The following is a 115,343-nucleotide window of genomic DNA, read 5'->3' as shown; positions in this document are numbered from 1 at the left end:
TTACAAAAAGTCGCTTTTTTTTAAAAATAAAGGTTTTGCAGCCCACATGCATATCCCGTCAGGTGACGATGATCTTTTTGTAAATGCACATGCCAATAAATATAATACTGAAATACGCATTAATGCAGACAGCCATGTATGGAGTGAGCCGAATAGGACCTGGCGGGGCTATTTGAGACAGAAAAAACGCCATTTTGGTGCCGGGAAATTATATAAATCTAAGCATAAGTTTATTTTGAGCCTTCAGATTCTGGTTCAGTTCCTTTTTTATGTGTTCTTTGCAGCCTGTATGTTTTTTAGTCGCGAAGCCCAATATGTGGCTTCCGGAATACTTGGTTTAAGCATCATCATCAGGTGTTTTATCTATCCAAAATTATTGAAACGCTTAAACTATAGCGATTTGCGTTGGTGGTTCCCGATTTTAGATATACTTTTGTTCCTGTTTTTAACCCTTAACGGATTTTTTGCCTTATTTGGCAAGAAAAAGGTAAACTGGAAATAATTCATTAATCTTTAGTAAATACAACATGCTTGACGTAAAACCCGATATCGTTTTAAAATATTTTCCTGATCTAAGCGAAAAACAACTCGCCCAGTTTTCGCAATTGTTCGAATTATATAGCTTTTGGAATGCACAGATCAATGTAATTTCGAGAAAAGATATTGAAGAACTGTACGAACGCCATGTATTACATTCGTTGGGTATAGCTAAGGTTTGCACTTTTAAAGCCGGCGAATCCGTATTGGATGTGGGTACAGGTGGCGGTTTTCCGGGTATTCCGTTGGCGATTTTATTCCCTGAAACGCAGTTTTACCTGGTAGATTCTATTGGTAAAAAGATTAAAGTGGTAAAAGAAGTGGCTTCGGCACTAGGGTTGGAGAATTTAAAAGCCGATCATTTAAGGGCCGAACAGATTAAAGATAAGTTTAATTTTATTGTGTCGAGGGCAGTTACCCGTTTGGGCGAATTTTATCCGTGGATACAAGGGAAATTTAAAAAAGAATCGTTAAATGCCATTCCAAATGGGATTTTGTATTTAAAAGGCGGAGATTTGGCTGATGAGATTAAAGAATCGAAACTGAAAGCAGAATTATATCCGCTTTCGGCTTATTTTGAGGAAGATTTCTTCGAAACTAAGTATGTGGTGTACGTGCCGCAGTAATTTGAATAATTATTTTTTAATGAATTTTTATTTTCTAGTAATTTTTAATTGTTTGTATGTCAGGTAATTATATTTTTATTTTAGACTAATCGGGAATTTAATTCCTGATTAGTCCATTTTATTTTAACATTTATCTCTGATTCAGCGGGTTGATAAAAATAAATTAAAACAATTAGCTTCTAAATTTAGGGTAGTTGCTGTTCTGGGGCCGCGGCAAAGTGGCAAGACAATCATTTGTAGGACAACTATCCCCTGCAAGCCTTATGTATCACTTGAAAATCCAGATATAGCCGAATTTGCTACAGCCGACCCAAATGGTTTTTTAAACCAGTTTAAAAATGGGGCAATTTTAGATGAAGTACAAAAATTACCTCATCTGTTTTCCTATATCCTACAGATTGTAGACGCTATTACTTTTCACTATTTGTCACCACTTTTTTTAGTTTTTGGTTCAACCGGCGGAGGCGGCGGTGGTACTGGCATATTCTTTTTATCTTTTTTAACAATCGGAGGAGCGAAACGAACCTGATCCACTTTCGTCTCACTGATTTTTTTAGATTTTATAGGTGTGGGTTCTACTGGAGGTGGTGGCGGTAATCTTTTATCGTCTTTTTTGATAACAGGTTCATTTATCCTTATTTCGGTAATTTTTTTAGCCTTGCTTGTGCTCGGCTCCCAAGGAGGTGGCGGTGGTAATCTTTTATCGTATTTTTTGATAACAGGTTCATTTATAATTACTTCTGTGATTTTTTTGGTCTTGCCAGTACTTGGTTCCTTAGGTGGTGGAGGTGGCAATCTCTTTTTGTCTGATTTATTCCTGGTAGTGTCCTGTAAAACTACAGTTAAGCTTTCTTTTTTCTGTCCTAACTCAATGGTGCTATAATTCTTGGTAAATGCCCTTGTAGATAGGCACAGCATGGATCCGGTTAATGGAATGATAAATAACAATTTGAGCCTAGCCCATTTTGCTGATTTTTTTTGGTTTAACATACTTATTCTATTTTTTAGTAGTGATGAATTGAAAAAATGATTACTAAGTGTAACTGCTTGATTTCCATAGGAATTTTGAATTAGAAACAGCGCGTAATCATATTTGGCAATGTCTGTCCTGGTGGTGGCTTCATCTGCAAGATATTCGTGTATGAGCCTGATATCGTTCTTAATGAAATATATAACGGGATTAAACCAACTGGAGATTTGTATCAGTTCGAATAATAGCACATCAAAACTGTGCTTCTGCCTAATGTGGACCATTTCGTGCTTCAATACTGTAGCTTTCTGACTCATTTCTGGATCAATAAACAGTAGATTGAAGAATGAAAATGCGGCTTTTGAATCTTTGATCTCAATAAAAGTGATGCCATTTTCTTTATTTTTGCAGGCATTCCGCGTTAGTTTTAGGATATGCCTTAATCCCCACAAAACTTTTAGGGTTAAGACGATGGAAATGGACATATAGAGTAATAAAAGGATATTTTCGGTATTGAAAAAGGATACCTGTTCTTCAATCTGAATGTATCCGGTATAATGGACTATCATTTCTTTCTTTAAAAATCCCAGCTGAAAAAATGGAAGAATAAAAGCCAGTATCGAACTGGAAATCAGGTAATACCTGTTTAATACATAAAAAGTTTCTCTGTGGAGGAATAGTCTATAAAATCCATAAAAGAGGATAAGATATAGATTTGCTTCGAGTAAATAATATAGCCAGCTCATCACTTGTCTTTTTTAAGTTTCTCTGCCAATTGGATAATTTCGTTAAGCTCTTTATTACTCATACTTTTTTCCTTTACCAGAAAGGATACCAGACTTTCGTATGAGTTTTCGAAGTAATTGTTCATCACTTTGTCGAATGCAAAACGTTTATAATCAGTTTCTTTTACGATAGGGAAATAGATGTGTGTATTGCCTACGGCTTTATGATCAACAAAACCTTTTCCTTCCAAAACCCTGATAACGGTTGAAACCGTATTGTAAGCAGGTTTAGGTTCGTTCATTTTTTCGATCACGTCTTTTACCAAGGCTTCGCCCATTTCCCAAAGGATTAACATTACCTGTTCTTCTGCTTTTGTAAGTTCTTTTATCATGGTAACTATTTTTGTAGTTTGATTATATGAAGTTACTACTATAAAAATAGTTTGCAAACTATTTTTATAGTGAATCAATTAAATATTTGATTATCAGTTAAATAAAATTTAATGTATAAATATAAAGCATAAAAAAAACTGCCGTTAGGGGCAGGTTTCAATTTATTTTATAAAATTTTTAGAATCTTTCTGATTTTCTTGGATTATCCATCATGATCATTTTATCTTTCAGCAATTGCTGTAAACCGGTTTGTTTATCGATATTTTTTACAACATCCAGCACCGCACTTGCAGCATTACTGAAAAATGGTTTGGTAATAGTCGAATACTCGTCGGTGGCTTTATGGTAATCTTTGTGATCTTCGACACCGAAATATAAGAACGGGATATTTTTAGCATTAAAAGCACCCTGATCGCTTTGGTTAGTCCAGTCATCGTGGCCTAGTTTAGGATCATCATGTCCGAAAAGTAGTTTGATGTTGGTTTTTGTCGTATCAACATATTTCTTTAAATCGGGATATTTGAAAGTCCCGCAGATATATAGTTCACCTTTATCACTATGACTGATCATGTCCATATTCAGGTCAATTGCAATGGTATTGATGTTTACCGGTGGGTTGCCAACAAATGCTTTTGCGCCCTGTAAACCCATTTCCTCAGCATCAAAAGATGCAAAAATGATGGTGTTGTTGGGTTTGTTCTTGGCAAAATAGGCGGCAATTTTTAATAAACCTGCTGTTCCTGAAGCATTATCGTCGGCACCGTTAAAAACTTCGTCTTTAATTACGCCTAAATGATCGTAATGGGCCGAAACTACAATTACATTGGTTCCTTTGCCCGGAATGTAGCCGATAATATTGGTTCCGTTTACTTTTGTGCCGCCTCTTCCGTTAAAAGTAAATTCCTGGGCATAGTTTACATGTTGCGGATAGGATTTCAGACCTAGTTTCTGAAATCTTTCAATAATATAGGCCCTCGCCATTTCTGCTCCTTTTGTACCCGTCTTACGACCCTGGTAAGCATCTGATGATAATACTTCAACATCTTTTAATAACTGGGTATCTAATTTGCCGGAATTGGTGGCGCCAGTTTGATTTTTTACTGATGAACAGCAGCTTAGCATTGCGGCTAAGGGTAGGATATATAAGATTTTCATGTTTTATGATTGTAATAAGTCAGGTTTGTTATTTCAGTACTTAAGAGAACGGTTATCCGTTTAAATTTTTATAAAGATATTAATTATTGGGATATTGCTTTAGACCTCGCAGGTTTTAAAAACCTGCGAGGTCTGTATGGCATCAATACCATGCATCATCCCGATTTGTAATCGGGATGTACGAGAAAAGCGATTTTATCGCTACGCATTTTTATCTACGTGCATTAAAAATGCACTTCTCAATAATCCTGGTTACAAACGAGGACTATACTGGAATAAATTACGCCGCTACTTCCCTTAAATCTACCGCTACAACCCTCGAAACGCCCTGTTCTACCATGGTTACGCCGTAAATGATATCGGTGCTGGCAATGGTACGTTTATTATGCGATACAATGATAAACTGCGACTGATCGGAGAATTTACGGATAATATTATTGAATTTATCGATGTTAGTATCATCCAGCGGGGCATCAACCTCGTCGAAAATACAGAAAGGGGCAGGTTTTAACAGGTATAACGAAAACAATAGGGCAGTTGCAGTTAGCGTTTTTTCGCCACCTGATAACTGGTTGATGGACAAAGGTCTTTTACCTTTCGGACGGGCTACAATATCGATATCAGCTTCTAAAGGATTAACGGTGTCTGATAAAATCAGGTCGCAGCTGTCTTCTTCGTTAAATAGGGAACGGAAAACCACAATAAAATGTTCGCGGGCCTGGGTAAAGGCCTGCATAAATTTATCTTTTGCAGTATCGTCTATTTCTTTTATTGTTTGGATCAGATCGGTTTTGGCGGCGTTAAGGTCTTTTTTCTGGTTCTGGATAAACACATAACGTTCTTCCATTTCTTTAAAAGCCTCCATAGCCATTGAGTTGATGGCGCCAAATTCGTCGAGCTGGCGTTTCATTTTCTCCACTTTCTGGCGCAGCTCGAATTCGCTTTCCAGTGCTTCTATTTCATGATCAGTTTCTAAAAGATCATTAATATCAATATTAAATTCGACAGCTAAACGCTCTTTTAATGCATTTAAGTCGATTTTTAATGCATTCTTTTTATCCTTGATTTCGGTTAGGAGAAAATCGGTTTCTTCGCGGTTTTTACGAATATTCGTCAAGTCGTTCTCTACCTCGTTTATACTTCCTTTGCTCGAAAAATAGGCCTGTTCGGCTTCTGCTAGACCTTTTTCCATCTTTTCTCTTTGTTGATACATCTCCAAAAGGGTATCATCATTCAGATCGGTATGCTGTAAAGTTGCGGTAATCTGGGTTAAGGCTTCCTGTAATTCCTTATCGTTTTGGGCAATGCGTTTGTTTAGCGCTTCTTCCTGTACAGAACGGTAGTCGAGATCTTTTTCCAGGCCGGATAGCTTGTTTTGTTGCTGGTGGAACCGGATATTATCCTGATTGTATCTCCCCGCGCTTTCGTTTACCTGATCGGCAATTTCCTGATAATTAAGTTGTTGCTCCTGTAAATTAACATGCGCCTCCTGCTGGTCTTTTTGTAATTGAACCAACGCCGGCAGTTTTTCTGATAACGCTTTTTCTATCGATACAATCTTTTGGGCGATGTCTGTTTTACGGTTTTCGCTGGTGGTAATAAATTCCTGGTATTGATCGCGGCGTGTTTGTACAGAAATGTGTTCGTTGTTTAAACGGTTCATTTCCTGTTGCAGGCTATTGATCTGGCTGATTTTTGAAGCTTCTTTGAGATTGAAAATATTATCAGTTTCGGCTTTTATGGCAGCATTATACTGATTGATCAGCGATTCTGAAGCTTTAATTTCTTTAGCCAGATTTTCTAAATTTTTGGCCCGACCAATCCTTTTACCCTCGAATAAACCTACCGAGCCACCGGCCAGCGTGAATTTTGTTTGTGCATATTTTCCGTTTTTGGCCAATATGGTTAAACTATCGGTTGGGGTTTCTTTAAAAAGGTTTTCCTGTTCGGTTACAGCGATATATACGTTTTGTAAGAGCAGGTTGCAAAGATGCTGATATTTTTTGTCTACTTCAATTACAGACAAAGCAGAAACTAAACCTTCGTGGGTACCAATAACAGGGTTTTTATCGGGAACATTCTCTAAAATAAAGAAATTCGCCCTTCCACGACTGGCATCGGTTAACAGGTTAATGGCCTGAACGGCATCTGCATATTTTTCGACAACATAGTGGTTCATTACCGGTTCGAGGTAATTTTCTATAGCAATGCGGTAATCTTCATTACAGAATAAAATATCGGAAAGGAGCAGGGCACTTTTTGCAAAAGCGCTATTTTTCTTTAAAAAACGAATGGATTCCGGAAAGCCTTCCAAACTATCAACCAATGATTTAGTAAGGTTGTATTCGTTCTGTTTGGCATCTTTTTTCCGGTTTTCGGCCGTTAATTTTTCTTTGTTCGAACTTAGATTTACTTCAGAAGCAGCCAGTTTTTCCTTTAAAACTTCTTCGGCTTCAGTCAGGTTTTTAATGTTTGCCTGTTTTTCGCGTACCTGGATATCGAGTTCGGCTAAAGCATGATCAAAAGCCTTTAATTCTAATGTTTTGGTTTCGGTATCGTCAACATTGCGGTTGGTTTCCTGTACCAGCGCATCTTTCTGGATATTGAGGATATCAATTTCCTTTTGCGATTGATAAACCGTGTTCTGCAGCTCGTTAACCGATTTAATCAGGTTATCAATCCTGTTTTTTTCGGTCTGCTGCTGTTCGCGTAAGGTATCGAGCGTAGATTTTAAGGTTTTTAAATCAGATTCCAAACGGTTAAATACCTCTGTTTCTGTTACAACCTCCTCATTTAAACGCTTGATGTTATATTTTATGTGATTGACCTGGTTTTTGTCTTTTTCAAGTTCACCAGATAAACGCGTTTCTTTTTCCTGAAGGAAACGCATCTGTTCATTTTTTACTTTCTTTTCACTTTCGTAGGCCCTGATTTTTGAAACCAGCTCGTTAGTTGCTTTTTGCTGTACAGAAAGGTTTTTCTCCTGGCTAATACTGCCAAGTTTAAGTTTTTGCAGTTCAACCTCTCCGGTATCTATTTTAGCGCTCAGTTCGGTACGGTTTATCTGCTGGTTTTGCTCCTGAGTTTCTAAAGCTGTTAAATCGGTGCGGAAAAAGGCAATACGGTGTGTAGCCAGCTGAACACTCAACTCGCGGTACTGCTCTTTCAATTTGTAATAACGTTCTGCTTTACGTGCCTGACTTTCTAAGGTTTTTAAGTTCTTTTCGATCTCGAAAAGTAAATCTTCCACACGTTCCAAATCAGCTTCGGTATCTTTTAATTTGCTGAAAGTCTGTCTTTTGCGAAGTTTGTATTTCGAAATCCCGGATGCTTCTTCAAACAATCCACGTCGGCTATGCTCTTTATTGGTGATAATTTCATCAACCATTTTTAACTCGATGATGGAGTAGCTATCTGAGCCGATACCAGTATCTAAAAATAAATCGGTAATATCTTTTAGCCTGCACTGAACGTCGTTTAAGCGGTATTCGCTATCTCCGTTTCTGTAAAGTTTACGTGTTACGGTAACCTGCGAATAGGCCGTTGGGAGAATGTTTTTGGTATTGTCAAAGCTTAGCGAAACCTCAGCCAATTGTGCCTGTTTACGGTTTTTGGTTCCGTTAAAAATGATGTTTTCCATCTTTTCAGAGCGTAAGGCTTTGGTGCTCTGTTCGCCCAGAACCCAGCGCATGGCATCAATTACATTGGATTTTCCACAACCATTGGGCCCAACAATAGCCGTAACCCCCTCATTAAAATTGATGGTCACTTTATCGCCAAAGCTCTTAAAACCTTTAATTTCTAACCTGGTAAGTTGCATGGTTTGTTTTCGGAAAAACCGACCTCAATATTAAGGATAATTTTGTGTTTTTTCAAGTGATTTAACTGCAATGGCTGCGGGTAAAAATGGGTAAAGGATCTAAAATTGAAAGTATAAAATCCTTTCATCATTAGTTTTTTCGATAATTAACCACAAAGGCACAAAAACACAAAGTATAAAGCAATGTTTTTCGTGATTTGGTGCTTTGTGGTAAAGAGAATTATTTTACAATCATCAGTTTCGCAAATTTTAGCAATAACTGTTTGTTGCCCAATCCCTGGAAAAATACTGTTGCTTTCACATCTGGTAATGTTCCTTCTAAACTGATGATTTTTCCGAAGCCGAATTTTTCGTGTTCTACTTCCATACCGCCTTGGAATTCATGCGGTTGCGATGGGGTAAAACCAGGCGTTGGTATATGTGCCTTTGCCAATAAAGTTGTGGTATTAGGTCGCGCCGGTGGGGCAGAGGCTGTAGCGCCTGCAGCAGGTTTTGGTTTACTGAAGAAATCGCGTGGTTGTGAAGTCCAGGTTTTGCGCTCATCATCAAAATTACCATCAAACGAATTCGATTTGGCAGGTTTAACATCCAGTTCTAAAAACTTAGGATTAATTTCGTTAATGAAACGGCTTGGTTCACAATTAGTTAGTGTTCCCCAACGGTAGCGCGAAGTGGCATAGGTGATGGTTAACTTAATCTCAGCACGTGTAATGGCCACATAAAACAAACGGCGTTCTTCTTCCAGATCGGAGCGTGAGTTAACCGACATTTGAGATGGAAAAAGATTTTCTTCCAAACCAACAATAAATACATTTTTAAACTCCAAACCTTTGGCAGAGTGAATCGTCATTAACGAAACGGTATCTTTATTTTTATCGCCGTCTTTATCATCATTGGTTAACAGGGCAACATCCTGCATAAAAATATCAAGACCTTTTTCCTCTATATCCTCACGCTCGGCAAATTCCTTAATACCGTTTAATAATTCCTGGATATTTTCGTAGCGGGCACGACCTTCAACGCTATCATCCGTGTAAAGTTCTTTTAAAATACCGGTGTGCTGTGCAATAAACAAAGCAGAGTCGTAAGCATCAAGTTTTTTCGCTTCCGCCTGAAAACTTTGCACCATCATGGCAAAATCATTCAGCTGATTGGCCAAACGTCCGTCAACATACTGGTGTGCGTTCGAAATCACATCCCACATGGTAAGGTTATGCTGATCTGCCGCAACAATAATTTTATCTATAGAAGTATCGCCGATACCGCGTTTTGGGTAATTGATTACGCGTTTAATAGCCTCCTCATCTTTCGGATTAAAGGTTAAACGGAAGTAAGCAATTAAATCTTTAATCTCTTTACGCTGATAGAATGATGTACCACCATAAATTTTATATGGGATATTCAGTTTGCGCAAGCCTTCCTCCATTGCCCTGCTTTGGGCATTGGTACGGTAAAGGATGGCAAAATCGTGATAGGTATAACCTTTTAAGCTGCGCTCCTGGATAATGGATTCGGCAACCAGTTTACCTTCCTCGTTATCGGTAAAAGCACGCGAAACTTTGATCCTGTCGCCCGGATCATTTTCAGAAAATACATTTTTCTCCAGCTGGTTTTTATTGTTGGCAATAATACTGCTGGCTGCATCAACAATATTCTGGGTAGAACGGTAATTCTGTTCTAATTTATAAACCTTTAAATCAGGATAATCGCGCTCGAAATTCAGGATATTCTGGATATTTGCCCCACGGAATGCATAAATACTTTGTGCATCATCGCCCACTACACAGATGTTCTGATAAGCGGCAGCCAGTTTTTTCACAATGGTATATTGCGAAAAGTTGGTATCCTGATACTCATCCACCATCAGGTACCTGAATTTCTGCTGGTATTTATTTAAAACATCAGGGTGTTCTTTCAGTAATATATTGGTTTTGAACAATAAATCGTCGAAATCCATTGCACCGGCCCTAAAACAACGTTTGGCGTATTGTTCATAAATCTGGCCAATAAGCGGACGTTTATTTTGGATATCTTCTGCCTGAATCTGATCGTTAGATTGGTATTCTCCCCAGGAAATTAAGTTGTTTTTTGCTGATGAAATCCTGCCGAAAACGAAATTAACCGCATAAAGCTTATCGTCAAGCTGCATTTCTTTTAAAATGGCACGTAACACGCTTTTGCTGTCATCCGTATCGTAAATGGTAAAATTGTTCGGATAACCTATTTTTTCGGCCTCAACACGTAAAATTTTCGCAAAAACAGAGTGAAAAGTACCCATCCAGATGTTTTTAGCCTCAGCGCCAACCACTTTACTAATACGCTCGCGCATATCCTTACTCGCTTTGTTGGTAAAGGTTAAAACCAGAATGTTAAATGGATCGGTACCGGTTTGGATCAGGTGGGCCACACGAAATGTAATTACCCTGGTTTTGCCCGAACCTGCACCCGCAACAATCATTACCGGTCCTTTTGTGTTCTCTACTGCTGCTCTTTGTTGTGGGTTTAATCCTTCTAAATAATCCAAATCGGCTCCTGTTTTTTTGAGGTTCAAAAATAACAATTATTGGGGCTTTTTGCCAAAGGTGTTGGTAATTATATATGTTGTTGTTTATAATAATGGTTCGTGGCGACAAGAAACATGGCGATAAAGTAAATTTTATTTGATTGATTTTGCGGAAAGGCAAACCTGTGTTTTATTGGCATCGTTAGTCCTTTGCTTTGCTTATACCTGCCCGTTCGTTCAAGCGGGCGCCTGCAGGCCTTATGCTCTGGGCCGGTATCCGCTTCGCCAAGGTTTAGGCAGGTTGTTTTTGTGCTGCTATTAAGGGTTTACAAACCCATGCCTCAAAATATCAAAATGGCCGGATTTTAGGTTAAATAAATGCAGTATGCTGTCAGAATTACACTTTAATGGTTTAGGTATAGAATTTGATATTGTTTAATCATGGAAGAGAAAAAAATAAAAACGGAAATTGAGCTTACCGATATCCCAGAGGGGGCTAACACAGATATTTATGTAAATTTAAAAGAGAAACTGGAAAGTGTTGAAAAATTTCCGGGTGTTTACAATTTTAAATTTATCGTTACTGGTGGCTTAGATAAAATACAAGACTTACGTGCTATTTTACCTCAGGATGAGTTTATTGAGCAATCTTCAAAAACAGGAAAATATGTTTCGATTACGGTAAAAAAGCAAGTGCAAAATGCTGATGAGGTAATTGCTGTTTACAAGCAGGCAGGAAACATCAAAGGGATTATGATGCTTTAGGTTTACCTGTTAAAAAGAATTAATATAGTTCAGTATTGTATAAATGGTTCGTGGAGACGCGAACCATTATGGCATAAAGGCTTTCTCCTTCTGCCTTCCACCTCAAAAATCTTCTAACGTCATTACATCCAATCTTTGTTCCCGCTTTCTACCTGGTACAGCCAATAATTGACCAGTTTTTTAATTTCTGTATAATTTCCATACTTAAAATGAATCTGTCCGGCAGCAGTATGCAGAGAAAGATGGCCTACATCAACCCCCTTATGCCACGGATATTGAAAAGTGGTAATGGCCTGGATTTTATTAGGCTGCACAATCTCATGCGAAACATCCCATATTCCACTTTTTTTAATGATAAAATCCTGATTTACCGAAATGCGGTGCCTCCTGTAACTGATGTATATCATAAATAGCCCGATTAAAAAATAGGGGATAACAATACCGATAAAAGGCTTCAACTCCGGGATATTAAAAGCAGAAATCAAAAAAACGGCTGCGGGCAAAACCAGTTTAAAAAATACAGGCAGGTTTAAAAAGCGCCAGTCGGGGATAAAAGTTTTGCCTTTTAAGATTTCTTTACCCAGTATCATTTTTAGCAGTTCATCGCGCTCATCAGGATTACAGCCAGGAATTTCGAGGATGTTTCCCTGCATTTCCTGTCCTTTTTTACTTTGTCCAAAATGAGCCTGCCGTAAACTCATATTCAGCATATTCATTTTCTTTTGGAAATAATTCTGACTGTATCTGGTAATCTGTACTTTATTTGGACTAATCAATGTATTTTTTTTGGCAATTAAACCCGAAGAGAGCAATAATGCATTTTTATGCTCACTAATTTCGAGCTCGAAATACTTATAAAAGGTTCTAACCAGGTTAATTAACAGTAAAACAACTAAAAGGCATGCAATTAATATAAAAACGGTAACAATGGTAAGCATACCGGTTACCGTACTCTGAATTTCATCTTTGTTAATTTTAAAAGCATCAAGCAATTGCCTGCCTTCATAAACTACCGTATAAAAAAATGCAACCAGTAACGCTAAACTCTGTCCATAATTAGAGGTTAACCCAACTTTAAATAAAGTCCAGTTGCTTATTCTTAAAAATGAAACTTCTTCAATTGCATAATTTTCTTGTTCATTCTCCGATTCTGCTTCAACCTCGGTTTTTCTGTGTAATAGGTGTTCTTTAAGATTATAGGCAGAGGTTTCGTCAATTGCCTTTATGCTTACCTCTTCGCCGTGCGCACCTGCGGTATCGATCTTTAAACCATAAACACCGATAATTTTTTGCAGGATATTCTGGTTGATGTTCACCTGCTGGATTTTATCGAGTTGGATAATTACCTGGTCGCGGTTAAATATCCCTTTATTTACCACAAACTCCTGCTTTTCTTTATCCAGGAAAAATGTAAATTTCAGGTACCATAAATAGGCAAATATAAAACTGAATATCATGATAGCTGAAATGCCCAGTATGAGGTAGGTAAAAGATGTGCCCGACATCTTTACAAAGGCTATCAGGAATAGAAAAAATGTGGCTTTGCCAATTTTTAACATGGTGTGGGCACCCATTACGATAATGCCAAATGCCGATTCGCGCTGAGGTTTACTAAAATCGTTCTCCATTATGCTTCAGTTTCAGTGGCCGGATTTTCGAGCAGATCCAGTTTTTTCAGCAATAAATCCCTGATGCTTTTTGCTTCATTAATAGCAATACCTGATATGTGGATATGTCCGCTTTGGCCACCTGCGGTAAATACCTGTAAGGAACCTAATTTAAATATCCTCGAAAAAATGCCTTCATTCAGTTCAATATGTTGTATCCTGTTTAAAGGTACAATTGTGGTTGATTCGGCAATAATCCCGCTTTTATAAATTACATCATGTGTACGTACCGCATACCCGCGCTTTTTGAAACTTAACCTGTAAATCAAAAATAATATAACCGCCAGGATGAAGTATAGCGGAACAATCCAGACTGCATTTAGCCTTATTTCGTCAACAAAAAATAAAATTAAGCCGGTACCGATGCCGAGTACCACGAAAAAGATCACCATGTTGATGCAAATGATTTTCCAGTAACTGGGATGTGGCTGTTTCAGCGAAATTTCCTCATATCTGGGAAGCTGATCAAGATCAACGGTTTGGTTGGTGAAGAATGTATCGGATGACATAATCAAAGGTATTAAACGTATCAATCAAATATCTGACTAATATTTAATGCTTTTGTTACCTTGATACAATAAACTTTTTAGTGCTGTTATACTGGCCGGAGTCGGAAGAAACTTTAAAGAAATAAATGCCGGGCACAAAAGCAGAGGTGTTGATCTCGAGGGTATGTTTTCCTGTATTCAGGTATTCATTTACCACAGTTTTAACCAGCCTGCCCATTAAATCGTAGATCTGGATGTTGATTTTATCCGTTTCCGGCAAAACCACATCGATAAACGTTTGCATGGCAGCGGGATTAGGATAATTTTGTGTAACGGTAAACTTCAGGAATTTATCAAAAATAGCTTTGTTAATGGCATCAAAAATTACATAGCTCACTAATCTATACCCTCTGGCATTCGGGTGGTACGAATCTTGATATAAAGTGAAGTCGCGTCTCATGGCTGCATTAACATCAGCTAGATAAATTTTATATTCGGCAGCTAATTTCCTGTATTCAGTATTAATAGCTCTAATATTTGTGTTTACGGGAATCAGGGTTTTATTATTTCTGTCATCAACAAACTGCAGCGTACATAGAATAGGTACTAATTTTAGTTTTAAACTGGCGTTTATAAATACCCTCATATTGGCAACTGTTTCAGCTACACTTCCCTTGCCTGATGCAATGGCCTGGGCATCGTTAATGCCCATATCAATTACAATAAAACCGGTTCTGTTTGCTATCGCTTTATCAATCCTCAATAAGCCCTGAAAAGTGGTCTGCCCTCCAATACCATGATTGGTGATATCTATTATTTTATTGGTATAACAGTTTAAAAAGTTGTTCTGAAGTAAAGGTTGGAAGCTCAATCCTTTAACACCTTCTACCGTACTGGCCCCAAAAGTTACAATGTTAATACTGTCTTTGGCATAATATTGTGCAGCATCAGGGCAGCTTACACGTGTAGGATTTTGAGTTTGGGCAAAAGAAGCGTTGCAGACACATAGAAGCAGCAGCAGAGATAAAAATACTTTTGCGCTAAACTTCATTGTTAAAATTCTTTCGTACAGGATTTAAGGATATCTGTTAATGGCGCAATTTACAAAAAAAGTAAATACAATTAATGGCAACAATTTTCTTTTTTACAAACAGTAAACCATTTTTTGTATATGTTAACAGACGTATTTTAAAATTCTGAAATATTGTAAGTTATCAAAAGCTTAAATTTCCTGACTAAGCCTGTAAACCATGGAGCATTAAATAAGATTTTACATTAATGCAGGCATAATTAAAGGTTCCTTACTGTGCCGTTTATCTGGTAAAACCTATATTTGTCCAAATTCATTTTGTTATGCAAGAGATTAAAAATTATGTAGAAACGCACAAACAGCGTTTTTTAGATGAGTTGTTCGAGTTATTACGTTTCCCATCAGTTAGTGCTGATCCGAAATTTAAGGGCGATGTATTAAAAACAGCTGATTATGTTGCGCAGAAGTTGAAAGATGCAGGTGCTGATAACGTTGAAATTTGCCAAACAGCCGGTTATCCGATTGTTTACGGCGAAAAAATTATAGATGCTTCGCTACCTACAGTGTTAATATATGGCCATTATGATGTTCAGCCTGCTGATCCTTTAGAACTTTGGCATACCCCGCCTTTCGAGCCTACCGTACGTGATGGCAAAATTTATGCCCGTGGTGCCTGCGATGATAAAGGACAGTTTTACATGCACGTTAAGGCTTTCGAATTAATGATGGAGACCAACACCCTGGCCTGTAACGTTAAATTTATGATCGAAGGTGAAGAGGAGGTGGGCTCAGCTAACCTCGGTATTTTTGTAAAAGATAATGCAGAACGTTTAAAAGCAGATGTAGTATTGATTTCTGATACCTCGATGATCAGTATGGAACACCCGTCAATCGAAACCGGTTTACGTGGCCTGGCCTATATGGAAGTAGAAGTGGTAGGTCCTAACCGCGATCTTCACTCTGGCGTTTATGGTGGTGCCGTGGCAAATCCTGCTACCATTTTATGCAAAATGATTGCTTCATTGCACGATGAAAATAACCACATCACCATTCCTGCTTTTTATGATAAAGTGGTAGAATTAACTGATGAGGAGAAAAAAGCATTAAATTCTGCGCCTTATGACGAAGAAGAATATAAAAAAGACCTAAATATTGAAGAAGTTTGGGGTGAAAAAGGTTATTCTACTTTAGAACGTACGGGTACACGTCCAACCTTAGAGGTTAATGGTATCTGGAGTGGTTATATTGGCGAAGGTGCAAAAACGGTATTGCCAAGTAAAGCAAATGCTAAAATTTCTATGCGTCTGGTACCTCACCAGAGTTCGGAAGAAATTGCAGAAATTTTCACCAAACATTTCGAAAGCATTGCCCCTAAAAATGTAAAGGTTAAAGTTACCCCTCACCATGGTGGCGAGCCGGTAGTAACGCCAACCGATAGCATTGCTTACCAGGCTGCAGAAAAAGCAATTGAAGATAGTTTCGGTAAAACCGCAATCCCTACACGTGGTGGTGGCAGTATCCCTATTGTAGCCTTGTTTGAGGATGTGTTGGGTATTAAAACTGTGCTTTTTGGTTTCGGTTTAGATAGCGATGCTCTACATTCGCCGAACGAGAAATATGATATTTATAATTATTATAAAGGAATTGAGACTTTGCCATTATTCCATAAATATTTCGCAGAATTAAGCAAATAAACAAACTTCGTTTATATCAGCTTTTCAAATTTACCGTCATTTCGAGCGCAGCCGAGAAATCTATCTAGATAGATTTTTCCGTTTCAGTCGGGATGACGGTTTTTTTTTGAAAATGCAGGGGCTGTTTTTCATAGGTGCTGTAGTCCCGCCATCGCTAATAGTCCTCGTTTCGTTGCACTTCACTGTGGGCTATCCGCTCTGTCAGGTTTATTAACAAAGGTCTGTTCTCAAGCTTAAGCTAAAAAGATAGATTTTTCCGTTTCAGTCGGGATGACGGTTTTTTTTTGAAAATGCAGGGGCTGTTTTTCATAGGTGCTGTAGTCCCGCCATCGCTAATAGTCCTCGTTCCGTTGCACTTCACTGTGGGCTATCCGCTCTGTCGGGTTTATTAACAAAGGTCTGTTCTTAAGCTTATGCTAAAAGATAGATTTTTCCGTTTCAGTCGGGATGACGGTTTTTTTTTTGAAAATTCACGGTCTGTTTTCATAGGTGCTGTAGCCCCGCCATCGCTAATAGTCCTCGTTTCGTTGCACTTTACTGTGGGCTATCCGCTCTGTCGGGTTTATTAACAAAGGTCTGTTCTTAAGCTTATACTAAAAAACTTAAATATCACAACAGGCTCTACTATCTAAACCTGACCGAAGTGTAAAACCCACAGCCCGAGGCACGAGGGCGAGGATTTGGAACGAAGGGCAGGACTGCTGAGACCGAAAAGCACTGTTTCTGCTTTCCCAGAAACAATGCAAATAATATTTTTAGAATTTGTTAAAAGATCTCTCCATTCCGGCCGGAGCTGACTTTTTACTTTCCAAAACCATCCGGTTCAAAATCCAGAGATATCGAATTCATGCAATAACGTTTGTGCGTAGGTGCGGGCCCGTCGTCGAAAATATGGCCCAGGTGCGAATTACAACGGCCACATTCTACCTCTATACGTTCCATTCCCAAACTGTTATCTGTTTTGTAAATGGTGCTTCCCTTACGGAAGGTTTCAAAAAAACTCGGCCAGCCACATTCGCTTGCAAATTTTGCGTCTGACTTAAACAATGCGTTGCCACAAACAGCACAATAATAAGTCCCTTTTTGGTTGGCATTCCATAGTTTGCCTGTAAAAGCCCTTTCGGTATTGGCTTCGCGTGCAACTGCATAAAGGGCCGGTGATAAAATCTTTTTCCACTCCGAATTTTTAACATTCAGCTTTTTTGTATCAGTACGCGAATAATATGGGTTTTTTACCTGCGTTTTTGTTTCCTGACTGTTGGCATAAAAGCCAAAACCAAGCAGGAATGATAGTGCCATTAATATTTTCATTTTGTGTTTTTTAATATGTAAATAAACGAATAATCCATCTAAATGGATTTAGTTTGAAGGGTTAAATTTTGTTTATAAAATATTAAATATCAAGAGTTGCCATTCGCCCTAATTTATATTTTTTGGCCGCGCTCCTTACTTAAATTAACCAGGTTTTAATCTGCCATGATGAAGAAAACCGGCCTTTTGATACTGGTATACCGTTTTCTCCTTATGTACTTATGAACGACGATATGGATCATAGAGATTTAGACAGTTACATACCTGCTAAAATTGAAACCGCTAATGTCGATAAATTAGCCGCTGGAGCATATAGAGAAAAGGATTTTCCGTTTTGTAAAAAGTATTTGAATACCAATAATCAATGACCAAACGGTGGTAATTAATTAGTTTAGTGGAGAGCGATAAGCGATTAACCTTTGGCATCGATTAACCCATTTGTACAATTAATCAGTTTGTTTTACCGATCAATAATGGCTAATGAACCAATTATAAATATCTGTCTTTCTCTTCAATCTGCATGTCGTTAATGCTTGCAAACCTTTTCTGCATCAAACCATTTTCGTCAAATTCCCAAAGTTCGTTTCCATAACTACGGTGCCATTGGCCGTCGGCATTATGCCATTCATACTCAAACCTTACTGCAATGCGGTTTCCGGCAAAAGTCCAAAGCTCTTTTTTGAGTTTATAATCCAGTTCTTTTTCCCATTTGCGGGTTAAAAATGTTTTCACTTCTTCACGGCCATTGATAAAATCAGTGCGGTTGCGCCACTCTGTATCGATGGTGTAAGCCAGGCATACCCTTTCCGGATCGCGGCTGTTCCAGGCATCTTCGGCCATTTGTACTTTTTGCAACGCGGTTTCGTGGGTAAATGGCGGTAAGGGCAGTTTTTGTTCCATTTTTTAAAAATTGATATTTATAATCAAAACTAGGTATGAAATTTAATCGTTCAAAATGATTTAAAGAGATTTATGCTATCATTATTTGTGATCGGAATATCGAAGGAAGATTTTTGCAGAAAGCAGAGCCAGGATGTAAAGATTATGTTTATAAAACCCGGTGTATGCTGCCTGAAGCACCGGGCTTTTATTCTCGAAAATATTCAGGACTTATAAACTATAAAAAAAGCTCCGTAACTCATTCACCCAGGTATCGGGCACTTCCAATGCAGCGAAATGCCCGCCTTTTTCCATTTTGTTAAAACGTTTAACATTCACCATACGTTTGGCCCATTCTATCGGTACAGGTGCTTCGGCGGGGAATATACTTACTGCAGAAGGCGTTTTCACATATTCGGCTGAAGGAGATGGCTCGCCAGACCATCCTGCCCTGGCATTTTCGAGGTAAGTTCTGATAGACGTATTAATAGTTTGGCTTACCCAGTAAATCATGATATTGGTAAGCAGTTCATCTTTGGTAAAACTATTTTCGATATTACCATGGGTATCGCTCCAGCTGTTAAATTTTTCAATTATCCACGCCGCAAGCCCTGCGGGCGAATCGTTAAGTCCGTAGCCTAATGTTTGCGGTTTTGTAGACTGGATCATGTTGTATGCACCCTCAGTGTACCACCATTGTTGTATAAACTGGCCAAATTCCTGCTCTGCTGCCGACATGTTTGCCCAGTCTTCCTGTCCGTTAGGATAACCTACATCAGTGAGGTGGATGGCGATAACACGATCGGGCTGCTGGTTAGCCAGCGATTTGGTCACAATGGCGCCAATATCACCACCGGCAGCATAATATTGATCGTAACCTAAAATTTTCATCAGTTTTGCCCATAAAACTGCCACCTGATCGGTATTGAGCGCTACACGATCTGAAAAACCAAAGCCAGGCAGCGAAGGTATAATCAGGTCGAAAGATTGTTCGCTATTGCCACCTGCACTTTCCGGATCGGTTAATAAAGGAATTACCTTATAAAAACGGTAAAAACTATCGGGCCATCCATGCGTAAGCAAAAGTGGTTTAGGATTTTGGCCTTTGCCTTTAACGTGGATGAAATGAATGTTGATGCCATCAATTTCAGCTTTAAAGTGGGGTAATGTATTCAGTTCCGATTCATGTTTACGCCAGTCGTAATCTTTTTGCCAGTAAGTAACTAATTCCTTTAAATAAGTTGGATTAGTGCCATAATTCCAATCTGCTCCTTCAGGCTCATCAGGCCATCGGGTGTGCTGTAGGCGGTTCTGCAGATCGTTGAGTACGGTCTGATCGACTTCAATTTTAAATGGGGTGATGTTTTTCATAGTTTGGTTTTATAGATAAAATTGTATTAAAAATATAAAATTGTCTTTGTTTTTTGAAAGAGAATGATCGTAATTTTTTTTAAAACTCCTTAGTGGTCAGTTTGTTGAGTATTTTTAACCTTCCAAGCATTACCCTTTGCTTGAATTTAAATTATTACTGTCGGAATTTGCCCCCTAAGTTGTCGTTTCCCCACGCGATCAAATTCTGAAATGCGCTCCATATTTGTATTGTCAAAACAAGATTTAAACTTAAAAACAATATGAAAAGCTTATTTAACACCAGAAATTCCCTCAAATCAATACTTTTTATTGTAATGATTCTATTCGGTGCGTCGCAGTCTAATGCACAAATTAAACCTTCTAACAGCGGTTACGCACCGGTTAATGGTACAAAAGTTTATTACGAAGTATACGGCGAGGGTAAACCTCTTGTTTTACTGCATGGTGCTTTTATGACCATTGGTACAAACTGGGGTGAGTTAATCCCTGAACTGGCTAAAACCAGAAAAGTAATTGCAGTAGAATTGCAGGGACACGGGCATACGCCTTATTCAGATAGGAAACTATCGCATGCCACTTTAGCAAAAGATGTAGTGGGGGTGATGGATTACCTGAAAGTTGATAGTGCCGACGTGTTGGGTTATAGTTTTGGTGGCGCCATTGCTTACGAGTTTGCCATACAGAATCCTAAACGTTTGAGTAAGCTGGTAATCATTTCTTCAACCTATAAAAGTACCGGCTGGCTACCCGAAATAAACAATGCATTTAAAAACATGAAACCCGAACTTTTTGAAAACAGCCCTATGAAAGCCGCTTATGATGCTGTTGCACCTGATAAAACAAAATGGATTCCATTTTTGAAGCAAATGATGGCATCAGCGGGAGAGCCATTTGATTTAGGCGAAGCTAATGTTGCTAAAATTACTGCGCCGGTATTGATTATAGCAGGTGATAACGACGGCCTTGATAAAATTGAACTGGCGAAAACCTATCAGTTATTGGGTGGTGGGAAAGTTGCCGATTTTGGAGTGATGCCGAAATCGCAATTGGCCATTGTTCCGGGTCAGGGGCATGTGAGTTTGATGATGCAAACCAAAACACTTTTAAGTTATGTTGATGGTTTTTTGAAATAAGTTTTGATAGCCATAAAAACAGCAATTAAGTTAAACTATAAATTATTACGATATGAGAAAGATAACTGTTTTAAGCATGATTACGTTAGATGGGGTGATGCAGGCGCCGGGCGGACCTGATGAAGATAGATCAGGAGGGTTTGAATATGGCGGCTGGACGGCATCTTACGGCGACGAAGTTTTTGGCAAGGTTATAGAAGAAGAGCTTAAGCCTGCTGAGTACCTTTTGGGTAGAAAAACATTTGAAATTTTTGAATCTTACTGGCCACAGCATGCCGATTTTTGGCCCGGAATTAATGATGGAGCCAAATATATCTTATCCGAAACCAGGGATAAATCTGATTGGAAAAATACCAGTTTCCTTAAAAGTGTGGCAGATATCGAAAAGCTTAAAAATACAGATGGTGGCGATATTCAGGTTTGGGGCAGCAGCGAACTGATTCAGCTTTTGCTCAAAAATGACTTGGTAGATGAACTTCGGCTAAAAATTTATCCCTTAACATTGGGAAAAGGAAAAAAGCTTTTCGAAAACGGCGCTATTCCAGCAGCACTTGCCTTAACAGAAAGCATAGTTACACCAAGCGGAGTAATTATTGTAAGTTATAAAAGGGCAGGAGATGTGAAAACGGGCAATGTGGGTGCTTAATTTCTGTTATAAATATACTAAAAAAGAATTCGATTATAACAAAAAGCCATCATTTCTGATGGCTTTTTCGTTCGATTTTTGTTGTACTCGGGGCGGGAATCGAACCCGCACGCCTTTGAAAGCACAGGATTTTAAGTCCTGCGTGTCTACCAGTTCCACCACCCGAGCATTAGCCGTTGCCGATTTCCACCGGCTTGGTTAACTTAAACTAAAATGCCTTCTGGTAGGAAGGCATTTTGGAGCGAAAGACGAGATTCGAACTCGCGACCCCGACCTTGGCAAGGTCGTGCTCTACCAACTGAGCTACTTTCGCAAAATTTACACATTCGCTGTGTTCCTTTGGGGTTGCAAATATAGAAATTAAACTTTTCAATGCAAAAAAATAAAATAAAAAAATGGTGTTGGGTTGATTATTGGTTAAAAATGAGGAAGATAAATTTAAATTAATTTTAAAATAATGCTTTTATCAGTCTGTAAGGATAATTTTGATAAAGATCAAAAATAGCTAAGTCTGGAAAAGTTAATGGTATTTGTAAGTTAAATTGAAACCAGTTGGCATTAAGTTTAACAAAAATCAGCACTAAATGGAATAATTCTCTTTTTCTATTCAAATTTAAAGGCTATGCCATGAGCCCTGATTTTACTCTTATCATTTTATTCTATCTTTAGCTCCTCTAAAAGGATCATTAAAAAATGGATAGTCAAACCTTATCGAATGAACAGTTTTTATTAGGTGGTGGCGAAATGGGCGCGCTTATACGATCTATGGACTGGTCTAAAAACCCTTTAGGCCCTGTAGAAAACTGGCCTCAAAGTCTCCGTACTTCGGTAAGCCTTTGTCTTTCCTCAACATTTCCCATATTAATTGCCTGGGGCCCTGAAACTATCCAGATTTATAATGATGCTTACAGGCCTATTTGCGGCGCCATGCATCCCGAATCGATGGGCATGAATTTTCGTGTGTGCTGGGAATCGGCACTGGAAGTAGTTGGCGATAAATTTACCCAGGGACAAATGGGAGAGGGTACTTATATTAAAGACCAGCAGATGTTCCTTTTTAGGTACGGATACCTGGAAGAAGCCTTTATGACTTTTTCTTTTGCACCCATACGGGATGAGACCGGTGGAGTTGGGGGGATTTTTCACCCGATAACCGAAACTACCGATAAAATGCTGAGTGCCAGAAGAACACAGGTGCTCCGCGATGTTGCTGCACTGTTGGGAAAAGCCAAAACCATCGAAGATATAGGTTTACTCACTACCCAGCATCATAACGATTTTGTAAACGATCTGCCCTTTTTGCTTTTTTATATATTATCTCCAGAGGGAGAAAATGCAGCATTGTTAAGTGCTGCAGGTGTCGAAAATGCCAGCCATCTTGCAGTTAATGAAATTAATCTTTCAGATCGCGATAGTAAATGGCCTTTCTCCGAAGTTCAGTCTGCTCCCCTGGTTATTGATGATCTTAACGAGCGTTTTGGCGATTTCGCCTGTAAACCTTATCCCGAAAAACCAGCTAGCGCAGTTATCCTGCCTGTATTTCTATCGGGTAAAGATAGCCCTTTTGGTTACATTGTTGCAGGGGTTAGTGCGCGTAGGGCCATGGACGAGGAATATTTAGGCTTTTATACGCTATTGGCCAATACGTTTAGTACCGCAGTTTCTAATGTTTATGCTTATGAGCAGGAGCAAAAAAGGGCGCAGGCATTAGCTGCTATCGACCGATCTAAAACTGCTTTTTTTAGCAATGTTAGTCACGAGTTTCGTACACCGCTCACTTTAATGTTAGGTCCGTTGGAAGATCTGCAGCGTCATGCCATTATGAAAGACCCTCAGGTAAGGGAAACGGTTCTGGCTACCCATCGTAATGCATTAAGGCTCCTTAAACTGGTTAATAACCTGCTCGATTTTAGCCGTGTGGAGGCTGGCCGTGTAAAAGTTGCTTATCAGCCACTTGATCTTGCTGGGTTTACGGCCGATTTAGCAAGTAGTTTCCGTTCAATTATCGAAAAGGCCGGAATGGAACTGATTGTTGAAACCCCGGCAACCGAACTGGAAGCTTATGTAGATATACAGATGTGGGAAAAAATCGTCCTCAATTTATTATCCAATGCCTTTAAATACACACTGCAGGGAAGTATTATCCTGAAGCTTGAAGTATTGGGTAATATGGTAGAACTGGCCGTAATCGATACTGGCGTTGGTATCCCCGAAGAAGAACTTCCGCACATGTTCGAGCGTTTTCACCGTGTTGAAAATTCTGCAGGCCGTACCCACGAAGGTTCTGGAATCGGGCTTTCGCTGGTGAGCGAACTTGTTCACCTGCACGGCGGCGAAATTAAGGTAGAAAGTACTTTAGGCGAAGGTTCAAAATTTACTATAATGATGCCATTGGGCAGTGCACACCTTCCGCAAGAGTTGGTATACGATAAAGATTATCAGGCCAGTGCCAGCAACCTCCGCGAATCTTTTTTACAGGAGGCTTCAGGTTTACTGGGTAACGAATATGCTAACGCGGCATCTCCAAAAGAGGAACCCGAAAATGTATATCAGGGTGAAGAAGAAGGCAAGGTTTTGCTGGTTGATGATAATGCCGATATGCGCGACTATCTTAAACGCCTGCTCCAACCTGAATTTACGGTTTATACGGCAGTAAATGGTGCCGATGCTCTTGAGCAGCTTATGTCATTGAGTCCTGATTTAATATTAAGTGATATTATGATGCCTGTAATGGATGGTAAGGCCCTTTTGGCCAAACTCCGCGAAAAGGAAGAAAAGCACTGGATCCCTTTGATTTTTCTTTCAGCCAGGGCCGGAGAAGAATCGCGGATTGATGGCCTGGAGGCTGGCGCAGATGATTACCTGGTGAAACCATTTTCTGGTCAGGAGTTGTTGAGCAAAGTAAGGGCGCAGATCAAGATTAACCGTATTAGGAGGCATAACGAACAACACATGCGCGATTTTGTAGCTGTGGCCACACACGAACTTAAAACGCCCTTAACCGCACTTTCGGGTTATGTTCAGGTAATCGAAATGAAAGCCCGGAAATTGCAGGAAGAATCGTTAACCCATGTTGCCGATCGGGCAAGGCATCAGGTAATAAAAATGTCGAAACTCGTTGATGATCTTTTAGATGTGAGCAAACTCGATGAAGGTATGTTATATCTTAAACCCGAACATTTCGATCTTAATGAACTGATAAATGAAACAATATTAGATGTACAGTCTACCGCTTCAAAACACCAGATCAGTTATGGTGGAAAAGGAAATTTAAAATTATCCGCAGACAGGGACAAGATAGGGCAGGTGATTACAAACTTATTGGTAAATGCGGTGAAATATGCACCCGAAGCACCACAAATTGATGTTTTTACTGAAACAGACGGTAACATGTTAACCGTTGGTATACGTGATTATGGCATCGGGATCAAAAATGAAGATCAGCAACACGTATTTAAACGTTTCTACCGTACAGATTCGGCACACAGGGGTTTTCAGGGTTTTGGCATCGGACTTTATCTTTGTTCCGAAATCATCAACCGGCACGGCGGGCATATCAACCTGGAAAGTGAACCAGACAAAGGATCGCTGTTTTATTTTAAATTACCGGTTGAAAATTAATTTGCCGGAGTAGGTTTTCCTGGTCCTTTTGAAGAACAATTTCCGCTTTTAGCTGCTACAATAGTAGGCAGTTTTAGGTTTATATGTTATTGCCACAGGTGTATTATTGGTACCCATCGTTTTTTACCGTTTCTGAGGTACCTCTTAATTTATATAAAAAGTATAATTAATGATGATGAAAAAATCTTACCATTTGAAAGCAAAAACCAATGTGTACGCTTTATTTGTACTGGTTCTTATTGCTTTAAACCCTTCTGGTTTATTTGCACAATCTAAAATGAGTTTTGTCATTTCCGTGCCTGAGGTGGCTAAACATCTATACCATGTAGAACTTAATTGTAAAGCTGTGCAAGCCGATACGGTAAATTTTCAGATGCCCGTTTGGACCCCCGGGTTTTATTCCATTAAGGATTATGCCAGTGCAGTAAGTAATTTCAGCGTAACAGGTGCCGCAAATAAACCCTTAAAGTGGGAACATACTGATCGCAGAAGCTGGCAGGTAATTGCAAAAAAGCAGGATATCCATATAAGTTATGACGTTAAAGCTGAAGATCCGTTTATTGCAGATATTAACCTTACCGAAGATTATGGCTACATTATACCTGGTGCCCTGTTGTTGTATACCCAGCAGGCTTTACCATTTCCGGTAACCCTAACAGTGAAACCCTATAAGCTTTGGCCTCAGTTTGTTGCTATGGGATTAAATGAGCTGCCCGGGAAGAAAAATGTGTTTTCTGCTGTTAATTTCGATGAATTGTATGACAGTCCGCTACTGATGGGCCACCTGGAGACTTTGCCTGCAATAATGGTTAAAGGTATTCCACATCAGTTTATAGGCTATAACCTGGGGGATCTCGACCGGACTCAGCTTACAGTCGATCTGAAAAAGATTTTTGAGAGCGGAAGCCGGATTATTGGGGATATACCCTATAAATCTTACACATTTTTGGCCGTTGGAGTGCCGCAGAGCGGAAGTTTTGGCGGTATCGAACATCTTAATTCTGCCTCGCTCATCATTGGGAACAAAAACCTGCTCACAACAAAAAACAGGTTGCATTTTTATAATTTCCTGGCACATGAATATTTCCACACCTATAATGTAAAGCGCATCCGGCCGATCGAACTGGGGCCTTTTGACTATAGTAAAGAGAACTATACTGATCTGCTTTGGGTATCAGAAGGTTTTACAGTGTATTATGAGAATATTATTACGCGGGCCGCTGGATTGATGAGCGCACAGCAGGTGCTGGATAATTTTAAAGAATGCATTAAAAACTACGAAAATAAGGAGGGGCATTTGCATCAGTCTGCTGCGGCCGCCAGCCGTGCGATATGGGAGATGGAAGGTAATCCGAACAGCCGCAATGCAGATGAGCTGAATAAAACAATTTCGGTGTATGATAAAGGTTGTGCATTGGCAATCATGCTGGATTTAAAGATAAGAAACGAAACAGGAAACCAACGCTCATTGGATGATCTGATGCGATCACTTTACCGCAAATATTACAAGGAGAAAAACAGGGGTTTTACTGCTGATGAATTTAAAAAAGAGGCTGAACAGATAGCAGGTGTAACTCTTGATGAACTGTTTTCTTATGCCAATACTACCGTGGAGCCAAACTATGCCAAATATTTTTCTTATGCCGGACTGGCCATTGATACCGCTAGCCATTGGGTTATCGGCAACAACCTGGGCATCTCGGCAGGCATAAACGGTAATTCCATTATAGTAAGAGAAGTAAGCTGGCAATCGCCTGCGTGGAAAGCCGGCATCCAGCCAAATGATCAGATCTTGCGCATTGATGGAAATGAAGCTACTTTGCCCGGGATTAAAGGCCCGATACCTGATAAAAGAGAAGGTGATCAGATTGTAATCAGAATTAAGCGAAATGGAACAGAGCAGGACTTAACGCTGATTTTGAATAAGTGGCGAACGAAAAGTTTTGACATTATGCCCTTGCCCGGAGCCAGCAAACTGCAAACCCTTATATACAATAGCTGGATGAGAAATTGAGAGGACCACAAACAAAAAAACCTTTCATTTCTGAAAGGTTTTAGTTCGATTTTTTTGATGTACTCGGGGCGGGAATCGAACCCGCACGCCTTTGAAAGCACAGGATTTTAAGTCCTGCGTGTCTACCAGTTCCACCACCCGAGCATTAGCCGCTGCCGGTCTCCACCAGCTTGGTTAACTTTAAAATAAATGCCTTCTGTAGGAAGGCATTTATTTGGAGCGAAAGACGAGATTCGAACTCGCGACCCCGACCTTGGCAAGGTCGTGCTCTACCAACTGAGCTACTTTCGCATTTACAAAACTGATGTTGTTGTTTCGTTTTGGTGATGCAAATATAGGCAGATTTCTATATCTGTCAAGGAATTTCTTGTTAAAAATTTAATATTTAATTTAAATTGCTGGCTTTCAGGGCAAGTAAAATTAAATCAGTTTCGAAACCTTTTGCCTGAAGGTAGCTCATCAGCTTATTTTTTCTTTTAAACGAATCATTTTCGCCTAAACTTTCTGCTTTTTTAACCGCCAGTTTTTCTATCGTTTGCAAATAATCATCCTCGTCGATGCTATAAATTGCCTTTTGCAAAATTTTATCGGGTACGCCTTTCAATTTTAAACCCTGTTTAATTTTAACCCTGCCCCAATGTTTAATGTTAAACTTGCCCGACGCATAGCTTTTAGCAAAGCGTTCTTCATTCAAAAAATTGTTAATGATCAGGTCGGTGATAATTTCTTCCAGCTCATCCCCACGCATGCCCCATTCTACCAGTTTGTAGCGAACTTCCTTTTGCGAACGCTCCTGATAAACGCAAAAACTTTCCGCTTTGGCCAAAGCTTGTTTTTTATCTAATATTACTGTCTCTTGTTTACCGCTTTTCATAATTAATTACTGAAATTCGTAAAAATAAAAGCGATTACCGTATTTTTCTGAATATAATAGCATGCAAAACCCGATTTATACCCTAGCCAAAATAGCCGAAATTTTAAATGCCGATACCAAATGGGTTGATGGAGAGGTGATTATTCACTATTTGGTGATTGATAGTCGTTCGGTTTTAGTGCCGGAGCATTCGGTCTTTTTTGCCCTGTCATCGCACCGCGATGGACATGAATTTATTAAAGATGCTTATGCAAAAGATATCCGGAATTTTGTAATTACAGATGCTAAATACGTTAATCAATATCCTGATTGTAATTTTTTACTCGTTGATGATGCTTTAGCTGCCTTGCAACAACTTGCCATTTACCACCGGAAGCAATTTGATCTAAAAACCATAGGTATTACCGGAAGTAATGGCAAAACCATTGTAAAAGAATGGCTTTATCAGCTTTTGGCTGCAGATTTTAGTATTGTAAAAAGTCCGAAAAGTTATAATTCGCAGATTGGCGTGCCGCTTTCTGTCTGGCAGATTGAAGCAGATGATACATTGGGGATTTTTGAAGCCGGTATTTCTGCAGTGAACGAAATGCAGCACCTGGCCGAAATTATCCGGCCTGAAATCGGAATTTTAACCAATATCGGCGAAGCGCATGCCGAAGGTTTCAGTTCTAAAAAGGAAAAGCTCACCGAAAAACTGAAACTTTTTGCAGCTTCAGATTTATTCATTTACTCACCCGAATATGTGACGGAGGTAAGTACAAAAGATTTACCGGGAAAGCAAAAGTTTAGCTGGAGCAGTAAACAGGTAGCCGACCTGCAGATCACCACTGTTGAGCCTATAGAAGGCAATTGCTATTTAAGGGCGATTTATCAGAACACAGAAATAGAGTGTATGTTGCCTTTTAAAGATAAAGCCTCGATAGAAAATGGAATGATCTGCTGGGCAACTTTATTGGCCCTGGGTTATACACCTGAGCAGGCAGATTTGCGTTTAGAGAAGTTAAGCCATGTAAGCATGCGCCTGGAATTGAAAAATGGCATCAACCAGTGCTCCATTATCGACGATTCTTATAGTGCCGATATCTCTTCTCTGGCCATTGCGCTCGATTTTTTAAACCAACAGAACCAGCACCCCAAAAAGACGGTAATTCTTTCCGAATTATTCGAAACCGGTAGAGATGACCTGGATCTGTATACCGAAATAGCGGAACTGCTTGCTCAAAAAAAAGTAAGCCGCCTGATTGGTATCGGAACGCACATTTCACGCTACGCTGATCTTTTTAAATTTGAAACACAATTTTTCGACGATACCAATGCTTTTGTGGAAGCTTTTCCCGGTTTGCAGTTTAATCATGAAACCATATTGGTAAAAGGGGCGAGGCGTTTCGAATTCGGACGGATCAGTAAACTGCTCACACAGAAAATACACGATACGGTTTTAGAAATCGACCTCAATGCCATGGTTGGAAACCTGCAGTTTTATCGTTCTAAAGTCAAACCGGGCGTCAAAATTATGGCCATGGTGAAGGCTTTTTCGTACGGGAGCGGCAGTTTCGAAATTGCCAATTTACTGCAGTTCCATAAGGTAGATTACCTGGCGGTAGCCTATGCCGACGAAGGTATTGCATTGCGCAAGGCCGGAATTACACTCCCGATTATGGTGATGAGTCCTGAAGAATCTGCTTTTGAAGCCATTATTAAACACCGGCTGGAGCCCGAAATTTACAGCTTAGAAATCCTGAACAGTTTTTTAAATGCATTATCCGATTATGATTTCGATTATCCAATCCACGTTAAGATCGATAGCGGGATGCACCGTTTGGGTTTCGACCGACCGGAAATTGATAGCTTATCTATCCTGCTAAAAGATTCGGCAAGGGTAAAAGTGCAGAGTATCTTTTCTCATTTAGTGGCCAGCGATGCCGCGGAGCACGATGGATTTACACAGCAACAGATCGATAAATTTAAAATCATAGCCGATCAGCTGGTAGCTATTTTAGGCTACAAGCCATTGCTTCATATTTCCAATACTTCTGGTATTTCGCGCTGGCCCGAAGCTCAATTTGATATGGTGCGTTTAGGTATTGGTTTATATGGTTTTGATTCGGCTTTGGCTAATAATCGTGGCCTGCAAACGGTTATGGTACTTAAAACAACCGTTACCCAGGTGAAAACTTTAGAACCCGGCGAAACGGTAGGTTACAGCAGAAAAGGCATGATGCAGAACGGTGGAAAAATAGCGACCGTAAAAATTGGTTATGCTGACGGCTACACGCGGTATTTTGGTAATGGTGTGGGTAAAATGCTGGTTAATGGCCATCTCGTGCCCGTAATAGGCTCCATTTGCATGGATATGACCATGCTGGATGTTTCGGGTATCGACGTAAAACCTGGCGATGAGGCCATTGTTTTTAATCAGGAACATACTATTATGCAGCTTGCAAAAGATATTAATACCATTCCTTATGAAATCCTAACCAATATCTCGCAAAGGGTTAAAAGAGTTTATTTTTATGAATAAGAAAGATTGTTAAATTGTTTTATTGCTTCATTGTTGGTAAAACGGGCAAAAATACAGTTGAAAAGTATGAGAAATCATCAATTAATAGCCAAGCAAGCAAGCAATATAACAATCCTAACCATTTAACCATATTTTTCCTAATTTTGCACCATGAATAAAGTCGGGAAAGCTGTTTTAAACTATTTGATTAAAGGTTTATTAATTGTTGTACCCATTGCCGTGAGTATTTTTATTGTGGTTTGGGCAGTTACAACGGTTGATAGCTGGTTAAATGTGAACAATATTTTAGGCGTAAACCCACGCACAGGTGAAAGCCGTAACATTCCGGGTTTAGGTTTACTGACGGTTTTAGCCCTTATTTTAACTGCAGGCATCTTTGTAACCAATTTCGTAACCGAACCCATGTATAATTGGTTTCAGCGCATGATGCAAAGGCTGCCTTTACTGAACTTCATCTATTCATCAATAAAGGATTTAACAGAAGCTTTTGTAGGCGACGAAAAGAAATTTAACCACCCGGTGCTGGTAGAAGTGGAGGGGGGCTTAAAGAAAATCGGCTTTTTAACCCAGAGTGATCTGCATAAACTCGATCTGCCGGATGAAGTGGCCGTATATTTTCCACTTTCGTATTCCTTTGCGGGTCAGCTTTGTATTGTAAAAAAAAATAAAGTTGCTGATTTAAACATGACAGCAGCCGATGCCATGAAACTCGTAGTAAGCGGTGGCGTAAGCGGACTTTAAATATTTTTCTGAATGATCACTATCTATCATAATAACCGCTGTACCAAAAGCCCCTTCTAGTCGTAGCATCTCGCTACGACATACAAATAAGTTTATTTTACAGGTCTTAGCGAAACGCTAAGACTAGAGTGGGGTTTTGGGGTAATCCGGTCGTCATCTTCTAGTCGTAGCGTCTCGCTACGATATACAAATAAGTTTATTTTACAGGTCTTAGCGAGACGCTAAGACTAGAGTGGGGTTGGGGTAAATCTCTCCATTTCGCTGCGCTTCAGTCGAGGTGACGGTTCGTTTATAAATTAAAATATCCCCTTAAAACTTAGCAAGCAGCAAATAAAAATAATCGCGCCAAAAATCAATCTTGAATAATATTCACGCACAAACAGGCCCGATAAAATCAATAAGTCATCATCCACATTGGTATGGATTAAGCCATTTCCGGCCGACGCATTAAAAAGAATCTGTTTGTCTTTATGGTTATTTAACGACCAGCGGCTTAACCAGCTGTTTTGGTAGCTCCAATCGAAAGTTTCGCCCGATGTAAATGCAATTTTGGCTTTAAAGCCCAGCCAATCGTAAGTAATAACCGCTAAAACCGTATTCTTATTGTCGATAATTTTAGTTTCCGGTTTCGAAAAACCTTCACTTTTTAGCAGGTAGATCCCTGCCTGTGTAGTGGCAATGGCAGAATTTTTCCATGAACCAAAATTCATCGAAAATTTTAAGTACCCGTTATTTATGACCTGATAATTGCTGTCAAATAAACCTTTTCTCCAATTTAATACCTGTTCCATCTCACAAAAGGATTTTATAATTAATCTTAATGACGGTTAACCGAAGCCGTTATAACTGGTATTAAGCAAGCAATAAGTACTGCAACGCGTTTGTTGTAAATCTGCTTAATAAACAAGCCTGCAACAATTAACAATTCATTGTCTGTATCAGACGATATTGCACCGGAATTGCTGTTAGCGCTGTACATGATGTGCGCATCTTTATAATTGCTTACCGTAAACTGTGTTTTCCAGATCCCAGTCGATTTCCATTCATACTGTTCGCCGGTATTTAAACTGATTACTGCTTTCGATTTCCAGCTATCATATGTGATGATTGCAACCACCTCATTTGTTTTTCTGTCGATTACCTTTGTTCTGGATTGCCAGAAACCTTCATTTACAAACTGGTAGTTTTTATCTTCAAACATGCTTTCCGCATCGCTTCTCCACGTACTGAAACGGATCATTCCCCGCTGGGCGCCATCCACAAAGAGCTGAAAATTTCCGCTGAACCAATCATTTTTCCAGTTGATAAATCTCGACATATTAATTGCGTTTTATTTTAGATAACACTTTCTTTCAGATGTTACAATAAAAAAAGTGCTTATTCTCGATAAGCACTTTTTTTGTGAATGACCAATAATTAATTACCAATTTACAGTTTACAATTTTCAGCTAACCATTTTTGTCAATCCTGAACGTAGTGGAAGGATAAACAATTAACCATACTAATAAACGAATGGCAAATGAACTATTTAACCAACCTAGAAATTCGGTTTAAGTACATACTTATCATAAAAACGGAAAATATGTTCTGCGGCTTCTTCGGCCGTATCTACCAATCTGAAAAGATTTAAGTCTTCTTCATGGATATTATGCTCTTTTTGCAGCATCGTTCCTTTTATCCAGTCGATTAATCCGCCCCAATAATCAACACCAACCAATACAATCGGGAAACGTGCAATTTTACCGGTCTGGATTAAGGTTAAAGCTTCAAAAAGTTCGTCCATGGTACCAAAACCACCTGGTAAAACCACAAAACCCTGACTGTATTTCATGAACATTACTTTGCGCACAAAAAAATAATCAAATTCCAGTAATTTATTATGATCGATATATTTATTGTGGAACTGCTCAAAAGGCAACTCGATATTTAAACCTACCGATTTACCGCCATTGGTATGTGCGCCTTTGTTACCAGCTTCCATAATACCCGGGCCACCACCCGTAATTACACCATAACCGCGATCGGTTAATAGTTTACCGCATTGTTCTGCCAGTTGATAATATCTGTGTGTTTGGGGTGTACGGGCCGATCCGTAAATGGTAACACATGGGCCAATTTTAGCCAGTTTTTCAAAGCCGTCAACAAATTCGGCCATGATTTTAAAAATTTGCCAGGAATCGGTTACTTTAATTTCCTGCCAGTCTTTGTTTTCGAAAGCACTTCTAATTTTTTCTTCACTCGTCATATACTGTTATTCTAATATTAAAATTTGGTTTGTGCATCAGTTTTTTTGCTGATGAACAATAAGCCGATAAATGTGATTAAACCGTTGATTAAAATCAGTTCAACACTAAAAACGTAACCGCCCAATAAAGTGGTCGAGTTCGTTGCAAGCAAGTAACATAAAAAAGGTGATAATAAGCAAACTATCGGCACTAATTTATCGTGAAGTCCGCGTTTTTTGACAAATAATCCAAAACTGTATAACCCTAAAAGCGGTCCGTAGGTGTAAGAAGCAATGGTAAAAATTAAACTCACTACCGACGAACTGTTCAGCGCATTAATGACGATAATCACTAAAAACATCAGAATGGAAAAGGCTACGTGTACAGTATGACGTTTTTTAACCGCATCTTTTGCATTTACATTCGACGCTTTATCCATACCTAAAAAATCGACACAGAAGGAGGTAGTTAAAGCCGTTAAAGCCGAATCAGTTGTTGCAAAAGTGGCTGCGGTTAAGCCCAGCATAAAAATAATCGCCGGAACCGCACCAAGGTTGTTTAAAGCAATTTCGGGGAACAATAAATCTGTTCTCGGTTTTCCGGTAATGTGATCCAAAGGAATATCGATACCGTTTTTTGCAGCAAAAATGTATAATAAAGCACCTACACTTAAAAAGAAAACATTTAAGATTACAAATACACCAGTAAAGGTAAACATGTTTTTTTGCGCTTCCTTAATGGTGCCCATGCTCAGGTTTTTTTGCATTAAATCCTGGTCTAAACCCGTCATAGCAATGGTTACAAAAATACCACCGATAAACTGTTTACTGAAATAGAATTTGTTGGTCAGGAAATCATCCAAAAAAAATATTTTGGAATAACTGCTGTTTTTAACCGTTTCGAATGCCTGTGGGATGTTGAAATTTAAACTGTTACAGATGAAATAAATCGTCAGAAAAACTGATAAAACCAGGAAAAACGTTTGTAAGGTATCCGTAATGATAATGGTTTTTAAACCGCCTTTAAAAGTGTATGACCAGATCAGCGCCAAAGAGATCAATACCGTTAACCAGAACGGAATGCCATAATTATCGAAGATAAAACGCTGTAAAACAATTACTACCAGGTATAATCTGGTGGCCGATCCCAATGTGCGGCTCAGTAAAAAAATGGAGGCTGCGGTTTTGTAGCTGTAATGACCTAATCGTCTTTCAATATAACTGTAAATCGACGTAAGGTTCATCCGGTAGTAAAGCGGAAGCAAAACGGTTGCGATGATAATAAAACCAACAGCATTACCCAGCACAAACTGAAAATACTGAAACTGGTTTCCGCTCGGTGCGCCAACTTCTCCCGGAACGGATATAAAGGTAACTCCCGAAAGTGCCGTGCCAATCATCCCAAAAGCAACCAGGTACCATTTAGAATTCCGGTTGGCAACAAAGAAAGTCGAATTATCGGATGAGTTTTTTGAGGTTACAAATGAAATAATGATCAGCAATAAAAAGTAACCGATCAGGAAACACAATAGAATGGTTGGAGACATAGTTTCGTATTAAGCTGATAAATGTAAAGAAAACTATCAAATCAAGCAATATTCTTGAGTCGGAAGTCCGCAGTCCGTAGTCCGAAGTCAAAATGACCAATAATCAATACGCAATTTTCAATCACCAATATGCAATGATCAATCACCAGTAATCAATATACAATGATCAGTAGCAACCGTCTATAAAGTTTTAATGTTCTTAATTTCTTAATGGTCGGGAGACGGAAAATGTAGGAAAACATTCTTGAGTCCGCAGTCCGAAGATTAGTCCAAAGTCGTCAGTCTACAAGTTTACAGTCGAATCGCACAATAATCAATATACAATAAACCAATTTTCAGTTATTATTGACTATTAACCATTAAACTATTGACCAATGAACCATATCCAGTTTGCAATTTTGCAGTTACCAATGAACTAATGACTATTGAACCAATGAACCATTTTACCTATTTTTGTATCATGAATTTTTCATCCAAGCTGCTGGAAGATGCGGTAAACGAATTCTCGAAACTTCCTGGTGTAGGGCAGAAAACGGCTTTACGTTTGGTTTTGCATCTTTTAAATAAAGAACAGGAAGAGGTAAACCAGTTTGGCAATACATTTATCAGGTTAAAACAGCAGATTAAACATTGCAGCATCTGTCATAACATTTCTGATTATGCCGTGTGCGAAATCTGTACTTCGGTTAAACGCGATAAAGAAACCATCTGTGTGGTAGAAGATACCCGCGATGTAATGGCAATTGAAAACACCGGACAATATTTTGGGGTTTACCATGTGCTGGGCGGATTAATTTCTCCGATGGATGGCGTTGGCCCATCTGACCTTTTTATCGATGGTTTAGTTGCGCGGATGTCAGCAGGAGGCATTAAAGAAGTAATTTTAGCATTAAGTCCGAATATGGAGGGCGATACCACCTTGTTTTACCTGTACAAAAGGCTAAAAGAATTTAATGTGCCGGTAACTACCATTGCCCGCGGAATTGCCTTTGGTGGCGAGCTGGAATATGCCGATGAAATTACCCTGGGCCGATCGATTGTAACCCGCGTACCTTACGAAACCGCAATGATGAAGTAATCATAATTTAACCTTAGCAACATCATATCTTGATACTTGCTACTTTATACTTGCTACTTTATACTTGCTACTTTATACTTGTTACCCTATACTTGCTACTCTATACTTGCTACTCTATACTTGCTACTACACACTTGATACCATATACTCACTACTCAAACCTTAATACTCGATACTGAAATCTTGCTACTACAAATGAACCTGAAAAATAAAGTAATCATCATCACCGGGGCTTCGAGCGGAATTGGAAAAGCCTGTGCCGAAGAATTTGCAGAACGTGGCGCCAATCTGGTTTTAGCTGCCCGTCAATATGTAACCCTTTGCGAAATCACTGCCGACCTCGAAAAAAAATATGGCATCCGGGCTGTGGCTGTTCAGGCCGATGTAAGTAACGAAGCCGATTGCGAACTCATTATTAAACAAGCTTTAGTTTCGTTTCAAAAGATTGATATTCTGGTAAACAATGCAGGTTTATCAATGCGTGCCCTGTTTAACGATCTGGATTTATCGGTGCTTAAAAACCTGATGGATGTAAACTTCTGGGGAACGGTTTACTGTACCAAATATGCTTTACCTGAGATTTTAAAAACCAAAGGAACCATTGTTGGCGTTTCATCAATTGCCGGTTATCGTGGTTTACCGGGCAGAACAGGTTATTCGGCCTCTAAATTTGCGATGAATGGGTTTATGGAATCTTTGCGTACCGAATTGTTAAAAACCGGCGTAAATGTGCTGCTGGCCTGTCCGGGTTTTACCGCTTCCAACATCCGTGTTACCGCTTTATCAAAAGATGGCGCTGCGCATGGCGAAACCAGTATGGACGAAGGCAAAATGATGTCGTCAGAAGAAGTAGCCAGTATTATTGCTGATGGTATCGAAAAACGTAAACGCACTCTCATCATGACCGGACAAGGCAAATTAGCCGTTTGGATGAATAAACTTTTCCCGGCTTTTGTTGATAAAAAAGTATTTGATTTGTTTGCTAAAGAGAAGAATCCGTTGATAAAAGGGTAGAAGACTGAGGGTATAAAGGTGGAAGGTTTGGGCGTAAGGTATAAATAAAATATATCGTTAATAATGAACAAATTATTTCGAGTATGCGTTTCAAACCAGCTAGGCCGAAGCATTGTATCTCCGTTTTACTTAAATCCGGCCTAACAAATTTTTCGGGTTCCACCCATCTAGCCACCCCACTAGCGTCCAAAGAAAAATTTTCAGCCGGTGTTTTTTGTTTCTTTTTGACAGCAAAAAGAAAGAGCCCTTCGGCGGCGGTGAGCCGAGGCAAGACAGTGCCGCTGGGAAAAAATATTTAATATTATCAATATTAATTCCTTTTCTAATACCTTTAAACCTGAATTGACGAACATTTCGACCTGTAATACCAAATCTGAATGTTTGGTGGAGCCTCAAATACATTATTGCATAAATAGAGACCCTGAAATAAATTCAGGGTGACGAGTCAATTATAAAAATCCACCACCTCAACAATTTCGTTTATTTAAGCTGAGATGAAAAACCTTTTTTATGTACAAATCCCTTGTTTTATTGATGCTCTTATTTCAAACCATACTTTCTTCTGCGCAGGTTAAAAAAGTAAAAAATATAAATTATGCGGGCAATACAAACGAAGCCAATACGCTGAATATTTTTTATAAAAACGATAGTATTAAAAATAAACCTGTGTTAATTTTTATTCACGGTGGTTCATGGAGCAGTGGCAAAAAGGAAACGTACTGGTGGCTGGGCAGGAATTTCGCGCGGAAAGGTGTGGTTACTGTGATTATCAATTATCCTTTAGCGCCAAATGTTCAATATGAAAAAATGGGCGATGATTGTGCTTTGGCCGTAAAATGGGTTCAGGAACATATTGCCGATTATGCCGCCAGTCCGGAAAAGATTTTTGTAATGGGGCATTCGGCCGGGGCACACCTGGGCGAACTGATCAATGCTGACCCTAAATATTTTAAAAAAGCTGAAATTAAAAACCCAATCAAAGGCGTAATCCTGAGCGATCCCTTTGGTTTGGATATGCAAGAATATTTAACCACAGCCGAAAAAGACCATTTTTATTTCGATTTCATCAGGACTTTTACCGATCAGCCGGCGGTTTGGAAAGTGGCATCGCCGCTGGATTATGTAAATAATATCAAAAATCCGCATCTGCTTTTTTATGGAAGTAAAACTTATGGTGCCATTAAATTGCAAACGCCAAGGTTATACGAAAAACTTAAAGCGAACCATGTTTCTGTCGAAATAAAAGAAATTAAAGGCAAAAGCCATGTTCCAATGATCAGTCAGATGATTTTTGGTGGAAATCAATTGTATAAAGATATTGTGGAATTTATCCAAAAGACATCTTCCTAAAAGTTGTCAACTTTCTTGCCTCCTTGCTATTAAAGTTGACAACTTTGGGGCAATTCTTAATTCCCCTCCTTTGGAGGGGTGCCTGCAAGGCGGGGTGGTTTTATTTATTGCACCTACTCAACCTACCTAAACCCGACAGTAGCGGGCATTCCGATTTTTCATCGGAATAAAGCGTATGGCGGGACTACCGTAACCCATTGGCACAGAAACCTGCTTTCCAAAAAACAAAAAGAACTTTTAAAAATAAAAAAAGTAAGATTTACACTGTCCGCGTCACCTTATCCAGCTTACTATAATCCATCACCATTTTGCCCTCTTCGTTATGATAATACATCTTATCAAACTTAGCGTCCATTTCTATTTCTTCGTCCTGATAACTTGTTCTGGTATGAATGGTCTGCGAAAAAGTATCGTCAAAAGCCTTTAACATCACAAAAATTTCGACCTCCGCCTGTTGCAGTTCCGTTAACGATTTTTCGTAAAACGGACTATCTTCGGTAATGGCATGCACCAGTGTCCAGTTTAAAGATAAGATGCCGATTTTATCGCGCTCTAAGGCAAGAGGATAAAATCTCCGTACGTGTTTACCATCAACGGTTTCGTTGTACGACATCACCATCTGGACCTCCACTTCGATAAGCTGGTTGCGGCGTAAATTAACCAGACGGCACATCAACCCATGACCGTTTTCGTAAGGTGCAATTACCATTTTTTTACTAAAACTCACTTTAGAAGTAGGTCGGCTGAAACGGCCATAAAGCAATCCTGTAGCCAGTGCAAATGCCAGTAAACCCAACATGCTTTCGAAAGCGGCCAATACGCTGGTAATAAAACCCTGCGGTGAAATATGACCATAACCTACTGTAGAAATGGTTTGTGCCGAAAAGAAAAAAGCATCAAAAAACTGATCGCGCAGGGTTACGCCTTTAGCACCATCGAGGTTTTCGATACCGATTAAATTATATAAAACTGCGAAAATGGTGTTTACCACGAGGTAGGCAAGTAATATAACGAAGAAAAACCGTGTCCAGCTCATGGTAACCAAACGGGTATAGGTATCATCAAACTTAAACCATGGCAAACCCGTACGTTCTATATTTGCTGAACCATCGGGATTTAGCATACGCTGATTTTTGGTTACCGGATTGGATCCGAACCCCAAATCATCATTAAACTGTACTTTTCTTTTGAAGAAAGACATATATTTTTAGAAAGATTTTGGAATATTAAAAAACTATATCAATATTTGCTTTATACAAACATGATAATTAAAAACTTAAATAACAATTGGTGGTGGCATAACGAAATTCGTTAGGCAAATTCTATTGTTATATATTTTAAAATATTTTAAACACAACGAAGAGGATTGCCCAAAAAGCAATCCTTTTTTTTATGCGCCATTCCCCTCCCGTGGAGGGGATGTCCGCAGGACGGGGTGGTTAATAAACATATTCCGGTTCGTGTCTCTACGAACCGGAATAAACATAAATGGTTTGTGGAGACACAAACCATGGCGTAAATTAAGAATGAGCCACAGATGAGCACAGATACACACAGATTTTTATCCGTGTTCATCCTTTTCATCTGTGGTTAAATAACATTGAGCAATAAACATGAAAAAAATATTAAACCATTTATTCGAGAACAAGAGCTTTAGTAGGGAAGAGGCGAAAAATATCCTGATCTCCATATCAGAAGGTGCCTTCAATTCCTCGCAGATTGCCGCTTTTATCACCGCTTATGCCATGCGCAACATTACCGTGCAGGAGTTGCAGGGTTTCCGCGATGCGATGCTGGATATGTGCGTAAAAACCAACCTTTCGGGTTACGATCTGATTGATCTTTGTGGCACCGGGGGGGATGGAAAGGATACCTTCAATATTTCTACTTTATCATCTTTTGTGGTGGCTGGTGCCGGTTACCCAGTGGCTAAACATGGGAACTATGGCGTTTCGTCGGGTTGCGGATCTTCGAATGTGATGGAATACCTGGGTTATACCTTTACCAATAATGAAGACACTTTAAAACGTAACCTGGATCAAGCGGGAATCTGTTTTCTACACGCCCCTTTGTTTAACCCTGCGATGAAAATTGTTGCACCTATCCGTAAGGAACTCGGCGTGAAAACGTTTTTCAATATGTTGGGGCCGATGGTTAACCCCGGGCAGCCAAAATACCAGATGGTAGGTGTTTTTAGTCTGGAACTGGCCCGTTTGTATGCTTATTTATATCAGGATACCGATAAAAGTTATACCATTGTACATGCATTAGAAGGCTACGATGAAATTTCGTTAACCTGCGATGTGAAAACCTTTAGCAACAGGGGTGAGCAGATTTTAACGCTTGATGATATGGGCTTCGAAAAAGTGGATGTTAATGCCATTAAAGGTGGTGATACAGTAGAATCATCGGCCAAAATATTTATGGATGTACTTAATGGCGAAGCTACCGATGTACAGAACAATGTGGTGCTTTGTAATTCGGCACTGGCCATTAAAACCATAAAACCTGAGCTATCTTTTGCCGATTGCTATTACGAAGCAGAAGGCTCGTTAATGGGTAAAAAAGCATTAAACAGTTTCAAAAACTTACTGGCATGTTAAAGTTAAAAGTTTGCGGAATGCGTTTGGCAGCGAATATTGCTGCGGTTGCTGAGTTGCAGCCGGATTACATGGGTTTTATTTTTTATGAAAAAACGCCCAGGGTAATCAGTGAGGTTTCTGCAGAATTGATTAAATACATTCCTTCAGAAATTAAAACTGTAGGTGTTTTCGTCAATGAAGACTTAAAAAAAGTAAAGGAGAGGGTAAACTTATTAAAGCTGAAAGTAGTTCAGTTACATGGCAGCGAATCTCCTGAATATTGTGCGGAACTAAAATCAACGTTTCCCGTTCTAGAAGTAATTAAAGCTTTCGGAATAGATGAAGATTTCGATTTTTCAGCTTTAAAACCTTATTTAGATGTCGTGGATTATTTTCTTTTTGATACCAAAACAAAAATACACGGCGGATCCGGAAAAACATTTAACTGGTCTGTTTTAGACCGATATACTTACACCAAACCTTACTTTTTAAGCGGTGGAATTGATTTAGAACATGCCCCTGCCATAAAAAACATAAACGACGAGCGTTTATATGCATTGGATATCAACAGCCGTTTCGAAACCGAACCAGGCCTGAAGGATGCAGAAAAGATTAAAGCATTTATAAAAGAAATGAATTCATAGCCTTTGGTTTCAACCAAAGGAAATAATAAAATAAATATGAAATACAAAGTAAACGAAAAAGGATATTACGGAGATTTTGGAGGTGCTTACATCCCCGAAATGCTTTATCCGAACGTAGAAGAATTGCGTCAAAACTATTTAAAGATTATTGATGATGCCGATTTTCAAAAGGAATTTCATCAATTGTTAAAAGATTATGTTGGGCGTCCTTCGCCTTTATATCTTGCCAAAAGGTATTCGGAAAGATATGGTGCCAATATTTTCTTAAAAAGGGAAGATTTAAACCATACCGGGGCACATAAGATCAACAATACCATCGGACAGATTTTATTAGCCGAAAAACTGGGTAAAAAAAGGATTATCGCCGAAACAGGTGCTGGACAGCATGGGGTAGCCACGGCAACGGTTTGTGCTTTGCGTAATCTTGAATGTGTAATTTACATGGGAGAGGTTGATATCGAACGTCAGGCACCAAACGTTGCGCGCATGAAGATGCTGGGTGCAAAAGTTGTTCCGGCAAGTTCGGGTAGCAAAACCTTAAAAGACGCTACTAACGAGGCGATGCGCGATTGGATTAATAACCCGGTTGATACACATTACATTATTGGTTCTGTGGTTGGTCCGCACCCTTATCCTGATATGGTGGCGATTTTTCAATCGATTATCTCCGAAGAAACCAAAAAACAATTATTGGAACAAACCGGAAGCGACCAGCCTGATTATGTTCTGGCTTGCGTTGGTGGTGGAAGTAACGCCATGGGAATGTTCTATCATTTTATGGATGATGAAAATGTTAAACTGATTGCCGTTGAAGCAGCTGGAAAAGGCGTATCGAGCGGGTTTTCTGCAGCAACGACTTACCTGGGTAAAGAAGGTGTTTTACACGGTAGCAGAAGCATTTTAATGCAAACACCAGACGGGCAGGTAGTTGAACCTCACTCGGTTTCAGCCGGATTAGATTATCCGGGCATTGGTCCGCAACATGCGCATTTGTTTAAAACCGGCCGCGGACAATATGTTTCCATCACTGATGAAGAAAGTTTAGATGCTGGTTTGCTTTGCACAAAACTGGAAGGAATTATTCCTGCCATCGAAAGTGCACATGCCCTGGCTTATTTAGAAAAAATGGAATTTAAAGGTGGCGAAAATGTAGTGGTTTGCCTTTCAGGTCGTGGCGACAAGGATCTGGATACCTATATCAAATATTTTAATTTATAGATATGAGACACTAGATATGAGATATTAGACGTACTGCCTGGTTCTCATATCTCACATCTCGCATCTCAAATCTCAAAAAAATGAACCGTATTAAACAACTCTTCCAGGAGAAGAAAAATATATTATCAATTTATTATACCGCTGGTTATCCGAATACTGGCGATACCTTACAAATTGCTGAATTACTAGAGCAATCAGGCGCGGATATACTCGAAATAGGCTTCCCTTATTCCGATCCTGTTGCCGATGGGCCGGTGATTCAGGCCAGTAGTAAACAATCATTGGATCAGGGCATGACACTTCAGCTGCTTTTCGAACAGTTAAAAGATCTGCGCAAAAAAGTAAGCATCCCTGTTTTATTAATGGGCTATGTAAACCCTGTTTTGCAGTTTGGCGTAGAAAAATTCTGCGAGGCCTGTGCCGAAGTAGGCGTAGATGGTTGTATTGTTCCCGATCTGCCAATGGTAGAGTATGAGGAATTTTATAAAGATTGCTTCGAAAAACACAACCTGAGCAATGTCTTTTTAATTACCCCTCAAACTGCTGAAGAGCGTATCCACAAAATAGACGGTTTAACCAACGGATTTATTTATCTGTTATCCTCATCTGCTACTACAGGTAAAAACCTCGAAGTGGGCAATACCACTGAAGCTTATTTTAGCAGAATTAAAAACCTGAACCTTAAAAACCCTACCATGATCGGTTTCGGGATCAGTGATAAACAAACTTTCGATAAAGCCTGCTCGTATGCCAATGGAGCTATTATCGGCACCGCTTTCGTTAAAGCCATCGCCGATGGAAATTTAGAGGAAAGCGTGAGTAATTTTATGAAGAAATTTAAGGATTAATGTTTTACCACAAAGGCGCAAGGCACCAAAAAAATTGCTTTGTGTTCTTTGTGTCTTCGTGGTTAATAATCCTTTAATGCAATGACGATTACTTCTATCGGTCGGTGTCACACCGACCGAAATCCTAGTTTTTTACCCTACTGCGCAACCTTGCCTCGGCTCGCCGCCGCCGAAGGGCTCCTTCTTTTTGGCGTCAAAAAGAACCAAAAACGCCGGCTGAAAATTTTTCTTTGGAAGCCGGTATGTTAGCTTGGTCTGTGGAACCCGAAAAATTTGTTAGGCCGGAACTAAGGTGAACGGTGATGTATGCTTTGGCCTAGCTGGGTGGAAATGCTATTTGCATGTAAGTTGCTTGTTTTTAGCGAATTACTGGGTAATGTCAATGGTGGCGAAGTCGAGAACAACGTTAGTGCTCAACGAAGCTAAATCTGTCTCGAGATAGATCTCTCTCCCGAATATTCGGGACGTTCCAGTCGAGATGACGATTTTTTTTTCTTACATTAGTCTTATTAAAATCTCTTTATAAAATATTCCCCAAACAGAACCCCGTTCTGAAATTCCCTTATCCATCCGATAACGGGGACTAAACCATTATTTTCTGAAATTTTATAAAGAGAACATCATGCAAGATTTAAAAATTGCTTTAATTGGTGCCACGGGTAAAGCTGGTACTTATATTTTAAAAGCGCTGTTGGCGCAAAACTATAGGGTAAAAGCCCTTGTTAGAAATCCCGAAAAACTTCAGGTCCATCATCCTTCGCTGGAAACTGTAACAGGCGACGTTAAAGATGCAGAAACGGTACATTCCTTTATACAAGGCTGCGATATGGTAATCAGTGCCTTGGGTATGGGCCAACCTGCCAGTGAAAAAACAATCTTTACGCAATCAGCTGCTAATATATTAACGGCAATGAAAGCTTTAGGACTGAAACGTTATATTGTAATTACTGGCATTAATGTAGATACGTCTTTTGATGAAAAAGATGCCAAAACCAAATTTGCTACCCAGTGGATGCATGAGAATTATCCGGTTTCTACAGCGAACCGGCAAAAAGAATACGAAATGCTTTCAGGAAGTAGTCTCGAATGGACTTTGATCCGTTTACCTTTAATTATTCAGACTGACCAACAAACTGCAATAGGAACAAGTTTGCTTAATTGCGATGGCGATCAGATTAACGCTGCCAACATTGCGGAGTTTATTATTGAGCAGTTACAAGGAGTTATGTTTTTAAAACAAGCACCTTTTATCTGGAATGGCTAGATAGATTAATTTACCACTAAGGCACGGAGGCACAAAGAAATTAGCCACTTGGTGTCTTCGTGTCTCTGTAGTCAATAGTGCGGATATGCTTTATCCAATCCCTATAACTCATTTCAAATTTCACTTCGCCTTTATTTACCGTGCCTGTTTTTCAATTTACCACTAGGCACGGAGGCACAAAGAAATTAGCTACTTGGTGTCTTCGTGCCTTTGTGGTCATTACTTAGGCTGTTTCATCCAATCCCTGTAACTCATTTCAAATTTCACTTCGCCTTTATTTACTGTGCCTGTTTTTCAATTTACCACTAAGGCACGGAGGCACAAAGAAATTAGCCACTTGGTGTCTTCGTGTCTTTGTAGTCAATAGTGCGGATATGCTTCATCCAATCCCTATAACTCATTTCAAATTTCACTTCGCCTTTATTTACCGTGCCTGTTTTTCAATTTACCACTAGGCACGGAGGCACAAAGAAATTAGCTACTTGGTGTCTTCGTGCCTTTGTGGTCATTACTTAGGCTGTTTCATCCAATCCCTGTAACTCATTTCAAATTTCACTTCGCCTTTATTTACTGTGCCTGTTTTTCAATTTACCACTAAGGCACGGAGGCACAAAGAAATTAGCCACTTGGTGTCTTCGTGTCTCTGTAGTCAATAGTGCGGATATGCTTTACCCAATCCCTATAACTCATTTCAAATTTCACTTCGCCTTTATTTACCGTGCCTGTTTTTCTCCAGCCTTGCCTGCTGTAAAATTCTTCGGCACGGGTATTTGGCGCTGTACCCAACCAAACAGGTTCTTTAGTCTGTTCAAAATACCAATCCATCATTAAGCGGTGTAACTCCTTGCCAATGCCTTTCCCTTCGAACGCTGGCCTAACGAATAAAGCCCATATATTATGTTCTTTTAAATCTACGATCGAAAAACCGACCACTTCACCATTTACTTCACAAAGCCATCCTTTGCCACGTTCGGTAATAAACTCTTCGCAATCTTTGTCAGTAACCAATGCCGGATCTGACAAAATGTTCTCTTTTACGGTATGCCTGACAATTTGTATGGCAGCGATGTCAGTTATTTTTGCAGGGCGAAAAATCATGATTTATATTTTCTTAAAAATTTCACTCATTTAAAAATCTTCATTTGAGCGCTGTAAACGATGATTATAAGTGATAAAACTAAGCAATAAAATGTTTATGACAAATGAATGATTGTGAATTGTGCAATTGGTTCTACATTTGCTTAACGGTGTTAGATTATTTACACCTTATATTCCAGGTCATGGGAAGTAAAGAAAGAATTCTACGTTTAAAAGATGAAACCAGAACAAAAATTCTGGATGCAGCCCTGAACATTGTTCAAACTGAGGGCTGGCAGGCATTGAGTATGCGTAAAATTGCCGACCAGATTGAATATACAGCACCTATAATTTACGAATACTTTTCCAACAAAGATGGCATCTTACTGGAACTTACCAGAAGGGGTTATTTAATGTTGGCCAAAGATATCCGCGAAGCAAGGGATAAGCACGAAAAAGCAGAAGATAAAATGGAAGCCATGTGGATTGCCTACTGGAACTTCGCCTTTGCCCACAAAGAATTTTATCAGCTGATGTATGGTGTAGATATGGTTTGTTGTACCGTTAAAAATTCAATGCCCGAAGCCGAAAACGTAGGAAGTATGTTAGGCGACGTAATTGAATCGTTATTCGAAAAGAAACCGGTTTCCGACGATGATATCTGTATGAAGTATTACACTTACTGGTCGATCATCCACGGCTTAATTTCTATCAACCTTGTTCGCCCTAACGGAAGAACAACCGACGAACTGAACCAGCAAATTTTAAAGGACGCCATCAAAGGCATTACTTTATCTATAAATAGTTAATTTTTTTTACAAGGTAATTTAACACTGTTAAATTATTATACACGTTAATTCCAATTAAATTTAAATATATGAAATCTCTACAACCCTTGCATCCGTTGCTTAACACTGTTAAGCGCTTTAATGGTGTTAAATCATTGTTAACAATTTCTCTTCTATCCATAATTTTGATCAGCTGTAAGTCGTCTCCACAACAAGGGGCTGCAGCACCACCTCCGCCTGCTTTACCGGTAAGTGCGATTACTGCGGGTAACGAAACTACATTTGTTGATTATCCGGCCTCTATACAGGGTGCAGTTGATATCGATGTACGTCCGCAGGTGAGCGGCTATTTACAAAGTGTGCTGGTTAACGAAGGCGCTTATGTAACTGCCGGACAAACCCTGTTCAAAATTAATGAAAACCCTTTCCGCGAAGCTTTAAACAATGCAAAAGCGAGTTTGCACGCCGCAGAAGCAGCTGTATTAAATGCACAGCTTGAGGTGGATAAGTTATCGCCGCTGGTACAGAACAAAGTGGTTTCTGATATCCAGTTAAAAACTGCAAAAACTGCACTTAAAATTGCACAGGCAAATGCAGAGCAGGCTAAAGCAGGTGTAGCTTCGGCACAAATTAACTTAGGTTATACCAATGTTAAGGCTACCGTAAATGGTTACATCGGCCGTATCCCTAAAAAACAGGGAAGTCTGGTTTCGCCAACCGATCAGATTGCGTTAACACAATTATCTGATATCCATGAAGTGCACGTTTATTTCTCGCTTGCAGAAAACGACTTCAACAACTTTAATGCAAACTACCCGGGCAAAACACCTGCCGACAGGATTAAACATTTACCAGCTGTAGAATTGCTATTGTCTGATAACACTGTTTATCCGGTTAAAGGTAAAATCGACATGATCGATGGTCAGTTTGATAAAAACACGGGTGCCATTACTTTGAGGGCTAGTTTCCCTAACGCAAATGGTGTGCTCCGCTCAGGTAATACCGGTAAAATCCACTTAGGATTACAGCACAACGATGCCATTCTGGTACCTCAGTCGGCAACGGTAGAAATGCAGGATAAAGTATTTGTATTTACCGTAGGCGACAGCAGTAAAGTGAAAAAACAAGCCATCAGCATTGTTGGTAAAGCCGGCGAAAACTACCTGGTTAAAGATGGCGTAAAAGCCGGTGATCAGATTGTATTAAGTGGCGTTGATAAACTACAGGAGGGTATGGTAATACAACCTCAAAAAGCAGCAGATAAAGTGGCTGTTGCAAAAACAAAAAATTAAGACAACAATAAACTCTAAAAAGTCATGTTTCAGAAATTTATAAACAGGCCGGTACTTTCAACTGTTATTTCCATTCTATTGGTGATAGTTGGTATACTTGGCTTATCAAAACTGCCCTTAGAGCGTTTTCCTAATATCGCACCTCCGTCGGTATTGGTAACCGCTGTATACCCAGGGGCCAATGCCGAAACTATTTTACGTTCGGTAACCCCATCACTGGAGGAAGCCATTAATGGTGTGGAGAACATGACCTACATGACCTCCAGCGCCAGTAACGATGGTACCTTAGCCATCACCGTTTATTTTCAGCAAGGAACCAACCCCGATCAGGCAGCTGTTAACGTACAGAACCGGGTTTCGCAGGCCACAAGCCAGTTACCGGCAGAGGTTGTACAATACGGTATCACTACAACTAAACAGCAGAATAGCTTTATTGGTGCAATTGGTGTTTACTCTGAAGATACCAAAAAATATGATGCCGTTTTTGTAAACAACTATGCACAAATCAATATTATTCCGGAACTTAAACGTATCCCGGGTGTAGGTTCGGCCAGTGTATTTGGCGGTATCAAAGATTATTCGATGCGTATCTGGTTAAACCCAAGTCAACTGGCTACTTACAAAATTACACCTAATGAAGTAATTACGGCCATTCAGGATAAAAACCTGGAGGCAGCGCCGGGAAGGCTTGGTGAACGTAGTAATGAGGCATTTGAATATATTATTAAATATAAAGGTAAACTTACCAAACCAGAAGAATATCAGAACATTGCTATCCGCTCTAACTCGGATGGTTCTATATTACGTTTAAAAGATGTGGCCCGTGTTGAATTGGGTGCTTACAGTTATGGTAGTGTAAACCGTTTAAACGGACACGATGGAATTACAATTGGTGTAATCCAGTTATCAGGCTCTAACGCCAACGAAATTCAGATTGCTATTGATAAACTGTTGGCAAAACTATCAAAAGATTTCCCGGCAGGTATTAAATACAATCAGTTTTACCGTACCAAAACCGATCTTGATGAATCGATCAACCAGGTAGAGCATACTTTGGTAGAGGCTTTTTTACTGGTATTTATCGTAGTATTTATTTTCCTTCAGGATTTCAGGTCTACCTTAATCCCGGCTATTGCAGTTCCGGTTGCGATTATTGGTACCTTCTTTTTCATGCAGCTGTTCGGCTTCTCGGTTAACCTTTTAACACTGTTCGCCCTCGTACTGGCCATTGGTATTGTGGTAGATGATGCGATTGTGGTGGTAGAAGCGGTGCATGCCAAAATGGAAGAAGACCCAACGCTTAGTCCTAAAGCGGCAACTACCCAGGCGATGAATGAAATTACCGGGGCCATTATATCGATTACGCTGGTAATGGCGGCAGTATTTTTACCGGTTGGCTTTATGACAGGTTCAACAGGTATATTTTACAAACAGTTTGCCTTAACCATGGCCATCGCCATCATTATTTCTGCTGTTAACGCTTTAACTTTAAGTCCTGCACTGGCTGCTTTATTTTTAACGAACAAACATGCTGCAGGTGCACACGGACACAAAGCGCCTAAAAAAGGTTTTGTAGATAAGTTTTATGCAGGTTTTAACGGTGGTTTCAATTATATGACTAACCGTTACATAGGTGGCTTAAAAGTGCTTATCCGTAATAAATGGATCAGTATGGCCGGCCTCGCATTAATTGTTGCGGCTACCGTTCTTCTGGTAAGCAGAACAAAAACCGGTTTTATTCCTACAGAAGATCAGGGTTTTGTGGCCATCGCGGTTGCTTCTCCATCAGGAACATCATTGGCTAATACCAATAAGATATTAAAACAGGCTGAAGCGGAGTTGAGGGCTATGCCATCAGCAAGGTTTGTAATGTCATTAGCAGGTTATAACTTCTTAACAGCATCAAACAGCCCGTCGGCCGGACAGATTTTCTTATTGTTAAAACCTAACGACGAAAGGGGAGCGGTAAAAAATATCGATGAGATACAGAACATTGTAAGGGCCAAAATGGCGGCTATATCTGCCGGTACCTTCTTTGTATTCAGTTTTCCAACCGTACCGGGCTTTAGTAACGTAGAGGCGATGAACGTTATGCTACAGGATAAAACCAACGGCAGGCTGGATAAATTTAGTGGTGTAGCAAATAACTTTATCGGAAAGTTAATGGCGAAACCGGCTATTGCTTATGCGTTTACGTCGTACAAAGCAGATTATCCTCAGTTACAGCTTGATGTTAACGATGAAAAGGCCGATCAGCTGGGCGTAAGCAAGAAAGATATCTTACAAACCATGCAAACTTATTTTGGTACTGCGCAGGCATCAGATTTTAACCGCTTTGGTAAATACTACCGTGTGGTGGTTCAGGCCGATGTTGCCGACAGAACTGACCCTGCAAGTATTGACCGTGTATTTGTTAAAAACAAAGCCGGAGAAAGTGTGCCAATCAGTACCCTGGTTAAATTAACCCGTGTTTATGGTTCGGAAACAGCTTCGCGTTATAACCTGTTTAACTCTATCGAGGTAAATGCGATCCCTAAACCTGGTTTCAGCTCGGGTGATGCGATTAAAGCGATTGAAGAAACAGCAAAAGAAGAATTGCCAACCGGATATGCTTACGAATTCTCTGGACAAACACGTGAGGAAATTTCTTCAGGCGGACAGTCTACCGTGATATTCCTGCTTTGTCTGGTATTCGTTTACTTCTTGTTATCAGCACAGTACGAAAGTTACATCCTACCATTGGCGGTAATCTTATCAATCCCTACAGGTATATTCGGTGTGTTTGTGGTATTGGGTTTAACCGGTATTGAAAATAACATTTATGTACAGGTAGCACTGATTATGCTTATCGGTTTGCTGGCCAAAAACGCCATCCTGATTGTAGAGTTTGCGGTGCAGCGACGAAGGGCAGGACTGAGCCTGGTTGATTCAGCCATTGAAGCAGCGAGATTAAGGATCAGGCCGATTATCATGACATCGCTTGCCTTTGTGTTCGGTTTATTCCCGATGAGTATTGCAACAGGTCCGTCGGCTCAGGGTAACCACTCTATCAGTATTGGTGCCGCAGGAGGTATGGTATCGGGCGTAATTTTAGGTTTATTTATCATTCCGGTACTTTTTGTAATCTTCCAGGCTTTACAGGAAAAAATATCAAAAAAATCATCAAATGAGGTTGTTCACCACCATGAAGAACCTGTTAATAATCATGCAGTTTATGAAACGGTTTAATATAGTTAGCATCCTGCTCCTTGCTCTTATCTGGAGCGGATGTTCGGTTTCGAAAGATACAGCCCTGCCCAACGTTGTGCCAGGCCTGTTCAGAAACTCAGCACCACAAGACTCTTCGAGCGTTGGCACCATGCCCTTGAAAAGTTTTATCAGCGACCTCACTGTTCAGAATTTAATTGATACAGCTCTGGTTAAAAATTACGATATGCAGATTGCATTGAAAAATATCGATGCAGCCGAAGTATTGTTTAAACAATCGAAACTGGGTTATTTGCCTGAGCTTAAATTGCAGGTTGCAGCAAGCTCAAGCCGCCCGAGCGATAACAGTTTAAATGGTTTAAGCCTTAACCAGTTTACAGGCTCAACCCACATCGAAGATTACAGCGCTAATTTAGGTTTGGTTTGGGAAGCTGATATCTGGGGCAAAATCCGCAATCAGAAAGCCGGCGCTTTAGCCAGTTTTTTACAAACTGAGGAAGCACGCAAAGCGGTACAAACCCGTTTGGTGAGTAATGTTGCTCAGGGTTATTATAACCTGTTGATGCTTGATGCACAACTGGAAATTGCCCAAAAGAACCTGAAACTGAGCGACAGCACGTTAAGGATCATTAATTTACAGTTTGATGCCGGTCAGGTTACTTCGTTGGCGATACAACAGGCACAGGCACAACAACTGGTTGCGGCACAGCTGATCCCACGATTAGAGCAGAATGTAACTTTACAAGAAAATGCTTTGAGCGTATTGATCGGTACTTTACCAAAATCGATCACCCGTGAGAGTCGTTTAGATAAAATGGCTCTTCCACAGAACCTAAGTGTAGGTTTTCCTTCGGCCATGTTAAGCCGCAGGCCTGATATTAAAAGTGCAGAGTTAGCTTTAACGGTAGCGAATGCAAAGGTTGGTGTGGCGAAAGCAAGTTTATATCCATCATTGGTAATTACCGCAAGCGGAGGGGTAAACTCTTTTAAAGCAAGCAACTGGTTTAATGTACCTGCATCGTTATTCGGTCTGGTATCGGGTGGTATTACGCAACCAATTTTTCAACGCGGACAGTTAAAAAGCAATTTAGAACTGGCTAAGATAGACCGTGAGAAAACAGTTATCCAATTCCGTCAGTCGGTATTAAACGCTGTAGGCGAAGTATCGGATGAGTTAACAAAAGTAGAAAAGTTAAAAGCACAATACAGCATAGCTGAAAAGCGGGCGCAAACGTTACAACAGGCATCTAAAAATGCAAGTTTGTTGTTTAAAAGCGGTTTAGCCAACTATTTAGAAGTAATTACAGCGCAAGGCAATTTATTGCAGAGTGAGCTGGAACTGGCTTCTATTAAAACAGAGCAGCTAAATGCTGTGGTAGGCTTGTACCGCTCGTTAGGCGGTGGCTGGAATTAATTTGCATTAAACCTATAAGGCTTGCAAAGGGCTTTATAGGTTTGTGTATAAATTTAGCACCAGGGACGCGATGTTTCTGGTGTTTTTTTATGCCTCATTCAATCACTTCGTCATTGCTTTTCCCTGCATGCTGTCATCCTGAGGCACGAAGGCTCCCTGTGTATTAAGCACTAATGTCAGTTACTCGCTACCGTATATTTTTTTCCATCCGCTCTGGCTTGCCTCGGTTCGCCGCCACCGAAGGGGCTCTTTCTTTTGGCTTGATCCAAAAGAAACAAAAGATCAAGGCTTGGATCTGATGTCGGATAAATTCGTCAAAGCTTTTTGGTTCGCCAGCACAAGCCCCCGCTGAAAGATCGGGGAGGGCGTGCTGTCTCAGGGCTGTGCTGGATTGAATGGATGTGCTAAAGCTTTAACGTCCTGAGCGTAGTCGAAGGATCTCCTTTCCTCATATCCTATGCCGGATAGCAGGGTGCAGAGGACTTTTCGCGTAATTTCTACCGCGATAATTTTTCGCTCATTTCGTCATTTCGACCGTAGCGGAGAAATCTATGAAGCCAAATTACAAAGGGAAATACTTTATCCGACCTTTCCCTGCATGCTGTCATCCTGAGGCACGAAGGATCTGTGTGTAATTAAGCACTAATGTCAGTTACTCGCTATCGTATATTTTTTCCCTACGCTCTGGCTTGCCTCAGTTCGCCGCCACCGAAGGGGCTCTTTCTTTTGGCTTGATCCAAAAGAAACAAAAGATCAAGGCTTGGATCTGATGTCGGATAAATTCGTCAAAGCTTTTTGGTTCGCCAGCACAAGCCCCCGATGAAAGATGGGGGAGGGCGTGCTGTCTCAGGGCTGTGCTGGGTTGAATGGATGTGCTAAAGCTTTAACGCTTTCTCCTTCCCTCATATCCTATGCCGGATAGCAGGGTGCAGAGGACTTTTTGCATTATTGCCCTCATGCCGTCATTTCTCTGGTCGTGTTCAGGTGTAGATGAGAGAAGGCCTTGTTTACCTAAACGATTTTAAATAGTTTTACAGGCAGTAATCATCGATACCGAGCAAACATGAAAAACGATCTGGCTAAGGCCATATTATTAAGTAGCCTTGCACTGATGCTTTCCTGCAAACAGGCGAAGAAAAATCAAAGTGCTGTCGATAAGCCTGCTCAGCATACCAGTAGCAATAATATAAATCATGTGGCATCAATCAATTCAACGAACAAATTAGAACCCGGTAATTTTGTTCCAAAGGGTTATGTTCTTGCTGAACAGATAAATGGCGACCTGAACGGCGATGGTCTGGCCGACTGTGTATTAATGGTTAAAAATACACTGAAAAACCGTATAGTTAAGGATCCTGACCGTGGTATATTGGATCGTAACCGCAGGGGACTAATTGTGCTGCTAAACAAAAAAGATCATTATGAGCCAGTGGTGAAGAACCTGAGCTGCTTCTCATCTGAAAATGAAGATGGCGGGGTTTATTATGCCCCCGAACTGATGGTATCAATCGAAAAAGGTAAATTGTATATTCACTATGCTCATGGGCGTTACGGTTACTGGAAGTATACGTTTAGATACGGAAAGAATGATTTTGAACTGATCGGTTACGATGCCAGCAATAACACCGGACCGAGGGTAGACCGTGAAGTCAGCATTAATTTCCTAACCAAACGCCGCCTCGAGAAAAACAATACAAATGAGCAGGCAAGTGGTGGCGATGAGGTTTTTGAAGAAAAATGGACAGATATTTCGCTAGAGGGGCTGGCGAAACTTTCAGAGGTAAAGGATTTTGATGATTTTGGAGAGGGGGGATGGTGATTTTAAAGAGACTTTTGCGTAATTGGCTTTTCTCGGCTCATAGCCATCGGGGCTATCCTTTTTCCCTGATGAAAAAGGGATCAAACCTGAGCACAGCGAAAGCATACCTGCCTATAAAAACAACAACAAATAAGGCATAACTGAAAGGCTTGCATCTTTTCTTGAACTAAGCTATCGAAATTCTTATTGCAGCAATATGGAGGCCCGATGAAAAACCGGGACTATATATGCCTTGCGCTGAACCAGCAGCTTGAATTTATGAATAACCTTTTATACCATAACTTTCTTACAAACGATATCAAATAATTCGGCTAAATTTGGGATCTACAATTTAAGGTATCTTCATTGATATGAAAAAAACCAAAGAAGCCAAAAAGCCAGGTATTTTCAGTTTACTTGGAAATTATCGGGGCTTAATTTTCCTGCTCATCCTCTTTGCCCTGCTTAGTAACGGCATCAACCTGCTCTTACCAAAAATTATTGCCAGCGGTATCGATTCTTACACCAATAAAACCTTCGATTTAAAGCATATTCTGTTTCAGTTTTCGCTGGCCATTGTACTGGTTTTTATTTTTACCTACCTGCAGAGTATCGTGCAAACCTATGCTTCCGAGCGTGTGGCAAAAGATTTAAGAACAAAACTTTCTGATCAGATTTCGAGGCAGAGCCATGCTTATATCATTAAGGCCAATCCTTCAAAACTGCTTACCAACCTTACTGCCGATGCCGATTCGATCAAAATGTTTGTGTCGCAGGCTATTGTTTCCCTTGCTTCATCTATCTTTTTAATCGTTGGGGCGAGTATTCTGCTCCTGATGATTAACTGGAAACTGGCTTTATGTGTAATTGCTATTGTACCGATCATTGGGGGAGCCTTTTTTTATGTATTAAGTAAAGTAAGGGTACTTTTTAAAAAGAGCAGGGAAGTGATAGATTGGCTGAATAAGGTAATCAGCGAAAGCATTATGGGTTCGGCTTTAATCCGTGTAATTAATTCGCAGATGCTGGAGTACAATAAATTTATGGATGCGAATGCCAAAGCCAGGGATCTGGGGATATCCATCCTCCGCATGTTTGCATCGCTTATTCCGGTAATTGTTTTTACGGCAAATTTAGCCGGCTTATGTATTTTGGTGCTGGGCGGTCACTTTGTGATTAGCAATTCGATGACTTTAGGTGAATTTACCGCTTTTAGCAGTTATCTCGCATTAATTATCTTCCCGATTTTGGTAATCGGTTTTATGAGTAATGTTATTGCACAGGCCACAGCATCTTACCAAAGGATTGAAAGCGTGCTGAATGCTGCGGAAATCAAGCATCCTGGTACTTTAATCACACCATTAAGAGGTGATGTGGAAGCAAAAGACCTCAGTTTAAGTTTCGGGCAGAAGCCTGTTTTAAAGTCGGTTTCTTTTACGGCTAAAGCCGGTTCTAAAACTGCTATTATCGGCCCTACGGCTGCGGGTAAAACACAATTGTTATATATTTTAACAGGTTTAATTGATGCCGATGCCGGATCGGTATTGTACGATGGTCAGAAAATTAAACAGTACAAACAGGAAGATTTCCATCAACAGGTTGGGTTTGTGTTTCAGGACAGTATCATGTTTAATATGAGCATCAGGGAGAATATTGCCTTCAGCGATACCGTTACCGATGAATCTCTGGCTAAAGCCATTGCCACGGCTGAGTTGAAAGATTTTGTGGATGCCTTGCCGGATCAGTTGAATACCATTATTTCCGAACGCGGAAACAGTTTATCCGGCGGACAAAAACAGCGGATTATGCTGGCCAGGGCTTTAGCTGTAAATCCAAAAATTTTATTGCTCGATGATTTTACCGCCCGTGTTGATACCAATACCGAGAAAAGGATTTTGGAGAATATCCAGCAGAATTATCCCGGTTTAACTTTACTTTCCATTACCCAGAAAATAGCTTCTGTTGAACATTACGACAAAGTGATCCTGCTGATGCAGGGTGAAATTATTGCAGAAGGAACCCATCAGGAACTGTTAAAAAGCAGTCCTGAATATGTTCAGATTTACAATTCACAACAGAGCACCAGTAATTATGAACTACAATCTTAACCAGCTTAACACCGGGCAGGAAAAGCAATCGACTTATAAAGCACTTAAAAGCCTGCTGAAATTAATATCTGCCGAACGACGGAACCTTTGGCTGGCATTGATAGCCATTTTGGTAAATTCGGGTTTACTGCTTTTAGGGCCGTTATTAGTAGGCCATACTGTGGATACCTACATCCGTACCAAACAGTTCCATGGTGTGCTTTTTTTTGGAGGAATTTTATTGATAATGTACATGATCGCCATGGTTACCGGTTATACACAAACCCGTTTAATGGGCGGAGTAGGGCAAAGAATGCTCTATACTTTACGTAATGCCATCTTTAATAAATTACAGGAACTGCCTGTCTCGTTTTTTAACCAGAATAAAGCTGGCGATCTGATATCGAGGGTAAATAACGACACAGATAAACTGAACCAGTTTTTCTCGCAATCGCTAATGCAGTTTATCGGCAGTATTGTAACCATGATTGGTGCAGGGATTTTTCTTCTTTCGATCAATATTGAGCTTGGAGCCGCTACATTAACCCCTGCAGTTGCGATTGTGCTTTTTACAATGGCTTTATCGCCATGGGTAAAAGGAAAAAATGCGAAAAACTTAAAAAGTGTGGGTGGAATGAGTGCCGAAATTCAGGAAAGCCTGAATAATTTCAAAGTGATTATTGCATTTAACCGTCGTGATTATTTTAGAAAACGTTTTGATGAAGCCAATACTCAAAATTATAAAACTGCTATTGGTGCAGGTTTAGCCAACAATATTTTTGTGCCGGTTTATGGCCTTTTATCAAGCATAGCACAGCTGATTACCTTGTTGTTTGGTATTTATTTAATTTCTACCGGTAATTTTACCCTTGGTTTGTTAGTGAGTTATATTTCTTACACAACCAATTTTTACAACCCGTTAAGGCAGCTGGCGGCACTTTGGACAAGTTTTCAGGTGGCGATGGCCGGTTGGGACAGGATTTCGCAGATTTTAAATTTAGAAAGCAATTTAAAACAGATTGAGGTAAACAGTAACGAAACTTCTGATGCCTTACTGGAATTTAAAAACGTTCATTTCTCTTATGACGACAGTAAAGAGATCCTCCATAATATCAATTTAAGGTTCGAAAAAGGCAAAACTTATGCATTGATCGGCCCTACAGGTGGTGGAAAAACCACAACGGCTTCTTTGATCTCACGTTTGTACGATGCCACAAAGGGAACGGTTTTATTAAATGGGAAAGATATCCGTTCGTTTTCGGCAGAAGAAAGGACGCAAAAGATAGGTTTTATTCTGCAGGAGCCATTTTTATTTACAGGAACGGTTAAAGAAAATATCCTGTATGGCAATAGCCAATATAAAGATGTTAGCGATGCCGAACTGGAAAAAATAATAGAAGAAGCTAACCTCAATGCACTTCTGGCTATATTTGATGAAGGATTGAACACACAGATCACTTCCGGATCGGATAGTATCAGTTTAGGGCAAAAACAACTGATTGCTTTTATGCGTGCAGTTTTACGCAATCCTGAACTCCTGATTCTTGATGAAGCTACGGCAAATATCGATACCATAACTGAACAGCTTTTGGGTAGTATTTTAAATAAACTTTCGAAAGAGACTACATTGGTTATTATCGCCCACCGTTTAAATACCATCGAAAATGCCGACGAAATTTATTTTGTAAATGAAGGTGAAGTACAAAAAGCAGGCACGCTGAACGATGCATTAAATATGTTACTGAAAGGAAAACGGGTAAGTTAATATCTTTACAGACCTCGCAGGTTTTTAAAACCTGCGAGGTCTAAAATTATCAGTTCAAACCTGCGAGGTCTAATCAAATTATAAAACACAAATGAAAAAATATTTCTTCGCGCTGGCATTTTCTGCCTTTAGTATGGCCTCTTTTGCACAAGGTGCAGGGCAACCACTTTTTGTTCAGGATAGTTTAAAATTAATTTCTTCGGAATTTAAATTTACAGAAGGTGCATCTGTTGATAAAAAAGGGAATGTTTTTTTTACGGACCAGCCGAACGATAAAATCTGGAAATATAGTGTAGATGGTAAACTGAGTTTGTATATGGATAAATCGGGCAGGGCTAACGGCACCTATTTTGATAAAAAAGGTAACCTGATTGTTTGTGCCGACGAAAATAACCAAATCTGGTCTATCGATAAAAACAAAAAGATAACCGTGCTCTTCAGCGATTATGAGGGCAAAAAAGTAAACGGACCAAACGATATCTGGCTGGATGCTAAAGGGGGGATCTATTTTACCGATCCATACTATCAGCGTGATTACTGGACAAGGAAATCGCCTGAAATAGAAGGACAAAAGGTTTATTATCTTCCAAAAGGGAAGAAAGAAGCCGTTATTGTGGCAGATGACATTATTAAACCTAATGGCATTGTGGGTACCCCTGACGGGAAATTTTTATATGTAGCAGATATGAATGCCAATAAAACTTACCGTTATACCATTGGTGCAGATGCAAAATTATCAGACAGGCAGCTTATCCTTGATCAAAACTCTGACGGGATGACTTTGGATAGCAACGGAAATATTTATGTAACCGGAAAAGGCGTGAATATTTATAAACCAACGGGAGAAAAAATCGGTCATATCGATGTGCCCGAAAACTGGTGCGGTAACATTTGTTTCGGTGGAAAAGACAGAAATAAGCTCTTTATTACCGCTTCAAAATCTTTGTATGTAATTCCAGTAAATGCAAAAGGAGTAGAGTAATGAACAGTTATAGTCGTTTAAATGCCATTAAAGGGCGAAAAACGAATATGAATTAAACTGAAATTTTTTTCTGTTCAGTTTATTCAACCCCTTAAAATATTAAACTCATTTTTTAGTTTTGGATTCCTACTTATAGGGATAGACGACTATGAAAAAGCCCTCTCAGGATTGAAGGGCTTTTTTACTTTTCTGTTGTCATTCGAAACTGGTGAAGAATCTTTTATGGTTACCATCCACTATCAATAAAATTTGTTTAAATAATCTTTGCAAAATACCCTTCGACTCCGCTCAGGGTGACAAGTTGCAGTAAACTTTCCGTGTTAATCCGTGCATCCGTGGCTACCCTTGGATTCCGCTGATGGAGGCAAATTAACAAAATCGCGATCATCTCAACTAGAACGTCCTGAATATTCGGGAAGAGAGATTTATCTTACATGTCAGACCCTGAAACAAGTTCAGGGTGACGAATCGCAGGAATTGGATTTCCATAGCAATATAGAAAACACGGAATTTAAGTTGAAACAATCTTTACATCATCCATTTTCCATCTCACATCATCCATCTCTAATCACCCATCTTACATTTTCCATCCATAATTGTATAGGTACTGTTACATTTAATCTTCTCTGGAATAATTTTATAAATTAGCATATATTCATAAAAACCTGATAAGCTTATGGAAAACCTAAAAGAAGAAACCAAAATCAAAGCTTTCCTTACCAGGATAAAAGCAGAATGGCCAGGGGTGGTAGAACGCTTTGAATTTAAAACAGGAAGTGTGATTTACGTTCATTTAAAGGAAGGGATATCAAGTATGGATTTTCTGGGTAAACTTTCCCGCCAGGTAGAGCGTTTTGTAGATTTTACCATGCCCATAATCCTTTACCATGTTGAGAGTGACGGAATGAATTTAAGGTCGCACCCCATCAATTGGTACTCGTCGCTTACCCAGCGGAATTCATCATAATAGCTTCAAATTTTGCTGTTTTAAATTTTTTTTTGCCGTAAACTCAATTTTGTTTGCCAGTTATTTTGGTTTTTGGGTTTTAATCCTATTTTTGGTTTTTAATTTAAAAACATCCAGTATAATGAAAAACGGAACAGTAAAATTTTTTAACTCAGAAAAAGGCTTTGGCTTCATTAAAGAAGATAGCGGATCTGAGATTTTTGTGCATGCATCAGGCCTGATTGACGAAATCAGAGAAAATGATACAGTTGAATACGAAGTTCAAGAAGGCAAAAAAGGCCTTAATGCAGTGAAAGTAAGAGTTGTTTAATTCTTCCCCAAAAGATTTTGAGCAGGATTTAGTCCTGCTTTTTTTTTGCCTAAATTTAAGTATTAGCCGATACATTGATTAGTGAACAAAAAGGTTGAAAAAATTTCTTTCTCATTTCTAATTGATTACCACTTTAAGGCACCTCAACAACGTTTCTGATAGTTGTTTTGTGGATTGGATTTTTATTTTTGTTAAGTCGATCTACTCGGCCGGAACCAAACAAATTAAGATTTTTGCAACTTTCTATTTTTTCAATTCAGGAACCTGTTAGCAATAACAAAACACTTGATCGGGGTACCTTTATGGCTGCGGCGCAGTTTGTGATGGCATTAAACTTTGCCACCGAATTTGAGCTTCTGAGTTTGTCGGCCATGAATGCCCAGGGTGGTAATGCTAAAAAAGGCGGACTTGTGTTTGTACGTAACGGGAAATTAAAAATGCATCAGGAAATATATGATCATCTTTCTCTGGTGTCGATATCTTCTATCTGCGCAGGGAGCATTTACCTCCATGGTCTCGATAAAATAGTTGCAGAAATCCTGAATCTACCTTACAGCGATGAACTTTTAGATCTGGCAGGTGCTGAAGACGATTATATGGCTTTTAAACGTTTATGTAGTCCGGTTTCGAGGTTTTTCCTGTTACAGGCTAAAAAAGTGCAATGGTCGGCAATTTTATCTACTTTCCGGTTTTTTATGACGGATGGTATATGGGATGTGGTAAACTATGTGGCAAAAGCACTCAACCAGGCCGATGCCGATGTACTTTCGTGCACACAGCTCTTAGAAAATATGCAAAGTCAGGAATGGTATCCGGGTTTTTGCGATTTACTTAAAACCTTTCATGCTTCAAGGTATCCGTTAAGTAAAACCATACTCGAATCGGAATTACCAGAAATGGCTTAAATTATTTCAGGTAATTTTCAAGTAATGCGCTTATGTCTTCACTTAGTGCTCTATTGCCCATGTTATTGAGCTTCTGTTGCGAAGAATTGTGCTTTTCGATGTATGTAGCCTCTGTTTTATTGAACTTCAGATAACCCTGTTCAAAGTAACGTTCTTCAATTTCAGTAGAAGAATCCATCGATCTGAACCATAATTTAATCAAAGAACCTGTAAGTTTATCGTAATAAAGCCAGTGGTATTTTGCCTCTGCATCTGCATTGTCGGGCAGATCAAGACGCTGGATTTCTAAGATAGCAGTATCGGTATTCTGGAAGAAATATAAGGTTTTGTATTTAGACGACATCCGGCAAAAATAAGACATAATTTTTTACCGCAAAAGAGATTTTTGTTGTTTAGATTTAATATTTGTTGACATTTGTAGTGGTCAGAATCTATGATCCTGATCATTGATCTCCGGATTTGTAATTCGCTTTATAATTTCAAAACCTTGCGAAAGATTATAAATCCTTAGTTCTCGAGTCGGGATTGCAAATCCCGACTAGCGTAATGTTGGTCAGGATCTGCGATCTTGACCATTGATCTCCGGATTTGTAATTCGCTTTATAATTTCAAAACATTGCGAAAAGGATTATAAATCCTTAGTTCTTGAGTCGGGATTGTAAATCCCGACTAGCAGCAATGTTGGTCAGGATCTGCGATCCTGATCATTGATCTCCGGATTTGTAATCGGGTGTGGTTATAATTAAAGCCTGGTAGCTGAAGAGCCTTTGGGTTATTCACTACATTCAGAATGACAGATCAGTCGGGATTGCAAATCCCGACTAACAAATTTAATGTTTTCCCCCTTTAACAACTTTAAACAAATGTAATATCTGAGGAAATAAGGCATCTATACTTTCCTCAACACCACTTTTCGAACCAGGAAAGGTTAATACCAATGTTTCGCCTATAAAACCTGCTATACCGCGCGAAAGCATCGCATAAGGCATGCGTTCCTGTCCGTAACGCCGGGCCGTTTCCATAATGCCTTCAATATTGCGATCAATTAAAGGTGCAATGGCTTCTGGCGTAACGTCGCGTGGCGAAAGTCCGGTGCCACCGGTAAAAATAAGCAGCTGGTAACCATTTTTACTTAATTCGGTTGCTTTATCCCCGATCACGTTAATCTCATCAGGCACTACATCATATTGAGTTACATTAATCTCCCACTGTTCCAAACGGGAAATAATGGCCTTCCCGGAAGTATCCTGCGCTTTGTTTTCGAAAACAGAATCAGAACATACTACAACGGCAGCTTTAATTTCAGGGAATCTGGCATTTTTAAGATCAGATTTACCACCTGACTTTTTGAGTAACCTGATATTTTCGATTTCTACCCCTTTATCAATCGGTTTTAACATATCGTACATCGTTAAAGCCGTAACCGAAGCACCATGCATGGCTTCAACTTCTACACCGGTTTTATAAATGGTATGCACTTCAACGGTAATGATGATGGTTAAACCCGCAATTTCGTAGGTAATACCAGTATATTCGATAGGCAGCGGGTGGCAATCGGGAATTACATCGCTGGTTTTTTTAACACCGAATAATCCTGCTGCACGAGCAAACTCAAATACATCGCCTTTAGGTATTTTGCGTTGTTCAATAGCATCGATGGTTTCCTGCTTCGATACTTTTACTGTAGCGGTGGCAACAGCAATGCGCAGGGTGCTGGATTTTTTGGTGATGTTTACCATGTTATGTGTTTTCTTTCCACTGATGTGTTTCGTCTTCGAATATTTCTTTACCCCAGATTGGTAATTCGGCTTTTAAACGGTCTACCACTTCGCTACAGGCTTCTATTGCAGGTTTACGGTGTGCAGACGAAGTGAAAACAAAAAGGCAGATTTCGCCTGTTTTCACCGTGCCCAAACTGTGGTAAATGTGCATGCAGTTAAGCGGATATTTTTCGAAAATAGCTTCCCTGATCTGGTGCATTTTTTCGAGTGCAAGTTCTTCATAAGCCGTGTATTCTATTGCGGCAACAAATTTACCCGCAATTTCATCTTTGCGCACCTGACCCATAAAAATACTGTGTCCGCCGATGGCTGTTTTACTGCTGTGCTTTGCAATGCTATCGGCTATAAAAGCAGGTGTAATTGCTCCGTTAACAAATATATTTTTAACTTTTTTTTCGCCCATGTTATGATCTTAAAAAGTGATCTCTCCATTTTACAATGCCACCTTTTAAGCTGTAAATCTTTTTGGCAGCACCGTATTTTTCCTGCAGGGCTTCGGCAGCGGCAACACTTCTAATCCCATGCTGGCAGATTAAAACCACGTGTTTCTGGTAAAACTCCTTGCTTAAAAATGCGCTAAACTCCGACATAGGTACCTGTGTGTAAATCTGCTTGTCTAATAGGGGTACTTCGTGTCTTTCGCGCACATCGATTAAAATGGTCGATTCGGTCTGTTGCAGTTTAACCAGTTCGCTGGCATCAATTTCTACATATCCCTGTGGTCCTTCGCTGGTATCCTGATATTCCATATTTAAAAATTCATCAACCGTTCTGGGTAAGGTATAATCGCTTCCGTTACTGATGTTGATGGTATATTGTTCTTGTGTAAGTAAGTTGTAATTTAATATTTTATTGGTGAGCGGCTGTCCGATTTTGGCCACAAGTTTAATAATTTCTGCCGCCGCCATGCTTCCTATTATCCCGGGTAATACACCGATAACACCATTTTCGGCACAGTTCGGTATTTCTCCTTTATCGGGGGGAATTGGGAAAAGATCGCGGTAATTGGTGCTGGGTGTAAGGTGATCGGGCACATTAAATATGGCCAGCTGACCTTCAAAACCGGCAACTGCGGCAAAAATAAGCGGTTTGTTGAGTAGGGCACAGGCATCGTTAATCAGATACCTCGATTCGAAATTATCGGTGCCATCCAGTATATAGTCATATCTTGAAATGATATCGAGGATGTTGTTCTGCTGTAAACGGATAGGGTGGCGGATAATCCCTATCTGGGTGTTCATTTCCTGCAAACGTTTAGCTGCAACCTCTACTTTCAGTTTTCCGATATCGGCCGTGGTAAATAATATCTGCCTGTGGAGGTTGGATAGCGAAATGGTATCATCATCCACAATACCGATATGGCCAATTCCGGCAGCTGCGAGGTATTGCAGGGCGGGACAGCCCAAGCCACCGGCACCGATTACCAATACTTTTGCCTTTAAAAGCTGCTGTTGTGCTTCCTCACCAAATCCTTTTAGAATCAGCTGTCTGTTATATCGCTCTGCACTCATATCTTAACCGCCAGAAAAAGGGGGCATAATGGCTATAGTAGCCGGATTTTTAATTGCTGTATTCTCCTGAACAATATTTTTGTTTAGGGCAAGTTTATATTTCATGCCTTTTAATGCAGGAAATTGATTTTCGATATATTGTTTAAAGGTTTCAGTATCGGTAATGCCTGAGATATCAATTTTTTGATGTTCGATAAATTCGGCAATCTGGCCAAAACTGATGATTTCGATTTCCATCTGTATATTTTTGTTTTTTATCTGTGATGAAGCTATCATGAGCATATTTTTCACAAGTTTCTATTTGATTTTTGTGTTCAAGCGCTCGCAGGCTCGGTTTAGTACCGTTTGTGAGTGTTTGCTCATGATGGTTCCATGCTGCTAATTTACCTGTAAGATGCTGATTTTGCTCAATCCTTTTACAAATCTTCTTCCCGTAGCAAAATCCGTAGGCGTAATAATGGCTATATTTCCCTTTTCGGCCTTTGAAGGGTCGGTATCGTAACTTTTTAAAACCAATATCTGGTCGCCGGTTGAAGAATTAAAAATTTCGTTCCACGAATACACCACTTTATAATTATCGGTTGCGGTAAAAACGAGGTAATACTCGCTCAATGTTTTAGGCGACGCGGCGTCAATTTCTACTTTGGCCAAAATATCTTTTAAAAGCACGCCTTTAATGTTTTTAATGCTGCTCTTACGCTGCATCAGGTGGTTGAAAATTGTCATACTATCCAAATTAACGGATTTGTAGGCACTTAAATTGTCTAAAGTAACCGTTAAAGGCGTTTTAACCTTTCCTTCGATAGTAAACTGCTTACTTTCCTGGGCTTTTGCGCTAAAAGCTAAAAATAAGAGGGCAATGATGGTATATTTCATATTATGCATGTGTAAATAATAGTTTATAAGCTGCCAGCGCCAGTACGCAGGCCAGTACATTTTTTAAAACGGTTTGCGGGAATTTTAGGGCACCAAAATAAGCCCCACAAATGCCGCCAATAAAGGCAACACCAACATAAGCAAGCATGTGGCTGTTAAAATCAAAGCCTTTAATCAGCTGTCCGCCCAAACCTGCCACCGAATTTACAAAAATAAAAGCGGCACTGATGGCTGCAGTCTGTTTCTGATCGGTCCATTTTAAAAGCAGGAGAACCGGTGAAAGGATGATCCCGCCACCAATACCAATCATACCCGAAAGCAGACCAATAACGCCACCAATGGCTAAGGATAAAGGAATATTTGAAGGTTTAAAATCCTTAGGATCGGTGTTTTTGAAAAAGAAAAAACGGATTACCGGGATGAGTAAAAGTACCCCCAAAATCCTTTTATAGATCGAACTTTCGATGGCCATCATTCCGCCAATAAAGGAGAGTGGGATAGAGGCAAGTGCAAAAGGCCAAAAGGTTTTCCACTTAAAATGCCCACCACGGTAAAACTGGATAAAAGAAGTGGAGGAAACAAAGAGATTAAGTAATAGTGCCGTTGGTTTCATAATGGCCGGCGAAATGGCGAAAATGGCCATTAAAGCCAGATAACCGCTTGCACCGCCGTGCCCCACAGAGGCATATAAAAAGGCAACGATAAAGAGTAAACAGTAAAATAGGATAAAACTTTCTTGCATGGTTTAGTTTGGTAAAATCATTACAGTTAAGGTGTCGCCTTTTTCGAAATGTTCCTGTGTTTCGTTAAGGCAGATGAGGCAATTAGACTGTGCAAATGAACTTAAACGGTACGATTCCTGCGCACCGAGGGGTGTAACCTTTCCGTTTTCGTACTTCCCTTTTAGGAAATGCGCTAAACCTGCAGGCTTTGAATAGGGGTGTGTTAGTTCTGCCTCAATTTCGATTACGCTGTTTGCTTTTTGAGATAATGTTTTAACAGCTGGCAATACATAATTATAATAACAGCTTAATACCGACGATGGGTTTCCCGGAAGTCCGAAAATTAATTTTTGATCGAGAGTTCCAAAAAACAGTGGTTTGCCGGGTTTCTGTTTCACCTTGTGGAAAATCTGTTTAATACCGCAATGGGCTGCGGCTTCGATCACGAAATCGTATTCGCCCACGCTAACGCCACCGGTAAGTAAAACTACATCGCTGTTTGTTATTGCTTTTTGCAATACTTTTTTAAGGATTTCGAGGTCGTCGTCCGCTTCGTAAATGCTGATCTGATCAATGCCTTCGTGTTTTAATGCGGCAGAAAGTGAATAAGAATTTGATTCGTAAACCTGTCCAAATGATAAGGGCTTACCCGGTTCCTGTAGTTCTTTTCCGGTTACAATGATTGATATTTTAGGCATGGGGTAAACGGTTACTTCGTTTACGCCAATTCCGGCAAGAAAACCAATGGCAGCAGGACTAAGCAAACTGCCTTTTTCCATGGCTAATGCCCCGGCTTTAATCTCTGAACCTTTATCCCGGGTATTTAAACCTAATTTTAGATTGGAGTCTTGTATAGTAATTGTTTTATCTAAACGTGTTACTTTTTCCTGCATTACCACGGTATCGGCACCTTGGGGTAATGGTGCGCCGGTAAAAATCCTGCTTGTTTCGCCGTTTTGGATGGTAATGTTTTTAGCCGTTCCGGCGGCCATTTCGCCAACTAAAGTGAGTGCTTTTTCGTGATCTTCAAATTTTAGGGCATAACCATCCATCGAAGATTGGCTGAATGCCGGAATATCAAATTTAGCGTAAACATCGGCCGCCAGTATATGGTCAGCTGCTTTTGTCAAACCAATTGTAATTGGACTTAAAGGATTAATTTGTTGGGAAATGAGGTTTTTTGCTTCTTTAACGCTGATCATGAAAATTTTATCCTCCAATGGTAATCATACTTCTGTTTTGAATGGTCGTGGCATCAATTTTTTCGAAATCGCTGGCTAATTGTCCACCTAAAGCCTCTTTTTTGCTCCAAATTGCCGATTTAATCAGCGGAAGTACATCTTCATTCTTTCTCAGTGCAGTAAGCAGATCGGTTTCAGTATCCGAAAAAAGGCAGTTTTTTAATTTCCCATCAGCGGTTAAGCGCATTCTGTTACAGGTGCTGCAAAAAGGATGTGTCATGGTGCTAATGATGGCAAATGAACCTTCGTGGCCAGGGATCATAAAATGTTTGGCAGTATCGTTCGGTTCTCCTTTTACAGGCAATACCGTAAAATCTTTTTCAACAAGTGCAAGGATTTCTTCTAAAGAAAACATCTGATTACTTGTCCACTTATTACCGCTAAAAGGCATAAATTCGATAAATCGAACCTGGATAGGGTTATGTTTGGTCCAGGCAATAAAATCGTTTATTTCATTGTCGTTTAGACCTTTCATCACCACCATATTGATTTTTACCTTGATTTTATGCTGTAATAACAATTCGATATTACTTCGTACCTGGTGAAATACATCCCTACGGGTAATCATGAAAAACTTTTCGGGTTGTAAGGTATCTAAACTGATGTTGATGGACTTGATGCCTGCTTCTTTTAACACCGGCAGCATTTCTGCAATGCGTGTACCATTGGTAGTCATCACCAGTTCGACCGGAAGTTTACCCAATGCGGAGATGATCTGGGCTGCATCTTTTCTTACCAATGGCTCGCCACCCGTTAGCCTTATCTTTTTTACGCCGTTGGCTACAAAAATCTCAGCCAGTTTGATAATTTCGGCTGTCTGCATCAGCCTCGAAACAGGGGTGAAATCGTATTCTTCCTCCGGCATGCAATAAAAGCAGCGAAAATTGCAGTTATCGGTAAGTGATATCCGCAGGTAATCGTGTACTCTTCCGAAAGTATCTGCTATCATTGCTGGCTGATTAAATTATTGTAATCGGTTTCTGTATCAATGTCAATCTCGCCACCCTCAAAAACTACGGTTTCTACATCCTGCGGATATTGTTTAAGTAGTTTTTTTGCCCCTTCAGTTCCTTTGAGTGATAAAAGAGTCTCAAAATAAATTTTTCCGAAGAAAACAGGTGTGCCAATCGTTTCGGCATAACTACTGGCAATGATGTTTTTACCAGTTTTATGATGCTTTTCGATCAGGTTATTAAAGGTACTCATTTTTATAAAAACCTGATCGGCTACAGCAATAATGATACTTTGTGTTTTGTCATTTTTTTCGATTGCAGCAGAAAGTCCGGCGACTATGCCCGATGCCATCCCGCTTTCCCAATCTTTATTGATTACAAAGTTGACCTGATTATTTTGATGTTTTGCTAATATTTCTTCTGCATTTGCACCTAAAACTACGGTAACCGGAAAACATCCTGTTTTTAAAGCTTCATCAATCACGGTTTGAAGCAGCATTTTGCCTTTATAATCCAAAAGCTGCTTTGGCTTTCCCATTCGGGAGGAATTACCTGCTGCCAGAATGATAATCGATGTATCCATTTAGCTATTGGTTAATCCATAAACATGGATCGGGTTTTTTTTCTCTTTTAAGAAAATTGCCGATGCCCCTGTAAACACTGATTTAATCTCTGCCAGAATGGAAATGGCAATTTCTTCGGCTGTTTCTGCTCCGATATCCAAACCTATTGGCCCATGTACCCGGCTTTCATTTTCAGGTGTGGCCAGGTTCAGTTCTTCCAGCATCCTGATCAGTTTTTTCTTTGGTCCCAATGTGCCAATATACGGGGCATTGGTATCCAATAAATATTTAAGCAGTTCGAGGTCGTAATTGTAATTGTGCGTCATCAATACAAAAGCAGTTTGCTCATCTATATCAATCTGATTCAATACCTTATCTGGTTTACTTACCAAGATTCTGGTGGCATTTGCAAAGCGCTGTACTGTGGCATGGGTAGGGCGGCCATCGATAATGCTTATTTCCCAACCCAAAAGGTAAGCCATTTCGGCCAGGGGCTGTGCGTCATTTCCGGCACCGGCAATGATTAATGAAACGGGAGGGTGGATTAACTCCAGAAAAGCTTCAATCTGATGATCGCCATAAGGATATACTTTAAATGCTGCTGTTTTACTGATGAAAACCTCTTTAGCGTTTAATAGGATATCCGCTTCAATTTCCTCAGGTATTTTAGATAAGATGGCCTCTTTTTTAAACAACATGCTGGTGCCCAATTGTTGCTTTCCGTTTAACGAAAAAAGTGTTACCAGTACGGCATCTTCTCTTTTCTCTTGTAATGCTGATAAAATCACAATGGGGTTTAGTGTTTCTTCTTCCAAAATGGGTTCGAATAGAATATGCACAATGCCATTGCAGCCCAGCTGAACACCAAATTTAGCATCGTCTTCGTCGGTGGTATCGTAGGTAATGAGCTTGTTCTCCTGCTGTACAATAGCCGAAAGGGCCTTTCGTAGTGCGTCGCCCTCTAAACAACCGCCACTTATGGCGCCGGTAAGCTGGCCATCTTCGGTAATGAGCATCCTGGCACCGGGCCGGCGGTAGGAGGAACCTTCTACCTTAACTACCGTAGCCAAAGCCGTTTTTTTCTTATCCTTAGTCGCTTTCTGGTATGCTTTAAGTATATCGGTAATTTCTTTCATCAGGGATTGGTGCAATAGAAAGGCAATTTAATGATAATCTATTACAAAAGGGAAAGCAAGGAGGGGAAGGTAACTATAATCGATCGATGTATTGTTTAATCCGATCTAACAGTTCTTCGAAATCAGGTTGGCGATTGTAATATAATGATGCAGTGCTTTTGTAACGTTGGATAAAACTTTTCCGAATTTTATCGTTTTTAAGCAAAAATGCCTCATTTTCATTGATTGGGATGTCAAAATCTAAAGGAGGGAAGCGGGTCTTTTTATGAATATGATATTCATCAGTACCAATAAACTCCAACACATTATCATTATCCAGGAGTGAATATACATCGTAATATTGTCGCATAAAGTTTACCCCTATATCACCAGTCTCCTTTTCTTTTCGGAATTTGGTGGCAATAGTTTGTAATTTCTCCACAAAAGTATAACCAGGATTGTAGCACGAAATATCGGTCGCACGGTTATCTACAATCTCAATTTTATTTTCTATGGCTTTGTCATAAGCCCATGAGGAAATGGTGATATTGGTATTGGGAGTAACAGTATCGAAGCCTGTTTCGAGCAATATACCTTCTTTTATACCAACAATTAATGTATTAAAGCTTTTATAATTTAACCTTATGCCTGCACTGTTATAGGTTTTTGTGTTGTCAAAAAGGATATCGCGTTCAACAGAAACAATACCGTTTATAGTAATTTGTTCAGTTAACCAGTTATAAAAAATCTTTTTTGCCTCTGTGTTTTTCGGTTTGGTATTTTTTGGATTTTCGTTGATGTTAAATTCTGCAGGAGGTTTTATATGTATATCGATGTCTTCTGAAAAACGTTCAATGATTTTAAAACCTTTTGAAAGAGATGTACCACCTTTAAGTTCAAATTCAAAACCCTGTTTTTTTAAACCATAAAGTACATGCATAATCCAATAATCCTTCTCAATCAATCCGGCCTGAATACCAATTTCATCTTCAAGAATTCGCAATAAATCAGGGAAGTTTTTATGATTGTGCAGGAAGTCGGCTGCCATATCAGTTATCTGAAAGTTGCAATGCAGGTTTGAAAAATTTTTTCGCCTTAATATTTCCGTATGAATTTACAGATCGCTTTAATTTTACCTGATCCATTTGTTGTACTTTGTTCAGTACATTGTTTAAAATAGCTTGTTTATCTTCGGCTAATTTATCCAAATTGTTTACCAAATCAACTAATAAAAATTCTGGTGTAGCTTTAGCCGGAAAATGAGGTTTCATTTGAAAATCAAATTTACGGTTGCCCAACATAAATGTACCATGGCGTTTATGGTTGTAAACAATGCGTTTATTATATAGTTGCGTAGTGCCCACTCCTAAACTATTATACGAATTAGGTGAGGTTAATAAAAAACGATCGTCTTTTAAAAACTTGCGAACAAGTGTATCATCCTCGGGCGGAGTATTGCCGAATACAGTTTCTTTCGGGTAGTAATATACCCCTTGCGAAAGCTTTTGAAGTGTACCATCATTAACAAGGGTGTTTAAATGGCGATCAATAGCGTTAGACCATTGCGTAAGTTCATCCCTGCGGTAAACATGGCCACGTTTCAGGTTTTTCTTAAGTTCATCTAACTTCGCCATAGCTATATTATACAAGATTAAAATAAAAGTTATTATAAATGTAATAAATTTTATTTAAAATTCATGCAAATATAATGGTTTTTAATTATGTTATAATTTAATATACAGTTAGATATCCTCATTTTTTTTTCGCTGTTATTAAAAAGGCTCCGAATGAAAAATCTCTAAATTAACGCAGCGCAACCCGATGCTGTTAAAAAGTTCGGTAATTTCTTTGGTCCAATCCCTTGGCGAATCTACGCGAAGGATTTTATCGCTGTCCCACAGGTCGATGTTCCATTTAATTTCTTTGAAACGACTGTTCAGCAAGGGGCTGATTTCATTTAACTCGCTATCCGTGGATACATTTGTTTTGAAAACGGCTATCATAAAGCATATTTTTAGGTTTGTTAAGGCTGTAGACGTATCACTTTTGATTTTACTTTAAATAAAAAGCAATTTTTTAAAAAAAAATAACCGGTACCAAAGAACCGGAGCGATGTTTTAAACGTAAGTGTAAAAGAATCACTTAAATAAAAGCAAAATGTTAAATACAACCATCGCCGCCCTGTTGGGAGGCCCCGAACTGATTATTGTTGGAATAGCTGTTTTATTATTGTTCGGCGGCAAAAAAATCCCTGAATTAATGAAAGGCCTTGGTAAAGGAATAAAAGAATTTAAAGCCGGACAGGAAGAAGAGAAACCGGAAGTACCAAAGCAGGCTTAAATTTTAAATTACCCTGATGGTTTGATCTGGAGTTCGTTATATCTCCAGATCAGCTTACAATCCCGAATAATAATCATAACCCTGCTCGGCCCAGTAATCGCGAGGTCTGTTATTACTAAAACTCATCTTACCAATACGTTTCAGGTTTTTGATGCCATATTTTACAGGAACTATTAATCTTAGAGGTGCTCCATGTTCAGTACTGATGGTTTTTCCATTCATTTCATAAGCCAGTAAGGTTTGGGGATGGAGAATGCTTTCTCTTTCTAAACCTACATAATAAGCACCATTAGGCGTTTCTAAACCCATATATTGTTTTTCAGCTTCGTTTTCAAGTTGAAAATGTATTAGAAAATCACTCAATTTTACGCCAGCCCAGTGTTGGATTTCGTCCCAACCTTCTACACACTTAAAATCATAAACAATTTCTGTTTTGGGTAAGGCTTTTATTTCTTCAATTGTGATATGCCTGGTTTTCTGATTGTTTAATTTAACCTGAAGTTTCCATCTGGTAATGTCGAAATCTTCATCATCTTCGATTCCAATCAAACTGTTTACCCTGGGATTTTTAGCCGCCTGCTCTACAGGATAAGTTTTAACCAGGTGTTTGTTGCTGAAGAAATTGCGAAAAAAGAGTTCTGTTTTATTCAATGCCCTGCGTAGGGGCGCTCTGGTGCCTGCGGTAATGCCAGCTGTTTCTTCAGGAGCATTTAAAAGCCATTTCCAACCTGCAAAAGCGCCTCCGCTGAGTACAGCAAAAGCACTGAAAGAGATAAAACTGCGGCGGTTTATTTTTTGCTCAACCGTTAATGGTGCTTTAAGCTTCTTTTTGTGCGGTGTTTTCATTGTTTTCTTCAGTTTTTTGGATTGTTACCTGTTCAGGTAAATGCTGTGATTCTTCTACCACTTCAAATCCGGCCACTACGGCCCTGAAATTGTTCCAGCCGGCCAACGCCACCTGAACAATGTGGATGAGAAAGAAAAATACATAACCAATGGTTAAAGCAAAGTGAAGGATACGGGCAAAATGATAGCCGCCACACAACCAGCAAATCCAGTAAAATTGCACCGGTTTATAAATGGCTAATCCTGTTATTACCGAACCCATGCCCATTAATATAATTGCAGTATAGGCAATCCGCTGTGCGGCATTGTATTTCTTTTGCGGGGGAATGGTTTTTCTGATATGAAGATCATGCAGCAAAACCAACCAAGCTTCTTTAAATGAATTTTTATTTGGTAAAAGTTCCCGCCATGCCCCCGAAAAAAGAGTGTAGCTGATATAGAGTAAACCGTTGATGAAAAAGAACCACATAAACAGAAAATGAAATGCCATTCCTTCGGCCAAACGCTGTGGAATGTGGAAATAATTATAAAACCATTCGGGAAAAAATTTGATCAGTGTGACGTTGAAAATAGAAATGCCGTAAGCATCATTAGCCCAATAGATAAACAATCCACTCCAGATCATAATGGCCAGAACAGGAAAATTTACCCAATGTGTCCACCGCATTAAAAGCGAATGTTTTTCTTTGATTACTTTCATGGTGGGGGCGGTTTACAGATGATAAACGCAAAAGCTTATCATTTGGATTTATTACTTAATTGGTTGTCTAACAATGTATTTAGTTTTGATGCTGCGGTAATTTTACCCGTTTTGGTGTTTTGTAAAAAAGCGATCAGTTCTGAGGAAATTTCTCCGTTTGATTGATCTACCTGCACATTTACCGATCCGTTGGTTTTTCCCTGGAGCTGGAAAGTGTCGAACTGCCGTACAATCTGAACATGGCTAAGTGTACTGCCTTTATTTTCGCCTTTTAAAACTTTATTACTCGCTTTTTGCGTTACCAACGCAACTGCAAGCATATAACCATTGGTTTGCTGATTGGTATTATAATTTAAAATAAGGTTGTGTTTATCGGTTTTCCCTAATGAAATTTCTAAATGATCAGTTGATGGTTTTGCAAGCATTGTATTGATACTGTTCCGCAAAATTTTTTCATCCGATCCGATAAATTCCGTACTTCCGTTTACCACTGCCTGAGGAGTATATACCGTTTTGAGGTTGAGCCAATTGGCGTATTGATTTTGTCGGGCAGAAAATTTTGCGCTGCTAAAGCTGTCTTTCCAACCCAGCCTGTCCCAATAATCTACATGGAAAGCAAGCAGATAAACAGGTTTTTTGGAGGTTTCCTTTTCAATCTCGGCCAGTAATGCATCTGCCGGTGGACAGCTTGAGCAGCCTTCAGAAGTAAAAAGCTCCACAACTGCAAAACCGGTATTAGTCGATTTTGGTGTAGTGCTAAGGTCTGCGGTAAAAGCAACGCTAATAACGCTTATCAACAAAAGGGGCAATGCTATTTTTCTGATCATGGTCATCAATTTTAAACTTAGTCGTTTCTGATTTACAATCCTTACAAGAAAAAATAAAATAATTTGTAAGGATGTTCCGAGCGATGCGACTAAATGATTAAGCACTATATTTATACAAGATAATCCAACAACATGCAAAACGATACTGGCCACGATATCGCCGCTAAAAACCTTCATGCCAACCCACTTATCTGGGTAGAAAAATATGCCGATTACCTGTATGGATTTGCAATGTCGAGATTAAGGGATGAAGATGTGGCAAAAGACCTCGTGCAGGATACTTTTTTAGCTGGATTACAACAATTGCAACGTTTTGAGGGTAATAGCAATGAGAAAACATGGCTTACCGCCATTCTTAAAAATAAAATTGCCGATTTCTACCGTAAAAATGCTTCACGAGGTTTAAAAGATTTAAAAATAACCGAAGCTGAAGGCGAACAGCAGGATTTTTTTGATGCAGAATCAGGTCATTGGAATGAACAATACTATCCGAAGGCTTTTGGGTTGGAGGTTGGTAACCCATTGCTGATGAAAGAATTAGGGGCAATTTTAAATGATTGTTTAACCAAATTACCAGGACTATGGTTTTCGGTGTTTTCGATGAAACATATAGACGACCTCGAATCAGAACTGATCTGCACCGAGCTTAAACTTACAGCATCTAATTTCTGGGTGATTATGCACCGCACCAAACTGAACCTGAGGGCCTGTCTTCAAAAAAACTGGAACTGATATGAGAAGCGCATTAAAAAATATTATCTATAACTGTAAACAGGCTACTTTTTTGATCGAAAAAAGGCTGGCAGGAAAAATAACAACCGCCGAAACCCTGCAATTGCGGATCCATTTGGCTGGCTGTTCTATCTGTAAAATCTATCAGCAGCAAAGTGTGCTTATTAATAAGTTATTTGCAGGGTTTAATTCCGAAGATTTTAAACTGGATAAAACTTTCAAACAGACACTTACAGAACAGATTGAAAAAGAAATGAATAAAAATTAAATTTTTTTGTAAGGTTTTGTTTTCTGCTTCGACTAAGGGATATATAAAACACAAAACAGCATGAAAAATCAAATCTTAAAAACAGCAGGAAAATTGTTTATGGCTACTTTAGTTGTGGCTAGTCTTTCACTACCAACTTTTGCTTCAGCAAACACTCCGCTTCAGGAAAAAATGTCTAAAATGAAACAAGACAAAATGGACAAAAAGAAGATGGCTAAAATGGAAAAAAGTAACATGGACAAAATGAAAACCGATTCGATGAAAAAAGCCAAAATGGAGAAATCTAAGATGGCTAAAGACAAAATGGCCAAAGATAAAATGTCGAAAAGTAAAATGTAAAAACAGCTTTAGGGAGGTTAAAACCTCCCTAAATTAATCACTTAACATGAAAAAAATTATACTATTTCTAGCCTTAATAGCAGCTGTTTCGTTACAGGTAAAAGCTCAAAAAGGATTAAAAGAGGGAGATAAGGCCCCGGTATTTACCGGGATCGATCAAAATGGCAAAAACGTAAGCTTGAAGGAAGCACTTAAAACGCACCGCTCTGTTGTGCTGTTTTTTTACCGCGGGCAGTGGTGCCCGTATTGCAATAAACACATTAAAGAACTACAGGATTCTTTAAACCTGCTGAGTGCCAAAGATGCTTATGTGATCGGTGTAACGCCCGAAACGAAAGAAAATATCGATAAAACCATTAAAAAGACCAAAGCAGGTTTTTCTATTGTGCAGGATAAAGACGACGAGATTATGAAAGCTTATGGCGTGAATTTTATGATGGATGAGGCAACTTTTACCAAGTACAAAGGTTATGGCATCGATCTGGAAGCAAATAATGGTAATAACCGTCATACCCTGCCGGTGCCTGCAACCTATATTATCGACCGATCGGGCAAGATCAAGTATGTACACTTCGATCCCAATTACCAAAAAAGAGCTTCGGTGCAGTTGCTGCTCTCGAAACTTTAAGAAACTCATCGGTTAGTTTAAAACACCTGGTTATTTTAATATAGCCGGGTGTTTTTGTTTTCGGATAGTGGATGAAGTAATTTGGAATTTGAATTCAAATTTTATGGATAAGAGTTATAAAGCTAATTTAGTTTAGTATTTATTAACATAAAATGTCGATTTAAATTTTACTTTTGAATAATACTTGTGAAAAGCAACTAACCTGCTGTTAAAGTATTTTAACCAAACAAGGGCGCCATTAACTATGGACAAAAAGAATATTCTGGATGAACAAATTTCTCTGCATAGTTTGTGGTGGGAAGCCATGTGCCTCGGCGAAAAAGATGCCTTTCTTAATTTATATAAAGGCCTTTACAGGAGTTTAGCAGGATTTGGATTACGCGTTTGCAGTGATCCTGAATTAGTTACCGATACTTTAAATCAGATTTTTTTAGAATTATGGGAGAAACATGGTGACTTGCCTCGGGTAGAGCAGGTAGAATCTTATCTCCGCACCATTTTAAAGCGAAAGATTTTAAAGAAAATTGCACACGAGCAGCGCTTAAACAAGGCTATTGCAATTATTGGAAGAGAGGATGAAGCACTTTTGGAAATGCCTTACGAAGAGCTTATTGTAAAAATCCACTCGGATGAGATGGTAAAAGCCAGCTTGCAGGCCGCACTCGAAAAACTGACCCCTCAACAGCGGAAATTAATTCAGCTGCGCTTTTACGATGGTTTGAGCTACGAAGAAGTGGCCAAAAGAACGGAATTAACTGTTAGAACTGCCTATAACACCATTTACAGCGCATTAAAATTTCTTCGTACCCGGCTAAAATTTTAGCCCTTCTAAGCCTATTCAGGCAACTTTTTAAAATAAATTTAAAAAAAAGTAAAAAATCCTTGGTAAAAAAAACATTTTCTGTGCACTGACATTAAAAGCAGGTGCCATGATTGATGAATATAAATATCCTGAAGATTTTTTAATGGATGATACCTTTAAGCAGTATTGCGAAGGTAGCAACGAAAAATGTGTTGTTTTTTGGAAAACATGGATCGCCAGAAATCCCGAAAAACATAAAGTTGTTCATGCAGCCCAAAAATTATACGGGATTTTAAGTGGTAATTTCACACCTGTTAATCAACAGGTAGATTATCTTAACTCACAGATTACTCCTGTAGCCAAAACCAGAAAAATAAGGCCCTTTTATTATGCAATTGCTGCTTCACTTTTAATCGCATTACTAGCCGGATTGATGTATACGATTTACCCACGTACGGATATTCGCTTACATTATGCCGGAAATTTTGCAGCAAAAAAAGGAGAGAAGAAAAAAGTGACGTTGCCCGATGGTACGCTTGTATACCTTAACGGAGATAGCAAAATAGAACTTGGCGATAACTTTGATCAGGAAGACAGAAATGTAATGTTAACCGGCGAAGCCTATTTTGATGTAAAGCACGATGCTACAAAACCTTTTTACGTGCGTACCAAAAATTTTAAGATTACCGTGTTGGGTACCGCTTTTAATGTAAAAAGTTATGCCAATGAGGATGAATCGGCTGCAACCCTGGTAAGGGGTACCATTAAACTCGAAGATAATACGGGTTTAAATAAAAATACCATTATCCTCAAGGCCGGTCAAAAAATTACCTACCACCTGTTAAAAACGGAACCTGAGTCTGGCCGTGCCGGTACAGATGAGGCAGATAGGGTACCTAGAATAGAAGTTAATAATCTTACCGTAGTAGATAAACAGGTTGTAGAATCGGCGTGGACCAACAATAACCTTATTTTTTTGAATAACAATTTAGGAGAGATTAAAGAGCGGCTTGAGCGGTGGTTTAATGTTACCATCGAGTTAGAAGATAAAGAAGTGGCCGGATACATTTATAACGCAAACTTTAAAAACGAGGATATCTTAACCGTACTGCAGAGTCTGCAACGCGTAAAACATTTTAATTTTAAACAGAAAGGAGACCGCATTACCATAACCAAATAAACAAGCTAACCAAAATAAACCTGTATCAAAAAAAAAGGGGAAGTGCTAGAAACACATTCCCCAAATAATTTTTTGATCATTTTTCTCATCTGGGGTTCCTCACTGGACATGCGTAGCCCCAAATAAACCAACCAAAAAACAAAAATATGATTAAAATTTACATTAGTCAAGCCTCGCCATGGCCCAGGCTGCTTTCCAAAGTCATTATCCAAATGAAGATTGCATTTTTATTAGTCTTTATTACCTGCTTAAATGTTTCCGCAAAGGTTTTCTCTCAGGAGAAATTAACGCTTGATCTTAAAAATATCAGGCTCGAAAAAGCACTCCAAACCATTGAAAAAGAAAGCGGATACCGTTTTGTATACAGCCCAACCGAAGGGCCTTTTAATAAGCTGATCAGTATTAAAACCAATCAGGCTTCGCTGGAAGAGGTTTTGCGGACTTTACTGGCTGGTACAACACTAAATTATAGTGTTCAGCAGGATAACCTGATTACCATTTTAGCCAATACCGGAACCGATAAGGATATTACTGTTCAGGGCTCGGTTAAAGATGTTACCGGGGCAGGTATACCGGGGGTAAGTATAGCGGTTAAAGGAATTAAAGGCATTGGAACTTCTACTGATATTAATGGTAAGTTCAGCTTAAAGGTGCCCGACCGTGCCATTTTGGTTTTTTCCATTATCGGCTACGAAACAGTTGAAATGGCTGCCGGTCCATCGATGAACATCACGCTCAAAGAAGCAAACAACAATCTTGATGAGGTGGTAGTACAGGCATACGGCAAAACAACCAGGCGTGTTACCACCAGTGCCATCAGTACCTTAGATATGAAAAACGTAGCGCAGATACCTGTGGCATCCATTAATGATGCTGTTGCAGGCAGGTTGCCCGGGGTTATTGTAACCGCCAGTACAGGTGCACCGGGTGCTAAAAGTAGCATTTCAATCCGTGGTGGCGGTACACCTCTGTTCGTAATTGACAATGTGATCCGCTCAGCCAATGATTTTGCTAACCTTAACCCCAATGACATTGAAGAGTATTCGATTTTAAAAGATGCTGCGGCAACTGCGCTTTATGGGGTTTCGGCCGCTAACGGCGTTATTATTGTAACCACTAAACGTGGAAAAGAAGGCCAAACTACCATTAACTATTCTTACAACCAGATTTTTTCGCAACCCACCCTGTTCCCCGAAAAAATGAGCGCTTATGATCAGGCTGTAGCGCTAAATAAAGTGTATACCGATGAAGGAAAGAGTCCGTTCAGAACCCCGGCCGATCTGGAAAAAGTAAAAACAGGTTCTGATCCCCTCAATTTTCCCAATACCGATTGGCAAGCACTAACGATGAAAAAATTTGCGCCAGAAATGCGCCATGATTTATCTTTAACGTCAGGTACAAAATCATTAAGCTATTATGCTTCTCTTTCGCATTATAATCAGGGATCGATATTGCGCACAGATCAAAACTTTAATAAACGCACTACTTACAGGTTAAATGCTACCAGCGATATCGAAAAGCTGAATTTAAAAGTTACTGCTGGCATTGATGGTTTTATAGAAAATAACGCTGTCCCTTATGCTGGTTATGGTGGCATTTACAGCCATATTCAAAACAGGCAACCCTCACAGCTGGCGCTTAATGAGTTTGGTTTGCCCACATCCCAGCCCGATAACCCGGTAAGGGAATTGGATCCGCTTTCGGGCTATAACAAAAGTACCGCTAAAATTTTCAATTCCAATTTAGGCTTGGAGTATAGTGCCCCGTTTTTAGAGGGCTTAAAACTCAAAGTAAATGGAGCTTATACCACTTATAATAATTTCAGGAAAATCTGGACTTATCTGGCCCCTGCTTATGCAATCGGCAGCAAAACACCAATTAATGCCGGGCCACCATCGTTAACAAACGAACAGGGGCAGGGAGCAACACTTACCTTACAGGGTTATTTAACTTATAATAAAACATTTGGCGATCATGCTTTTGATTTTACAGGTGTTTTTGAACGCCAGACTGATGATTTCTCAATTGTTAACGGAACCAGGCAAAATTATCAGATTATTTACGATCAGATTATTGCCGGACCAACTTTAAACGCAACCACGGGTGGCAGTGAAGGAGAAAAAAGACGTGCAGCAATTTTGGCGCGTTTAAAATACAGTTTTAAATCGAAATATACTTTGGAAGGATCGGTTAGAAGAGATGGTGATTATATTTTCCCCCCGGGCAGCCAGTGGGGAACTTTTTATGCCGTATCTGCAAACTATGTCGTATCTGAAGAAAACTTTATGAAATTGCTTAAGGAAAAACATATCCTTGATTTTTTTAAATTGAGGGGATCTTACGGACAGTTAGGAGATAAAAAAGACCTCATCAGCGGGGAGGAAATTGCTCCGTTTCAATATGTACCTGCATATGGTTTAAATGCCAATGCATGGGTAATTAATGGCAATTTAGTGCAGGGTAGTTCAGAGCCGGGTACCTTACCCCGCAGTACCTACTCATGGCAAACCATTGGTAGCCGGAATTTAGGACTAGAATTTGGTACCTTAAACAACAGGCTAACCGGGGGCTTCGATTATTTTTATACCCGTAGAAAGGGGTTTGTTGCCAGCGATCCACGTTTTGCATCTACTTTGGGTATAGGTTTGCCTTTAGTTAATGTAGCTGGTGCCGCATATAGAACAGAAGGTTTTGAATTTAACTTAAACTGGGCCAGTAATATTAATGATTTTAGCTATAAGGTTGGCTTTAACTTTACAAAATCCAATTCCTTATGGGAGAGATATCCTACGGAAGCTGATGCAACCATTAAAAACCCTTATATCCGAAGAACAAATACAGCGGGCGATTTTTATGGATACGGTTTACATAGCCTCGGTTTCTATACCGATAACAGCCAGCTGCTAACTGGGGCTAGGGTAATATCGCCTAATATAATAGCCGGCGATTTAAAATATTATGATGCCAATGGTGATGGTAAAATCACGGCCGATGATAACAGGCAGATTGGCAGCAACAGTTTTCCCCGTACAAATTATGGTATTACTATCGATTTGGGCTACAAGGGCTTTTCATTTAATGCTGTAGTACAGGGAGCAGGCACAGAGATCGCTATATTGGCGATGTGTTGCAAGGATCAAGTAACCAAAATCTGCTGGTTTATGCCTATCAAACCGATTACTGGAGTTTAGATAACCCTGGAGCCCGTTTTCCACGCGCTGTTTCTACACCCAGTGTAAACGGAAGTAATAATTTTCAGGTATCTGATGCCTGGTTAATAGGATCTAAATATATCCGTTTAAAATATGCACAGTTAGGTTACGATTTTAAACAGGGCTTGCTCAAAAAAGCACCCTTTCAACAACTTCGGTTATTTGTATCAGGTACCAACCTGTTAACTGCTGCCAAAAGTCAGGATTATTTCATTGATCCCGAATCAGGCACCAACAACCTGAACAATTACGAATATCCTGTTCAGCGCACTTTTGCTGTTGGAGTAACCGCAGGTTTTTAATCATTTTATAAAGAAGATCATGAAAAAAATTATAACAACCATAGGGATTTTAACCGGCTTAATGGTGTTAAATTCCTGTAAAAAAGTGCTGGATACTTTACCGACCGACAGGATCAGCCCGGATATTATCTGGAGCAGCAGGGCGAATGCCGAAACTTTTATTTTTAGTACTTATGGCATTATGAACAATTATGCAAGTGGTCCAGGCCAGGACCCGTATACCACAAATATTATTGCCCAGGGCGGAATAGGTGGGGCAAATACCGTTTTTAGCGAAAGACCCGGGTTAACAAACAGAAGCGACTATGGCTTTAACAACTGGGGGGCTGTTCGCCGTTGTAACGTAATCATTAAAAACGTTACCGAATCATCAGGTATTGCAGAGGCAGATAAAAAGGAATTAATTGCTGAAGCCAAATTTTTAAGGGCCATGTCGTACTACAGTGTGGCACGCACCATTGGCCGTATTGTTTGGATCGACAAAGTTTTGAACGAAAACGATGAATTTTTGCTTCCAACAACAGCTAATCCAACAGAAAGTTACAACTACATTATAAAAGACCTGGAGGATGCTGTTACCGGTTTACCTGCCACAAAAGTATCAGGCCGTACAAATAAATATGTAGCAGCTGCTTTTTTGACTGAAGTGTGTTTACAGGCTTTAGCTTATAAAAACTATCCGGCGGCACCAAATATAGCAGCTAACGATCCGTTGCTGGATAAAGTGATAGCCAATGCACAACTGGTTATTGGAGGTGGTTATGCCTTAGAAACCGATTATGAAGGCATGTTTAACGAAACCAAAAGTACATCCAGTGAAATTATTTACGGAATTTACCAAAAAGCAATTAATACAACTGTATCAAGCACGCCAATGCAAAATGCGTTGCCGAATATAACAGCCGATAAAATTAATAAATTTCAGGGTTCTCCATTGTTTACCAAGTCGGTTCCTTTTGAATGCTGGCCCGAAAATTTCCCCGCACAAAATTTAACTGATGATTATTTAACCATCGATAAGGCCGATCCAACCAAGGTTGTGCCCTGGAACCAGACCTCGCAATACATTAATGCAGTTGATGAAGGAGTAAATGTGCTGGTGCCTTTTTCGAGAACAGGTTTTCCGCATGATAAAACGGCTAAATTAAATGATGAAACCCTGGTTAAAATGGGAAGGATTAAACCTGGCAGCAATGAAACCATCTGGACATTAACCAATGAAAACCGCGATGCAAGGTGGAAAGCTTCCATTATCAGCGATTCTACCCGTTTTTACGGCGAGTTATTTACTACCGGGCTAAGAGGAAATGCCGCACGTTTTCTAGGCGAAATCAATGGTGGCGACTATGCTTTTACCTTAAGTAACATGTATTGGCGAAAAGGTATTTATACCAATGTTTCGCCTTCATATTTAAACAGTGTAAGTACTGATTATCATTTTGTATGTATGCGTTTGGGCAGGGTATATTTAAATCTTGCCGAGGCTTATCTGTTAAAAGGAGATGTGGTTAATGCTGTAGTTAATTTAAATAAAACACGGGTGATGCATGGACAAATACCTGCCTCAATGGCTAGTAATTTAACAGATGCCTGGAAAGACTACAAAAGAGAGCGCAGGGTAGAACTCACGGAAGAAAACGATCGTTATTACAGCCTTTTACGCTGGGGCCGCTTTGGAGGTAATGCAAATGATGGAATTGCGCCAGGAGGAACAATTGCTGAATTAACTGAACCAATACGCGTAATGGACATATCAAAAGACCGGAAATCTTTTTCTATCGTAACAGGTCCGTTCCGTACCACCTATAATCAACGTGTTTTTACACCTTCGCGAAGGTATTTATTCCCTGTACCACAGGGTATGATTGATAACAACCCTAAATTCTTACCTCAAAACCCAGGTTGGTAATCCTAAATCTTACATTATGAAAAGAAAAATTAAATATATCACCCACGCTGTTTTATTATTGATAATAGCGATTACAACTTCATGTTTAAAAAAAGGCTTAGAAGATTATCCATTATTTGATACCAATGAGATCACACTGGTAAATGCAGAATATCGCTTTAATGGCACCGAAACCAGGAACGGACAGCCTGTTGTAGCTTACCAACCTTTATTAGTAACGCAAACAGTAGATCAGACCAATGCAACTATTAATATCGCGATCAGTGTGCCGGCTGCCAATGGTCAGTTTACTGCCGCCGAGAAAACTAAAGTAGCGCAAACAAGGTTATGGTTTAATGTAAACATCTCAACGGCGGCAACCATTGCACCAACAGGCGGAACCCCTGCACTTGGCGATCCAACTGATGCAACAAAACCATTGAAATATGTGGTTACCGCTGCAAATGGAGCAACCAGGCTATGGACCATTAATATTACCTCTTTTACAAATAATTAGAAATTAAAACATTAGCTTGTGAGAGGCTGTACCGTAAATATAGATGGTCGTTTTTGAATCGGTTAATTGATTTATCACAACTAGCCCGGGTGCTGATTTTATCGGTAAGGGCTCATTGTGACAAAATCTGAAGAATCTCTTTTACGATACAGCCTCTCTTTTAATATTTAAACTGCAACATTTACTGTTGAATATAAGCACGCTTTATTAATCGCAAACGCCATAGTTAGAACCACATAATGAAAAAATATTTTACCGCATTATTCCTGCTTATTGGTTACCAGCTTCAGGCCCAAACCATTGATGTAAGTACTTTTGGCACCAAACCCAACAGTTTTGCCGATGCCACAGCAAGCGTGCAAAAGGCAATTGAAGCCACCAGAGCGCAGGCTAAATCAGTGCTTAATTTCCCCAAAGGACGATATGATTTTTGGCCTGATAGCGCTACCGAAACCCATTATTATATTTCCAATTCCTCATCGGAAGCAGAATTTCCGGTGAAAAAGCAAAGGGTTGGCTTATACCTGAAGGATTTGAAAAATGTAACCATAGAAGGCAATGGATCGGTATTTGTTTTTCATGGAAAAATGATCAGCTGGGTAATTGATGGGAGCGAGGATATCCGTTTGCAAAACCTTTCGGTTAATTATGAACGGGCAGGTATGTCGGAAATGACCTTAGAAGAGATTACGCCCACATCGGTTACCGCCAATATTCATCCTGATAGCAAATTCGCCATTATTGATGGCCGGTTAGAATGGTATGGCGAAAAATGGATTACCAAAAACCATCACGCTGTTTTGTTCAGACCAAATGCCAGCACTTTAACCTACAGTGGTTGGGATGCTTTTTCGAAAAGTAAAGCCGAAAAAATTTCCCCGCTTAAAGTAAAATTTACCGGTGATTTTTCGAAACTTAAAGCCCAGGCTGGTGATGTATTAACCATTAGAGACCGTTACCGCGACTATGTTGGTGCATTTAATAACCGCTCTAAAAACATTAGCCTGCATAACATCAATATGTATTCGATGCATGGTTTGGGTATTGTTTCGCAGTTTTCAGAAAACCTTGATTACGATAGCGTTGTCATAGCACCCGAACCTGGTAGCGGACGGGTAATAGCATCATCAGCAGATGGAATGCATTTTTCGGGTTGTAAGGGACAAATTACCATTAATAATTGCCGCTTTAAAGGTTTGCATGATGATCCGGTTAATGTGCATGGCACGCATTTAAAAGTGAGCGAAATGATATCGCCAATTACTTTGAAACTAAAGTTTATGCATCACCAGACCTATGGTTTTATGGCATTTATGCCTGGCGATACCATCGTTTATTTACACCCTGCTGCATTACAGATTTTTGGACAGGGCAAAATTAAAACCGCTAAATTAATTTCAGAAAGAGAAATGCTGGTTGAATTGGAAAAACCTTTCCCCAGCGAACTAAAGATAGGAGATGCTTTAGAAAATGTAACGTGGACACCAGCTGTAACCATTAAAAACTCACGTTTCGAAGCCACTATTTCGCGGGGAACTTTAATTACCACACGTCGTAAAGTGGTCATTGAGAACAATATTTATTATCGCACGGGCATGCATGCTATTTTGATTGAAGATGATGCTGAAGGCTGGTACGAATCGGGACCTGTAACCGATGTAACCATACGCAACAACCAATTTATAGAATGTGGCTATAATTCCGCACCAAATAACTATGTGATTAATATTAATCCTGAAAACCATCAACTCATCCCGAATTACTATGTGCACAAAAACATCAGGATTGAGAACAATACCTTTAAGATTTACGATTATCCGTTATTATCTGCTAAAAGCACCCAGGGGCTCACTTTTGTAAACAATAAGATAGAAAAATCTGATTTTATGCCTTCTGGGAATCCACGCCCCGCATTTAACCTTTTGGCCTGTACAGGCGTGATAATGAAAGGAAATCAGTTCGGTGCCGAAAAACCAACAATTGAATTAAAAGATATGCTTAAAAAGGATATTAAATCAGATATTAAGTAGTGTTGAGTTGTCAACTTCATAGCCGTTTGCATAGAAGTTGACAACTCTTTTTTGTAGTAGTTTTGTTCCGGGAAATTGAAATGGTAATTATTTATTGTTGATAATGAGTTGATTATCTGCGCTCTCCAATCTGCTGTCGCCACATGGAATAATAAAGGCCTTTCTTTTCGAGCAATTCCTGATGACTCCCTGTTTCAGATACTTTTCCTTTCTCCAGCACGTAAATTTGATCGGCGTGCATAATGGTTGATAAGCGATGGGCAATCAGAATGGTCATCTGTTCCCTTCTGTCAGAAATTTCGCGTATCGTTGCCGATATTTCTTCCTCGGTAAGCGAATCGAGTGCAGAGGTGGCCTCATCAAATATCAAAAGTCTTGGTTTTCTTAATAACGCTCTGGCAATCGAAATCCGCTGTTTTTCTCCTCCGGATAATTTCATTCCATTTTCGCCCAAAACCGTATCAATCCCCTGCGCAGCTTTGGCAATAAGCGCAGTAGCAGATGCCTTACGCAAGGCTTCAACAATATCTTCTTCGCTTGCAGTGGGGTTTACGAAACGCATATTATCCCTGATTGATCCGGCGTACAATTGGGTATCTTGTGTAACAAAGCCAATTTGCCGGCGTAAAGGGTTATACCTGATTTGTTTAGAGCTTGTTTTGTTGAAGAAAATTTCGCCCTCAACCGGAAGATAAAGTCCTACCAAAAGTTTTACCAAAGTGGATTTACCCGAACCTGACGGACCAACAAATGCCACTGTTTCACCATTCTGGATTTCGAAAGAAATATCATCAATAGCGTTATAACCGGCTGTTTTATGTCTGAAAACTACATTTTTAAATTCTAACCGGTTAAGCGCGTCAATTTCTATTGCATTATCTGGTCGCGTTTCTATTGATTTCTGCATCAGGTTATCAAAGGTTTTAAGCGATGCATCGGCCTCTCTATACAGGATAATCATATTACCCAAATCCTGCAAAGGGGTAAAAATAGCTGTGGAGATAAACTGCATGGCAATCAGTTCTCCGGTACTCAATATTTTCCTGAAAATAAGCCAGAGCAGGATGAACAGAACGGATTGCTTTAACAAATTGAGGAGATTACCTTGTAGAAAAGATAACATACTTACTTTTCTGGCTTTTAACATCTCGAGATCGAATATTTTTAACGTCTGTACATTCAGCCTTCTGATTTCTGCAAAGGTTAAGCCCAAACTTTTTACCAGTTCGATGTTGCGCAGGCTCTCGGTAATCACACCTGCCTGCCGGTCGGCCTGTCGGTTAATAGACCGTTGGATAGCTTTGATTTTTTTTGAGAGTAAACCTGTTAACGAACCCAAAACCAATACGCCGATAAAAAATACGGGAACAAGTAACCAGTTTTTATTTAAGCTATACCACAACAGAAAGCCAATGCCAACGAGCGATGAAAAGAGAATATTAATAAATGCATTGATAAAACGTTCGGCATCGGTTTTAACTTTTTGCAGTACCGATAGGGTGGTACCACTGCGGCTTTCTTCAAATTCCTGAAAGGACAGGCGTAGGGTTTGTTTCAAACCATCATTAAAAATATTCATGCCAAAGCGTGCTACGGCTTTACGGGTAGTAAATTCCTGTACCGAGCGGCAAAGCCGGGCTACCAGCGCTATAACAAGTGCAATAAGCAGCCAGTATAAAACTTCGCTTATAAGTTGCTTTTCGCTTAAATGATGTTTATTGGTTGAATAATTGTCGATTATTTTTCCAAAGATGATTGGATCAAGCAGGCTTAAAAGCTGTGCCGAAGCAGCCAGCAAGAGCGAAAATATAATGAGTTTACGATGAGGTTTAAGGTATTTTAAAAGTATTTTCATCTTAGCGGCGATATAGGAAGAGGTTGGCAATTACTAAACGCAGATCAGTTCTAATAGTTTCGATCACGCGCAGCTATATTACATCATCATTAAATTTTAAACAATTTTACATTTTTGCTAAGTGATTGATTACAAAATTTGTAAATTTAGTTAGCAAAGTTTATTGTGTGCCAATTTATAAGGCTTGTATTATTCTTTTGAATCATCAGCTCATCAAATATTTCATCTAAATACGATTTACAATGAACACTTATCAAACAGATCAATCTCAGGAGGGAATCCTGCTTACGGCCAGTATTTCTGCCACCGGACCGGTATACACCAGGGCAATTATCCTTAAAGTAGACGAGCCCGCACAACCCGGAATTAAAGTTGCTGATTCTCAGCCAATGGATCATACAGGTAAAATTAAAAAAGCCCTGATTGGAACGGGTCCAAAATTGAAAGGATTCCGTTTAGGTGTTATTAGTCAGGTTGGGGTAATAGGGAGTAATAAGCAGGAAAGGTTAGAAAATGCCAAACATGCGGCTGGCGATTACTTGTTGCAAACCGGGGATAACAATAAGGTAAGTTATAATAATCCCGTGATTACTGTTACCGAAAATGGTGATGATGTTTATGTATTTATCGTTTTTACTGTAGATCTGGTATGAAAAAACTATTGACCTTCTCGCTGCTTTGTGCTGCTCTGATTACAAAAGCCCAGGATACCAAAACGATAAAACTCGAAGATCTTGGCGCACCAACTTCACCGGCATTTGTACTAACCGATCTGAGCCCTACACTCGTTCAGAATCCTACCACACCAAAATCATTCGTATTGGGTGTGGCACAATCTTTTGGTCAGTCGAAAAGTGGTTTCCCGGATAATTTTGCCGCGGGTTTTACCCCTTTCTGGTGGTTTAACAAAAAAGGTTATTCGGTATACGATGTACTTGGGTTAAAAACCAAAGATACTACGGGTAAGGATCTTCGTGAAAATATATGGGGCGGATTAAAGTTTACGGGGGTTTCGGTTGCGCTGATTAATAAAGATCTGATCCCTGATGCAGTTGCCGATCAACAGCAGGTATTTTCTGTCGGAGGACGCACCAACTTGATCAAGGTACACCGGAAAAGCTATGTAACCGACATTGGAAATGCATTAACTGCATGGACTAAAGCAGCTAATAAAGGTTTTGATAGCAATCAGGCAATGTTAGATGCCATGATCATTGATCCTGCAGGCACCGCAGAAATATTGAAAAAATGGAACTACAAAGATTTGGAAAATGCTATGGACCAGATCAATACATTGATTGCTGAGAAACCTACCCTTAATCTTGATCTTTCTGCCGCTTATGCCGTATACGGAATTGATGATAAACACTATAAATCAGGCCGGACAGGTGTTTGGACAACGCTTTCGAGCTATATCCCCATGCGTTTGAAATTTGATAAACCTACTCTCAATTATTTTAGTTTAAATGCCTCTGTAAGGTATCAGGAAGACCATTTTTATAAAGATAATGCGGGCAATGTAGGGCTTAACCGTTCGGTTGATGCCGGTGGCAAAGCCGGGATTGAGATAGACAAGTTTGCTATCGGAGTTGAATGGCTCCATCGTTGGAACAAGGCAGGCACAAGCGATCAAAACCGCACTGTTGGACAGCTAAGTTACAAAATTGCCGATCAGGTATTCCTTAATGGTAGTTTCGGGAAAAATTTCGATATGCCGAACAAACTGATTACAGCTTTGGGGATCAATTGGGGAATTGGTTCGGAAAAAGTTAAACTTCCGTAAAATCGTCCATTAATTTCATGGTAATCAATGCATCTTCGCCACTGCATGGGTTTGGTCCTTTATTTAAAAAGTAATCAACAACTTTTTCAATCATGGGTTGTTGCACATGTTGCAAAGGTTCGAATGCGAATGTTTCAGTTCGATCGGTTGTAAGGTTAATTTTATTGCCAAACATCGGAAAACTGATTTTGCCTTTCGAACCATATATTACACATTCATCAGCCTGATCCTGAGGCGCAACGGAGAAACACCAGGTGCCGCTGAAAACTACGCCGTTTTCGAAAAGAATATTGCCGGTAACAAGGTCATCAACTTCGGTATTTTCCTGTTGTTTAGCTGCTATACCCGAAGCACTTTTTACTGCACCAAAATAGTAGGTCATTAAATCCAGCTGATGGGGAGCCAGATCATGGAATAAACCTCCGCCAGAAATGGCAGGATTAATCCTCCAGTTATCTTCTGTTTTGGCAATCAGTACAGGATTTGGTGGCTGGAGCATTTTTAAGCGGATCAAACGGATATCTCCAATGGTATGTTGATCCAGCAGTTCTTTAACTTTCAGAAACATGGGCTGTGCCCGTCGGTAATGGGCCACACAAAGCTTTATATTGAGTTGATTTGCTGCATCCGTCATCCGTTGTGCTGCGGCAGCATCTAAAGTCATCGGTTTTTCTACATACACGGGTTTTCCCGCCTGTAAGGCTTCAATGGTATAAGCTTCGTGTTGCAAGGGCGGTGTAGCAATATAAATGGCATTTACCTCCGGATCATTAATCAGTTCCGAAGCATAGCTGTACCATTTTGGTACTCCATGGCGTTTTGCATAATCAGCTGCTTTAGCGCCATCACGTCGCATTACCGCCACCAATTTCGAATGGGCAACTTTATTAAAAGCCGGACCGCTTTTTACTTCTGTTACATCGCCACAGCCAATAATACCCCACCTGATTTCTTCCATGATCATTTAATTTGAGCGGTGAAATTAAGAAATATTGGCTTAAAATGGATTTTTCAGGTAAGCTTAAAAAAAGAAAAGGGATTCAATATGAGATTGATCCCTAATCAACTAACCAAACAAATGAATCCCGGAAACCACCCCGGGTTCGTCATTATAAACGGAAGTTTTAATGGATTGTTTTGTTGATTTTTCGGATTTAATGTAGGGGGTTAATAATGAGGTAGAAAGCTTTTAATTTTCATCTATTTTAAAATCCTGCGCAAAAGCCCATTCCACCATTGCATCAAGCACGATTCTTAACTGTTCGCCTTCTTTACTCAGGCTGTAGGTTACATGCGGAGGAACTACATTTTGTGCTTCACGGATCACCAGGTTATCTTCCTGCATCTGTTTAAGGTGCTGAATGAGCATTTTTTCTGTAATGGCCGGTATAAGCTTTTTAAGTTCACTGTACCTTTTTGTACCGCTCAAAAGGTGATAAAGAATAATGGGTTTCCAGTGGCCGCCTATTTTATTCATCACAAAACTTACCGGGCAACTGGCCTGGCTGCTTTTCCTGTTTTCGTTTAAGGTCGAATTTTCTTTAATGGCTGTCATGATACATACTTTGGGGTAAGTACTTGTATAAAAGTAAGTACAAATATAACTTTGCTTTAAATAAAAACATAACAATCATGAAAATAATCATAACAGGTTCCTTAGGGAATATCAGCAAACCATTAGCAACTCAATTAATTGCACAAGGCCATAACGTAACTGTAGTAAGTAGTAATGCAGATAGAACAGCAGAAATAAATCAGCTTGGTGCGCAGGCGGCCATTGGTTCGGTAACGGACGAAAGTTTTCTGACTAAAACTTTTGCCGGTGCAGATTTAGTTTACCTGATGGTTCCACCTCACTTTGGTGCCGATGACCTACCCGGGCACATTAAAAATGTAGGGCAGCATTATGCCAATGCAGTAAAAGCTTCGGGCATTAAAAAAGTGATTTTATTAAGCAGTATAGGCGCTCATTTAGAAAAAGGTACCGGCCCCATTGCAGGTTTACATGCTGTAGAACAAATTTTTAACCAGGTAGAGGGTATTGATCTGTTAAGCCTTCGTCCGGCGTTTTTTTACAACAACTTTTATGCAAACATCGATCTGATTAAACATGCAGGTATTATCGGATCTAATTATGGTGCCGATCAATCGATTGTACTCGTTCATCCAACCGATATTGCCGCGGTAGCCGCTGCCAAGGTAGAAGAGGGCTTTGAAGGAAAAAGTATCCTTTATATTGCCAGCGATAAGCCCAAATTGAGCGAAGTAGCTGCTGCTTTAGGTTCGGCAATAGGCAAAGCCGGTTTGCCATGGGTTGAATTTGATGATACGCAGGCTTACGAAGGTATGGTTGGTGCAGGTTTGCCAGCAGAAATGGCCAAAAATTATATAGAAATGGGGACAGCCATCAGAAGTGAAATATTGTGGGAAGATTTCGAAGCGAAAGGCATTGTTCCTGTAGGTAAAATCAAGTTAAAAGATTTTGCGGCGCAGTTTGCTGTGGCTTATAATGGCTAAATAAAGTTGTCATTTGACTGAAGTACGAGTCCCAAATATTAGGGAGATAAACCTGCAGCTTAGATGTTCTCAGGTGTCTTAGGTGGTCAATTAAAACAGCATAGTTTTTATTTTTTAAGACCATCTTAGTCACCTAAGTTCACCTAATATGTCTTTAAATCGGTGTTCTTTTATGCTACATGAGTGGGAAATAGAGTGAAAAATGTTCCCGCAGATCTAAAAAGATAAGAACGCAGATTAGAAATATATTTGGCACTGAATAATATCTCTTCAGATAGATCTCTCCACTATGGTTGAGATGACGGACAGCGTTAGTACTCCGTGTTAATCTGTGTTTTCCGCGCCTGATTTTAATCCAAAAAAGAAAAGGGATTCAATTTGAGATCGATCCCTATTCAACTAACCAAACAAATGAATTCCGGAAACCACGCCGGAATTATAATATAAACGTTGTAAGGACGGGATTGTTTTAACGTTTTACCAAATTGCCTGATATTTTTTAAAAAAGAGAAAAATGACAGATCAGACCAGTAAATAACGATCTGCTTTTTTTAGCTTTGTGCTATGCAAAACCTTTCGAAGAAGCTTCAGATCGATCTCATAGAACTCAAGGCTAAATATGCCTTCATTATGGACGAACTGGAGGCTACTTTTGCAGATGCTTACCTGTCGAAATCTTTGGCCAAGCAGCGTTTAGCCGAACAGATGATGCTCGAAATTGAGCGCATCCTCAGCGAACAAGGTGGTAGCGACAATTGATCTTTTAATTCCCGATTACTTTTTTAGCAGCAGACAAATTGAAAGTACGTTTTTTGTCGGCATCTTTAAAATCCACATCCATAAAATAACGCTTGTGTTTAACTACATAATTTTCGATAAACCATAAAATATCGGGCAGGTTTTCGGTCATTGGCGAACCGGCTATTTCGTGACCCATATCCTGTACGTATTGAAAATAATAAGGATAATTATTTTTTCTGAAACGGTGAGCCAGGTATTTAGATCCAAAAAAACCGCGGTTAAATAACCTCACTTTGTTGTATGGAACCAGTTTGTCGGCCGTGCCATGAAAAAACATGGTTGGTGCAGGTGCCATCGCATATTTTGGAGCGCCTTGATAGCTTAAAATTGCCCCAGCAAAAGAAATTACACCTTTATATTGAAAATTAAGCGGAAGGTTAGCTGCCAGCGGAGTAGCGTTTCTTTTATTATAATCTGCATGTAACGCCGTAATCGCTCCCGCGCTCGATCCGGAGATGATCACCATACCAGTATCAATACCCAAAGCCTTTGCATTTTTGATAATATAAGCGGTTGCTTTATAAACATCTGCAGTTGCGGTATCAATGGCCGACCGTAAATTAGAAGTATTGAACGGGGTAGGGAACTTTTTGCCTTTAAGCCCTAACCTGTAATCTACTGAAACTACTTTAAAGCCATGTTCGATCAACCTATTAAAGTAAGGCTCATACAACTTGCTGTCTCTGCGGCCCAGCACAAAACCACCACCAAAAACAAACAGCAAAGTATGTTTTTTCTCTGTTATCTCACCCTGATAATAAATATCCAGTTTTAATGGGGTAGAATCAGTTTGTGAAAATATTTTGGTTTCTACACGCGATTTCTTGTCCTTTAACACAATCTGCCCGAAGGAAGCCAAAGAACTGAATAAAAAACCAAGAAAAAGCAGGTTAAGCGGAAATACTTTATTGTTGGGCATCGTATCTGATATTGAAAAGTTTGCTGTTGGTCAAAACAGCATTTGACCAGGGCTAATTTATCGCATTTTCAATTTTATCACAATTCTTATTTAAAAGATTGCTTTATAAAGGCAGATTACATCCTTAAAATCATAATGAAGTGCATTTGTAGTGGTATATACAGGCACCTATTTGGGCACTTGTGTTTCAAAAATAGCGATATTGGCACCATCAGATTATCCGATAGTTATGGTTATGAAAAAAATATATTTACTTTTCCTTTGCTTTTTGTCAGTGCTGTTTTATTCGAAAAGCCTGATGGCATCAGCGAAAAAGAAATTCAAGGTAATTGCCTTTTATACCGCCAAAAGCGACCTGGCGCACATCAGTTTTGTGCACGAAGCCAATGTTTGGTTCCCGAAAATGGCTAAAGAATACAATTTTGAATACGATTCTACCTCCAACTGGGAAAACCTGAACGAAAAATTCCTTGCTAACTATCAGGTAGTCCTCTTTTTGGATACCCGCCCTGAAAAGAAAGCGCAGCGCGAAGCATTCCAGAAATATATGGAAAATGGAGGCGGATGGATGGGATTTCATTTTGCTGCATTTGGCTTAAATAACTCGGCGGTTCCGCAAAACTGGGATTGGTACCACAACACTTTTCTGGGCTCCGGCGAATATGGAAGCAATACCTGGAGGCCAACCAGTGCCATTTTAAGAAAAGAAGCAAAACATCCCGCTACAGCAAATCTTCCGGAAACATTTAAGGCACAGCCAAATGAATGGTACCGCTGGAAAAACGACCTGCGCAATAACCCGGATATCGATATCCTTTTATCGATCGATTCTGCAAGTTTTCCCCTGGGCACAGGTCCGAAACAACATGAAATCTGGCGCAGTGGCTTTTATCCGGTGGTATGGAGCAACAAAAAGTTTAAAATGGTTTATGTAAACATGGGGCACAACGACATGGATTACGAACATAAATACGACAATACCAATAAATCGCTTTCCTCTTCATTCGGCAACCCCGATCAGGATAAATTGCTGATCAACGCACTTTTGTGGTTGGGAACGGGTAAAAAGCATTAAAAAGCCATTAAAATCTATAAAATGAAAAGAAATTTAAAGTTTTTGGCCGTTTTTCCCGTGTTTATCATTGCATTTTTAATCATGGCCGCATCAAAGAATGAAAGCGAAAAGGTAATTATCGGCTATGTGGGAGGTTACCGCGGCCTGGTTGATGTTTCGCTTATTGCGCCTAAAAAACTCACGCATATCAATTATGCATTTATTAACGTGAAAGATAACCGCGCTTTCATCAACAGGCCGGCTACTGATACCGTAAATCTAAGAAATTTAGTCGCTCTAAAAGCTCAAAATCCAAAGTTGAAGATTTTAATTTCCATCGGTGGATGGGCCTGGAGTGAGAATTTCTCTGATGCTGCGCTTACCGATACAGCGAGAGCAGCTTTTGCTACAAGCGCAGTAGATATTGCTCGGAAATTTAAGCTTGATGGAGTAGATGTAGACTGGGAATATCCCGGTATTCCGGGCGAACAAGGAAATGTTTACCGCCCCGAAGATAAAAAGAACTTTACCCTGATGATGGCGTCATTACGCGATGAGTTGAATAAACTCGAAAGCGAAACCGGATCGAAAAAGCTTTTAACGATTGCCGTTGGAGGTTTTAACAATTACATCAACCATACCGAAATGGATAAAGTGCAGCGTTATCTCGATTTTGTGAACCTGATGACCTACGATTTTTATCCTGGTAATGGCGTGGCTGTGCACCATACCAATCTTTATGATTCTGATCAATACAAAGGCAACAGTGGCGATGCCGTTTTTAAGGCTTTTGTTAAAGCTGGTGTACCTGCCAATAAACTGGTAATGGGCATTGCGTTTTATGGCAGGATGATTAAATTAAAAGATGCTGCGCATAATGGAATTGCAGATAGTGTTCAATCACAGGGTTATGGCAAAGGTTATACCTTTATCCGCGATAGTCTGATCAACAAAAAAGGCTTTAAACATTATGTAGATAAATCGGCAAAGGCATCTTATATTTTCAATAATGAAACTAAAGAATTTATGACTTTCGACGATGAGAAATCGGTAACGGAAAAGTGTAAGTACGTAAAGAAAAACCAGATGGGCGGGGTAATGTACTGGGAAAACGATTCGGACCTGAAAGGTTACCTGCTCAATCAGATCAATAAGGATATCAGGTGATTGGCTTATTGGCTTATTGGTTAATCGGTTAATTGTTTAAATCGGTTAACTGCAAATTGCCAACTGGAAATTGTTCATTGGTCATTTGTGGATAGGTTAATTGTAGTATTGATAAATTGTTAACTGCAAATTGCCAACTGAAAACTGTTCATTGGTCATTTGTGGATTGGTTAATTGTAGTATTGATAAATTCTTAACTGTAAATTGCCAACTGAAAACTGTTCATTGGTTAATTGCTTAACTGTTTACCCTTCGACTACGCTCAAGTGGGTAACTGTTGGAGAATGGCTAATAGCAATTGTACTATATTTGGATGAAGAATTGACTTTGGGTTTTCTCGCGATAATGGGCGTGTGTTAGCGTAGCTCAGTGTAAATCCGTGCCTCCGTGGCTAAATTAATTATGGAACTAATCAGATGTTTTTCGAGATAGATCTCTCCACTTCGCGATGCTTCGGTCAAGAGGAGGGGTTGCGTTGGTGATGACGTGTTGCGTTAACATATTCCGTTGTAAATCTGCCTCCATGGCAAAATAAAATGATCTGCTAAAATCTGCAGGCTTTTCGCGTTATCTGCGGGATGAAGCCACTTTTTTGTTACGATAAAATCTACCCGCATATCTTCCATACAAAAACCTTAATTCTTGCTAAATTGCCCTAAAATTATTAACCACTATGGCAGAAGTTAAAATCAATATCCAGCAAAATGAACCAAGTGCTTTCGATCTGTACGATGAAGACGGAAAAGTTGGCGAAATGGTATTCGATATCCAGGGAAACGACCTTACGGTTTACCATACCGAAGTATCGCCGGAAAAAGAAGGACTAGGTTATGCCAAAATCCTGCTCGATGCCATGGTGAATTATGTGCGCGAAAATAAGTTGAAAGTAATACCGCTTTGTCCGTATGTGCACCTGCAATTCAGGAGGCATGAAGCACTTTACCAGGATATCTGGAATAAAATAAAAGAAGAATAAAATAATTGTTTTTTCCATTACCTCAATGCTGCCCAGGGATAAACTCATTTGCCCGGCAACCCGCTAATTCCCTCTGAAACCTTTTCAATAAACCATAACAATAACCACACTAAATGAAGTTTTTATTCTTTAAGAAAAACGTTTTAGTAGTATTTTTTTCATTGCTTTCAATCGGAGTGATGGCGCAAAATACTACAGATGCCGCCAAAAAATTAAACGCCCTTCAACAGCAGTTTGTTGATCTGCGTTTCGGAATGTTTATCCATTACAATATCCCAACTTATGCCAATGCCGATTGGCCCGATCCTGAGGCTTCGCCAAAATTGTTTAACCCTAAAAAACTAGATGCCAATCAGTGGGCTAAGGCTGCAAAATCGGCCAATATGAGTTATGGCTGTCTAACTACCAAACACCATAGCGGTTTTTGCATCTGGGATACCAAAAGCACCGATTATAACGTAATGAACAGTCCGTATGGCAAAGATGTGGTGAAGCAGTTTACCGATGCTTTCCGGGCGAACGGTTTAAAAGTGATGCTTTATTATTCCATTTTGGATACCCACCACAAACTTAGGCCTAACCAGATTACGCCAAAACATATCGATATGATCAAACAGCAGCTTACCGAACTGTTAACCAAATACGGTAAAATTGAAGCGCTGATTATTGATGGATGGGATGCGCCATGGTCGAGGATTTCTTACGATGACGTACCTTTCGAAGATATTTATACCCTGATTAAAAGTTTGCAGCCCGATTGTTTGGTGATGGATTTAAATGGTGCAAAATACCCTTCCGAAGGTCTTTATTATACTGATATTAAAACTTACGAAATGGGCGCAGGGCAGCGCATGCCAAAAGAAAGTAAGCTGATGCCAACTTTGGCCTGTTTGCCAATTAATACTTCATGGTTCTGGAAAACGGATTTCCCAACCGTGCCGGTTAGAAAGCCACAGGAAATTGTGAACGATTTAATTAAACCCTTAAACGAAGCCAGTTGTAATTTCATCCTCAACGTAGCCCCAAACCGTGATGGTTTAATCGATGATAATGCCATTGCCGCTTTAAAAGAAGTTGGACAATTATGGAAAAACGAAGGAGCAACCAGGCCGCTTCCACCGTTGGGTTTGCCGATTATTTCGAGTAACCTGGCCAAGAACCAGGCCGCTAATTCGAGCTGGAGCAATGATATGAACATTATGGATTTTGCCAATGACGACAGTTACAGAACGTCATGGGAATCGAACAGTGCGGTCGAAAATCCATGGTACGAGGTCGATTTTAAGAATGAAAAAGCCATTAATACCATTGTAGTGGCCGAGCAGAAAGCAAATATCGATACCTATGCACTCGAATACTGGAACGGGGTGGAATGGAAAAAAACTTTTGAGGGCAAAAATGAAGACCGCATTAAAATCCACCGTTTCGATCGCGTTTGGGCGAGTAAGGTCCGTATCCGCATTGCCCATGCCAAAGAAACACCCTCCATTGCCGAATTTCAGGTTTTTAATGAGAGAAGGTAAATTCAGGGATTTAAATAAGATTCTGTAGTATAAAATATAAAAAATTAAGTTTTGTGACCGAAGTTGACCCTGGTTTTGATGTTTTAGATCAGAACCGGGGTTAATTGCTTATAACCTGAGTTCGATTAATATTTATATATTTTGATTGGTTTTTAGGCTCTTTTTCCTAAGGCGATTTTCATGCTATTCCGATTCATCCTATTGCCCGGACACATATTTTTAAGGCATCATGCCAGCTTGCTTTGAAAAACAATCAGGTTTTACCTAAGTACGCCCGTCAATCCCAAGTGCAGGGAATCAAAAAAACAGTTGCAAAATAGAACAATTAGCACCATCAAACCTAAAACGCAGTGGTTTTGTGCAGCTCTTGGAACCACTTTACTTACTCAAGACTTGCTGTACAAAACAAAGTGCTGCTGTTTTTTTGATGTGAATGGGCCTTGTGTGAAGCACATTGCTGGATTGACGAAGCGTTTTGGGTACTTTGGCGCTCCAAAGTACCATGCCCCCGCGGCATAGGAGCGGAGAAAACTTTGTGTGTCTACACGGTAGTATTCATCGGGGCAGGGTGACAACTGTGCGTTAACAATATCTATAGTAGACTATTTAAACCAAAATTAATAACCAAATTCAGTTTTATAAACGTGTCGATCAACTCGAATTTCTAACAATAAGATTCGTTTTGAGCATCACGGTTTGGGCTTTCCAGTCGGCTACCTCCCGATCAAGCTGATCCAACAACAATTGGGTTGCTACCCTTCCTATTTCTGCTATAGGCTGTTCAACCGTTGTAAGTGAGGGTTCTACCAGTGAAGAAGCAAAATCGTTACTAAAACCAACAATGGCAATATCCTGTGGGATTTTTAAACCCGCTTCTTTAATCAGCTGTATGGCTTCAATTGCAGTGGGGTCATTTATTGCAAAAATAGCATCTGGCCTGGGGTTAAGGTTCAGAAAATAGTTAATGTATATTTTTACCTTATTTATCGATAAATCATAATGTATAATCAGGTCATCGTTTACCGGAATACCATATTTTTTTAAAGTATTTAAATATCCGGCTTTCCTTTGTTTACAGATACTCAGGGTTTCAGGACCGGATAAATGGGCAATGCGTTTTTTCCCCTGTTTGATGAGGTGTTCAACCGCCGAGCATGCCCCTTCATAATCATCAACAATAACCTTTGGTACAATCATCTCATCGCAAATCCTGTTAAAAAACACAATGGGGATGCCTTTTCTCTGAAAGGTTTTAAAATGTTCGTAATTATTGGTTTCTTTTGTCATAGAGATCAGCACGCCATCTACCTGATGAGACAGCATTACCTTTGTATTAGCCACTTCTGTTTCGTAACTTTCATCAGACTGGCTGATGATCAGGTTGTAACCCGCTTCTTTGGCCCTTTGCTGTGCACCGATAATTACCTGTGGAAAAAAGGAGCGTGAAAACTCCGGAACAATAATTCCAAGGGTTTTACTGGCTCGTTTAATCAGGCTTACCGAAAACATGTTCTTTTCATATTCCATGGCATCTGCCATTTCCAGAATCCTTTCCCTGGTATGGGGCTGTACATTTGGATGACCGGTTAGGGCTCTGGAAACCGTTGATTTTGAAATGTTTAATGCTTTTGCGATATCGATTATCGTTACCTGATGCTTTTTCATACTTAAATATACGCAGTTTGGGAGCATTCCCAAAATTGGGAACGCTCCCAATTTATTATATCTGCTTTTTATAATAAGGGATTTAAGAATTGACATTATAATTGTCTGTCGATTTACATCCGAAAGGATTAATACGGCGCTAACCAAAATAAACCAAATAATTATGACAAGATTTTACGATCTGTTTTTTAGGGGGAACAGTTCTCCTGAAAACAAGGAAACTGTTTTCGATCCGAAAAAGGCAAATACTACTGTTCTCCGGAAATGCCTAAAACTAAGGTATACAATTGGTCTGATTTTGACTTTAATGCAGTTAAGTGTTTTTGCCCAAACCGATGTAACCATCAACGGTACCGTTAAAGATACAAAAGGCCAGCCTGTTCCAGGGGTGAGTGTTGCGGTTAAAGGAACAACAACCGTAACGCTAACGGCCAATACAGGTAGCTTTACCATTAAAGTACCATCAAATGCAAGCGTACTTGTTTTTTCTTTTATCGGTTATACTAAACAGGAAATTAATGTTGGCAACAAAACCACAATTGATGTGGTAATGGCCGAGGAAGATAAACGGCTGGATGAGGTGGTAATTGTAGGTTACGGTTCGCAGAAAAAAATTGCCAATACAGGGTCTATTGCCTCAGTTAAATCTGAAGACCTGGTTAAAACACCGGTGGTAAACATTGCGCAGGGCCTGCAGTCAAGAGTTTCTGGTTTGCAGGTTACACAGAACAATGCAGCTCCGGGTGGTAACATCAGTGTTAGGGTAAGGGGAACCAATTCTATTAACGGATCATCAGAACCTTTGTATGTAATTGATGGGATACAGATATCGAATGAAAGTGGTGCCAATACACCAAGCCCATTATCCACCATCAATCCATCGGATGTAGAGTCGGTAGAAATTTTAAAAGATGCATCCGCTACGGCTATTTATGGGGCCAGAGGTGCTAATGGTGTCGTTTTAATCACTACCAAGCGTGGTAAATTGGGTGCAACCAGCATCCAGGCTGAAAGTTATGTTGGGGTACAGAAAATTACGAAAACCATTCCGGTTTTAAATGCAACGCAATTTGCACAGCTTGAAAATGAGATCTATAAAACCACCATTTATGCCAATCCTGAAAACGAAGGGGAAGGTACCAACTGGCAGGATGAAATTTACCGCAGTGCAAAAATCCAGAATTACATGGTTTCGGCAGCAGGCGGATCTGATAAAACGAGATTCTCTGTATCGGCCAATTATTTCAACCAGGATGGTATTATCATCAATTCTAATTTTAAAAGATATTCGCTTAGGGCTACTTTAGATAATATTATTAACGACAGGTTTAAATTCGGTGCCACCATCCTGAGTAGTTATACCATCAATAGCGGGATTTCGACTGCTTCACAATCATTAGATGGTGCTGCCACTACTACTTCGGTTGTAGGTGCTGCATTGGGGGCGCCGCCAACTTTAAAGCCGTACAGGGCCGATGGCAGCATTTTTCCTTTAAGTGATCAGTTTAACGGCAGGTACCGCGAAGTAACAAATCCTTTGGGTTTAACAGAGGTATTTAACCAGCAACAAACCAAACGCACACTGGCAAATATGTATGCCGAGGCTAAAATTGTAGACGGTTTAACCTATCGGGCTACTTTTAATGCCGATCTGGCCGGTACATTAGGTGACAGGTATTCACCCATTTACATCCTCGGTGCTTTAGAAAGGAATGCAACCTCGGGTTCTGCCTACAAAAGCAATTCCAACTCAACTGCTTTACTGCACGAGAGCATTTTAACTTATATTAAATCTTTCGGACAACATAGTTTAAAATTTACCGGGGTATACGCTACACAGGCTAACTTTTACAACTTTAATGATATTAATGCCAATGGTTTCCCGAACGATGTAACTAAAAACGAGGCAGTTCAGCTTGCCATTAACAGAGCTGTTTCAAGCAACAGAACAAGAGAAGCCTTAGAATCAGTGATGGGCCGTATCAATTACAGCTTTGCGGATAAATATTTCTTCGATGTTACCGCAAGGTATGATGGTAACTCGAAATTTGGCCAGAATAAAAAATGGGGCTTTTTCCCGGCAGTATCTGGTGCATGGCGTATTATTAAAGAAGATTTTATGCAGAACAGTACCTTGTTCAGCGATCTGAAATTAAGGGCCAGTTATGGTATTACCGGTAATGCTGCGGCAATTGATCCTTATAAATCGCTGGCAACTTTAACATCGGGAAGTGATTATGAGTTTGAACATACCTATACTGTTGGCATTAGTCCTTCAGGTATTCCAAATGCCGACCTGAGATGGGAAAAATCTACACAGGCCAATATCGGGCTTGATTTTTCATTCCTTAAAGGCAGGTTAAACTTTGTAGTTGATGCCTATAACAAGAAAACAAAAGATATCCTTTTCATAAAAGCATTGCCGTTTTCATCAGGATATTCTTCAATTACCGGAAACTTTGCCAGTATGGTAAACAAAGGACTCGAATTTGCGGTAAATACCAAAATATTAGATGGAGAATTAAAATGGGACCTGAATGCCAATTTTTCCATCAACCGGAACAAACTACTCAGTTTAGAAGGCGATGTAAAAGAATTTGTGTTGAGTCCGTATGCGGTATTAAGCGTTGGGCAGCCATTGGGTGTTTTCAAAACCTATGTATATAACGGGATATACCAAACCGGAGAAACCATTCTTCCGGGATCAGATGGCAGGGTAGGTGGTCCTAAAGTGGCCGATCTTAATGGTGATGGACTGATTACAGCTGCCGACCAGAAAATCACTGGAAACGCCAATCCAGATTACATTTTTGGTGTTTCTACAAACCTGAGCTACAAAAACTTCGATTTTAGCCTGTTTGTTTCAGGTGTACAGGGCAACCAGATTTATAATTTAAGCCGTTATGTTTTCGAAACGCCGCTGGGTGGCAGAAACACATTGGCCGGTGTGACCAACCGCTGGTCGCCAAGCAACCCAACCAACGATTTTGCAAACGGTTTGCAGGGTGGCCGTTTGCCCATCAGCGATCGTTTTGTAGAAGATGGTTCGTTTATCCGTTTAAAAAACATCAGTTTAGGTTATACTTTCAAAAATATAAAAGCACTTAAAAATGCCCGCTTATATATCAGTGCCAATAATTTAGTAACCATTACCAATTATTCTGGCTACGATCCTGAGGTAAATACCTTTGGAGGTTCCAATACATTGATCGGGGTAGATAACCTGGTATATCCGCTTGCCAAAACTTACCTGATCGGTTTACAAATAGGCCTGTAGTTATGAAATCATTACTTATTTCTAAAATAATTGATATGAAAAAGAATTTAATTAAATCCGCCACACTTATCTTATCGCTAAGTATGGTAATCACCATAACATCCTGCACCAAACTTACCGAAGAACCTTATTCGGCCATTTCTACAGGTCAGTTTTATAAAACCGAGGCAGATGCCAATGCTGCTTTAACAGCGGCTTATGGTCCGCTTGCCGATCTTTATTACACTGCCGGAACCTGCGTTTCTGATTGGAGTGCCGATCAAAGTTATCCTAGGCAGGCCGTGGGCAGAAATACGATGACACTTTTTAATTACGATCCCAATTACACCACTCAAAAGAGTTTTTCGAGAACAAACGAATCGCCACAGCAAATTTGGGTGGCCTGTTATTCGGGTATTGAAAAATCGAACTGGGTGATTTCAAAAGTACCAGATATTAATATGGCAGCTGCTACAAAAGATGCCATTTTGGGCGAAGCTTATTTTTTAAGGGCATTTTATCATTTCACACTGACCAAAAACTTTGGCGATGTGATCATAAAAACAGTTCCAAGTGATAATATAGATGCCGCTTTGCAGGTAGTAAGCCCGAAAGCAAACGTATATAAGCAGATTTTTGCCGATCTTGATGTTGCAGTTGCAAAATTACCTGCCCACAGCCCAACGCTGGTAAAAGGAAGAACATCAAAAGAAATTGCTTTAGGACTATATGCAAAAGCTGCCCTGTACGCCGAAAACTGGCCTTTGGCATTGGAAAAAGCCAAACTGGTTATTGCATCTAATAAATTTACCTTATTAACCGAACCTGTTGATTTATACAATGTTGCAAAAGAAGATGCTTCGAGGACAGAAAATATGTGGGCTTATGAGTGCGAAAGTACAAATCCGGGCCGGAGTTCACAATTGATGAGCCTATACGGACCTAAAAACAGTGATAGTCCGGTTTATGGCACCACCACTTTCGGGTCGATATTTGCCTATCAGGCTTTCTACGATTCTTTCAGCCCCGCAGATAAACGCCGTTTGTTGCTGGCTACCTCTTACGTTACCAAATCGGGTACCACTGTGGCTCAAAAAGACATTACTCCAATTACCACAAAAGGGGTGCTGATCAAAAAATATATGGATCCCAATTCTATTGGCGCCAATCAGGCCGTTAATGTGCCTATTTTAAGATTTGCCGATGTATATTTAATTGCAGCAGAGGCCGAAGCAAGGGCAAATGGCGTTAATGTTGATGCTTATCTCTACCTGAATAAAGTTCACCAAAGATCCAATGTTGATCCCGTGATTCCTGGCTTAACCAAAGATCAGTTTATTGCTGCCGTATTACAGGAACGGAGCTGGGAATTTTTTGGCGAAGGCGACCGCTGGTACGACCTTACCCGAACCAATACGTTTATGCAGGTAATCCCTACTGCCGTTAACGATGTTTACCCAACCCGTAATATACAACCAAAAAACAGGTATTTTCCGATCCCACAGGATGAAATTAATGCCAATAATAAAATTGTACAAAACCCCGACTGGAAATAAAATTGTCCCAAATAAAATTAAGATATGAAATATCCCATAATAAAACTCTTCGTTTTTTGTCTGCTTTTGAGCAAGTTTTCATTTGCCCAGTTTACCATCAGGCATAAGGATGCCATCATGTTGAATGGCGAATGGCGTTTTGCCATGGACCCACGTGATGTTGGCGAAAAAAACGGATGGTATAAACAGGCCACTAAAGCAAATTGGGACAAAGTAACCGTTCCACATTGTTTTTCTGTTGATAAACGTTACCTGTTTTACACCGGTAATACCTGGTATAAACGTGTTTTTACCATCACTAAGCCACAAAATAAAAGGATTATTCTCCACTTTGATGCCGCATATTATTTAACCACGCTGTATTTAAACGATAAAAAAATAGGTACGCATGAGGGTGGATATACGCCATTCAGTTTTGATGTTACGGATGATTTGAAAGATGGTGAAAATACCATTGCGGTTTCTGTTGATAATAATACCTGGAAAGAGGGTACTATACCGGGTTCAAAAGATTATGGCGAAGCGAACGATCCTTTTATGGGCTGGATCAATTATGGTGGATTAAACCGCCCGGTGTATTTAACCATAGAGCCTGAGGTTTATCTTAAAAATTTAAAAATTACAGCAACTCCCGATCTTAAAAAAGGAACGGCCAAACTGTTTGTTCGCGCTTATGTCGAAAACCCTTTGAATAAGGAGAATACTGCGCCTAAATTCGAAGCTGGTTTTGAAGGTAAAAACCTTGTGCTGAAATGGAAGACTGTAAAAACCCAAACTACTGATCAAACAGTTATTTACGAAGCCGAAGCAAACCTCAGCCAAAAGCAGGTAAAACTCTGGAACATTGATGAACCCAATCTTTATCAGTTAAAAGCTGTTTTGGGTGGAGATACACTTATGTCCAACTTTGGGATCAGGAAAATTGAGGTTAAAGCAGCACAGCTGTTGCTAAACGGACAGCCGATAAAATTTGGAGGGGCAAACCGAGTTGTCGACTATCCTGGATTAGGGGCTTTAGAGCCCGATAGCGTGGTTGAAAAAGATTTCAGGTTGATGAAAGAGGGAGGTATGATCCTTCAGCGTTTAACCCATTATACACCTGGCGAATATTTTTATGAACTGGCCGATAAATATGGCATGCTGATTATCACTGAAGCCGGAAACTGGCAGCTTACGCCTAACCAGATGAAAAATGAAACTTTCCGTTCTAAATTTAAAGATCAGCTTCTGGAGATGATGCACCGCGATTGGAACCATCCGAGTGTTTTTGCTTATAGCGTTGGAAATGAGTATGCATCGGGCACGCCCGAAGGGCAAAGCTGGACAAAAGATATGATCGATTTCGGCAGGAAAGAAGATCCTTCAAGGCTTTTTACTTTTGCTACACTCACTTTAAATAGCCTTCCTAAAACTCCTGAGGCAGAAGCTTCGCAATATTGCGATTTTGTATCAACCAACACCTATGGTGGCCATGCCAAAATTTTAGATAATATTCACCGCTTATATCCTGATAAGCCTGTACTGATATCCGAGTGGGGTGTTAGGGCCGATCAGGCAACCGAAGCCGGGCAGGTTAAACACATTGAAGAAGTGGCGCAAATTATCCGCGAAAGGCCTTATGTAATCGGTGCTTCCTGGTGGAGTTATAACGATTATCAAAGCCGTCATGTGGGTACTAACCCAAATGGTTACAGGCCCTGGGGCCTTGTTATGGCTGATCGTTCGCCGCGTCCGGGATATTTCACCTATCAAAAAGAAATGTCGCCAATTACTGTAAAAGTTTTGGAAAGTAATAATGGCACTTTGAAATTACAGGTGAGCAATAAAAACGATTTTCCATATCAGAATATTCAAAATTATAGCCTGAAAACGGCATCGGGATTACAATCAATCCCATCATTAAAACCGGGAGAAAGCACTGTAGTAGAAATTAAGGGAGTTACAGGCGATGTTACAAAAATAGAGGTTTTAACGCCTAATAAATTTGTGATCTATCAGGAAACGGTTCACTTTAAATAATTTAACATGTTAAAAACAAGTTTTTCCGAGAAAAGATCCCCCAAAAAAATCTTTTTAGAGACCGGATTGGCAATTGTGGGAGGTGGATTATCTGGCGTTTGTGCTGCAATTACAGCGGCCAGGGCAGGGCTACAGGTGGTATTGGTTCAGGACCGTCCGGTTTTAGGCGGAAATTCCTCAAGCGAAGTACGTTTATGGATTTTGGGCGCTACCTCTCACCTGGGTAACAACAACCGCTGGAGCCGCGAAGGTGGGGTAATAGATGAATTATTGGTCGAAAATATGTTCCGTAACCCCGAGGGCAACCCATTAATTTTTGACAGCATCCTGCTGGATAAAGTGGCCGCAGAAGAAAATATCACATTGTTGCTAAATACAGCCATTTACGAACTCGAAAAATCAGGTTCCGAAATTATTTCGGCTATTGAAGGCTTCTGCAGTCAGAATTCGACGCATTATCATATCTCTGCGCCACTTTTCTGCGATTGCTCGGGAGATGGGATCGTGGGCTTTTTGGCAGGTGCGGCCTTTAGGATGGGTGCTGAAAGTAAAGATGAATTTGACGAAAAATTTGCCCCAACAGCCGAATATGGCGAATTATTAGGGCATTCGATGTATTTTTATTCTAAAGATACCGGAAAGCCTGTTAAATACACTGCACCCGAATTTGCCTTAAAAGACATTACCGAAATACCACGTTTCAGGAGCTTTAATACAAAGGAATATGGCTGCAGGCTTTGGTGGCTCGAATATGGTGGCCGACTGGATACTGTACACGATACCGAAAAAATAAAATGGGAACTCTGGAAGGTGATTTACGGTACCTGGGATTACATTAAAAACTCGGGTAACTTCCCCGATGCAGAAAATCTTACCCTTGAGTGGGTGGGGACCATCCCGGGTAAAAGAGAAAGCAGGCGTTTTGAGGGCGACTACATGCTCAGTCAAAAAGATATTGTAGAACAACGTACTCATTTTGATGCCGTGGCTTATGGCGGCTGGTCTATCGATCTCCATCCGGCCGATGGCGTATTCAGCGAAAAACCCGGATGTAATCAATGGCACAGCAAGGGCATCTACCAGATTCCTTACCGCACACTTTACAGCAAAAACATTAAAAACCTGTTTTTGGCCGGTCGCATCATCAGCGCCAGTCATGTGGCTTTTGCCTCTACACGTGTAATGGCCACCAGCGCTTATGTAGCCCAAGCAGTGGCACTGGCGGCCAAAATCTGTAAGGATAAAGGTATTTTCCCTGCCGATATCATTAAAAATGATCAGATTGGCATTCTTCAGGAAGAATTGATCCGCTCCGGGCAGTATATTCCGGGTGTTAAGTTCAATGATCAGCAGGATCTCGTGCAAAAAGCCAGCCTACAGGTGAGCAGCGAATTAAAAATAGAGGCATTGAATAAAGGAATGGAATATGTAGACCTGGCACTTTCTTCTGCACAGCTGATCCCCGTGAAAGCTGGGATTATGCCGAAAATATCTTTTTCTGTTAATGTAAAAAAGCCAACCACTTTAAACGTTCAGCTCAGAAAAAGCATTAAATCAGGTAATTATACACCCGATATTACCATCGAAACCAAAACCTTTAGCCGTGGCGAAGGATTGCATGATGTGACATTATTATTCGATTTTGTCCCAACGGAAGAGACTTACCTGTTTTTGATCATTGAAAAAAATCCTGATGTTAAATTAAAGTTCAGCCAGCAGCGTATCACAGGGATGTTATCCGCCTTTAATCTGGTGAATAAAGCGGTTTCTAATTTTGGAAAACAAACACCAACAGAAGATATTGGCGTGGAAGAATTCGAGTTCTGGTGCCCGCAACGCCGGCCGGCCGGCTTAAATATTGCATTGACATTTGAACCTGCACTCGAATTTTACGGTGCGCAAAACTTAAAAAATGGTATAGACCGGCCAACTCTGAACCCAAATGCCTGGGCGGCTGCCTATAATGATCCAAAACCGGAAATTACCCTCAATTGGGATAACGAACAGCAGATAAGCGAAATCAATCTTGCTTTTGATACGGATTTCGATCATCCGATGGAATCCGTTTTAATGGGGCACCCCGAAAACAGGATGCCATTTTGTGTACAGAATTATACCATCACTGATGAAAATGGTAAATTGCTTTATAAAAAGGATGGCAACTACCAAACCCGGAATGTGATCAGATTCGATTCTCCGGTGCGTACCAAACAGATAAAAATTAATTTAGAACATCCCTCAGCATTAACCCCGGCCGCATTGTTCAGCGTAAGGTGTTACGCATAAAATAAAAACTATGGTAACCTTAGATTTTTACGTAATGGCAATTTTTGCCGTACTCATTTTTTCAATCGGACTGATTTTTACGCGGGTAGGAAGCAAAAGCGGACAGGCATTTTTTGAAGCCGGCGGTGCAACTCCATGGTGGATTAACGGACTTTCGCTTTTTATCAGTTATTTTTCTGCAGGTACATTTGTGGTATGGGGATCAATCGCTTACAAAAGTGGTTTGGTAGCCAATGTAATCCAGCTTACCATGGCTATAAGTGGTTTATTGGTGGCGAGGTTTATTGCTGCGAAATGGAAGAAAACCGGTGCAATGACGGCTGCTGATTACCTGCGTACGCGTTTTGGTGTTAAAACGCAGCAATTTTATACTTACCTCATTTTATTGTTAAGTTTATTTGCAACGGCTGCGGTACTTTACCCGGTAGGTAAAATGGTGCACGTGGCTACACCTTTTTCTTTAAATACCTGTATCATCGTAATCGGGCTCATTATTGTACTTTATACGGCTGCAGGTGGTTTATGGGCTGTTTTGGTTACCGATGTGGTGCAGTTTGTGATTTTAACGGCCTCGGTACTGATTGTAATACCGATTGCTTTTAAAGAAATTGGCGGACCTTCGCAGCTATTCGCAAAAGCCCCTGTAGATTTTTTTAAACCCTTTAATGCCGATTATACCTTTGAGTTTATGCTGGCTTTTATTGTTTATCAGTTGTTTTATATTGGTGGTAACTGGTCTTACGTGCAGCGTTACACCAGCGTTTCTACCGTAAAAGAATCTAAAAAAGTAGCTTATCTATTTGCCATCTTATATTTTGTAAGTCCGGTGATATGGATGATTCCCCCAATGATTTACCGCATCATTAATCCAAATTTACAGGGATTAGAGCCCGAAGGTGCTTATATGATGCTTTGTCAAAAGGTACTTCCGGCAGGTTTAATAGGTCTGGTATTGGCGGGGATGATTTCGGCTACATCAAGTAAGGCAAATACCACCATCAATCTGGTGGCAACCGTTTTTGCCAACGATATTTATAAAGCCCTGATCAGGAAAAAAGCTTCCGAAAAGGAGATGATTTTTATGGCAAGGTTATTTACGCTCATATTTGGTGCAGCCACCATTATTGTAGCCATATTAATCCCCAGAGCAGGTGGGGTGGTAGAAGTGGTATTAAGTACCGCATCTATTGCAGGTGGTGCCCTTTTCGGACCGATTATCTGGTCGTTGTTTTCGAAAAGACAAACTTCTTTTTCTTTGGTATTTATTTCTACCACATCACTTTTAGTGAGCCTGTTTTTTAAAACCATTACCCCGGCTGCTTTCGATCTTAAATTTAACCGTACCATCGAAACCATAGTAGGTGTAGGTTTACCAGTACTTTTACTGGCCATTTTTGAACTGTATTACACCAGCCGAAACTTAATCGGGGCACCTTTTATGCTTGCTCCGACTGAGCAGCACACGCAAAATGAAATAAACAAGAATATTGCAGCAGAAAAGCAGAATGTATTTGGGATAAAAGTTATCGCCATTTCTATGGTAGTGGTAGGAACAGGAATTGTATTGCTGGGTATTTTTGCCCCGCAATTTGGTGGGATTGTAATCGGTGTGGGCTTATGTGTATTGTTAACGGCTATTTACATCTGGTACAGGGTAAAAGGTTTTCAAAAGAAAATTGGATTGCAATAAAGGATATGCTTTAGGTATTAGCCGATCAGCAGCTTACGTAATTAGGAAGAGCAAACGATCCGCTAAAACATGTATTGAAACCCAAATCAAATCAATAAAAGACAAAAGACAGCATTAAAACTGTCTTTAGTCTTTTGCAGAATATTTGTCAGAGTTTAATACATGTCGTCGAGGCCGGCTATATCTTTTGCTGATAGGTTATTAACCTGGTCGGTATAACCAGAACCATTTAACAGCGTGATAGTCATTTTTCCATTAATTGAAAAGGCTTTTGACCCATACATCATAATCGATCCGAGATCCATTGTACCGAGCGTTTTAGATGTAACTGAAGAAACTTTATTGAAAGCGTATCTGAAGTTAGGATCAACATTTTCAAGATAAACTTTTACAAAATTATCCCTGTCAGGACGCTGGTGTTCGTGTTGTACGCCAAGTGCATGCATAAATTCGTGTGCAATGATGCCTGCATTGGTATGGTTTATCATCCGTAATTCTTGTCTTCCACCCTGCATGCCTAAAGGAGAATTGTTCCCATCTGATTTTATGACTTCGATATAATTAGGCTGGTTGGTTCGTTCTACAAAACGGACAGGGCTAACGCTTGATATTTTTTGCATGGCCTGTAAAGCGTATGTATTTGATGTGCCTAAACTCAGCTTATAATAAACAATACCGTTTGGCCATCTTTTAGTATCTTTTAAAAATAAGCTCCTTTCCTGTGTACTGAGTTCTTTATTGTTCAGTCGTTTTAATAAATTAAACTGCTGAGCCCCAAGAATAATGTCATCAGCGAAATAATACTCGCCGTTTTCTTCTTTAATAGTCATTTTGTTCCCGTCAATGGTAAAATCATGCATCACGGTTTGCTGCAGATTTTCCTTTTGGTTTTTTACTACTTCTTTTTCATTGTTTTTTTTACAGGCTGCCAGGCCGATAATGATCATCACCACTACAGTTTTTGCCAGGTTTTTAAAAAATTGATTTGTTTTCATAGTTATGGTTTTAGTAAAAGATTAATTAAAAACATATTTCAATGAATAACCCATGCCGCTTATTAATGCGGCATTTGGGGTAACCGGGACAATTTTGTGGGATTAGCGTAGGTAATCTTATGCTTAATTTACTGTTGAAAACAGGAAATTTTTAGCTTTGAGCACTGATATATAATATCGGTTTAAATATACAAAGTAATATTATTAGTAATACTTATTTGTTACGAAAGTAATACGATAAACTCATTAATTCTGGTTAAATATTAACCGATTATAGTATGAAATTATCTCTGTAGAACTTTACCAATATTTATTCAAGGTTCTGGACGGGTGAAATAAAATTTGCCCTGAAAAATAGCCATCCAGATGCTGAATCAATTTGGTGTTCTTCTACCATTAGCCTGTAAATTTTGCTAATCGTTTGCCATGTTAATATGATAGTATTGTCCATGTATTGGTAACGATCATCCATTTATCAGCTTTTATTTTCATCGTAAGTTTATCCGCACTAATCAAATATCTTTCGTATGTTAAATTATATTGTAAAATCCTTGCCCAAAATAGCATCGCTATTGATGTTTTTTGTGTTGTTGCAAGGTAGTGTGCTTTCGGCTCAGGAGCTGATAAGCGCATCAGGAAAAGTTACGGGTAAAGATGATGGAATGTCCATCCCCGGCGTTTCTGTCAAGGTAAAAGGAGCAGCTATCGCAACCTCTACCGATCCCGATGGAAAATTCAGTTTAAAAGTACCGGCAGGCTCTGTTCTTGTTTTTTCTTCCCTTGGTTATCGTAGCCTTGAGCGACCGGCGGCTGTGGGTATGAATATCGTTCTGGTATCCACAACAAGCGAGCTTCAGGAAGTTACCGTAGTGGGTGCAACCATTAAAAAGGGCGATTTAACCGGTTCGGTGAGTAGTGTTGGCGAAAAGGTGATTAAAGAAATGCCTGTAACCAATATTAATCAGGCTATCCAAGGCCGGGTTGCCGGCGTGCTGGTGCAGAGTAATGATCCGAGGCCGGGTGGTGCGGTATCCATTAAAGTACGTGGAAACAACTCCATACAATATGGCTCAAACCCGATTTATGTAGTAGATGGTTTGGTAATCGAAGAAGCCTTTAATACCATTAACCCTGATGACATTGCAAGTATCGACATTTTGAAGGATGCATCTGCAACTGCAATATATGGTTCGAGGGGAGCAAATGGTGTGGTATTGATCACCACCAAAAGAGCCAAAAATGGTGATGGCAAAATCGAATACAATGGCTGGTATGGTGTACAGTCGTTCAACAAAAACATCCCATACCTAAATGCCCAGCAAATTGGCGATTTACGCATTGATGCCTATGCCAATAAATACATGGATGATAACCCAACGGCAAACCGCCAAACTTATATCAACTCGTTGCTGGGCACAAATTCAATTGCATTTAGTCAGGATGAACTGGCAGTGTACCGTAGCGGCCAATCGTATAACTGGCTCGACGAAATTACCCGCACGGCTATACAGCAAAACCATACCGCAACATTTTCTAAAGGTGGTCCCGATGGTGCCGTATATGTAAGTTTTAACTACACCGATCAAATGGGCTTGTTAAAAACCTCCAACTATAAACGTTATGGTGGTCAGATCAACCTCGATCAGAAAATAAAACCCTGGTTAAAAATCGGTACCAATACCAATTTCTCGCGTACCGAAGAATCTTACATCGATGGTGGTGTATTTGGTATTGCAGCCAATGCCAATCCGCTTTTGCCCATCAATGATCAGGTTACCTATTTAAGCTGGAAGGGGATTCAAAGCACCGATCTTTATAACCCCATCAGAAGTTTAAATATTGATGGAAAAGGCAATTTAAACCGTTTGTTAACCAATAATTACGTAGTGGCCACCCTTATTCCGGGTTTAAATATACGCTCGAGTATAGCCCTTGATGTAAGGAACCAGAACTATTACAACTACATTCCGAAAAGTTTAGGCCAATCGCTTAGAAATTCGACCAACGGCAGTGCTACGCAGAAAAAAGAAAGCTGGGTAAACTGGCAATGGGATAATTCTATA

At 39.8% G+C, this 115,343-nt stretch carries 97 protein-coding genes and 4 tRNA genes (2 of these 101 only partly in view); 56 read left to right on the top strand and 45 right to left on the bottom strand.

The features are described from left to right. The 3 genes from DRW42_RS01545 to DRW42_RS29470 all read left to right on the top strand — a co-directional run. Positions 1 to 502: the end of a glycosyltransferase gene (locus DRW42_RS01545; protein ID WP_167437779.1), read on the top strand. 716 nt of this gene lie to the left of the window's left edge; the window shows 502 of its 1,218 coding nt (coding positions 717-1,218); its start codon lies off the left edge, out of view; the stop codon is at positions 500 to 502. A 25-nt stretch (positions 503 to 527) separates the two neighbouring features. Next, complete coding sequence (rsmG, locus tag DRW42_RS01540; protein ID WP_113947050.1) at positions 528 to 1,163, top strand: 16S rRNA (guanine(527)-N(7))-methyltransferase RsmG; 636 nt, start codon at positions 528 to 530, stop codon at positions 1,161 to 1,163. 136 nt (positions 1,164 to 1,299) lie between these two features. Next, the gene (locus DRW42_RS29470; RefSeq protein ID WP_113947193.1) at positions 1,300 to 1,692 is read left to right on the top strand and encodes an AAA family ATPase; all 393 of its coding nucleotides are present in this window, start codon (positions 1,300 to 1,302) and stop codon (positions 1,690 to 1,692) included. Here the strand turns inward: DRW42_RS29470 and DRW42_RS01530 are convergent. From DRW42_RS01530 to DRW42_RS01510, 5 genes are all read right to left on the bottom strand, one after another. Then, the gene (locus DRW42_RS01530; RefSeq protein WP_113947049.1) at positions 1,584 to 2,879 is read right to left on the bottom strand and encodes a M56 family metallopeptidase; all 1,296 of its coding nucleotides are present in this window, start codon (positions 2,877 to 2,879) and stop codon (positions 1,584 to 1,586) included. The genes DRW42_RS29470 and DRW42_RS01530 overlap by 109 nt on opposite strands. Continuing rightward, the gene (locus DRW42_RS01525; protein WP_113947048.1) at positions 2,879 to 3,250 is read right to left on the bottom strand and encodes a BlaI/MecI/CopY family transcriptional regulator; all 372 of its coding nucleotides are present in this window, start codon (positions 3,248 to 3,250) and stop codon (positions 2,879 to 2,881) included. The genes DRW42_RS01530 and DRW42_RS01525 overlap by 1 nt, the downstream gene beginning before the upstream one ends. A 178-nt stretch (positions 3,251 to 3,428) precedes the next feature. Further along, the gene (locus DRW42_RS01520; protein ID WP_113947047.1) at positions 3,429 to 4,406 is read right to left on the bottom strand and encodes a M28 family peptidase; all 978 of its coding nucleotides are present in this window, start codon (positions 4,404 to 4,406) and stop codon (positions 3,429 to 3,431) included. A gap of 280 nt (positions 4,407 to 4,686) precedes the next feature. Further along, on the bottom strand, positions 4,687 to 8,226 hold the full coding sequence (gene smc, locus DRW42_RS01515; protein ID WP_113947046.1) for a chromosome segregation protein SMC: 3,540 nt from the start codon (positions 8,224 to 8,226) through the stop codon (positions 4,687 to 4,689). A gap of 220 nt (positions 8,227 to 8,446) precedes the next feature. Next, positions 8,447 to 10,750: an ATP-dependent helicase gene (locus tag DRW42_RS01510; RefSeq protein WP_113947192.1), complete on the bottom strand. Its 2,304-nt coding sequence runs from the start codon at positions 10,748 to 10,750 to the stop codon at positions 8,447 to 8,449. 420 nt (positions 10,751 to 11,170) lie between these two features. On the opposite strand from DRW42_RS01510, the gene DRW42_RS01505 reads away from it, so the two are divergent. Beyond that, positions 11,171 to 11,494, top strand: a complete 324-nt coding sequence (locus tag DRW42_RS01505) for a DUF493 family protein (RefSeq protein WP_113947045.1) — start codon at positions 11,171 to 11,173, stop codon at positions 11,492 to 11,494. Between the two features lie 122 nt (positions 11,495 to 11,616). Here the strand turns inward: DRW42_RS01505 and DRW42_RS01500 are convergent, their stop codons facing one another. Genes DRW42_RS01500 through DRW42_RS01490 form a run of 3 tightly spaced genes read right to left on the bottom strand, consistent with a single transcriptional unit; the run spans position 11,617 to position 14,700 of the window. Beyond that, complete coding sequence (locus DRW42_RS01500; RefSeq protein WP_113947044.1) at positions 11,617 to 13,122, bottom strand: PH domain-containing protein; 1,506 nt, start codon at positions 13,120 to 13,122, stop codon at positions 11,617 to 11,619. Further along, a complete protein-coding gene (locus DRW42_RS01495; RefSeq protein WP_113947043.1) occupies positions 13,122 to 13,670 on the bottom strand; it encodes a PH domain-containing protein in 549 nt (182 codons plus the stop codon). The genes DRW42_RS01500 and DRW42_RS01495 overlap by 1 nt, the downstream gene beginning before the upstream one ends. A gap of 55 nt (positions 13,671 to 13,725) precedes the next feature. Next, a complete protein-coding gene (locus tag DRW42_RS01490; RefSeq protein ID WP_113947042.1) occupies positions 13,726 to 14,700 on the bottom strand; it encodes an SGNH/GDSL hydrolase family protein in 975 nt (324 codons plus the stop codon). A 302-nt stretch (positions 14,701 to 15,002) separates the two neighbouring features. Here DRW42_RS01490 and DRW42_RS01485 point away from each other — a divergent pair, with 302 nt between their 5' ends. Then, complete coding sequence (locus tag DRW42_RS01485; RefSeq protein ID WP_113947041.1) at positions 15,003 to 16,373, top strand: dipeptidase; 1,371 nt, start codon at positions 15,003 to 15,005, stop codon at positions 16,371 to 16,373. An 801-nt stretch (positions 16,374 to 17,174) separates the two neighbouring features. Here the strand turns inward: DRW42_RS01485 and msrB are convergent. The 3 genes from msrB to DRW42_RS01470 all read right to left on the bottom strand — a co-directional run bounded on the left by msrB (position 17,175) and on the right by DRW42_RS01470 (position 19,934). Then, positions 17,175 to 17,684: a peptide-methionine (R)-S-oxide reductase MsrB gene (msrB, locus tag DRW42_RS01480; protein WP_113947040.1), complete on the bottom strand. Its 510-nt coding sequence runs from the start codon at positions 17,682 to 17,684 to the stop codon at positions 17,175 to 17,177. Positions 17,685 to 18,173: 489 nt separating this feature from the next. After that, on the bottom strand, positions 18,174 to 18,584 hold the full coding sequence (locus tag DRW42_RS01475; protein ID WP_113947039.1) for a nuclear transport factor 2 family protein: 411 nt from the start codon (positions 18,582 to 18,584) through the stop codon (positions 18,174 to 18,176). A gap of 210 nt (positions 18,585 to 18,794) precedes the next feature. Beyond that, a complete protein-coding gene (locus DRW42_RS01470) occupies positions 18,795 to 19,934 on the bottom strand; it encodes an epoxide hydrolase family protein (RefSeq protein WP_113947038.1) in 1,140 nt (379 codons plus the stop codon). A 260-nt stretch (positions 19,935 to 20,194) separates the two neighbouring features. Here DRW42_RS01470 and DRW42_RS01465 point away from each other — a divergent pair, with 260 nt between their 5' ends. After that, entirely contained in the window at positions 20,195 to 21,067 is an 873-nt protein-coding gene (locus DRW42_RS01465; RefSeq protein ID WP_113947037.1) for an alpha/beta fold hydrolase, read from the top strand. A gap of 52 nt (positions 21,068 to 21,119) precedes the next feature. Continuing rightward, positions 21,120 to 21,713, top strand: coding sequence for a dihydrofolate reductase family protein (locus DRW42_RS01460; RefSeq protein ID WP_113947036.1), 594 nt, complete (start codon positions 21,120 to 21,122; stop codon positions 21,711 to 21,713). Between the two features lie 84 nt (positions 21,714 to 21,797). On the opposite strand, the gene DRW42_RS01455 is transcribed toward DRW42_RS01460, so the two are convergent. Then, a tRNA-Leu gene (locus DRW42_RS01455) sits at positions 21,798 to 21,881 on the bottom strand. Positions 21,882 to 21,950: 69 nt separating this feature from the next. After that, a tRNA-Gly gene (locus DRW42_RS01450) sits at positions 21,951 to 22,026 on the bottom strand. A gap of 380 nt (positions 22,027 to 22,406) precedes the next feature. Between DRW42_RS01450 and DRW42_RS01445 the strand changes: the two genes are divergently transcribed. Continuing rightward, positions 22,407 to 25,334 (top strand): sensor histidine kinase, encoded by a 2,928-nt coding sequence (locus DRW42_RS01445; RefSeq protein WP_208643469.1) that lies wholly within the window; start codon positions 22,407 to 22,409, stop codon positions 25,332 to 25,334. 169 nt (positions 25,335 to 25,503) lie between these two features. After that, positions 25,504 to 27,348 carry a M61 family metallopeptidase gene (locus tag DRW42_RS01440; RefSeq protein WP_113947035.1) on the top strand — a complete coding sequence of 615 codons (1,845 nt, stop codon included), beginning with the start codon at positions 25,504 to 25,506 and terminating at the stop codon, positions 27,346 to 27,348. A gap of 60 nt (positions 27,349 to 27,408) precedes the next feature. Here DRW42_RS01440 and DRW42_RS01435 read toward each other — a convergent pair. The 3 genes from DRW42_RS01435 to DRW42_RS01425 form a co-directional block, all read right to left on the bottom strand. Then, positions 27,409 to 27,492: transfer RNA gene (locus DRW42_RS01435), tRNA-Leu, on the bottom strand. A 71-nt stretch (positions 27,493 to 27,563) separates the two neighbouring features. Next, a tRNA-Gly gene (locus DRW42_RS01430) sits at positions 27,564 to 27,639 on the bottom strand. Between the two features lie 94 nt (positions 27,640 to 27,733). Continuing rightward, entirely contained in the window at positions 27,734 to 28,222 is a 489-nt protein-coding gene (locus DRW42_RS01425; RefSeq protein WP_113947034.1) for a regulatory protein RecX, read from the bottom strand. 61 nt (positions 28,223 to 28,283) lie between these two features. On the opposite strand from DRW42_RS01425, the gene DRW42_RS01420 reads away from it, so the two are divergent. Then, positions 28,284 to 30,743: a bifunctional UDP-N-acetylmuramoyl-tripeptide:D-alanyl-D-alanine ligase/alanine racemase gene (locus DRW42_RS01420; protein ID WP_113947033.1), complete on the top strand. Its 2,460-nt coding sequence runs from the start codon at positions 28,284 to 28,286 to the stop codon at positions 30,741 to 30,743. A gap of 150 nt (positions 30,744 to 30,893) precedes the next feature. Beyond that, on the top strand, positions 30,894 to 31,484 hold the full coding sequence (locus tag DRW42_RS01415; RefSeq protein ID WP_113947032.1) for a DUF502 domain-containing protein: 591 nt from the start codon (positions 30,894 to 30,896) through the stop codon (positions 31,482 to 31,484). A 296-nt stretch (positions 31,485 to 31,780) separates the two neighbouring features. On the opposite strand, the gene DRW42_RS01410 is transcribed toward DRW42_RS01415, so the two are convergent. The 4 genes from DRW42_RS01410 to DRW42_RS01395 all read right to left on the bottom strand — a co-directional run bounded on the left by DRW42_RS01410 (position 31,781) and on the right by DRW42_RS01395 (position 35,255). Further along, positions 31,781 to 32,275 (bottom strand): hypothetical protein, encoded by a 495-nt coding sequence (locus DRW42_RS01410; RefSeq protein ID WP_113947031.1) that lies wholly within the window; start codon positions 32,273 to 32,275, stop codon positions 31,781 to 31,783. A gap of 26 nt (positions 32,276 to 32,301) precedes the next feature. Continuing rightward, complete coding sequence (locus DRW42_RS01405; protein ID WP_113947030.1) at positions 32,302 to 32,802, bottom strand: hypothetical protein; 501 nt, start codon at positions 32,800 to 32,802, stop codon at positions 32,302 to 32,304. A gap of 219 nt (positions 32,803 to 33,021) precedes the next feature. Beyond that, positions 33,022 to 33,729 carry an LOG family protein gene (locus DRW42_RS01400; protein ID WP_113947029.1) on the bottom strand — a complete coding sequence of 236 codons (708 nt, stop codon included), beginning with the start codon at positions 33,727 to 33,729 and terminating at the stop codon, positions 33,022 to 33,024. 17 nt (positions 33,730 to 33,746) lie between these two features. Beyond that, positions 33,747 to 35,255 carry a sodium:solute symporter gene (locus DRW42_RS01395; RefSeq protein ID WP_113947028.1) on the bottom strand — a complete coding sequence of 503 codons (1,509 nt, stop codon included), beginning with the start codon at positions 35,253 to 35,255 and terminating at the stop codon, positions 33,747 to 33,749. A 460-nt stretch (positions 35,256 to 35,715) separates the two neighbouring features. Between DRW42_RS01395 and recR the strand changes: the two genes are divergently transcribed. The 3 genes from recR (at position 35,716) to DRW42_RS01375 (ending at position 38,697) form a co-directional block, all read left to right on the top strand. Beyond that, complete coding sequence (recR, locus tag DRW42_RS01390; protein WP_113947190.1) at positions 35,716 to 36,333, top strand: recombination mediator RecR; 618 nt, start codon at positions 35,716 to 35,718, stop codon at positions 36,331 to 36,333. A gap of 195 nt (positions 36,334 to 36,528) precedes the next feature. Next, positions 36,529 to 37,347: an SDR family oxidoreductase gene (locus tag DRW42_RS01385; RefSeq protein ID WP_113947027.1), complete on the top strand. Its 819-nt coding sequence runs from the start codon at positions 36,529 to 36,531 to the stop codon at positions 37,345 to 37,347. Between the two features lie 510 nt (positions 37,348 to 37,857). Continuing rightward, positions 37,858 to 38,697 (top strand): alpha/beta hydrolase, encoded by an 840-nt coding sequence (locus DRW42_RS01375; protein WP_113947025.1) that lies wholly within the window; start codon positions 37,858 to 37,860, stop codon positions 38,695 to 38,697. A gap of 259 nt (positions 38,698 to 38,956) precedes the next feature. Here DRW42_RS01375 and DRW42_RS01370 read toward each other — a convergent pair whose 3' ends face one another. Continuing rightward, the gene (locus DRW42_RS01370) at positions 38,957 to 39,898 is read right to left on the bottom strand and encodes an ion channel (RefSeq protein ID WP_113947024.1); all 942 of its coding nucleotides are present in this window, start codon (positions 39,896 to 39,898) and stop codon (positions 38,957 to 38,959) included. Between the two features lie 412 nt (positions 39,899 to 40,310). Here DRW42_RS01370 and trpD point away from each other — a divergent pair, with 412 nt between their 5' ends. From trpD to DRW42_RS01345, 5 genes are all read left to right on the top strand, one after another. After that, on the top strand, positions 40,311 to 41,300 hold the full coding sequence (trpD, locus tag DRW42_RS01365; protein WP_113947023.1) for an anthranilate phosphoribosyltransferase: 990 nt from the start codon (positions 40,311 to 40,313) through the stop codon (positions 41,298 to 41,300). Continuing rightward, entirely contained in the window at positions 41,294 to 41,923 is a 630-nt protein-coding gene (locus DRW42_RS01360) for a phosphoribosylanthranilate isomerase (RefSeq protein ID WP_244215163.1), read from the top strand. Before trpD ends, DRW42_RS01360 begins: the two co-directional genes overlap by 7 nt. Before the next feature lie 36 nt (positions 41,924 to 41,959). Next, positions 41,960 to 43,141, top strand: a complete 1,182-nt coding sequence (trpB, locus tag DRW42_RS01355; RefSeq protein WP_113947189.1) for a tryptophan synthase subunit beta — start codon at positions 41,960 to 41,962, stop codon at positions 43,139 to 43,141. 80 nt (positions 43,142 to 43,221) lie between these two features. After that, entirely contained in the window at positions 43,222 to 43,989 is a 768-nt protein-coding gene (gene trpA, locus DRW42_RS01350) for a tryptophan synthase subunit alpha (protein ID WP_113947021.1), read from the top strand. A gap of 622 nt (positions 43,990 to 44,611) precedes the next feature. Next, positions 44,612 to 45,253 carry an NAD(P)-dependent oxidoreductase gene (locus DRW42_RS01345; protein ID WP_113947020.1) on the top strand — a complete coding sequence of 214 codons (642 nt, stop codon included), beginning with the start codon at positions 44,612 to 44,614 and terminating at the stop codon, positions 45,251 to 45,253. A gap of 618 nt (positions 45,254 to 45,871) precedes the next feature. Here the strand turns inward: DRW42_RS01345 and DRW42_RS01340 are convergent. Next, positions 45,872 to 46,351 (bottom strand): GNAT family N-acetyltransferase, encoded by a 480-nt coding sequence (locus DRW42_RS01340; protein ID WP_113947019.1) that lies wholly within the window; start codon positions 46,349 to 46,351, stop codon positions 45,872 to 45,874. Between the two features lie 182 nt (positions 46,352 to 46,533). Here DRW42_RS01340 and DRW42_RS01335 point away from each other — a divergent pair, with 182 nt between their 5' ends. The 11 genes from DRW42_RS01335 to DRW42_RS01285 all read left to right on the top strand — a co-directional run bounded on the left by DRW42_RS01335 (position 46,534) and on the right by DRW42_RS01285 (position 61,845). Beyond that, positions 46,534 to 47,139: a TetR/AcrR family transcriptional regulator gene (locus DRW42_RS01335; protein ID WP_113947018.1), complete on the top strand. Its 606-nt coding sequence runs from the start codon at positions 46,534 to 46,536 to the stop codon at positions 47,137 to 47,139. A 68-nt stretch (positions 47,140 to 47,207) separates the two neighbouring features. After that, positions 47,208 to 48,410 (top strand): efflux RND transporter periplasmic adaptor subunit, encoded by a 1,203-nt coding sequence (locus tag DRW42_RS01330; protein ID WP_113947017.1) that lies wholly within the window; start codon positions 47,208 to 47,210, stop codon positions 48,408 to 48,410. A gap of 24 nt (positions 48,411 to 48,434) precedes the next feature. Then, positions 48,435 to 51,638, top strand: coding sequence for an efflux RND transporter permease subunit (locus tag DRW42_RS01325; protein ID WP_113947016.1), 3,204 nt, complete (start codon positions 48,435 to 48,437; stop codon positions 51,636 to 51,638). Next, positions 51,625 to 53,031 carry a TolC family protein gene (locus DRW42_RS01320; RefSeq protein WP_113947188.1) on the top strand — a complete coding sequence of 469 codons (1,407 nt, stop codon included), beginning with the start codon at positions 51,625 to 51,627 and terminating at the stop codon, positions 53,029 to 53,031. Before DRW42_RS01325 ends, DRW42_RS01320 begins: the two co-directional genes overlap by 14 nt. A 1,063-nt stretch (positions 53,032 to 54,094) precedes the next feature. Further along, positions 54,095 to 54,850 (top strand): hypothetical protein, encoded by a 756-nt coding sequence (locus DRW42_RS01315; RefSeq protein ID WP_208643468.1) that lies wholly within the window; start codon positions 54,095 to 54,097, stop codon positions 54,848 to 54,850. 350 nt (positions 54,851 to 55,200) lie between these two features. Beyond that, complete coding sequence (locus DRW42_RS01310) at positions 55,201 to 56,937, top strand: ABC transporter ATP-binding protein (RefSeq protein WP_113947015.1); 1,737 nt, start codon at positions 55,201 to 55,203, stop codon at positions 56,935 to 56,937. Then, positions 56,921 to 58,681: an ABC transporter ATP-binding protein gene (locus DRW42_RS01305; protein WP_113947014.1), complete on the top strand. Its 1,761-nt coding sequence runs from the start codon at positions 56,921 to 56,923 to the stop codon at positions 58,679 to 58,681. The genes DRW42_RS01310 and DRW42_RS01305 overlap by 17 nt, the downstream gene beginning before the upstream one ends. Positions 58,682 to 58,772: 91 nt before the next feature. Then, the gene (locus tag DRW42_RS01300; RefSeq protein ID WP_113947013.1) at positions 58,773 to 59,663 is read left to right on the top strand and encodes an SMP-30/gluconolactonase/LRE family protein; all 891 of its coding nucleotides are present in this window, start codon (positions 58,773 to 58,775) and stop codon (positions 59,661 to 59,663) included. 676 nt (positions 59,664 to 60,339) lie between these two features. Further along, complete coding sequence (locus DRW42_RS01295; RefSeq protein WP_113947012.1) at positions 60,340 to 60,630, top strand: hypothetical protein; 291 nt, start codon at positions 60,340 to 60,342, stop codon at positions 60,628 to 60,630. 121 nt (positions 60,631 to 60,751) lie between these two features. Beyond that, the gene (locus tag DRW42_RS01290; protein WP_055906587.1) at positions 60,752 to 60,940 is read left to right on the top strand and encodes a cold-shock protein; all 189 of its coding nucleotides are present in this window, start codon (positions 60,752 to 60,754) and stop codon (positions 60,938 to 60,940) included. 233 nt (positions 60,941 to 61,173) lie between these two features. After that, positions 61,174 to 61,845, top strand: a complete 672-nt coding sequence (locus DRW42_RS01285) for a hypothetical protein (protein WP_147243644.1) — start codon at positions 61,174 to 61,176, stop codon at positions 61,843 to 61,845. Between the two features lies 1 nt (position 61,846). Here the strand turns inward: DRW42_RS01285 and DRW42_RS01280 are convergent, their stop codons facing one another. From DRW42_RS01280 to DRW42_RS01215, 14 genes are all read right to left on the bottom strand, one after another. Next, on the bottom strand, positions 61,847 to 62,206 hold the full coding sequence (locus DRW42_RS01280) for a hypothetical protein (RefSeq protein ID WP_147243643.1): 360 nt from the start codon (positions 62,204 to 62,206) through the stop codon (positions 61,847 to 61,849). Between the two features lie 469 nt (positions 62,207 to 62,675). Then, positions 62,676 to 63,584 (bottom strand): bifunctional molybdenum cofactor biosynthesis protein MoaC/MoaB, encoded by a 909-nt coding sequence (gene moaCB / locus DRW42_RS01275; RefSeq protein WP_113947009.1) that lies wholly within the window; start codon positions 63,582 to 63,584, stop codon positions 62,676 to 62,678. Between the two features lies 1 nt (position 63,585). Beyond that, positions 63,586 to 64,029, bottom strand: coding sequence for a molybdenum cofactor biosynthesis protein MoaE (locus DRW42_RS01270; protein ID WP_113947008.1), 444 nt, complete (start codon positions 64,027 to 64,029; stop codon positions 63,586 to 63,588). Position 64,030: 1 nt separating this feature from the next. Then, positions 64,031 to 65,137 (bottom strand): HesA/MoeB/ThiF family protein, encoded by a 1,107-nt coding sequence (locus DRW42_RS01265; RefSeq protein ID WP_113947007.1) that lies wholly within the window; start codon positions 65,135 to 65,137, stop codon positions 64,031 to 64,033. A 3-nt stretch (positions 65,138 to 65,140) separates the two neighbouring features. Continuing rightward, positions 65,141 to 65,413 carry a MoaD/ThiS family protein gene (locus DRW42_RS01260; protein WP_244215162.1) on the bottom strand — a complete coding sequence of 91 codons (273 nt, stop codon included), beginning with the start codon at positions 65,411 to 65,413 and terminating at the stop codon, positions 65,141 to 65,143. A 102-nt stretch (positions 65,414 to 65,515) separates the two neighbouring features. Next, entirely contained in the window at positions 65,516 to 66,013 is a 498-nt protein-coding gene (locus tag DRW42_RS01255; RefSeq protein ID WP_113947006.1) for a molybdopterin-binding protein, read from the bottom strand. 1 nt (position 66,014) lies between these two features. After that, a complete protein-coding gene (locus DRW42_RS01250) occupies positions 66,015 to 66,755 on the bottom strand; it encodes a sulfite exporter TauE/SafE family protein (protein ID WP_113947005.1) in 741 nt (246 codons plus the stop codon). 3 nt (positions 66,756 to 66,758) lie between these two features. Further along, positions 66,759 to 67,937, bottom strand: coding sequence for a molybdopterin molybdotransferase MoeA (locus DRW42_RS01245; RefSeq protein WP_113947185.1), 1,179 nt, complete (start codon positions 67,935 to 67,937; stop codon positions 66,759 to 66,761). A 7-nt stretch (positions 67,938 to 67,944) separates the two neighbouring features. Continuing rightward, complete coding sequence (gene moaA, locus DRW42_RS01240) at positions 67,945 to 68,925, bottom strand: GTP 3',8-cyclase MoaA (protein ID WP_113947004.1); 981 nt, start codon at positions 68,923 to 68,925, stop codon at positions 67,945 to 67,947. Next, positions 68,922 to 69,512: a nucleotidyltransferase family protein gene (locus DRW42_RS01235; protein WP_113947003.1), complete on the bottom strand. Its 591-nt coding sequence runs from the start codon at positions 69,510 to 69,512 to the stop codon at positions 68,922 to 68,924. The genes moaA and DRW42_RS01235 overlap by 4 nt, the downstream gene beginning before the upstream one ends. Next, the gene (locus tag DRW42_RS01230; protein ID WP_113947002.1) at positions 69,513 to 70,628 is read right to left on the bottom strand and encodes an XdhC family protein; all 1,116 of its coding nucleotides are present in this window, start codon (positions 70,626 to 70,628) and stop codon (positions 69,513 to 69,515) included. A 73-nt stretch (positions 70,629 to 70,701) separates the two neighbouring features. Then, a complete protein-coding gene (locus DRW42_RS01225) occupies positions 70,702 to 71,655 on the bottom strand; it encodes a nucleotidyl transferase AbiEii/AbiGii toxin family protein (RefSeq protein WP_113947001.1) in 954 nt (317 codons plus the stop codon). 1 nt (position 71,656) lies between these two features. Further along, the gene (locus tag DRW42_RS01220; protein WP_113947000.1) at positions 71,657 to 72,241 is read right to left on the bottom strand and encodes a DUF6088 family protein; all 585 of its coding nucleotides are present in this window, start codon (positions 72,239 to 72,241) and stop codon (positions 71,657 to 71,659) included. A 138-nt stretch (positions 72,242 to 72,379) separates the two neighbouring features. Continuing rightward, positions 72,380 to 72,610: a hypothetical protein gene (locus DRW42_RS01215; protein ID WP_113946999.1), complete on the bottom strand. Its 231-nt coding sequence runs from the start codon at positions 72,608 to 72,610 to the stop codon at positions 72,380 to 72,382. Between the two features lie 154 nt (positions 72,611 to 72,764). Here DRW42_RS01215 and DRW42_RS01210 point away from each other — a divergent pair, with 154 nt between their 5' ends. Further along, entirely contained in the window at positions 72,765 to 72,947 is a 183-nt protein-coding gene (locus DRW42_RS01210) for a Sec-independent protein translocase subunit TatA/TatB (protein ID WP_113946998.1), read from the top strand. Positions 72,948 to 73,001: 54 nt separating this feature from the next. Here DRW42_RS01210 and DRW42_RS01205 read toward each other — a convergent pair whose 3' ends face one another. Genes DRW42_RS01205 through DRW42_RS01195 form a run of 3 tightly spaced genes read right to left on the bottom strand, consistent with a single transcriptional unit; the run spans position 73,002 to position 75,320 of the window. After that, complete coding sequence (locus tag DRW42_RS01205) at positions 73,002 to 73,793, bottom strand: molybdopterin-dependent oxidoreductase (RefSeq protein WP_113946997.1); 792 nt, start codon at positions 73,791 to 73,793, stop codon at positions 73,002 to 73,004. Continuing rightward, complete coding sequence (locus tag DRW42_RS01200; RefSeq protein WP_113946996.1) at positions 73,765 to 74,493, bottom strand: cytochrome b/b6 domain-containing protein; 729 nt, start codon at positions 74,491 to 74,493, stop codon at positions 73,765 to 73,767. Before DRW42_RS01200 ends, DRW42_RS01205 begins: the two co-directional genes overlap by 29 nt. Positions 74,494 to 74,531: 38 nt before the next feature. Next, positions 74,532 to 75,320 (bottom strand): DUF1223 domain-containing protein, encoded by a 789-nt coding sequence (locus tag DRW42_RS01195; RefSeq protein WP_208643467.1) that lies wholly within the window; start codon positions 75,318 to 75,320, stop codon positions 74,532 to 74,534. A 132-nt stretch (positions 75,321 to 75,452) separates the two neighbouring features. On the opposite strand from DRW42_RS01195, the gene DRW42_RS01190 reads away from it, so the two are divergent. The 11 genes from DRW42_RS01190 to DRW42_RS01140 all read left to right on the top strand — a co-directional run bounded on the left by DRW42_RS01190 (position 75,453) and on the right by DRW42_RS01140 (position 87,218). Continuing rightward, positions 75,453 to 76,052, top strand: a complete 600-nt coding sequence (locus tag DRW42_RS01190) for a sigma-70 family RNA polymerase sigma factor (RefSeq protein WP_113946994.1) — start codon at positions 75,453 to 75,455, stop codon at positions 76,050 to 76,052. Position 76,053: 1 nt separating this feature from the next. Further along, on the top strand, positions 76,054 to 76,320 hold the full coding sequence (locus DRW42_RS01185; protein ID WP_113946993.1) for a zf-HC2 domain-containing protein: 267 nt from the start codon (positions 76,054 to 76,056) through the stop codon (positions 76,318 to 76,320). 60 nt (positions 76,321 to 76,380) lie between these two features. Next, on the top strand, positions 76,381 to 76,659 hold the full coding sequence (locus DRW42_RS01180) for a hypothetical protein (protein ID WP_113946992.1): 279 nt from the start codon (positions 76,381 to 76,383) through the stop codon (positions 76,657 to 76,659). A 46-nt stretch (positions 76,660 to 76,705) separates the two neighbouring features. Continuing rightward, positions 76,706 to 77,287: a peroxiredoxin family protein gene (locus DRW42_RS01175; RefSeq protein WP_113946991.1), complete on the top strand. Its 582-nt coding sequence runs from the start codon at positions 76,706 to 76,708 to the stop codon at positions 77,285 to 77,287. Positions 77,288 to 77,531: 244 nt separating this feature from the next. After that, entirely contained in the window at positions 77,532 to 78,110 is a 579-nt protein-coding gene (locus DRW42_RS01170; RefSeq protein ID WP_113946990.1) for an RNA polymerase sigma factor, read from the top strand. 106 nt (positions 78,111 to 78,216) lie between these two features. Next, positions 78,217 to 79,269: a FecR family protein gene (locus tag DRW42_RS01165; RefSeq protein WP_113946989.1), complete on the top strand. Its 1,053-nt coding sequence runs from the start codon at positions 78,217 to 78,219 to the stop codon at positions 79,267 to 79,269. Between the two features lie 212 nt (positions 79,270 to 79,481). After that, positions 79,482 to 82,460 (top strand): SusC/RagA family TonB-linked outer membrane protein, encoded by a 2,979-nt coding sequence (locus tag DRW42_RS01160; RefSeq protein ID WP_158544250.1) that lies wholly within the window; start codon positions 79,482 to 79,484, stop codon positions 82,458 to 82,460. Then, positions 82,394 to 82,783, top strand: coding sequence for a hypothetical protein (locus DRW42_RS01155; protein ID WP_147243642.1), 390 nt, complete (start codon positions 82,394 to 82,396; stop codon positions 82,781 to 82,783). The genes DRW42_RS01160 and DRW42_RS01155 overlap by 67 nt, the downstream gene beginning before the upstream one ends. Before the next feature lie 19 nt (positions 82,784 to 82,802). Next, positions 82,803 to 84,692 carry a RagB/SusD family nutrient uptake outer membrane protein gene (locus DRW42_RS01150; protein ID WP_113946986.1) on the top strand — a complete coding sequence of 630 codons (1,890 nt, stop codon included), beginning with the start codon at positions 82,803 to 82,805 and terminating at the stop codon, positions 84,690 to 84,692. Between the two features lie 16 nt (positions 84,693 to 84,708). Next, positions 84,709 to 85,188: a DUF5018-related domain-containing protein gene (locus DRW42_RS01145; protein ID WP_147243641.1), complete on the top strand. Its 480-nt coding sequence runs from the start codon at positions 84,709 to 84,711 to the stop codon at positions 85,186 to 85,188. Positions 85,189 to 85,427: 239 nt separating this feature from the next. Next, entirely contained in the window at positions 85,428 to 87,218 is a 1,791-nt protein-coding gene (locus tag DRW42_RS01140; RefSeq protein ID WP_113946984.1) for a right-handed parallel beta-helix repeat-containing protein, read from the top strand. A 112-nt stretch (positions 87,219 to 87,330) separates the two neighbouring features. On the opposite strand, the gene DRW42_RS01135 is transcribed toward DRW42_RS01140, so the two are convergent. Continuing rightward, positions 87,331 to 89,073: an ABC transporter ATP-binding protein gene (locus DRW42_RS01135; protein ID WP_113946983.1), complete on the bottom strand. Its 1,743-nt coding sequence runs from the start codon at positions 89,071 to 89,073 to the stop codon at positions 87,331 to 87,333. Positions 89,074 to 89,315: 242 nt separating this feature from the next. On the opposite strand from DRW42_RS01135, the gene DRW42_RS01130 reads away from it, so the two are divergent. Together DRW42_RS01130 and DRW42_RS01125 are read left to right on the top strand one after the other, a co-directional pair. Then, positions 89,316 to 89,726 carry a hypothetical protein gene (locus tag DRW42_RS01130; RefSeq protein WP_113946982.1) on the top strand — a complete coding sequence of 137 codons (411 nt, stop codon included), beginning with the start codon at positions 89,316 to 89,318 and terminating at the stop codon, positions 89,724 to 89,726. Further along, positions 89,723 to 90,856, top strand: coding sequence for a hypothetical protein (locus DRW42_RS01125; RefSeq protein WP_113946981.1), 1,134 nt, complete (start codon positions 89,723 to 89,725; stop codon positions 90,854 to 90,856). Before DRW42_RS01130 ends, DRW42_RS01125 begins: the two co-directional genes overlap by 4 nt. On the opposite strand, the gene DRW42_RS01120 is transcribed toward DRW42_RS01125, so the two are convergent. Both DRW42_RS01120 and DRW42_RS01115 read right to left on the bottom strand, forming a co-directional pair. Continuing rightward, a complete protein-coding gene (locus DRW42_RS01120; RefSeq protein ID WP_113947184.1) occupies positions 90,843 to 91,814 on the bottom strand; it encodes a Gfo/Idh/MocA family protein in 972 nt (323 codons plus the stop codon). The genes DRW42_RS01125 and DRW42_RS01120 overlap by 14 nt on opposite strands. Positions 91,815 to 92,045: 231 nt before the next feature. Next, positions 92,046 to 92,411, bottom strand: coding sequence for a winged helix-turn-helix transcriptional regulator (locus DRW42_RS01115; protein WP_113946980.1), 366 nt, complete (start codon positions 92,409 to 92,411; stop codon positions 92,046 to 92,048). A gap of 77 nt (positions 92,412 to 92,488) precedes the next feature. Here DRW42_RS01115 and DRW42_RS01110 point away from each other — a divergent pair, with 77 nt between their 5' ends. Both DRW42_RS01110 and DRW42_RS01105 read left to right on the top strand, forming a co-directional pair. Next, positions 92,489 to 93,373, top strand: coding sequence for an NAD(P)H-binding protein (locus DRW42_RS01110; protein WP_113946979.1), 885 nt, complete (start codon positions 92,489 to 92,491; stop codon positions 93,371 to 93,373). Positions 93,374 to 93,937: 564 nt separating this feature from the next. After that, entirely contained in the window at positions 93,938 to 94,132 is a 195-nt protein-coding gene (locus DRW42_RS01105) for a hypothetical protein (RefSeq protein WP_113946978.1), read from the top strand. Between the two features lie 4 nt (positions 94,133 to 94,136). Here the strand turns inward: DRW42_RS01105 and DRW42_RS01100 are convergent, their stop codons facing one another. Next, the gene (locus DRW42_RS01100; protein WP_113946977.1) at positions 94,137 to 95,093 is read right to left on the bottom strand and encodes an alpha/beta hydrolase; all 957 of its coding nucleotides are present in this window, start codon (positions 95,091 to 95,093) and stop codon (positions 94,137 to 94,139) included. 235 nt (positions 95,094 to 95,328) lie between these two features. On the opposite strand from DRW42_RS01100, the gene DRW42_RS01095 reads away from it, so the two are divergent. The 4 genes from DRW42_RS01095 (at position 95,329) to DRW42_RS01080 (ending at position 99,813) form a co-directional block, all read left to right on the top strand. Then, the gene (locus tag DRW42_RS01095; RefSeq protein ID WP_113947183.1) at positions 95,329 to 96,168 is read left to right on the top strand and encodes a ThuA domain-containing protein; all 840 of its coding nucleotides are present in this window, start codon (positions 95,329 to 95,331) and stop codon (positions 96,166 to 96,168) included. Positions 96,169 to 96,189: 21 nt separating this feature from the next. Continuing rightward, positions 96,190 to 97,314, top strand: coding sequence for a glycoside hydrolase family 18 protein (locus DRW42_RS01090; RefSeq protein ID WP_113946976.1), 1,125 nt, complete (start codon positions 96,190 to 96,192; stop codon positions 97,312 to 97,314). Positions 97,315 to 97,987: 673 nt separating this feature from the next. After that, positions 97,988 to 98,290 carry a GNAT family N-acetyltransferase gene (locus DRW42_RS01085; protein WP_113946975.1) on the top strand — a complete coding sequence of 101 codons (303 nt, stop codon included), beginning with the start codon at positions 97,988 to 97,990 and terminating at the stop codon, positions 98,288 to 98,290. A gap of 113 nt (positions 98,291 to 98,403) precedes the next feature. Continuing rightward, positions 98,404 to 99,813, top strand: a complete 1,410-nt coding sequence (locus DRW42_RS01080; protein WP_113946974.1) for an alpha-L-fucosidase — start codon at positions 98,404 to 98,406, stop codon at positions 99,811 to 99,813. A 651-nt stretch (positions 99,814 to 100,464) separates the two neighbouring features. Here DRW42_RS01080 and DRW42_RS01075 read toward each other — a convergent pair. After that, positions 100,465 to 101,478: a LacI family DNA-binding transcriptional regulator gene (locus tag DRW42_RS01075; RefSeq protein WP_113946973.1), complete on the bottom strand. Its 1,014-nt coding sequence runs from the start codon at positions 101,476 to 101,478 to the stop codon at positions 100,465 to 100,467. Between the two features lie 163 nt (positions 101,479 to 101,641). On the opposite strand from DRW42_RS01075, the gene DRW42_RS01070 reads away from it, so the two are divergent. From DRW42_RS01070 to DRW42_RS01050, 5 genes are read left to right on the top strand one after another with little or no spacing between them, the layout of a single operon-like run. After that, entirely contained in the window at positions 101,642 to 104,755 is a 3,114-nt protein-coding gene (locus tag DRW42_RS01070; protein ID WP_244215161.1) for a SusC/RagA family TonB-linked outer membrane protein, read from the top strand. A gap of 35 nt (positions 104,756 to 104,790) precedes the next feature. Then, positions 104,791 to 106,290 carry a RagB/SusD family nutrient uptake outer membrane protein gene (locus tag DRW42_RS01065; protein ID WP_113947181.1) on the top strand — a complete coding sequence of 500 codons (1,500 nt, stop codon included), beginning with the start codon at positions 104,791 to 104,793 and terminating at the stop codon, positions 106,288 to 106,290. Positions 106,291 to 106,314: 24 nt separating this feature from the next. Further along, positions 106,315 to 108,309: a glycoside hydrolase family 2 protein gene (locus DRW42_RS01060; RefSeq protein ID WP_113946972.1), complete on the top strand. Its 1,995-nt coding sequence runs from the start codon at positions 106,315 to 106,317 to the stop codon at positions 108,307 to 108,309. A gap of 6 nt (positions 108,310 to 108,315) precedes the next feature. After that, the gene (locus DRW42_RS01055) at positions 108,316 to 110,595 is read left to right on the top strand and encodes an FAD-dependent oxidoreductase (protein WP_113946971.1); all 2,280 of its coding nucleotides are present in this window, start codon (positions 108,316 to 108,318) and stop codon (positions 110,593 to 110,595) included. A gap of 10 nt (positions 110,596 to 110,605) precedes the next feature. Then, positions 110,606 to 112,285 (top strand): sodium:solute symporter family protein, encoded by a 1,680-nt coding sequence (locus tag DRW42_RS01050; protein ID WP_167437778.1) that lies wholly within the window; start codon positions 110,606 to 110,608, stop codon positions 112,283 to 112,285. A 155-nt stretch (positions 112,286 to 112,440) separates the two neighbouring features. On the opposite strand, the gene DRW42_RS01045 is transcribed toward DRW42_RS01050, so the two are convergent. After that, positions 112,441 to 113,280: a M12 family metallopeptidase gene (locus DRW42_RS01045; protein ID WP_113946970.1), complete on the bottom strand. Its 840-nt coding sequence runs from the start codon at positions 113,278 to 113,280 to the stop codon at positions 112,441 to 112,443. 527 nt (positions 113,281 to 113,807) lie between these two features. Between DRW42_RS01045 and DRW42_RS01040 the strand changes: the two genes are divergently transcribed. Beyond that, positions 113,808 to 115,343: the 5' portion of a SusC/RagA family TonB-linked outer membrane protein gene (locus DRW42_RS01040; RefSeq protein WP_113946969.1), read on the top strand. The gene runs 1,521 nt beyond the window's last position; 1,536 of the gene's 3,057 nt are visible here — the first part of the coding sequence; it begins with the start codon at positions 113,808 to 113,810; its stop codon lies beyond the right edge, outside the window.

It is taken from the genome of Pedobacter miscanthi, from assembly GCF_003315595.1.
Lineage (GTDB): Bacteria > Bacteroidota > Bacteroidia > Sphingobacteriales > Sphingobacteriaceae > Pedobacter > Pedobacter miscanthi.
The sequence above is the reverse complement of the archived record's forward strand: the minus strand, read 5'-3'. Positions and strand labels throughout refer to the sequence as shown.

Bases quoted from the DNA above. Each gene is read 5' to 3' on its own strand.
- DRW42_RS01485 (WP_113947041.1), top strand. From the start codon at position 15,003: ATGCAAGAGATTAAAAATTATGTAGAAACGCACAAACAGCGTTTTTTA.
- DRW42_RS01070 (WP_244215161.1), top strand. From the start codon at position 101,642: ATGACAAGATTTTACGATCTGTTTTTTAGGGGGAACAGTTCTCCTGAA.
- DRW42_RS01465 (WP_113947037.1), top strand. From the start codon at position 20,195: ATGAAAAGCTTATTTAACACCAGAAATTCCCTCAAATCAATACTTTTT.
- DRW42_RS01345 (WP_113947020.1), top strand. From the start codon at position 44,612: ATGCAAGATTTAAAAATTGCTTTAATTGGTGCCACGGGTAAAGCTGGT.
- DRW42_RS01255 (WP_113947006.1), bottom strand. From the start codon at position 66,013: ATGAAATATACCATCATTGCCCTCTTATTTTTAGCTTTTAGCGCAAAA.
- DRW42_RS01530 (WP_113947049.1), bottom strand. From the start codon at position 2,879: ATGAGCTGGCTATATTATTTACTCGAAGCAAATCTATATCTTATCCTC.
- DRW42_RS01135 (WP_113946983.1), bottom strand. From the start codon at position 89,073: ATGAAAATACTTTTAAAATACCTTAAACCTCATCGTAAACTCATTATA.
- DRW42_RS01250 (WP_113947005.1), bottom strand. From the start codon at position 66,755: ATGCAAGAAAGTTTTATCCTATTTTACTGTTTACTCTTTATCGTTGCC.
- DRW42_RS01425 (WP_113947034.1), bottom strand. From the start codon at position 28,222: ATGAAAAGCGGTAAACAAGAGACAGTAATATTAGATAAAAAACAAGCT.
- DRW42_RS01190 (WP_113946994.1), top strand. From the start codon at position 75,453: ATGCAAAACGATACTGGCCACGATATCGCCGCTAAAAACCTTCATGCC.
- DRW42_RS01085 (WP_113946975.1), top strand. From the start codon at position 97,988: ATGGCAGAAGTTAAAATCAATATCCAGCAAAATGAACCAAGTGCTTTC.
- DRW42_RS01265 (WP_113947007.1), bottom strand. From the start codon at position 65,137: ATGAGTGCAGAGCGATATAACAGACAGCTGATTCTAAAAGGATTTGGT.
- DRW42_RS01045 (WP_113946970.1), bottom strand. From the start codon at position 113,280: ATGAAAACAAATCAATTTTTTAAAAACCTGGCAAAAACTGTAGTGGTG.
- DRW42_RS01305 (WP_113947014.1), top strand. From the start codon at position 56,921: ATGAACTACAATCTTAACCAGCTTAACACCGGGCAGGAAAAGCAATCG.
- DRW42_RS01320 (WP_113947188.1), top strand. From the start codon at position 51,625: ATGAAACGGTTTAATATAGTTAGCATCCTGCTCCTTGCTCTTATCTGG.
- DRW42_RS01260 (WP_244215162.1), bottom strand. From the start codon at position 65,413: ATGATAGCTTCATCACAGATAAAAAACAAAAATATACAGATGGAAATC.
- DRW42_RS01340 (WP_113947019.1), bottom strand. From the start codon at position 46,351: ATGATTTTTCGCCCTGCAAAAATAACTGACATCGCTGCCATACAAATT.
- DRW42_RS01225 (WP_113947001.1), bottom strand. From the start codon at position 71,655: ATGGCAGCCGACTTCCTGCACAATCATAAAAACTTCCCTGATTTATTG.
- DRW42_RS01050 (WP_167437778.1), top strand. From the start codon at position 110,606: ATGGTAACCTTAGATTTTTACGTAATGGCAATTTTTGCCGTACTCATT.
- DRW42_RS01055 (WP_113946971.1), top strand. From the start codon at position 108,316: ATGTTAAAAACAAGTTTTTCCGAGAAAAGATCCCCCAAAAAAATCTTT.
- DRW42_RS01100 (WP_113946977.1), bottom strand. From the start codon at position 95,093: ATGCCCAACAATAAAGTATTTCCGCTTAACCTGCTTTTTCTTGGTTTT.
- DRW42_RS01230 (WP_113947002.1), bottom strand. From the start codon at position 70,628: ATGAAAGAAATTACCGATATACTTAAAGCATACCAGAAAGCGACTAAG.
- DRW42_RS01470 (WP_113947038.1), bottom strand. From the start codon at position 19,934: ATGAAAAACATCACCCCATTTAAAATTGAAGTCGATCAGACCGTACTC.
- DRW42_RS01500 (WP_113947044.1), bottom strand. From the start codon at position 13,122: ATGGAGAACGATTTTAGTAAACCTCAGCGCGAATCGGCATTTGGCATT.
- DRW42_RS01075 (WP_113946973.1), bottom strand. From the start codon at position 101,478: ATGAAAAAGCATCAGGTAACGATAATCGATATCGCAAAAGCATTAAAC.
- DRW42_RS01505 (WP_113947045.1), top strand. From the start codon at position 11,171: ATGGAAGAGAAAAAAATAAAAACGGAAATTGAGCTTACCGATATCCCA.
- DRW42_RS01290 (WP_055906587.1), top strand. From the start codon at position 60,752: ATGAAAAACGGAACAGTAAAATTTTTTAACTCAGAAAAAGGCTTTGGC.
- moaA (WP_113947004.1), bottom strand. From the start codon at position 68,925: ATGATAGCAGATACTTTCGGAAGAGTACACGATTACCTGCGGATATCA.
- DRW42_RS01440 (WP_113947035.1), top strand. From the start codon at position 25,504: ATGATGATGAAAAAATCTTACCATTTGAAAGCAAAAACCAATGTGTAC.
- DRW42_RS01215 (WP_113946999.1), bottom strand. From the start codon at position 72,610: ATGATAGCCGTTTTCAAAACAAATGTATCCACGGATAGCGAGTTAAAT.
- smc (WP_113947046.1), bottom strand. From the start codon at position 8,226: ATGCAACTTACCAGGTTAGAAATTAAAGGTTTTAAGAGCTTTGGCGAT.
- DRW42_RS01130 (WP_113946982.1), top strand. From the start codon at position 89,316: ATGAACACTTATCAAACAGATCAATCTCAGGAGGGAATCCTGCTTACG.
- DRW42_RS01280 (WP_147243643.1), bottom strand. From the start codon at position 62,206: ATGTCTTATTTTTGCCGGATGTCGTCTAAATACAAAACCTTATATTTC.
- DRW42_RS01170 (WP_113946990.1), top strand. From the start codon at position 77,532: ATGGACAAAAAGAATATTCTGGATGAACAAATTTCTCTGCATAGTTTG.
- DRW42_RS01185 (WP_113946993.1), top strand. From the start codon at position 76,054: ATGAGAAGCGCATTAAAAAATATTATCTATAACTGTAAACAGGCTACT.
- DRW42_RS01125 (WP_113946981.1), top strand. From the start codon at position 89,723: ATGAAAAAACTATTGACCTTCTCGCTGCTTTGTGCTGCTCTGATTACA.
- DRW42_RS01145 (WP_147243641.1), top strand. From the start codon at position 84,709: ATGAAAAGAAAAATTAAATATATCACCCACGCTGTTTTATTATTGATA.
- DRW42_RS01140 (WP_113946984.1), top strand. From the start codon at position 85,428: ATGAAAAAATATTTTACCGCATTATTCCTGCTTATTGGTTACCAGCTT.
- DRW42_RS01165 (WP_113946989.1), top strand. From the start codon at position 78,217: ATGATTGATGAATATAAATATCCTGAAGATTTTTTAATGGATGATACC.
- DRW42_RS01300 (WP_113947013.1), top strand. From the start codon at position 58,773: ATGAAAAAATATTTCTTCGCGCTGGCATTTTCTGCCTTTAGTATGGCC.
- DRW42_RS01495 (WP_113947043.1), bottom strand. From the start codon at position 13,670: ATGTCATCCGATACATTCTTCACCAACCAAACCGTTGATCTTGATCAG.
- DRW42_RS01160 (WP_158544250.1), top strand. From the start codon at position 79,482: ATGAAGATTGCATTTTTATTAGTCTTTATTACCTGCTTAAATGTTTCC.
- DRW42_RS01270 (WP_113947008.1), bottom strand. From the start codon at position 64,029: ATGGGCGAAAAAAAAGTTAAAAATATATTTGTTAACGGAGCAATTACA.
- trpA (WP_113947021.1), top strand. From the start codon at position 43,222: ATGAACCGTATTAAACAACTCTTCCAGGAGAAGAAAAATATATTATCA.
- DRW42_RS01115 (WP_113946980.1), bottom strand. From the start codon at position 92,411: ATGACAGCCATTAAAGAAAATTCGACCTTAAACGAAAACAGGAAAAGC.
- DRW42_RS01295 (WP_113947012.1), top strand. From the start codon at position 60,340: ATGGAAAACCTAAAAGAAGAAACCAAAATCAAAGCTTTCCTTACCAGG.
- DRW42_RS01105 (WP_113946978.1), top strand. From the start codon at position 93,938: ATGCAAAACCTTTCGAAGAAGCTTCAGATCGATCTCATAGAACTCAAG.
- DRW42_RS01385 (WP_113947027.1), top strand. From the start codon at position 36,529: ATGAACCTGAAAAATAAAGTAATCATCATCACCGGGGCTTCGAGCGGA.
- DRW42_RS01405 (WP_113947030.1), bottom strand. From the start codon at position 32,802: ATGTCGAGATTTATCAACTGGAAAAATGATTGGTTCAGCGGAAATTTT.
- DRW42_RS01065 (WP_113947181.1), top strand. From the start codon at position 104,791: ATGAAAAAGAATTTAATTAAATCCGCCACACTTATCTTATCGCTAAGT.
- DRW42_RS01375 (WP_113947025.1), top strand. From the start codon at position 37,858: ATGTACAAATCCCTTGTTTTATTGATGCTCTTATTTCAAACCATACTT.
- DRW42_RS01460 (WP_113947036.1), top strand. From the start codon at position 21,120: ATGAGAAAGATAACTGTTTTAAGCATGATTACGTTAGATGGGGTGATG.
- trpD (WP_113947023.1), top strand. From the start codon at position 40,311: ATGAAAAAAATATTAAACCATTTATTCGAGAACAAGAGCTTTAGTAGG.
- DRW42_RS01220 (WP_113947000.1), bottom strand. From the start codon at position 72,241: ATGGCGAAGTTAGATGAACTTAAGAAAAACCTGAAACGTGGCCATGTT.
- DRW42_RS01110 (WP_113946979.1), top strand. From the start codon at position 92,489: ATGAAAATAATCATAACAGGTTCCTTAGGGAATATCAGCAAACCATTA.
- DRW42_RS01090 (WP_113946976.1), top strand. From the start codon at position 96,190: ATGAAAAGAAATTTAAAGTTTTTGGCCGTTTTTCCCGTGTTTATCATT.
- DRW42_RS01060 (WP_113946972.1), top strand. From the start codon at position 106,315: ATGAAATATCCCATAATAAAACTCTTCGTTTTTTGTCTGCTTTTGAGC.
- DRW42_RS01330 (WP_113947017.1), top strand. From the start codon at position 47,208: ATGAAATCTCTACAACCCTTGCATCCGTTGCTTAACACTGTTAAGCGC.
- DRW42_RS01410 (WP_113947031.1), bottom strand. From the start codon at position 32,275: ATGGAACAGGTATTAAATTGGAGAAAAGGTTTATTTGACAGCAATTAT.
- DRW42_RS01420 (WP_113947033.1), top strand. From the start codon at position 28,284: ATGCAAAACCCGATTTATACCCTAGCCAAAATAGCCGAAATTTTAAAT.
- moaCB (WP_113947009.1), bottom strand. From the start codon at position 63,584: ATGGTAAACATCACCAAAAAATCCAGCACCCTGCGCATTGCTGTTGCC.
- DRW42_RS01490 (WP_113947042.1), bottom strand. From the start codon at position 14,700: ATGAAGTTTAGCGCAAAAGTATTTTTATCTCTGCTGCTGCTTCTATGT.
- DRW42_RS01120 (WP_113947184.1), bottom strand. From the start codon at position 91,814: ATGGAAGAAATCAGGTGGGGTATTATTGGCTGTGGCGATGTAACAGAA.
- DRW42_RS01395 (WP_113947028.1), bottom strand. From the start codon at position 35,255: ATGTCTCCAACCATTCTATTGTGTTTCCTGATCGGTTACTTTTTATTG.
- DRW42_RS01415 (WP_113947032.1), top strand. From the start codon at position 30,894: ATGAATAAAGTCGGGAAAGCTGTTTTAAACTATTTGATTAAAGGTTTA.
- DRW42_RS01475 (WP_113947039.1), bottom strand. From the start codon at position 18,584: ATGGAACAAAAACTGCCCTTACCGCCATTTACCCACGAAACCGCGTTG.
- DRW42_RS01315 (WP_208643468.1), top strand. From the start codon at position 54,095: ATGAAAAACGATCTGGCTAAGGCCATATTATTAAGTAGCCTTGCACTG.
- DRW42_RS01245 (WP_113947185.1), bottom strand. From the start codon at position 67,937: ATGATCAGCGTTAAAGAAGCAAAAAACCTCATTTCCCAACAAATTAAT.
- DRW42_RS01310 (WP_113947015.1), top strand. From the start codon at position 55,201: ATGAAAAAAACCAAAGAAGCCAAAAAGCCAGGTATTTTCAGTTTACTT.
- DRW42_RS01335 (WP_113947018.1), top strand. From the start codon at position 46,534: ATGGGAAGTAAAGAAAGAATTCTACGTTTAAAAGATGAAACCAGAACA.
- DRW42_RS01180 (WP_113946992.1), top strand. From the start codon at position 76,381: ATGAAAAATCAAATCTTAAAAACAGCAGGAAAATTGTTTATGGCTACT.
- DRW42_RS01325 (WP_113947016.1), top strand. From the start codon at position 48,435: ATGTTTCAGAAATTTATAAACAGGCCGGTACTTTCAACTGTTATTTCC.
- rsmG (WP_113947050.1), top strand. From the start codon at position 528: ATGCTTGACGTAAAACCCGATATCGTTTTAAAATATTTTCCTGATCTA.
- DRW42_RS01370 (WP_113947024.1), bottom strand. From the start codon at position 39,898: ATGTCTTTCTTCAAAAGAAAAGTACAGTTTAATGATGATTTGGGGTTC.
- DRW42_RS01175 (WP_113946991.1), top strand. From the start codon at position 76,706: ATGAAAAAAATTATACTATTTCTAGCCTTAATAGCAGCTGTTTCGTTA.
- trpB (WP_113947189.1), top strand. From the start codon at position 41,960: ATGAAATACAAAGTAAACGAAAAAGGATATTACGGAGATTTTGGAGGT.
- DRW42_RS01235 (WP_113947003.1), bottom strand. From the start codon at position 69,512: ATGGATACATCGATTATCATTCTGGCAGCAGGTAATTCCTCCCGAATG.
- DRW42_RS01080 (WP_113946974.1), top strand. From the start codon at position 98,404: ATGAAGTTTTTATTCTTTAAGAAAAACGTTTTAGTAGTATTTTTTTCA.
- msrB (WP_113947040.1), bottom strand. From the start codon at position 17,684: ATGAAAATATTAATGGCACTATCATTCCTGCTTGGTTTTGGCTTTTAT.
- recR (WP_113947190.1), top strand. From the start codon at position 35,716: ATGAATTTTTCATCCAAGCTGCTGGAAGATGCGGTAAACGAATTCTCG.
- DRW42_RS01445 (WP_208643469.1), top strand. From the start codon at position 22,407: ATGGATAGTCAAACCTTATCGAATGAACAGTTTTTATTAGGTGGTGGC.
- DRW42_RS01360 (WP_244215163.1), top strand. From the start codon at position 41,294: ATGTTAAAGTTAAAAGTTTGCGGAATGCGTTTGGCAGCGAATATTGCT.
- DRW42_RS01195 (WP_208643467.1), bottom strand. From the start codon at position 75,320: ATGATCAGAAAAATAGCATTGCCCCTTTTGTTGATAAGCGTTATTAGC.
- DRW42_RS01210 (WP_113946998.1), top strand. From the start codon at position 72,765: ATGTTAAATACAACCATCGCCGCCCTGTTGGGAGGCCCCGAACTGATT.
- DRW42_RS01205 (WP_113946997.1), bottom strand. From the start codon at position 73,793: ATGAAAACACCGCACAAAAAGAAGCTTAAAGCACCATTAACGGTTGAG.
- DRW42_RS01400 (WP_113947029.1), bottom strand. From the start codon at position 33,729: ATGACGAGTGAAGAAAAAATTAGAAGTGCTTTCGAAAACAAAGACTGG.
- DRW42_RS01150 (WP_113946986.1), top strand. From the start codon at position 82,803: ATGAAAAAAATTATAACAACCATAGGGATTTTAACCGGCTTAATGGTG.
- DRW42_RS01095 (WP_113947183.1), top strand. From the start codon at position 95,329: ATGAAAAAAATATATTTACTTTTCCTTTGCTTTTTGTCAGTGCTGTTT.
- DRW42_RS01200 (WP_113946996.1), bottom strand. From the start codon at position 74,493: ATGAAAGTAATCAAAGAAAAACATTCGCTTTTAATGCGGTGGACACAT.
- DRW42_RS01520 (WP_113947047.1), bottom strand. From the start codon at position 4,406: ATGAAAATCTTATATATCCTACCCTTAGCCGCAATGCTAAGCTGCTGT.
- DRW42_RS01525 (WP_113947048.1), bottom strand. From the start codon at position 3,250: ATGATAAAAGAACTTACAAAAGCAGAAGAACAGGTAATGTTAATCCTT.